Raw genomic sequence first — 115,343 nt, 5'->3', positions numbered from 1 at the left:
TATTTCAGTCCCTCAGCGTTCTGATATTGCGCGTAAAAATAAAGCAAACTTACTAATTTCTATCCATGCTGATGCCGCACCGAATCGTAATGCTTCTGGTGCATCAATTTGGGTTTTATCTACTAAACGCGCTGATACTGAATTGGGGCGTTGGCTGGAACAAGATGAAAAACAGTCACAGTTATTAGGTGGCGCTGGTGATGCATTAAGTGATGATCACGACCAAAATTTAAGCCAAGCAGTACTCGATTTACAATTCTCTTATTCGCAGCGTGTTGGTTATGAACTTGCTACTCAGGTTTTAAAAGAGATGAAAGGTGTTATTAAATTGCATAAAGGCGTACCTGAACATGCTAGTTTAGGCGTATTACGTTCACCTGATATCCCTTCAATATTGATTGAGGTTGGATTTATTACTAATCAAGCTGAAGAAAGTTTGTTGGCTAGTAATGCTCATCAAGACAAGATCGCTAAATTGATTTATCAAGGCATAAAAAATTATGTCAAAAAAAATTCTAATTTTGGAGAACAGCATTAATGGCAATTCAAATTCTATCACCTCAACTAGCTAATCAAATTGCTGCTGGTGAAGTGGTAGAACGACCTGTATCGGTAATTAAAGAGTTAGTTGAAAACAGCCTTGATGCAGGTAGCACACAAATTGATATCGATATTGAACAAGGTGGTAGTAAATTAATTCGTATACGTGATAATGGTGGTGGTATTGCTAAAAGCGAATTAGCATTAGCTTTAGCACGTCATGCGACTAGTAAAATTAGCTCGTTGGATGATTTAGATACCATAATGAGCCTAGGTTTTCGTGGTGAAGCGCTAGCCAGTATTAGTTCTGTTGCTAGGTTAACTTTAACGTCACGTACTGCCGATCAATCTGAGGCATGGCAAGTTTATGCTGAAGGTCGAGATATGAAACCAACCATTAAACCTGCGGCACATCCTGTTGGCACTTCGGTTGAAGTTCTGGACTTATTTTATAACACACCTGCTCGGCGTCGTTTTCTAAAGACCGAAAAAACTGAATTTATGCATATTGAAGAATTTGTTAGGCGTATAGCTCTGGCTCGGCCTGATGTCACTTTCAATCTGCAACATAATGGAAAACTAATTAAACAGTATCGAGCATCTGCACTTGAAAAACGCGTTGAATTAGTTTGTGGACGTACATTTGTACAAAAAGCAGTAAAATTAGATTGGCAACATGATGATTTGTTAATTCAAGGGTGGGTAGCAAGTAATGAAATTAGTGATCTGCAATATTTTTATGTTAATGGTCGAGTAATAAAAGATAAATTAATTAATCATGCGCTGCGCCAAGCTTATATTAGTCGAACTAATGAACAACAAAGTTATGTGGTTTTTCTACAAATCGATCCCAAACAGGTTGATGTTAATGTTCATCCTGCTAAACACGAAGTACGTTTTCATGAAGCAAGATTAGTACATGATTTTGTTTATCAATCTATTGTTATGGCACTTGAATCAAGCCAACAGCTTGCCGATGATGAAAAAGTGGTAATAACACCTAATCGACAAGCTGCTGGTGAAAATATTTTTAATCAAAAAATAGCCACTGAACCTAAAAGCTATTCTACGACTAACGTATTACCCAAAAAACCGATTAATCATGTTAAAGAAAATGCAATTTATGGTCAGTTAATCGATACTAAAGCAAGCTTTGAAATTGAAAAGACGCAGTCTAATCAATTGCCATTAGCCGGTGATAATGGTTCAATAACTGCACCGCAACAAGCGGTTATTGAGACGCTGTTTCCTAAACGAAATGTACCATTACAATCACTGCAACAGCAGCTTGATAGTTCTTCATTAGTACAGTTTGGTCGAGTATTAACCGTTATTCAACCTGATATTGCTTTGCTTGAAAAATTGCAAGATAGTCAGCAAACATTTATGCTTATGAAGTTAAATATTGCTCAGCAAAAAGTAAAAGCAATAAAATTATTAACTCAAGAGTCAGAAAAATTACTGATTCCACTAACAATTTTGGTCAATCAAAAAGAACAACAGGTATTAAGTGATTATCGTCCGCAATTAATTTTTTTAGGATTTGATTTTTATATTGATAAAGCTAAATTACATTTGCATAATGTGCCGAAAATGTTACGAACTACTAATTGGCAACAATTATTACCAAGTTTAATTGCTTTTCTTTTATCTGATCAATCGGCTGTTATCGATCCTACGCAAATTGCGATGTGGTTGGCAGAAAATAGTAGTGATAATTATGCGGAGAGTTGGAGCGTAACGAAAGTTATTCAGTTATTAGCACAACTAGAACAGATAGATATTAATTTATTACAGCAAGATACATTTTTATATCCGATTGATCTTCAATCTTTATCACAATCAATTTTATCATGAATAAAGCAAAAATTATTTCATTAATGGGGCCTACTGCATCCGGTAAGACGGCTTTTGCCATGGAACTTTATGACAAGTATCCGATTGATATTATTAGTGTTGATTCGGCACTTATTTATCGCGGTATGGATATCGGCAGTGCGAAACCCACTAAACAAGAGCAGCAAAAATATCCACATAAACTGATTGATATCTGTGATCCTGCTGAAAGTTACTCGGCAGCTAATTTTCGGCATGATGCGATTGAAGAAATTGAAAAATCGTTAAGTAATGGTCGAACACCATTACTAGTTGGCGGAACAATGCTGTATTTTAAAGCTTTAATTGAAGGACTTTCACCTCTTCCTGCTGCGGATAGTGAGATACGGCAGCAAATTGAGGAAAAAGCCAATAAATTAGGTTGGCAAGCGATTCATGAGGAGTTAAAGAAGGTTGATCCTGTGTCAGCTCAGCGAATTCATCCGAATGATCCGCAACGGCTTAATCGCGCATTAGAGGTTTATCTCATTTCTGGTAAAAGTTTAACCGAGCTTACTCAAGAAAGTGGCGAAGCATTACCTTATGACATCATGCAGCTAGCTATTATGCCGGAAGATAGAGCTGAGTTGCACCAGCGTATTGAGCAGCGTTTTTTACAAATGCTAGATCAAGGCTTTGAAGATGAAGTAAAAACACTTATGTTGCGATCTGATCTGCATACCAATCTACCTTCTATCCGTTGTGTTGGCTATCGTCAAATGTGGGAATATCTTAATGGTGATATCAGTTATGATGAGATGGTATTCAAGGGTATTTGTGCTACTCGTCAATTAGCGAAACGGCAAATTACTTGGCTTAGAGGTTGGAAACAACCGATAACATGGTTAAATCAAGATAACAAAGATACCGTTTTTAAGCATATTTTTTAAATTATAAATTGCAGCGATAGGTATTAGTGTTTTTTCTATTGATTATAATACTAAACAGAAATTTTTCATTTCGAAAGCCTTTCTAAATTTATGATATCTATCATGCGTATTTTTTTGTATAAATTTCGTTAATTTATTAAATTTTTAGTTATTTGTGCATAAATTGCAGTTGATTAGTTTAAGAGCTGGGTTTTTTATGTTATTTTGATACTTACTACATAAGTATGTTATGTTGCAATCGGATAGATCATCATTTTGATTGTAAATTTATTTTATCTTTATCTTTATATTTTTATTTCATCTTAAAGGATAAACTCATGTCAAAAGGGCAGTCATTACAAGATCCTTATTTGAATTTGCTTCGTCGCGAGCATATTCCAGTATCAATTTATCTTGTTAACGGTATTAAATTACAAGGACAAATTGAATCATTTGATCAGTTTGTTATTTTATTAAAAAATACTGTTAGTCAAATGGTATACAAACACGCAATCTCTACAGTTGTTCCTTCAAGACCTATTTCTGGTTTGGTGTCTCAACCTGAAGAGGAAAGCGAAAGCTAATTATTTGAGTGGAGAATGTGATTGTTTGAGCGATATAAAGGCGGCGAGTCTGCTTTATTAGTCCATGTATTCTTCCCTCAAGAAAGCGATATCGAGGATTTAAAAGAGTTTGAAGTGTTAGTTTCTTCAGCTCAAATTGAAATTCTCGATATTGTGACAACCTCAAGAAAGTCCCCGCAAGCTAAATATTTTATTGGTGAAGGAAAAGCGTTAGAAATTGCCGATAAAGTAAAAGAGCTGAATGCTTCAGTTATTCTAGTCAATCATACCTTAACCCCAACTCAAGAACGAAACTTAGAACAACTATGTGAATGTCGTGTAGTGGATAGAACAGGATTGATTCTGGATATTTTTGCCCAACGAGCTCGAACCCATGAAGGTAAGTTGCAAGTTGAATTAGCGCAATTACAATATCTGTCAACACGTTTAGTTCGAGGTTGGACTCACTTAGAACGTCAAAAAGGTGGTATAGGCTTACGAGGTCCTGGGGAAACTCAGCTAGAAACCGATAGACGATTAATTCGTCATCGTATTCAGTTAATCTTATCAAGACTTGCGAAAGTTGAAAAACAACGCAATCAAAATCGTCAATCTAGACAAAAAGCAGATTTATCAACAGTATCACTAGTTGGTTATACCAATGCTGGCAAATCGACACTATTTAATGCACTAACTAACGCTGATGTTTATGCTGCCGATCAATTATTTGCTACGCTGGATCCAACCTTAAGACGCATTATAGTTGATGATGTTGGCGAAGTAGTTTTAGCTGATACGGTTGGATTTATTCGTCATTTACCCCATGATCTGGTTGCTGCTTTTAAAGCGACTTTACTTGAAACACAAGAAGCATCACTGCTATTACATGTCGTTGATGCTGCTGATCCTAATTTATTAGATAACATTCAAGCTGTTGATGAAGTTTTACTTGAAATTGATGCCCACGATATTCCTACTTTGTTGGTAATGAATAAAATTGATTTAATGGAAGGTAAGCAACCAAGTATTGATCGTGATGAAAATGGCGTGCCAATTCGAGTTTGGATTTCAGCACAAAATAGTTTAGGATTAGATCTCTTATTTACTGCATTAAAAGAAAGGCTTGCCGGTAAGATTCAAGTTTGTCAATTAAACTTGCCTATCCATCTAGCAAAACTTAGAAGCCGTTTATATAAATTAAATGCGGTAGAACATGAAGTCATCAATGATGACGGTAGTTTTCTGCTAAATATAAGAATGCCTTTAATTGAATGGAATCGCCTCTGTAAACAAGAGCCAGATCTGTTATACTTAATCAATACGCAAAATAACAACTAATTGTTAAATGGAGCATATAAAATATGGCGTGGAATCAGCCCGGCAATAACGGACAAGATAACGACCCATGGGGAAATAATAAGAAACCTTCCAATTCAACTGGAGGGATATTTAACCAACTCAAAGATCTCTTTAAAAAAGGGAGTTCAGGTAATAATCGAGGACCTTCTGATATTAAGCTATCAATGAATAGTTCGAAAATTATTTTGGCAGTGATAGTTGTTCTTATCCTAATTTGGGCGGTAAGTGGTTTTTATACTATCAAACAAAATCAACGAGGTGTGATAACTCGTTTTGGGCAAGTTCAACCTGAAATTATTCAACCTGGTTTGAATTGGAATCCATCATTTATTGATAAAGTTTATAAAGTCGATACGCAAGGTACTTATAACTTCAATGTGCATGGCGATATCATTACAACAAGTGAAAAAGGTGAAAACTTAGTCTTTGTTGAAATGAACGTACAATATCGTATTAGTGATCCAGTTAAATACTTATTTAATGTGACTAATGTTGAAGATAGTTTACGTCAAGCTGCTGATAGTGCGCTGAGGACTTCAGTAGGTAGTTCTAACATTGATGCCATCATTTCAGATGGTCGTTCTGATTTAGAAGATAGTACTAAAGATGAATTAATTAATGTTATTTCTCATTATGATATGGGGATTACTATTGTCGATCTTAACTTCCAAGTTGCTCGTCCACCTGTAGAAGTGCAAGATGCTTATGCAGATGCAATTAGAGCTCAGAATGATAGTGAACGCGAAATAAAACAAGCTAAAGCTGATAAAGTTCAATTAGTTCAGCAAGCAGAAGGACGTTCGGCGACCATTTTGGCCGATGCAAATGCTTATAAAGTAAAAGTAGAATTAGAAGCAATTGGTGATGTTGCTCGGTTTGAAAAATTATTACCACAATATAAAGCTGCGCCCGAAATTACTAAAGATCGTTTATATATCGAAACGATGGAAAAAATATTAGCTAAAACGCAGAAAGTTATTGTTAATGATAAGAGTGGTAATTTATTAGTACTACCGTTAGAACAATTATTAAAAAATAAAAATGAGCAATCATCTGAATCAATCACAGCAAATTCAGACAGTGATTATAATATTAATCTGCCAAATCCTTTGGATGCAGAAAGTGCTCAACAAAATAGTATTGATGTGCAAAATCATAGCTCAACGACTAATAATAATTCTAATAATCGCACTAGACGGACTATGGGTCGATAAGGAGAAAAAAGAATATGCGAAAATTATTGATTCCTATAGTTTTAATTTTAATTGGCGTACTTTTTTCAAGTATCTATGTGATAGAAGAGGGTACTCGTGGTGTCGTTTTACGTTTTAATAAAATTATTGGTTTATCTGAACCTGGATTACATTTTAAAATGCCACTAATCGATAGCGTTAAAACGATTGATGCGAAAATCCAAACTACCAATAGTTCAAATAATAATAATGAACAACGTTTTTTTAATGTACAAAAGAAAGAGCTAATTGTGGACTATTTTGTGCAATGGAAAATTGTTGATTTTAACCGTTATTATGAAACTATTGCTGGTGGTAATGATGTTAACGACTTAATTTTGGCTCGGTTAAATGGTCGTTTACGTTCTGAGATTGGTAAATTAAGTAATCGAGATATCATTAATGATTCTAATGCCGATACCAAATCAAGAAATTCATTAATGGCGCGAGTTAAAGATTCGTTAAATGGTTCATCACAAGATGGTGAAGAAAATTTACCGATTGATAAATTAGTTACTGACGCGAAAAAAGATCCTGAAAACAGTAAAACCAGTTTAAGGGCTTTCGGTGTTGATGTAATTGACGTTCGAATTAAACAAATTAACTTCCCTGCTGAAGTCTCTGAATCGATTTATGCTAACATGAGAGCTGAACGTGAAGTTATTGCTCGTGACAAACGTTATGATGGTATCAAACAAGCTGAAGAAATAAGAGCGGAAGCTACATTTGAAAAAACCAAAATTATATCAGAAGCCGAACGTCAATCTCGCTCAATTCGCGGTGAAGGTGATGCTAATGCAGCTAAACTTTATGCTGACGCTTTTGGTAAAGATATTGAGTTTTTTAGCTTTATTCGTAGTTTAAAAGCTTATGAACAAAGCTTTACAGGTAATGATGTTATGGTCATTAGCCCTGATAGTGAATTTTTCCAATACATGAAATTAAAGTCTAACAAATAATACAATGAGTAAATAAACTATGAGTAATAATGTTGTTGTGCTAGGTACACAATGGGGTGATGAAGGCAAAGGTAAAGTTGTTGATTTACTCACAGAAAAAGCCAAATATGTAGTACGTTATCAAGGCGGACATAATGCCGGTCATACTTTAGTTATTAATGGTGAAAAAACAGTATTACATTTAATACCATCAGGTATTTTACGTAATGATGTCATAAGTATTATTGCTAATGGTGTTGTACTCTGCCCTGATGCACTTATGAAAGAGATGAAAGAGCTTGAAGATAACGGTATTCCGGTGAAAGAAAGGCTACTTATTTCAGAATCATGTCCGTTGATTTTGCCTTATCATATTGCATTAGACCAAGCACGAGAAAAAGCCCGAGGTAAAAATGCGATTGGTACGACTGGTCGCGGTATTGGCCCTGCATATGAAGATAAAGTTGCTCGTCGAGGATTGCGTGTTGGTGATTTACGTGACCGTCAGGCATTTGCTGAAAAATTAAAAGAAGTTATGGAATATCATAATTTCCATTTAGTCAATTACTATCAATCAGAAGCTGTTGATTATCAGAAAGTGCTTGATGACACATTAGCGATTGCTGATATTTTAGTGGCAATGATTGCAGATATTCCAGCACTACTTGAAAATGCACGCAAAAATGGCGACAGAATTATGTTTGAAGGTGCGCAAGGTACTTTACTCGATATCGATCATGGTACCTATCCTTATGTGACTTCTTCAAATACTACTGCCGGTGGCGTAGCAACAGGATCAGGATTTGGTCCTCGTTATGTTGGTTATGTATTAGGAATCGTTAAAGCTTATTCTACCCGTGTAGGAGCTGGCCCTTTTCCTACAGAATTGTTTGATGATGTTGGTGAATATCTCTGTAAGCAAGGTAACGAATTTGGTGCAACCACCGGTCGTCGTCGTCGTACCGGTTGGCTTGATGCTGTTGCGGTACGTAAAGCAGTGCAACTTAACTCTGTCTCAGGTTTTTGTTTAACTAAGCTAGATGTTTTAGATGGACTTAAAGAAGTCAAAATCTGTGTTGGTTATCAATTACCGAATGGTGATGTTATCCAAAATGCACCAGCGGCGGCTGAAGATTGGAGTTTAGTCAAACCAGTATATGAATCTATGCCTGGTTGGAGTGAGTCAACTTTTGGTGTCAAAAGTTATGACGCATTACCGGCAGCAGCTAAAGCCTATATTAAGCGAATTGAAGAATTAACTGAAACACCAATTGACATTATATCAACTGGACCGGATCGAAGTGAAACCATGATCTTACGTGATCCATATTCAGTCTAATTTTGCATACAGAAAATCGGGGTAATTATCCCGATTTTTTATTTTTTGCTTGTTAATAAAGTATAATCATTAAATCTCTAAGAGGATACTATGGCAAAAATAGGGACACCACTCTCATCAAGTGCTACCAAAGTATTACTTTGTGGTGCCGGTGAATTAGCCAAAGAAGTTGTTATTGAATTACAACGTTTTGGCTGCGAAGTTATTGCAGTTGATCGTTATGCCAATGCCCCCGCTATGCAAGTAGCCCATCGTTATCATATTATCAACATGCTAGATGGCAATGAGTTAAGAAAAATAATTGAAGCAGAAAAGCCTGATTATATTGTTCCTGAAATAGAAGCAATTGCTACTGACACCTTAGTAGAATTAGAAAAAGAAGGTTTTACTGTAATCCCTACTGCTAAAGCGACGCAATTAACGATGAATCGTGAAGGTATTCGTCGTCTTGCTGCTGAAGAACTTAAATTACCAACCTCTCCATATCGTTTTGCTGCAACTGAAAGTGAATATAAACTTGCGGTTAAAGAAATTGGTTTTCCTTGCTTAGTTAAACCGGTTATGAGTTCTTCTGGTAAAGGACAATCTTTATTAAGAAGTGACGCTGATATTGAATCTTCATGGAAATATGCTCAAGAAGGCGGTCGTGCCGGAAGTGGTAAAGTTATTATTGAAGGATTTGTTGACTTCGATTATGAAATAACGTTATTAACCGTTAGACATATTAATGGTGTTTCATATTGTCAGCCTATTGGTCATCGACAAGAAAATGGTGATTATCGAGAATCATGGCAACCTCAGCCGATGTCGGCAAATGCATTATCTTTAGCGAAAGATATTGCTACCAAAATAACTGAAGCTTTAGGTGGTTATGGATTATTTGGCGTTGAATTGTTTGTAAAAGGTGATCAAGTCTGGTTTAGCGAAGTATCTCCTCGACCGCATGATACCGGCATGGTAACATTAATATCGCAAAATCTTTCTGAGTTTGCATTACATGCTAGAGCAATTTTAGGGTTACCAATACCTTTAATAGAACAATATGGTGCTAGTGCATCAGCAGTATTAATTGCAAATGGTGATTCTGACACAGTTACATTCTCGAATTTAGATAAAGTATTAAGTGAAGCAGACACTGATCTACGTTTATTTGGTAAACCTGAAGTAAAAGGTATAAGAAGAATGGGTGTTGCATTAGCTAAAGCGCCAACTGTAGAAAAAGCGGTTGAAAAAGCTGTTAATGCTATTAAACAGCTAAAAATAACCTTTTAAATAGCCTTTTTGATTAAAAAGCAATCGGTTGAAGAAAAAAAAGCAAATTTTGTAAAATAGGGGTTGACGTAGGCAAGTGAAATGCGTAACATACGCAACCCTTGAGACAGCAAACTAAAACAAGAAATTGTGAAGTAAATTAAAAAGCTGTCAGCTCTTTAAAAAGAAGAAACAGACAATCTGTGTGGGCACTTGCGAGACGAAAAATTAAAAGTCTACGGACTAAAAAAATTAAGTCTTGATAAGTGACACTGAAGATTCATTTGAATAATGTCAGAGACAGTTATTGAGCATCAAACTTTAAATTGAAGAGTTTGATCATGGCTCAGATTGAACGCTGGCGGCAGGCTTAACACATGCAAGTCGAACGGTAACATGAGTGCTTGCACTTGATGACGAGTGGCGGACGGGTGAGTAAAGTATGGGGATCTGCCGAATGGAGGGGGACAACAGTTGGAAACGACTGCTAATACCGCATAACGTTGAGAGACCAAAGCATGGGACCTTCGGGCCATGCGCCATTTGATGAACCCATATGGGATTAGCTAGTTGGTAGGGTAAAGGCTTACCAAGGCGACGATCTCTAGCTGGTCTGAGAGGATGACCAGCCACACTGGAACTGAGACACGGTCCAGACTCCTACGGGAGGCAGCAGTGGGGAATATTGCACAATGGGGGAAACCCTGATGCAGCCATGCCGCGTGTATGAAGAAGGCCTTCGGGTTGTAAAGTACTTTCGGTAATGAGGAAGGTGATGTATCTAATAGGTGCATCAATTGACGTTAATTACAGAAGAAGCACCGGCTAACTCCGTGCCAGCAGCCGCGGTAATACGGAGGGTGCGAGCGTTAATCGGAATGACTGGGCGTAAAGGGCATGTAGGCGGATAATTAAGTTAGGTGTGAAAGCCCTGGGCTCAACCTAGGAATTGCACTTAAAACTGGTTAACTGGAGTATTGTAGAGGAAGGTAGAATTCCACGTGTAGCGGTGAAATGCGTAGAGATGTGGAGGAATACCGGTGGCGAAGGCGGCCTTCTGGACAGATACTGACGCTGAGATGCGAAAGCGTGGGGAGCAAACAGGATTAGATACCCTGGTAGTCCACGCTGTAAACGATGTCGATTTGGAGTTTGTTGCCCTGAGTGATGGGCTCCGAAGCTAACGCGATAAATCGACCGCCTGGGGAGTACGGCCGCAAGGTTAAAACTCAAATGAATTGACGGGGGCCCGCACAAGCGGTGGAGCATGTGGTTTAATTCGATGCAACGCGAAGAACCTTACCTGGTCTTGACATCCACAGAATCTTGCAGAGATGCGAGAGTGCCTTCGGGAACTGTGAGACAGGTGCTGCATGGCTGTCGTCAGCTCGTGTTGTGAAATGTTGGGTTAAGTCCCGCAACGAGCGCAACCCTTATCCTTTGTTGCCAGCGATTCGGTCGGGAACTCAAAGGAGACTGCCGTTGATAAAGCGGAGGAAGGTGGGGACGACGTCAAGTCATCATGGCCCTTACGACCAGGGCTACACACGTGCTACAATGGCGTATACAAAGGGAGGCGACCTCGCGAGAGCAAGCGGACCTCATAAAGTACGTCTAAGTCCGGATTGGAGTCTGCAACTCGACTCCATGAAGTCGGAATCGCTAGTAATCGTGAATCAGAATGTCACGGTGAATACGTTCCCGGGCCTTGTACACACCGCCCGTCACACCATGGGAGTGGGTTGCACCAGAAGTAGATAGCTTAACCGCAAGGGGGGCGTTTACCACGGTGTGGTCCATGACTGGGGTGAAGTCGTAACAAGGTAACCGTAGGGGAACCTGCGGTTGGATCACCTCCTTACGAAGTGCTCGTAAGTGTTCACACAGATTGTTTGTTTAGAAAGAGTCACTTTATTGGGTCTGTAGCTCAGGTGGTTAGAGCGCACCCCTGATAAGGGTGAGGTCGGTGGTTCAAGTCCACTCAGACCCACCAATTCGACTGCTTAAGCTGATGGTTAGCTTGATTGGTTGATGAAGTGAGACAATGGGGCTATAGCTCAGCTGGGAGAGCGCCTGCCTTGCACGCAGGAGGCCAGCGGTTCGATCCCGCTTAGCTCCACCATTAAAGAAATCTCTTTTATCTATAAAAAAATTATGTTTGTATTTATTTGATATTCGAATGAATAGAAAGATAAAGCTCTTTAACAATTAGGAACAAGCTGAAAGAAACGAGTTCTCGTTTTTATGGCAAGCTGATATATGAAAATATATTGGATTGAGATAAGAAAGAGAAAAAAAGCGTAATTTAAACCAAGACAACTGTGAGTTGTAAGGTTAAGAAATTAAGCGTACACGGTGGATGCCTAGGCAATCAGAGGCGATGAAGGACGTGTTAATCTGCGAAAAGCGACGGTGAGCCGATAAAAGGCGCTATAGCCGTTGATGTCCGAATGGGGAAACCCAGTGTAGGTGACTACACTATCATCTGATGAATCCATAGTCAGATGAGGCGAACCGGGAGAACTGAAACATCTAAGTACCCCGAGGAAAAGAAATCAACCGAGATTCCCTAAGTAGCGGCGAGCGAAAGGGGAGGAGCCCAAGCGGGTAGCATAATGTATTAGTGGAAGCGTCTGGAAAGTCGCACGATAGAGGGTGAAAGTCCCGTACACGAAGATGCATTGTGTGGAAGCTTATAGAGTAGGGCGGGACACGTGATATCCTGTCTGAAGATGGGGGGACCATCCTCCAAGGCTAAATACTCCTGATTGACCGATAGTGAACCAGTACCGTGAGGGAAAGGCGAAAAGAACCCCGGGAGGGGAGTGAAATAGACCCTGAAACCGTGTACGTACAATCAGTGGGAGCTTTACCATTAGGTAATAGTGACTGCGTACCTTTTGTATAATGGGTCAGCGACTTATATTCTGTAGCAAGGTTAACCGAATAGGGGAGCCGAAGGGAAACCGAGTATTAACTGTGCGTTAAGTTGCAGGGTATAGACCCGAAACCCGGTGATCTAGCCATGGGCAGGTTGAAGGTTGGTTAACACTAACTGGAGGACCGAACCGACTAATGTTGAAAAATTAGCGGATGACCTGTGGCTGGGGGTGAAAGGCCAATCAAACCGGGAGATAGCTGGTTCTCCCCGAAAGCTATTTAGGTAGCGCCTCATGAGTAACTGTTGGGGGTAGAGCACTGTTTCGGCTAGGGGGCCATCCCGGCTTACCAACCCGATGCAAACTCCGAATACTGACAAGTTTAATCATGGGAGACACACGGCGGGTGCTAACGTTCGTCGTGAAGAGGGAAACAACCCAGACCGCCAGCTAAGGTCCCAAAGTCATAGTTAAGTGGGAAACGAAGTGGGAAGGCTTAGACAGCTAGGATGTTGGCTTAGAAGCAGCCATCATTTAAAGAAAGCGTAATAGCTCACTAGTCGAGTCGGCCTGCGCGGAAGATGTAACGGGGCTAAAACTATGCACCGAAGCTGCGGCAGCGTATTTAGATACGTTGGGTAGGGGAGCGTTCTGTAAGCCGTAGAAGGTGTATTGTGAGGTATGCTGGAGGTATCAGAAGTGCGAATGCTGACATAAGTAACGATAAAGCGGGTGAAAAGCCCGCTCGCCGGAAGACCAAGGGTTCCTGTCCAACGTTAATCGGGGCAGGGTGAGTCGACCCCTAAGGAGAGGCCGAAGGGCGTATCTGATGGGAAACGGGTTAATATTCCCGTACTGGCTATAACTGCGATGGGGGGACGAAGAAGGCTAGGTTTACCACCTATTGGATGGTGGGTTAAGCGTGTAGGGGTGTGATTAGGCAAATCCGGTCACTGATACTCTGAGGCGTGATGACGAGGCACTAAGGTGCTGAAGTAATTGATGCCCTGCTTCCAGGAAAATCCTCTAAGCTTCAGGTTATAGTCAATCGTACCCGAAACCGACACAGGTGGTCAGGTAGAGAATACTAAGGCGCTTGAGAGAACTCGGGTGAAGGAACTAGGCAAAATGGTGCCGTAACTTCGGGAGAAGGCACGCTGATGGTAATTGAAGTCCCATGCGGATGGAGGTGAAATCAGTCGAAGATACCAGCTGGCTGCAACTGTTTAATAAAAACACAGCACTGTGCAAACACGAAAGTGGACGTATACGGTGTGACGCCTGCCCGGTGCTGGAAGGTTAATTGATGGGGTTATGCGTAAGCAGAAGCTCTTGATCGAAGCCCCAGTAAACGGCGGCCGTAACTATAACGGTCCTAAGGTAGCGAAATTCCTTGTCGGGTAAGTTCCGACCTGCACGAATGGCGTAATGATGGCCAGGCTGTCTCCACCCGAGACTCAGTGAAATTGAAATTGCCGTGAAGATGCGGTGTACCCGTGGCAAGACGGAAAGACCCCGTGAACCTTTACTATAGCTTGACAGTGAACATTGAGCCTTAATGTGTAGGATAGGTGGGAGACTAAGAAGTGTGTACGCCAGTATGCATGGAGTCGACCTTGAAATACCACCCTTTAATGTTTGATGTTCTAACCTATACTTCTGAATCGAGGTAAGGGACACTGTCTGGTGGGTAGTTTGACTGGGGCGGTCTCCTCCCAAAGAGTAACGGAGGAGCACGAAGGTTAGCTAATCCTGGTCGGACATCAGGAGGTTAGTGCAATGGCAAAAGCTAGCTTGACTGCGAGAGTGACGGCTCGAGCAGGTACGAAAGTAGGTCATAGTGATCCGGTGGTTCTGAATGGAAGGGCCATCGCTCAACGGATAAAAGGTACTCCGGGGATAACAGGCTGATACCGCCCAAGAGTTCATATCGACGGCGGTGTTTGGCACCTCGATGTCGGCTCATCACATCCTGGGGCTGAAGTAGGTCCCAAGGGTACGGCTGTTCGCCGTTTAAAGTGGTACGCGAGCTGGGTTTAGAACGTCGTGAGACAGTTCGGTCCCTATCTGCCATGGGCGTAGGAAAATTGAGAGGGTTTGCTTCTAGTACGAGAGGACCGAAGTGAACGCACCGCTGGTGTTCGGGTTGTGATGCCAATTGCATTGCCCGGTAGCTACGTGCGGAATAGATAAGTGCTGAAAGCATCTAAGTACGAAACTAGCCTCGAGATGAGTTTTCCCTGATGAGAATCAGTAAGGTCCGTTTGAGACTAAGACGTAGATAGGTCAGATGTGTAAGTGTAGTGATACATTGAGCTAACTGATACTAATGAACCGAGAGTCTTAACCTTACAACTCGGAGTTGTTTTGGATACGCGAAGGTAGAGATTGATTATGAGATAATCAAACAGTTTGTTCCGGATTGAGCGATTAGTGCAGATATGAGATAATGTGCATTAATTGAAGAAAGAGAAGACAGGATATGTCTGGCGGTAATAGCGCGGTGGTCCCACCTGACCCCATGCCGAACTCAGAAGTGAAACGCCGTAGTGCCGATGGTAGTGTGGGTATTACCCATGTGAGAGTAGGGTGCCGCCAGACTTTTAAATATACGAGCCCAGCAGCGATGCTGGGCTTTTTTGCATTCTAAGAATAGTTAAAAATTCTTCTGAGGGTGAGATGAGTTCATTAATCGCTTTTAATAAACCGTTTAATGTTGTGACGCAATTTTCTGCACATGAGAAATATCAAACATTAAAAGATTATATATCTTTACCTGGTTTTTACCCTGCTGGTCGTTTAGACACCGATAGTGAAGGTTTGTTGCTGCTTACTAATGACGGTAAACTACAAGCAAAAATTAGCTCACCAAAATTTAAATTACCTAAAACTTATTGGGTGCAGGTAGAGGGATTAATTGATCGACAAGCCATAGATAGATTAACTCGTGGTGTGCAATTAAAAGAGTTTCATACCGCTCCGGCAATCGTGGCATCACTTGCAGAGCCAACTAATTTATGGCAACGAATACCCCCTATCAGAGAACGCAAAACTATTCCTACTTCATGGATAAGTATTACCATAACAGAAGGAAAAAATCGGCAGGTTAGAAGAATGTGTGCTGCGGTTGGATTCCCGTGTTTACGCTTAGTTCGTGTTCAGATTGGCAAATATAATTTATTCACTCATCAGTTACCGTTAGGCGAATGGCGTTCGGTTGCTATTGGTGATCTTTATCTCCGCTAACCTCATTTAACAGACAATTCTAAAAGAATTATATTTTTTGAAAGATCAAAAGGATCAATTATATGATTCTCTTTGATCGAATCCTTTGGGCTTTATTGTAAAATAAGATAAAATGATCATTAATATTGATCGTGGGATAGATTATTTATGGTTGAACAAAAGAAAGAAGGTTTTTTTTCTCGTTTAAAGAAAGGGCTTTTTAAAACTAAACAAAATATTGGATCTGGTTTTCTAAGCTTATTTAAAGGCAAAAAGATCGATGATGAGCTATTTGAAGAATTAGAAGAACAGTTGATCATTGCTGATGTCGGTTTCGATACCACGCAAAGATTAATTAGCTCGTTAACGCAACAAGCCTCAAGAAAAGAATTAAAAGATGCGGATGCATTACATGATCTATTAAAAAATGAAATGAAATCTATTTTAGATGGTGCTCAGCAACCACTTAATATAGAAAACCATAAACCTTTTGTTATTTTGATGGTTGGTGTCAATGGTGTTGGGAAAACGACAACCATTGGTAAATTAGCCCGTCAATTTCAACAACAGGGCAAATCAGTAATGCTTGCCGCTGGTGATACCTTTCGTGCTGCCGCGGTTGAACAATTGCAAGTCTGGGGTGAACGTAATAACATCCCTGTCATTGCTCAGCATATTAATGCTGACTCAGCATCGGTAATTTTCGATGCTATTCAGGCTGCAAAAGCAAAAAATATCGATGTTTTAATTGCCGATACTGCTGGCCGTTTGCAAAATAAATCTCATTTAATGGACGAATTGAAAAAAATAGTCAGAGTAATTAAAAAGCAAGATGAAACAGCACCTCATGAAATTATGTTAACTATAGATGCTGGGACAGGACAAAATGCAATTAGCCAAACAAAGTTGTTTAATGAAGCGGTTGGCGTAACAGGGATGACATTAACCAAGTTAGATGGTACCGCAAAAGGTGGCATTATATTTAGCATAGCTGATCAATTTAATATTCCAATCCGCTATATTGGCGTAGGTGAAAAAATTGAAGATTTAAGACCTTTTGTTGCTGATGATTTTATTAATGCCCTATTTGACGAAACGGAAGAATAGAGATAAATCATGATCCAATTTCAACGCGTTAGTAAAGTTTATTCGGGTGGTAAACCAGCTTTACAAAATATAACATTTACTTTAGCGCAAGGAGAAATGGCCTTTTTAACTGGTCACTCTGGCGCGGGTAAAAGTACATTAATGCGTTTAATTTGTGGATTAGAAAAAGCTAATGACGGCAAGGTATTACTGAATGGCGTTGATGTTTCCAGCTTGAAAAAAAATCAAATGCCTTTTCTGCGTCGTACCATTGGTATGATTTTCCAAGATCATCAACTATTACTCGATCATACTGTTTATGATAATGTTGCTTTTCCATTAATTATCTTAGGTAAACCTGTTGAAGAAATTAAAAGACGAGTTTCTGCGGCATTAGATAAAGTTGGTTTGATTGATAAAATGAAATTTTACCCAATACAGCTATCTGGCGGTGAACAGCAACGAGTAGGGATAGCTCGAGCAATCGTCAATCGACCTACGGTTTTACTTGCTGATGAACCAACTGGTAATTTAGATGACAAACTCTCAAAAGATATTTTGAAATTATTTGAAGAGTTTAACCAAGCTGGTGTAACTGTGTTAATGGCGACCCATAACATGGGATTGATACGTCGAAAACATCATCGAATACTAAATTTAAATCAAGGACGTTTAGAGGTTAAAAGTTGATGATAAATGCGAAGGTTAAACCATCTAAACAAAAAAACAAAACCAACAACAATAGCTTTTTGGGCCGCTGGCAAAGGCAGATCAGCTACGCATGGCATAATGTGTTTAATTATTTTTACCAAAATATATTTGCTTCTCTGCTGACAATTTTGGTTATTGCTATATCAATTACTTTGCCGACGATAGGCTATTTATTATTGAAAAACGCCAATCAAGCGGCGGAACAGTGGTATCCGACGCCTAATTTAACAGTTTATATTAATAAAACATTAGATTCGGAACAAACTAATGATTTAATTGATAAATTTAAGACTATTGCTGAAGTTGAAAATGTGACTTATCTTTCTCGTGAAGATACACGAGAAGAGTTTAAAACTTGGTCTGGATTTGATGATGCTCTTGACCTACTCGATGAAAATCCATTACCAGCTGTTGCTATTGTTTTTCCAATAGAAGAAGCCAAATCTACCGATAAATTACATTATCTGCAAACACAGTTAAAAAAAATAGCGGGTGTTGATGATGTGCAACTTGATGATAGCTGGTTTACTCGATTAACCGCATTAACCAATATGGTAAAATCGATAGTGTGGACAATCTCAATTTTTATGGTTATTGCAGTATCACTGGTTATAGGTAATAGTATTCGGTTAAATATATTTGCCCGTAGGCAAACAATTATTGTTATGCAATTGATTGGTGCGACTGAAGGCTTTATTTTACGACCATTTTTATATAATGGTATTTTTACTGGATTGATTAGTGCGGTTTTGGCGTTGATTTTATCGAAAGTATTTATTCTTCAAATAGATTCAACCATGTTGCATGTATCAGATGTTTTTGGAACAATGATTAATATAAATGGACTTTCATGGGAAGAAAGTTTGTTAATTGTTTTATTTTCGATGATTATTGGCTGGTTTTCAGCATTTATTGCCACTAAAAAGTATTTGAATAAAACGGTAATAGCTTCATAATTGTATGTTAATTATTTACGATTTTTATCAGATGCTTTAGTGCAAATATAATGATAAAAATGTGAACTAAATCACATTTTGATGGTCTAAGTTTATAGAAAGATTTTAAATTGTTACTGATGTAAAATGTAGCAAAATTAGTTTAATTTAAGGGGGAATTAAATGAGTACTGATTTAAAAATGCAAGCAGGTGCTTTAATCCCACAAGGAAATATTGAATCATATCTTCGTATGATAAATACTTATCCGATGCTAACTGCAGAGGAAGAGAAGTCTTTAGGTGAACGTCTTTATTATCATGATGATGTGGATGCAGCAAGACAATTGATTTTGTCCCATTTGCGTTTTGTTGCGCATATTGCGCGTGGTTATTCTGGTTATGGTCTACCACAAGCCGATTTGATTCAAGAAGGTAATATTGGTTTAATGAAAGCCGTACGTCGTTTCAATCCTGAAATGGGTGTTCGTTTAGTATCATTTGCAGTACATTGGATAAAAGCTGAAATTCATGAATATGTACTAAAAAATTGGCGTATTGTTAAAGTTGCTACAACCAAAGCACAAAGAAAATTATTCTTTAATTTAAGAAAGAATAAACAACGCTTAGGTTGGTTTAATAGCGCTGAAGTCGATATGGTTGCTGATGAACTAGGTGTAAGTCGTAAAGACGTCTTGGAGATGGAATCACGTATGTCAGCGCAAGATATGTCATTTGATATTGATAATGATGACGATGATAATTCAATTGTCGCTCCAGCGCTTTATTTAGAAGATGGTAATTCTGATTTTTCAAAATCGATCGAAAACGATAATTGGGAAAATGACGCAACTGACAAGTTACATGATGCCTTGTCTCAATTAGACGAGCGTAGCCAAGATATTATCAAAGCACGTTGGTTAGATGCCGATGACAGTAAATCAACATTGCAAGTATTGGCCGATAAATATAGCGTTTCAGCCGAACGTATACGCCAACTTGAAAAAAATGCAATGAAAAAACTACGAGTTGCGATAGAAGCATAATTGCTTTTATTAATAACATATAAGCCCTACTTTGGTTAAAAGTAGGGCTTTTTTATATGCTGAATTTAAGTTAGTTTATAAATAAGTTAAGAATTAAAATAACTAGTTAAATAAAATAGTTATATTTAAACTTTTTTATACACTATAGTTTAAGATTAAATAAGATAATCACCAAGAAGTTAACTTTTATACGAGGGATAAAAATGTTAAATAATTTGCTGAGAGTTATTTTACTTAGTCTAATCGCTGTTAGTTTAGTTGCTTGTAATGATAATGCTAAAAATACATCTTCTGATGTATCCATTGATACTGGTGTTATTGAATGTGATCGCTATATAAAATTGGTTCACGAATTACAATTATCATCTAAACTCCCAGCTGATCCTGAAGAATCATTAGAAACTACTATAAATCATTTTAAACAATTGATAGAAAAAAATCCCGAATCAACTAGGAGAGAATGTAATTCTGCCTATACTGCTTTGCGATCAATGAATCGCTAACCATGCAGCTTCTTGAGCATGTAATAAGGCTGTATCAAAGAAAGGAATGGCGTAATCTTGTTGGGATATTAATAAACCGATCTCCGTACAACCTAAAATCACCGCTTCTGCACCTTGTTTAACGAGTTTATCAATAATATTGAGATAAGCTTGCTTAGATTCTAGTTTAATTTGCCCAAGGCAAAGTTCGTCATAAATAATATTATTAATGATTATCCTATCTTGTTCATTAGGGATTAAAACATTTAAACCTTTTTCAATTAATTTTGATTTGTAAAAGTCTTGTTCCATGGTGTACTTAGTACCAAGTAAGGCAACCGATTTTATTTTATCTTTGATCAAATGTTTGGCGGTCACTCCGGCGATATGAATGATAGGAATTGTAATTGCTTTTTGAATTTGGTCTGCAACTTTATGCATCGTATTAGTACAAATAATAATAAAATCAGCACCGGCTAATTCTAATTTTTTGGCTGCATCAGTTAAAATAATTGCGCTTTTATCCCATTCATTATTCGCTTGGCAGCTTTCTATTTCTTGAAAATCGACACTATATAACAGAGTTTTAGCTGAATGTAATCCACCAAGCGATTTGCCAATAAATTGATTAATGACTTGATAATAAGTAACGGTACTTTCCCAACTCATGCCACCAATTAACCCAATTGTTTTCATTTCTAATACTCCATAATATTTTTACTATTAGTGATTAATTATTAGGTATAATTATTAGTATGTAAAGATAATAAATTAGAATGAAATATCATTAACTATCATAATATTGTCGTGAATAAGTTATAAAAAAAGAATTGTAGGCGTTGGTTGATAAATGGATGATTATTATTAATGAAAAAATATAAAAAGTATTTCGCATTGCTCTCATTTGGATTGCTAATGTTATCATTTTCATGTTTGGCTGAACCCAAAGTGATCCATGTGCTGGTTGCGTTATGTGATAACAAATATCAGGCCATCGCTCCAGTACCTGCGGCAATTGGTAATGGTCAAGATCCTAAAAATAATCTTTACTGGGGCGCTGCTTATGGTTTTAAAACGTATTTTGCTAAACAAAAAGAGTGGCAAGTTATTCAAGTTAATAAACCTGATAACGGCAAGATATTAGAGGAGATAATTTATAAACATCAAAGCAAGGATGTCTATCTTATTGCTCAGGCATATGATGGTAAATATATCAATGATACAGTAGATGATTTTATTAGTTACTCAGCTGGGAAACAGTCAGCGTCATTTTTAATCGATAAAACACAAATTGAGGCTGGAGCTAAAGCCAATTTAGTGGTTTACGTTGGTCATGATGCATTAATGGAGTGGTCATGGCGTAATTATTTACCGGATAGTTGGCGTTGGTATACCTTGTCAAAAGCAGAACAAGAAAAACAAAAATCACGCTATGCAGCCGTATTTGCTTGTAAAAGTCAGAAATATTTTACTCCGCCATTATCTCGATTAGGTATTACGCCACTTATTTTAACTTTGCACCGTATGGCTCCTGAAGCTTATAGTATTCATGCTATGATTAGTAGTTGGTTGGATGGTGAAGCAAAAGATGTAATAATGCTTAAAGTAGCAACAGCTTATAGTCAATATCAAAAATTAAGCAAGCCAGCGTTACATATATTTACGACAGAATATAGCCAATAATCGTGTTTAACTACTGTAAATAATTCAACTTGTTCATAAAAGGCCAATAAATATGTTGCAAATACCTAAAATAGTCATTTTAACCGGCGCAGGTATCTCTGCCGAATCAGGATTATCAACATTCCGTGCTCAAAATGGATTATGGGAAGGTCATAATGTAGATGATGTTGCTACTTACGAAGGTTATTTGCGTGATCCGATTGCCGTACATAGTTTTTATAATATGTTACGTAGTAAGTTACAAAATCCTGAGGTGAAACCCAATGCGGCTCATTTTGCTTTAGCGCAATTAGAACAGAAATTAGGCTCGGATAATGTACTAATTGTTACACAAAATGTGGATAACCTTCATGAAAAAGCCGGTTCCAAAAATATCATCCACATGCATGGCGAATTATTAAAAGTGCGTAATGAAAAAACAGGGCAAGTTTTTGCTTGTTATGATGATGTAATTTATCAAGATAACCACTTAATTCGTCCACACATTGTTTGGTTCGGTGAAATGCCCCTACAAATGGATGAAATCTATGATGCGCTATCGAAAGCTGATTATTTTATTTCAATTGGTACTTCAGGAAATGTTTATCCGGCCGCTGGTTTTGTGCAAATGGCTAATCAATTTGGCGTTAAAACGGTAGAACTTAACTTAGAGCCTAGTTTAGGTGAAAACTTATTTAAGACGAAAATTTACGGTCCTGCCAGTCAAGTAGTACCTGAATATATTAAAAACTTTATGTAATGAAATATATCAGTTGAGTTGTTTTAGGTAATTTTTGCCACCTAAATTACTCATTTGCCCGCGGATCCATTCGGCCTTTTTTTGTATCTTATCATCAGGATTGGCCGGACTCCATTTTCTTGGATTTGGTAGTGTAGCCGCTAATAAACTAGCTTGATACGGTGTTAATTGGTTAGCACTGACATTAAAATAGTGTCGAGAAGCAGCTTCAATACCAAAAATACCCTCACCCCATTCAACACTATTTAAATAAATTTCAAGCGTACGTTGTTTTGACCAGATAACTTCAATCCAAACAGTAAACCATGATTCAACGCCTTTACGGATCCAACTTCGTGATGACCATAGAAAAATATTTTTTGCTACTTGTTGCGTTATGGTACTGGCACCACGGATTTTTCTATTTTTTTGATTATAAATTAGTGCCCGATTAATGGCTTTAAAATCAAAGCCCCAATGATCCGCAAAATTTTGATCTTCAGCTGCAATAACTGCAATCTTAATATTATCAGAAATATGATCCCAATCTTTCCAAGTTCGCTGTTGGCTGATATTCCAGTGAGCGATTTTTCTTTCAACCATCAACATCGAACAAAATGGATTAACCCAGCGCATTAATAAAATAAGAAAAACCGAAACTAGCATAAATCCAATCACGATTTTTTTTATTATGCTTAACGTTTTCCTTAATGTAATTTTCATGTTAGTCCAGATACCACTAATTAAAAATGGTTGAATAAACAGTATTCTAATACAAAAAGAGTCAAGTGAGATAGGTTATATTAACCGTTAAATAAATAATTATTTATAAACATAATTATTTGTTCTGGCTCATTAATATCTAATACAGGTACGGATGTATTTAATGGCTCATTACTGGCAACGGCGATGGTAAAATCATCAATAAATAGTGGTTTTGCGATTGTGTTACGATGGCACATGATTTTGGGAATTTGCTCATCTTTAAATCCTTCAACTAATATGATATCAACATCGCTAAAATGGTTAATAAGTGTTTTTAAGTCAACGGGTTGATTGGGTGTTTCCTCAATCAATGCATAACGTTTATCACAAGCAATAATCGTTTGCTGCGCCCCAGCTTTGCGTAGCTCATAGCTATCTTTACCTGGAATATCTAATTCAATATCATGATGGGCATGTTTTAATGAACCTACCTTAATATTTTGTGAAACCATTAACTGAATAATCTTTTTTAACAAAGTGGTTTTACCACTCCCACTATACCCCGTGATGCCAATAATTTTTTTACTATTCATCGACTCTTGCCACTAACATGTTATATTTAAAAGTAGATATTACATTATTTTATACAAGATTAAAGGCAATGGTATGTACGATTTTTTAAATGACTATAATCAAACAGTGCACCCTGATTTATTAAAAGAATTTATCGATATCAATAATAAAAAGTTGAGTGGTTATGGTTTAGATGATTGTTGTAATGATGCCATCAATCACATAAGGAAAATATTAAAATCACCGAATGCTGATATACATTTTATGGCAGGTGGAACCATGACCAATTTGACGGTGATTTCGCATATTTTAAAACCTTATCAAGCGGTGATCGCTGCTGAATCTGGGCATATCAATGTGCATGAAACTGGCGCAATTGAGGCAACAGGGCATAAAGTGGTAACGGTTAAAACCGAAGATGGCAAATTAACGCCAGAATTAATCAAACCTGTGTTAGATTATCATTGTGATGAACATATGGTACAGCCAAGACTGGTGTATATTTCTAATACCACTGAATTAGGGACTATATATAGTAAGCAAGAGTTACAAAATCTGTATCAATTTTGTCAACAAAATCATCTTTACCTTTATTTAGATGGTGCGCGTTTAGCAATGGCATTAGCAGCTAAAGATAATGATATTACTTTTCCTGACTTAGCCAAATATACCGATGCATTTTATATTGGTGGGACCAAAGTTGGTGCTTTTGCCGGTGAAGCGTTAGTATTTAATAATCATAGCATTAATCATGACTTCCGCTTTAATATGAAACAGAAAGGGGCAATTTTAGCGAAAAGTTGGATTATAGCCGTACAATTTAAAGCATTAATGCAAAATAACCTCTATCTTTCCTTAGGTAAACATAGTAATAGTATGGCCGAAAAACTCACAACCTTATTTGAAAAAGCCGGATTTACTTTTGCTGCTAAACCACAAACTAACCAATTATTTGTTAAGTTACCTAATCAATTAGCGCAAAAAATTCTTTCTGTTTATGCCGTGGATAATTTAGGGCAAAGTGATCCTGAACATATTTGCTTACGTTTTTGTACTTCATGGTCCACTCAGGAAGCTGAAATAGAAAACTTTGCTAAACAGTTAACTACGCTACTTAAAGAAGAATAGTGCGCTTTTTTATCGGTAAGTTTAGCTTTGTTGTTATCTAAATTGAGAAATAAAAACATCTAAGGAAAGGGGATTTGAAGCTGTTAAATAGCTAAAAATCCCTTTTTTGTTATGCTGTGATTTAATATAAATAGATTAAAACTTCAACAGAATTGAAAATGTGTTTAGGTGTGAACTAAGTTTGTGATTAGCAAATCAACTAACTGTATTAAAAATACTAATAAACAATAATATGAAACTAAACAAAATTTTAATTTTGAGGAAAGGGGTTTTTTATAGTTTAAAATTACCGATTGGTTATTTGATATGGTTGTTTGAATGATTTAGTTATTTGTTTTGATCATAAAATTGGCATTTTCCAGCATATCTAATGTATTAATATTGGTAAAACTGGCTGGATTGTCGCTAAAATCTACGGCAATGGCATTAATTTGCTGTAAAAATAACATCAATTTGCGATCACCTTCTTCTAAATACTTTTTTAATTGTGGGGCGATGGATTTATTGATTAATAAAATGGTTGGGTGGTCATTTTTGCCATCAAAAGGATAGATAGCTTGATGGGTTGTAGTGAGTTTTGCTAAACGAGTGATAAGATCATCGGGTAAAAAAGGGGTATCACAACTGACAAATAAATTCCAAGTAGTGGGACTGCGTAATAAGCCACTATAAATTCCGGCAAGAGGCCCTAGAAATCCCTGCAAATCATCACAAAATACTGGATAACCAAGCGAGCGATATTGCTCAACATGTCGGTTACAATTAATCATTAGCAAATCGACTTGTGGCTTAATTCGATCAATAACATATTGGTAAAGCGGTTTACCGGCTAATAACATCAAGCCTTTATCCTTACCATTCATACGGTTACTTTGGCCACCAGCTAAAATAATGCCAGTAATTGGCGGTTTTTCCATAAATTCTTTCTCTTTTACATTGCTAAAAAACAAAATAGCATTACTATATAGCAAAGTTATTTTTTAGTCGCAAATAACGTATATCATCACCAGTTTATGAATCTTTGTAAATGCACTATTTAAATTTAAAGTCGAGTATATAATAGATACTTTTTAATATATAGATAGTAACGAAGAAGATTAACATAAAGGTTTATATCATCGTCTTCAACTTAGTTGAATATTAAATAAGGTATTTATTATGAAATGTCATCGTATAGATGAGTTAATAGAATTATTACAACCAGCTTGGGAAAACGATTCAGATCTTAATTTATTACAACTTTTAGATAAATTAGGAAAGGAAGCAGGTTTTGATGGTGATCTTAAAGATCTTAGTGATGAAGTTTTAATTTATCATTTAAAAATGCGTAATTCAGATAAAAACGAAGCTATACCTGGATTAAAAAAAGATTATGAAGATGATTTTAAAACCGCACTATTAAAGGCACGCGGAATTATTGAAGAATAAGGAGAATTAATTAAATGAAAAAAACGCTTATTGCAATTGGAGTATTACTAACCTCTGTGACCTGTTTTGCTGATGAAGCGCCAGCAACTAGTACAAATGATACTCAGCCAGCTACAGCAAGTGCTGCTACACAGGCAGCACCGATTGAAAGTGGCAAACAATATGGTGTTTTGCCATTTCAGCCATCTCCGGATAAAGAAGTCATTGAATTCTTCTCGTTCAATTGCCCTAGCTGTTTTAAATTTGAAAGTGAATATCATGCACCAGAAATGATTGCTAAAGCTTTGCCAGAAGGGATAAAGTTTAGACGTTATCATTTAGAAAACTTTGGCGCTTTAGCTAAAGAGCTTTCTGAGGCATGGGCTATTGCTAATGTTTTAGGTATTGAAGATAAAGCTTCTGATGCGCTTTATAAAGCGGTGCAAACCGATCGTAGAATAAAAACAGCCGATGACATTAAAGCCGTTTTTGCTGAGTTAGGTGTTGATGCTGAAAAGTTTGAGAAAACCCAAAAAAGTTTTTTAGTTAAAGCGTTTATAGCCCAACAGGCAGATGCAATTAAACAATTAAGCCCAGATTCCATTCCAATGGTAGTGGTTAATCGCAAGTTTTTTGTCAACTCACGTGGTCTTAATACCAGTAACACTACTGATTTTATCAAAGACTATGCTAGAGTAACTGCTTATTTAGTTGATTTAGATACGAATGTTGACGTAGAAAAAGGTAAAGCTGAGAGTCAAGAGCAAGCAAAATAATCATTAATTAATGCTTCTACGGTTTTCTAAAAATATTAAAATCCCTTTGTTGGTTTTTACGACAAAGGGATTTTATTTTATTAAAAAGTCTTTATTCTCTTTCTAATGCATAAATTGGATCAAGTTTTGCAGCTCGTTTTGCCGGAACATAACCAAAAATAATACCAATCATAGTGGAACAACTGAAGGCTGCGATAATCGAAATGATAGAAAAACTCATGGCAAATGAGGTAACAAAATAATTAAAAATAAAGCCGATAATAAATGATAGAACGATACCTAAGGTACCACCAATTAAACACACTAACACAGCTTCAATTAGAAATTGTTGTAAAATATCACTAGAACGAGCACCAACCGCCATACGGACGCCAATTTCCCGAGTTCTTTCCGTTACTGATACCAGCATAATATTCATTACCCCAATACCTCCAACAATCAAAGAAATTAATGCGATAGTTGAGATCAACAAAGTTAACACCCAAGCGGAAGAGTTAACGGTTTCTCTTACACTGTCTGAATTAAAGATAAAGAAATCTTTACTACCATGACGTTGCAACATAATTTTATTAATCGCTTGTTCGGCAATATTTAAATCCACATTATCATTTATTCGAACAGTAATACTTCTTAATGATGTTTGCCCAACCATGCGATTAGTTACCGTTGTGTAAGGTAACCAAATATTAAGGCTTTCGTTATTACCAAATCCTTGTTGCTGTCTAGTTGCAACCCCAATAATTCTAACGGGTAATTGGCCAACCATTAGAATTTTACCTATTGGATCTTGATCACTAAACAATCTTTTAACGGTATTTTCATCAATTACCGCTTCTTGGGCTGAGGTCATTACCGCTGTTTGATCGAAGGCAATACCTTTACTGATTGTATAGCCACGTACAGCAAAAAATTGCTCGCCGACACCATTTACAGTCCCTGTAACTGCTAAATTATTAATACGAAAATAGACACTAGTAGAAAGGTTAGGTGTAGTACTATGAACAAAACTTTGTTGAGCTAGAAAATCAGCATCCGATGATCTTAGTGTAGTAATTTTATCGGCATTACGATCACCAAAACCACTACCGGCATAAATTTCTAAGGTACTGGTGCCTAATGAATTAATATTGGAAAGTATTTTCTGCTTTGTTCCTTCCCCTAAAGCAACCATAGAGACCACAGAAGCAATACCAATAATAATACCCAACATAGTCAAAAAAGTTCGTAATCGTTGTGACAACATAGATAATATTGCCATTTTAAACGCATCGCGAAAACGGTAATATTTAGCTGAAAAATTATCTTGAGTTTTGGTTATTTCTATTTGCTTAACTTGTCGATTATTAGCTTGTTCAGAGCAATAATTAGGATTAATTGAATCGGAAATAATATTGCCATCACTAATTTCAATAATTCTTTCGGCACTTTGGGCAATATTGGGGTCATGGGTAACGATAATGACGGTATGTCCTTGTTGATGCAACTCTCGTAAAATAGCCATGACTTCTAAACCACTTTTACGATCGAGTGCGCCAGTTGGTTCATCGGCTAATATAATTTGTCCGCCATTGATTAATGCCCGTCCAATACTTACTCGTTGTTGCTGACCGCCGGATAATTGATTGGGTTTATTATTTATTTTATCGGCAAGGCCTAAACGAGATAAAATGTTGGTGGCACGACTTTGCCGTTGTTCATTGGTCACACCAGCATAAATTGCCGGTATTTCCACATTACCTTGTGCTGTTAAGGCATTTAATAAATGATAACGTTGAAAGATAAAGCCAAAATGTTCACGACGTAACTCAGCTAATTCATCCGGCGATAATTGACTCGTAGTTCGGCCACCAATTGAATAAATTCCCTCTGTTGGCTTATCAAGACAACCAAGAATATTCATTAAAGTCGATTTACCAGAACCAGAGGCCCCTATAATGGCAACCATTTCCCCAGCATTAATGGTTAAGTTGATGCCTTTTAGAACTTGTATAGTAGAATCTCCAGCTGGAAATTCACGAATAATATTCTCAAGTTTTATTAATGGAGTATTATTGTTGGTCATCTTAGAATCTTATCCTTGGCCCTTTGTTATTTGGATTAAATGTTGCACCATTTGCACTGCTAACAACGACAACTTCTCCTTCTTTAAGACCTGATTTGATTTCAACATTAATATTATTATTAATCCCTAAATTAACTTCCCGCTCTTCGATACTATTTTGATTATTCAGAACATAAACGATCGCTTTATTTTTACCAGTATTTTTTTGGATAGCTTGTGATGGAATGGCAAGGACATCTTTTGCTTCTGCTAGCACAATATAGACTTGAGCAGTCATAGAAATACGTAAAATATGATCAGGATTATCGACATCTAATAAGCCGTTATAATAAATTGCACTTTTGGTGGTCGATGACGTACTTGAATTCGCTGAGCTTTCAGTATTAATTGAGTCAGGGGCTGGCTCAATCGCCCGCAGTGTTAGTCCATCAAAACGCTTGTTTGGTTGTCCCAATATAGTGAAATAAACCGGCATTCCTTTTTTAACACCGATAACATCTGCTTCGGAAATTTGTGCTTCAATAGTCATTTTGTCCAGTTGGGCAACTTTAACAATTGTTGGTGCACTTTGTACCGAGTTTACGGTTTGCCCTTGGTCAACTGGAATCGCAACAATAACACCATCAATCGGTGAACGTATTTTAGTGTATCCTAAATTGACTTTTGCAGTATCAACTGCGACTTGAGCACTAACAATATCTGCATCAAGAGCGGCAATATCGGCTTTAATTGCATCAAGATCTGCTTTGGCAGAATCTAAATCAGATTGGACGCCAACCCCTTTTTTAACCAACTTTAATTGACGTTCATAGGTTAATTGATAATTGACTAATTTTGCTTGCTTCGAGGTTCGTTGGGCTTCTAAGCTGTTAAGAGACGCCTCGGATTGTTTAAGATCATTGCTTTGCTTAAGATCATCAATCTCAGCAATCATATCACCTTGTTTAACCTCATCACCGAGCTCAACATACAATTTTTTAATTTGCCCAGAAACTTGCGCACCAACGCTAACTTGTTTGAAAGCACTTATAGTGCCATCAGCAAGTACCGTTTTCTCAATATTCGCTTTAGAGACCGTTGACGTTATATAATTAATATTTGGTTCAGCAGGAAACAAAATTAATTTTGCTATATAAAGCAGAACAAAACCAATAACCGTAATAACGATGGATTTAACGCTTAAGAATTTTGCCAATCTTTTCATCCTTTTATTTCTTTTGTTATTTTTTTGAGCATTGTAACGTATTAATTTAATTTGCGATGATAACTAAAGACAATAAATTGTAATTTTTATGAAAATTAACTAGTTTTGGTGCTAAATTTTGTTTTAAAAAACCCCCTTTCCTCAAAATTTTTTGCAAAAATTTTAATAATCATGTGATAGCAATGTAGATCCGTATTAGGAATTATTGGCGATTGCGTTATAATGGCGCCAATTTTTTTACTGGTTAAAGATATTATAGCAATGGCATTAAAAATAACCGAAAAGTGTATTAATTGTGATATGTGTGAACCCGAGTGCCCAAATGAGGCTATCTCAATGGGGTTTGATACTTATGAAATTGATCCAAATAAATGTACTGAATGTGTTGGTTATTATGATCATTCGACTTGCCAGCGAGTTTGTCCGATTCAAAATGCGATTATTGCCGATCCTGATTATGTCGAAAGCCAAGAGCAGTTATTGGAAAAATTCAAGCAACTAACCCATTCTTTTTAATTAGTTGATTTTACCTCTATGCGTAATTCTTTTGGAATTTCAAAGGTGATATTTTCTGAAATTCCTTCGGTTTCAACCAATGATGTACAACCTAGACTTTTTAGGTGATCGATAACTTGCTTAACCAAAATATCTGGCGCTGATGCCCCAGCTGTTACACCGATAGTCCGAGCATTAATTAGCCACTCAAGATTAATATCGGATGCGAAATCAATCAAATAAGCGTGTTTACTGTTTCGCCTTGCCAGTTCAGCTAATCGGTTTGAGTTTGACGAGTTTTTCGAACCAACTACTAAAACCACATCGGCTTGAGATGATAGCTGTTTAACCGCTTGTTGCCGATTGGTGGTCGCATAGCAGATATCATTTTTACGAGGGCTGCGAATATTCGGAAAGCGATTTTTTAAAGCTGAGATTATCTCAGCAGTATCATCAACGGATAACGTTGTTTGGGTTGTAAAACAGAGGTGCTGGTCGTTTTTTACTTGCAGGTTCTGCACATCTTCAATGGACTCGACTAAATAAATGCCACCTTCAGGATTGCTATACTGCCCCATAGTACCATCGACCTCAATATGACCAGCGTGACCAATAAGAATAACTTCTTCTCCTCGATAGCTTGCTCTAGCAACTTCCATATGAACTTTGGTAACTAAAGGACATGTTGCATCAAATATCCGTAGTTGACGACGTTTAGCTTCATCTCGAACCGCTTTAGATACGCCATGGGCGGAAAAAATAAGGATACTATCATCAGGTACTTCATTAATTTCTTCAATAAATATTGCGCCTAACTCTTTAAGACGATTAACCACGTAGCGGTTATGCACGACTTCATGGCGCACATAAACCGGTGCGCCAAACAGTTCGATTGCTCGTTCAACGATGGTGATTGCTCGATCTACACCTGCACAAAAACCACGTGGATTAGCGAGAATAATCTGCATGTTAATCCATCTTTTTTGGTTTTACATAATTGCTTAGGATAAAGACGCCAATACCTAAACAAATGGCACAGTCAGCAATATTAAAAGTTGGGTAATGCCAATCACCAAAATTAACATCTAGGAAATCAACAACAAAACCATGATAGAGGCGATCGAATAGGTTGCCTAACGCACCTCCTAAAATTAATGCTAATGAGAAGTTTTCTAGTTTTTGTTTATGCTTATTGCGATATAGCATATAAACAATTACTGCACTGACAATAAAGGCAATTGCTGCCAGTATCCAGCGTTGGCCTTCAAATATACTGAATGCGGCACCTATATTGCGGACATACGTTATCGAGAAGAAGGGAAGTAGATTTACTGATTCAAAAAGGAAAAAATTCTTCACAATCCAAAATTTACTTGCGATATCTATAACAAAAACCACTACCGCTAATAATAACCAGTAAAGTCCGTTATCTTTTTTCATATAGTCTATGCTCATTATTATAATACCGCCGACAATCGTCGGCGGTAAATGTACTTAGTTAATTGCTATAAGATTATTTTTATAGCTCTTTTCTATACCTAACACTCACTGTTAGTGGTTAAGCAAAATGTCTTACTTCACCATTGCCATGAATATTTTCTTCACAGCGTTTACATAAGTGAGTGGTTGGATTGTTATCAACAGTATAATGCCAGCAGCGAGGGCATTTATCGCCTTGTGCTTTAGCAAGCTCAATTTTAAGACCTTGAATATCACTTTGTACTGCTTGTTGTGATGCACTGTCTAACGGTTTAACACTTGCTTGTGAAGTCAGTAATACAAATCGTAATTCGTTTTCTAATTTCGCAAGTGCCGTAGCAATTTCGCTATTAGCATAAAGTGTAACTGCTGCTTCAAGTGAGCCTCCAATGACTTTATCATTACGACCTTGTTCTAACACTTTGTTCACTTCACTACGAATAGTTAAAATTTGTGCCCAGTAAGCACTGTTTAGTGTTTCACTATCAGACAGGCTAAATAGTGAGGTATACCATTCATCTTCAAACACAAATTCAGATTTTTCACCAGCAGGTAGATATTGCCAAATTTCATCTGCAGTAAATGATAAAACAGGTGCAATCCAACGAACCATCGCTTGAGCAATATGGTATAACGCTGTTTGACAGCTATGACGGGCAATACTGTCACTTTTCGCCGTATATTGACGATCTTTGATAATATCTAAATAGAATGAGCCCATTTCAATTGAGCAGAATTGCATTATGCGTTGTACCACTCTATGGAAATCGTAGTTTTCATAAGCTTGAATAATTTGTTCCTGTGCTTCTTTAGCCACGCTAACCGCCCAGCGATCGAGTACCACCATATCTTCAGGTTTAACCATATCTTTAACTGGATCGAAACCATTTAAGTTAGCCAATAAGAAACGCGCAGTATTACGGATACGACGATAGCTATCAGCTGCACGTTTGATGATTTCATCTGAATAGCTCATTTCACCTGAATAATCGGTTGAAGCAATCCATAATCGTAGAATATCGGCACCTAATTTATTCATTACCTCTTGTGGTGTAACGATATTACCTAGCGATTTAGACATTTTACGACCTTGTCCATCGACCACAAAGCCATGCGTTAATACTTGTTTATACGGTGCTTTGTTATCAATTGCAGTTGATAACATTAACGAAGACATAAACCAACCACGATGTTGATCTGAACCTTCTAAATACATATCCGCTTCATGTCCTTCAAACTCAGGACGTACGCCAACAACTGAGTAGAATGTTGAACCTGAATCAAACCATACATCTAGCGTGTCTGGTACTTTGCGATAATCATCGGCATCGGGACCTAATAGATCTTTAATATCGGCATCCCACCATGCTTGAATACCATTTTGCTCAACTAATTTAGCGACTTTTTCGACTAATTGTAGTGTGTCCGGATGTAGCTCTTCAGTTTCTTTGTGTACAAATAACGTCATTGGTACACCCCATGTACGTTGACGTGAAATGCACCAATCAGGACGATTTGCCACCATTGTTTCAATTCGAGCTTGACCCCAATCAGGGATCCAACGAACTTGTTTAATCTCTTTTAGCGATTGAGCACGTAAACCTTGTTTATCCATGCTGATAAACCATTGTGGAGTTGCACGATAAATTACAGGTGTTTTATGTCGCCAACAGCATGGGTAACTATGTTCAATATTTTCAAAGTGTAATAGTGCATTGTGTTCTTTTAATAGCTCAATGACTACTTTATTGGCTTTAAAAACGAATAAACCATCTAAACCAGCACCAGTTCCCGGTAAATAACAACCATTGCCTCCCACTGGGTTGGCGACTTCAAGGCCATATTTTTGGCCAACGATAAAGTCTTCTACACCGTGACCTGGAGCGGTATGAACAGCACCAGTACCAGCATCAACAGTAACGTGTTCACCAAGTACAATTGGCTCATCAAAATCGAGGAACGGATGTTTGAAACGTAATAATTCAAGCGCATCACCTTGGCAAGAACCTAAGATTTTCCAATCAGTGATATCAGCACGTTTCATAACTGATTCAACTAAATCAGCAGCTAAAATTAGGCACTCTTTATCGTTGATTTGGATTAATTGATATTCAACCGTTGCATTAAGCGCAATTCCTCGGCTAGCTGGTAATGTCCATGGTGTGGTGGTCCAGATAACCGCATAAATAGTTAAGTCAGTACTAACTCCGAATTTATTTGCTACTGTTTGATTGTCAGTTGCTTTGAATTTGACATCAATTGCCGGTGATGATTTATCATAATATTCAACTTCGGCTTCCGCTAAGGCTGACATACAGTCGGTACACCAATAAACTGGTTTAGCCCCTTTGACTAAATGACCATTTTCAATCACTCTACCTAAAGCCCGAATAATATTCGCCTCAGTATCATAATTCATTGTACGATATGGATTTTGCCAATCGCCAAGTACACCCATACGAATAAAATCAGCTTTTTGTAGTTCAACTTGTGAAGCCGCATAATCACGACAAATTTGGCGAAATTCAGCTGGTGTCACTTTTACGCCTGGTTTACCAACCTGTTCTTCAACTTTTTGTTCTATCGGTAATCCATGACAATCCCATCCTGGAATATACGGGGAGTCATAACCACTTAAACCTTTAGATTTGATGATAATATCTTTAATTATTTTATTAACGGCATGACCGATATGAAGTTTTCCGTTTGCATAAGGAGGGCCATCATGCAAAATAAAAGATTTTTTGCCTTTTTTTACTTGACGGATTTTGCGATAAAGTTCTTTATCATACCAATTTTGCAACATAGCTGGTTCACGTTTAGCAAGATCGCCTCGCATAGGGAATCCAGTTTCCGGTAAATTCAATGTATTTTTATAGTCTGTCATGCTGATTTATTCCAGTTATTTTTGTTGATACTACTTTTTAATTGGTTAATTTTGCACTGATCTGTTTCGCAGTGCAAACATCTTGTGAAATTTGTTGTTTTAAATCTGCTAAAGAATCAAATTTTTTCTCATCGCGTAATTTACAGACAAAGGTAACGTCTAAATATTGTCCATAAATATCACCTGAAAAGTCAAATAGATTCACTTCTAAAATTGCTTTTTTACCTTCAATGGTTGGTCTAATACCGATATTGGCAATGCCATGATAATATTGATTGCTACAACAGTTTTTGACTTTGACAAAATAGACCCCTTGTAAAGCAGGTTTTTTTCGATTCAAATGAATATTGGCGGTTGGAAATCCTAATTGTCTTGCTAATGCATTACCATGCACCACTCTACCTTGAATGGCGTAATCACGACCTAAAAGGCAACGAGCTAATTCAAAATCACTATTAAACAGTGCTTCACGAACAGCTGTACTGCTGATTCTTAAATTATTCCAAACAAAGGTTTGCATACTTTCAACCGAAAAATGGTTATTTGGAGTATATTGTTGTAACAGATTGATGTCGCCTTTGCGGTCTCGGCCAAATTGGAAATCATCACCAATAACAATATATTTAGCGTTCAATTTATTAATCAACCAGTCTTGAATAAATGCATTGGCTGACATATTGGCAAAAGTTTGGGTAAAGGGTACTGCAATAATATAGTCGATACCGAGTTTTTCAATTAGTCGTACTTTTTCTTTAAATGAAGTTAAGCGAGTTGGTGCTCGCTTACTGAAAAACTCTAATGGTTGTGGCTCAAATAACATAACCGCTGTGGGTAAGTTTAATTTTTTACCTTGTTCAATTAAATGATTTATTAATTGTTGGTGTCCTAAGTGCACACCATCAAAGTTGCCCAATGTAAGTACACACTGAGTAAATTCATTGTTTAAATTATCAATACCGCGGATTATCTTCATTAAAGAGTGTTAGTTAATTATTATGTTTTCACTAAAATAGCTGCCAATTATACCAATCTTTCTTGAAGATGCACGCAATAACAATTGGGCTTTTTATGGCGGTATTGGCAATATTGTGATTGGTTAATATAAAAACGCTTGAGGTAGTATCAAGCGTATTTATATTTTTCCTGTCGTGAGTATAAATAAGCGATAACTGTTTTTTAGTCGATTACTGATAAATAATCCAACATATACTTTATATTGGATTATTTTATTGATTAATAGTGTTTTAACGCTCTTAAAAACTCTTGTCTAGTACTTGGATTAGTTTTAAATCCGCCACCTAACGCGGTAGTGGTGGTTAAACTATTTGAATCTTTAATGCCTCGGGCTTTTACACAAAAGTGTGTTGCATCAATTGATACTGCAACATTGACTGTACCGAGTAGTGTTTGCAATGCAACCAAAATTTGTTGGGTTAATCTTTCTTGTACTTGTGGCCGTTGTGAAAAAAACTGAACAATTCGGTTGATTTTTGATAGACCAATCACTTTATCTTTTGGGATATAAGAAACGGTTGCTTTACCATCGATGGTGACAAAATGGTGTTCACAAACACTGGTTAAAGTAATATCACGAACAGTGATCATTTCATCAACCTGCATTTTATTTTCAATAAGAGTTATTTTCGGAAAATTATGATAATTAAGACCGGAAAATATTTCATCAACATACATTTTTGCGACTCGATGCGGCGTTTCGGCGAGGCTATCATCATGCAAATCAAGTTCCATGAGTTTCATGATTTCTCGGAAATGCGCTTCGATTTTAGCTTTCCGTTCGCTATTTTCCATAGCTAAACGACATGATGGGGTTTCAAGATTTTTAGCTGCTAATGCCTCTTTGACTTTTTGCGCAGCAAGACTTAATTCTGTCATTTATTTAGTACTCAGGCGAAAATAGATGTCACATTATATATTACTCATATAGTGATATACAGTAATTTTCATGCATTGGATTGGATAAAAGCTCGTTATTATCTGGATTATTTTTACACTATATTATCGGAGTCAGCAACAATATTACTGTTAATTAGGTTATACTTATAGTTATTAAATCTAATAACATTTGGGTAACTATTGATGCCAAATAATGAGCCAATTATTTTAATTGATGGATCTTCTTATCTTTATCGGGCTTTTTTTGCTTGTCCGCCTTTAACCAATGCCAATGGTGAACCAACTGGGGCTATATTTGGTGTTATTAATATGATTCGTAGCTTGATGAATCAATATAATCCTACCCATATAGCGGTAGTTTTTGATGCTAAAGGTGGATCATTTCGTAATGAAATTTATAGTGAATATAAAGCAACTCGTGAAGAGATGCCGGAAAATTTACGACCACAAATTGAACCCATTCACACCATTTTAAAAGCGATGGGTTTACCATTACTTTGCGTTGAAGGTGTTGAAGCTGATGATGTGATCGGGACTTTAGCCAAACAAGCAGAAAAAGAAAATCTTCAGGTACTCATTAGTACTGGGGATAAAGATATGGCGCAATTAGTAAGCGATAAAGTTACACTGATTAATACCATGAATAATACCGCACTTGATCCGCAAGGTGTTGTGGATAAATTTGGTGTGCCACCAGCAAAAATTATAGATTATTTAGCATTAAGAGGTGACAATTCCGATAATATACCTGGGGTAGCAGGAATTGGCGAAAAAACAGCACAGGCTTTATTAACTGCTTTTGATAGTGTAAAAGATATTTATAACCATTTAGACGATATTGAGAAATTATCGATTCGAGGCGCTAAATCATTAAAGCAAAAATTAATAGATAATCAAAAGGATGCTGAGCTTTCTTATCTATTAGCTACCATTAAAACCGATGTGGCATTAGATTTTACGAATGAACAACTACTTGTTAAAGATCTTGATGTAAATAAATTAGTCGAATTATTTTCCTATTATGGTTTTCATCGTTGGCAAAAAGAATTAATAGCGGGTAATTTTTTAAAACAACAAAAACTAACGGCTACTGATATTGATAATATGTCGTTATTCTCGCAGGAAAGCGATACCGTTAAAGATAAGATAGATACAGATTACCAATGCATATTGACCTATGAGCAATTAGATGATTGGGTTAGTAAATTAGCTAATTGTCAGCAGTTTGCCTTTGATACAGAAACGGATAATGTTGATCATATTCATGCTAAATTGGTTGGAATATCACTAAGTGTGGCACCTTATCAAGCTGCCTATATTCCAATTAATCACCAATATCTCGGTGTACCAGATCAATTACCATTAGATGATGTATTAACTAAATTAAAACCAATATTAGAAAACCCAGCAATTAAGAAAATCGCCCAAAATGCCAAATTTGATTACAGTGTGTTAGCTAATTATGGTATCCATGTGCAAGGTATTGCTTATGATACAATGTTGGAGTCATATGTCTTAAATAGCACTGAACGACACGATATGGATAGTATGGCGAATCGTTATTTGCATCTTAAAACTATTACTTATAATGAATTAACCAAGGTTGATAAAAAACAAGTCACTATCGATGCTATTGAAGTTGAAAAAACTACGCAATATGCCGCTGAAGATGCGGATGTGACTTTGCAACTTCATCAGAAACTATGGCCTGAACTGGAAAAAGACCACAAGCTCAGTAAGTTATTTACCGATATTGAAATGCCGTTGGCGATTGTGTTGGCCGATATGGAAAGGACTGGGGTGTTAGTTGACGCTAAACAGTTGAATGATTATTCCATTGAATTAAATAAAAAAATGCTAGAAATAGAGGCTGAATTACATTTCCTAGCAGGTGAAAAATTTAATCCTTCTTCACCAAAACAGATTCAAGCTATTTTATTTGATAAACACCAATTACCTGTCTTAAAAAAGACACCAAAAGGTGATCCATCAACTAGTGAAGATGTGTTGAGTGAACTTGCTGAGCAGTATGTTTTACCGCGTAAAATTTTGTTTTATCGTAGTTTAGCAAAACTGAAAAACACTTATACTGATAAATTACCGCTGATGGTAAGTCCAATAGACCATCGCATTCATACCAATTACAATCAAATTGGTACGGTAACTGGGCGGTTGTCATCAAATGATCCGAATTTACAAAATATCCCTGTACGTAATGAAGAAGGACGTAGAATTCGGCAAGCATTTATTGCACCACAAGGTTATAAGATTATTTCAGCCGATTATTCGCAAATAGAGTTGCGTATTATGGCGCATTTATCACAGGATCAAAGTCTGCTTAGCGCTTTTGCTGATGATAAAGATATTCATAGGGTTACCGCGAGTGAAGTATTAAGTAAACCAGAGGCAGATGTTACAGCCGAAGAGAGACGACGTGCGAAAGCAGTCAATTTTGGTTTGATTTATGGTATGAGTGCATTTGGATTATCGAAACAAATTAATCTTCCCCGTAAAGAAGCACAATTCTATATTGATCGCTATTTTGAACGTTATCCTGGTGTACAAGCTTATATGGAAGAAACACGCCAATTGGCAACGCAACAAGGCTATGTGGAAACTTTATCAGGAAGACGATTATATTTACCAAAAATCATTTCTGGCAATGGTATTGAAAAACGGGGCGCTGAACGTGCGGCAATTAATGCACCAATGCAAGGTACTGCAGCAGATATCATCAAAACCGCTATGATTAAAATGAGTGAGTGGATAAAAAATCAACCGACAGGTAATATCAGAATGGTGATGCAAGTACACGATGAGCTGGTGTTTGAAGTTAAAGAAGAGTTGGTGAGTGAATATAGTGCGTTGATTAAATCAATTATGGAGAATTGTTATCAACTTTCAGTACCGTTAAAAGTTGATGTTGGTATTGGTAATAATTGGGATGAAGCGCATTAATCTTTTTATTAAAATTAACTTATACGTTATAGTTTGATTTTTATACTAAAATATGTAGTTAATTACTCAATACTTTTATAAAATAGTTGTTAATTTTATGCTGTTAGCGATGGCTTGCCGAAACCTTTTGGCGTGTTAGAATAAACAACTAAATTGAATTTATTACAAATTGTTATTATTTTTCTCACTTATGAGAAAAGTTTAAATAAAGAAGAGCGCGAGCAACGAATTGACGTTTGAGTGTTCTTTTTTGTTATTAATAGGATTATTTCATGAAAATTAAAACCCGTTTTGCACCAAGCCCTACCGGTTACTTACATGTGGGTGGTGCTCGTACAGCACTTTATTCTTGGCTATATACTCGCCATGCGCAAGGTGCTTTCGTATTACGTATTGAAGATACCGATCTTGAGCGTTCAACGCCAGAAGCGATTGAAGCGATTATGGAAGGTATGAATTGGTTAAAATTATCATGGGATGAAGGCCCATATTTTCAAACTAAACGCTTTGATCGTTACAATCAAGTGATTGACGAAATGTTAGCTAATGGTACTGCTTATCGTTGTTATTGTTCGAAAGAGCGATTAGAAAAATTACGTGAACAGCAAATGGCGAATGGTGAAAAAGCTCGTTATGATGGTCATTGCCGTTGTGATAACGTACAAAAACAGCATAATCATGACGAACCGCATGTTGTTCGCTTTGCTAATCCTACTGATGGAGTAGTTGTTTTCAACGATTTAATTCGAGGACCAATTGAAATTGCCAATAAAGAGCTTGATGATCTCATAATTCGTCGTACTGATGGATCACCAACTTACAATTTTTGTGTCGTGGTAGACGATTGGGATATGGAAATTACTCATGTTATTCGTGGTGAAGATCACATTAATAATACCCCTCGACAAATTAATATTCTTAAAGCGCTTGGTGCACCATTACCTGAATATGGTCATGTATCGATGATTTTAGGTGATGATGGGCAAAAACTCTCGAAACGTCATGGTGCGGTAAGTGTTATGCAATATCGTGATGATGGTTATTTGCCTGAAGCACTATTAAATTATCTAGTTAGGCTTGGTTGGTCTCATGGTGATCAAGAAATATTCTCGGTGCCTGAAATGGTGAGTTACTTTTCTTTAGATGCAGTCAGTAAGTCGGCCAGTGCATTTAATACTGAAAAACTACTTTGGTTAAATCATCATTATATTAATCATTTAGACGCTGATTATGTTGCACAGCATTTAGTTTGGCATATGAATCAACAAGGTTATGATTTAGATCAAGGCCCCGATTTGATTACTATCGTCAAATTATTTGGTGAGCGTTGTAAAACATTGAAAGAAATGGCTGAATCAAGTAGCTATTGCTATCAAGATTTTGCTGAGTTTGATGCTGATGCGGCTAAAAAGCATTTGCGCCCCGTTGCCAAAGAGCCATTAGAAGTGGTTAAGGCTAAAATTGAAGCAATTTCTGACTTTGATTGGCAAATCGATAAAATTCACCATGCCATTGAAGCAACAGCAGCTGAGCTTGAGGTTGGTATGGGTAAAGTTGGTATGCCTCTTCGGGTTGCTGTAACCGGAATTGGGCAATCACCTTCAGTTGATGCCACTGTTTATGCGGTTGGTAAAAAACGCACCTTAGCTAGAATAGATAAAGCATTGGCTTATATTGCTAACAGAGAACAAACTCAAGCGTAATCTCATTTAATCGCCGATAATAACTCGGCGATTCACTTTATCTTGTTGAGAGTTTATTATGGCTCGCTTAAAGAAACGTTATTGGATTCCGTCGCTTATATTATTGATTATAATCATAGCAAGTTTATCTGGATGGCGTTATTGGTTAGCACTTAAGGATGAATATAATCTTTCGATAGACTGGCAAGGCATCAACATCGGCTGGGATGGTTTATCTTTTGCTGAACTAAATATTGCTCAGCAATCACAATTATCAGTAACGGCTAGCGATGTGAAAATATCATGGTCACAGCTGAGCGCTAAAAATATCGATATCTATTGGCAAAAAGCCGATTTTACCAATACACAAGCAGTAACGAAAATTGCAGATGATCAATTACAACAACTTGATCAATCTACTTTTGAACCTTCATTGATTTCGACTATTATTGCCTGGTTACCAACAAATATTAACATTGAACATTTAATATTACACCAGCAAGATAGTGAATTATTTAATCTGAAAGTTGCAGTGGTTAAAAATCAAAATACTTTGCAACTCAACCTAGCCAGTAATTCTCAGGATATGGCAACGCTTGCTGCTGATATCTCATTTAATCAATCAAATTCATCGGTTGAAATTGAAAATGGTGTTTTGACCACATCTTTATCGTATTTTGGTATTGAAAAAGGTAGTTTAACTTTACCATTCAGTGGTGTTTTAACCGATAAGCTATTTACTTTAAAAAGTACCGATAAAGCACTAGTTAATATTGAAAAAGCGAATTTTTCCGATGATTTAATTATTAAACCATTAATCGGAAAATTAACTCTTGATGCAGCATTGCCGATTCCATTTAAAGCTAATCAAGTTAACGTCAAATCATCATTAACAATTAATAAATTTGACGGCATATATAAGGCAAGCGAATTTAAATCCGCTTTGGGGGATATAAATCTTTTATTCAACAATAATCAATTTACTGTTACAACTTCAGCATTAACCATTCAACAAGTGAATATTGGTGTTATTTTTGAAAAAGTAAAATTAGCTGGTAGTTATTCAGCATCTTTAGCTGCACCAAATAAAGGAGTTGTAAAATGGCAATTAGCACAAGCCGCTATTTTTTCTGGTTCTGTTTCTCTTGATAAAGGGCAATTGAATTTAGCAAAATTACCCCAAAAATTTAATTTAAGGTTAAAAAAGGTACAACTTAAAGATATTTTTGCAAAATATCCTGCTGAGGGGTTAGCTGGAGAAGGCGCGATTGATGGTGTTTTACCGATTACTTTATTGCCTTCTACTAAAAAAGGCACCGCTTTGACCGAAGTTATTATCAAAAATGGTCAATTAGTAACGGTCAATGAGGGCTTTTTGCGGTTTGAAAATTCAGCATTGCAAAATTATGCACAAGCCAATCCTAATATGAAAATTCTCACTGATATTATTAAAAATTTTCATTATACTAAATTATCAGGTACGGTTAATTATGCTAATGAGATTGCAAAGTTAGGATTAAATATCCAAGGCAGTAACCGAGATGTTGAAAATGGTAAAGCAGTAAATTTAAATATTAATCTTGAAGAAAATATTGCAAAATTGTTGATAAGTTTACAACTTTCCGATCAGATTAACGACCCCATACGAAAACGTATTGAAGCGTATTTGAGAGGGAAATCTTGATAGATAAGAGGCTATATTATGCTAAAAAATATGATTACTATTATCGTGTGTAGCGCAGTATTAATTGGCTGTACACCAACGGTTAAGGTACAAGCGCCAAATGAACCAATTAATATCAATTTAAATGTTAAGATTGATCATGAAATTAATATTAAAGTTGATAAAGCCTTAGATAACATTATCAATAAATCAGGTTTATACTAAATTAATATTATTATCGATCGTTATTTACTAATAATGTCGTGAATCTAAAAAATTACTCTTGCGGAACATAAGATGATTTTTTAATAATTTTTACACATATTTAATACAATTTAATATGATGTATTTAATAAGGGGGTTATTATGAATATCTATAAAAAAGCAACGATAGCATTATTATCAATAATATTAGCTTTACCAGTTTTTGCTTTAAATTTAGATCAGGCAATTAATGAATTAGGTCAAGCCAAAGCTAATGGTTTGGTTGGTGAACAAGCTGATGGTTATCTAGGCGTGGTCAAAAATGAAGGTAATGCTAGCGAAATTGCGAAATTAATTAATCAGGCTCGTAAACAGCAATATCAAAAAGTCTCTGCAGAAACTAAAGTACCTTTGTCTGATGTGCAGAGCCGTGCAGGTAGTAAAGCACAAGAAAAAACACCAGCAGGCCAATATATCAAACAACAAGGGCAGTGGTTAAAAAAATAATGGCAAACTTTATTACAACAATAGAAAAAGTATAATGATATTGTACTTTAATTGTTTACCAATAATGTGTATCCTGTTATTTTTGTGATTTACTTGCAGTGATAATTAAAATAAGTTTTATTTGTAAATAGTATCGCTTTGGCGATTTTAAATGGAGAAAATCAATGTGTTCGATTTTAGGTATTCTTGATATTAAATCAGATCCAGAACAACTACGAACAAAAGCGTTAGAACTATCAAGTCTACAACGTCATCGTGGACCTGACTGGTCTGGTATTTTTGCTTCTGATAAAGCTATTTTAGCTCATGAACGTTTATCAATTGTAGATGTTAATACAGGATCTCAACCGCTTTATAATAAAGACAAAACCCTAGTTTTAGCGGTAAATGGCGAAATTTATAATCATCAAGAACTCCGAAATCAGTACAAAGATCGTTATGAATTTCAGACAGGATCTGACTGTGAAGTTATCCTAGCCTTATATCAAGAAAAAGGTATTCACTGTCTTGATGAACTACAAGGTATGTTTGCTTTTATTCTTTATGACATCAACAAAGGTACCTATTTTATTGGTCGCGATCATATTGGTATTATTCCAATGTATATGGGATATGATGAAAATGGTACATTTTATGTTGCCTCTGAGATGAAAGCTTTAGTACCTGTTTGTAAAACTATTGAAGCATTTCCTCCTGGTTGTTATCTTTCTAGCACCGAGGGTGAAATTAAGACCTACTACAAACGAGATTGGATGGAATATGATAATGTCAAAGATAATAAGACAGATATCAATGAACTTCGTGTCGCATTAGAAGAGTCAGTAAAAAGCCATCTTATGTCTGATGTTCCTTATGGTGTTTTACTATCTGGTGGACTTGATTCTTCAGTTATCTCAGCGATTACTAAAAAGTTTTCTGCGCGTCGAGTTGAGGATCATGAAAAATCAGAAGCATGGTGGCCACAATTACACTCGTTTGCGGTTGGTTTAAAAGGTGCGCCTGATCTTAAAGCTGCCCAAGCAGTTGCCGATCATTTAGGTACTGTTCATCACGAAATTAACTTCACAATACAAGAAGGGATTGATGCAATTCGTGATGTAATTTATTACATTGAAACTTATGATGTAACAACGATTCGTGCCTCAACACCGATGTACTTAATGGCAAGAAAAATTAAAGCTATGGGTATTAAAATGGTTCTATCAGGTGAAGGTGCTGATGAAGTATTTGGTGGTTATCTATATTTCCATAAAGCGCCAAATGCTCAAGAATTCCATGAAGAAACTGTGCGTAAATTAGCAGCACTGCATATGTATGACTGTGCGCGTGCTAATAAAGCAATGGCTGCTTGGGGTGTTGAAGCTCGGGTACCATTCTTAGATAAAAAATTCTTAGATGTTGCTATGCGCATTAACCCACAGGATAAAATGTGTGGTAGTAACGGTAAGATGGAAAAACACATTGTTCGTGAAGCATTTGAATCTTATTTACCAGCATCAGTGGTTTGGCGTCAAAAAGAGCAATTTTCTGACGGTGTAGGTTATAGTTGGATCGATACCTTAAAAGAGATTGCCGAAAGCAAAATTACCGATCAACAGTTGGAAAATGCAAAATTCCGCTTCCCATACAATACGCCAACTTCAAAAGAAGCTTATATGTATCGTGAAATTTTTGATGAATTATTCCCAGTTGAAAGTGCTGCGCATTGTGTACCTGGTGGTCCTACAGTGGCTTGTTCAACAGCTAAAGCAATTGAATGGGATGAGTCATTTAAAAATCTAAATGATCCATCAGGCCGCGCAGCGGTTGGTGTACATAATGATGCTTATAAAAAGTAATATTAACTAATTCAATCTGAAAAAGGGCATTATGCCCTTTTTTTATATCTAAATAATTTGTTAAAAATTTTCATGTTTAGATTATATAATTATAAAAATCGATAATATAATCAATAAATTATTTTTCAATTCTACCTTTCTTATTCATTCAATTTGCTACCAAACAATCATAGAAAATAATTTTTTATTAAATATGTGATCTAAATTCACTTTTTTAAAAAGTTTATAAACTATACTAAATGTTACCAGTCACATTGTGGCTGAATGGAAATAAAATAATATTTATATTCCTATAAATAACTTTATATAAGTATATAAATCATGAATTAGGAGCATTGAGTGAAAAATTATAAAATCGCTATAATCAACTCAAGTAGTTTTGGAAAATATTTTCCTAATCATCTAGAAAGATTAGAAAAAATAGGTGAAGTAAAACATTTTACTTTTGAAAATAATATTCCAGGGAAGGAATTAGCTGAAGCATTGCAAGATTTTAATATTGTTATTGCCAGTGTTAGACCTTTTTTTAACAAAGAGTTTTTTGATAATAAAAAACAACCGCTACTATTACTTTCCCGTCATGGCATCGGATTTAATAATGTTGATGTTGTTGCTGCCAAAGAGCATGGCACAATAGTTACTATCGTTCCTCCTTTGGTTGAACGTGATGCTGTTGCTGAAAATGCAGTGACTAATTTACTTGCATTAATTAGACAAACAGTTCAATCACAAGAAGCGGTTAAGTCAAATGAATGGAAGAAAAGAGCCTCTTTTTTAGGTATCAATGTTACGGGTAAAGTGATTGGTATTATTGGCTGTGGCAACATTGGTAGTCGCGTGGCAGAAATTTTCAAACATGGATTTAATGCTCGCCTATTGGTGGTGGATCCAAAAGTTAATGTTGATTGGGCTAACAAAAATAATATTGAAATTGTTGAGTTAGATTATTTACTGCAAAATGCAGATATCATCTCGTTAAATGCCTCATTAAATGAAACTAGCTATCATATTTTAAAAGCGCCGCAATTTTCTTTGATGAAAAAAGGCGTTTATATAACTAACACTGCTCGAGCCGAATTAATTGATGAAACTGCACTTATAAATGCGCTCGATAATGGCACTGTAGCTGGTCACGCAACAGATGTCATGTATGTTGAACCTTCATACAGTGATCATCCTTTAGTTAAACATCCTAAAGTTCTTGTTACACCACATACTTCTGCTTATGCAATTGAGTGTCTGCAAGGTATGGGGGAAAAATGTGTACAAGATGTAGAAAATTTTGTTAATAACTTAGAGCTACAATCGGTGGTTTCTTAATCATTTAACTGAAACTAACTAATTAATTATAAAAATAGTAAGGAGTTTATATATGCAAGAAATGCATGTAACGTTTCTTCAAGCAGCTATTATATCAATATGGGTTGCAATGGTAATGTCTCGGGGTCTAGGTGGTGCTACGTTAACGTTGCGATTTACGCCAATGATGACCGGTTTGATTGTTGGGATTGTATTTAATGATATTCCTAATGCAATGATAACAACAGCTGCTATTCAGTTGATTTATATGGGTGTTTTTTCACCTGGTGGGCAAATGCCATCAGAACCAGCTATAGCAACAGCAGTTGCTGTTCCCGTCGCATTGTTGGGTAAAATGGAACCAACAGCCGCCGTAGCTGTGGCAGTACCGGTAGGTTTATTAGGATCTTACTTATATCAATTAAGATTTTTCTTTAATACCATGATTATGAAATTAACGGAAAAATATGCCGAAGAAGCTAATAGTAAAGGATTAACCTTTTCTATCATCGTGTTACCAATAATTTGTAGCTTTGCATTATTCGTACCGTTTATGTTTGTTGCGTTATATTTTGGGGCACCAATTATTGCTGATGTGATTAAATCGAATGCTGGAGGACTAGTTTTCCATATTCTTAATGTAATTGGTGGTGGGCTTGCTGCTGTGGGTATTGCATTAACCATTTATGTTATTGGTAAAAAAAGCTACATCATTTTCTTCTTACTTGCCTATTTTATGGCGGTTATTGCCAAACCACTAAATATTACCATGGTAACTTACGCAATAGTTGGTGCAATAGTTGCCTTTATTTTTGTTCTTGCAAAAAATGAAGCAGTAAATTCTGCGGTAGATCAACCTAGAAATAATTCAAATAATAACAATCAAGTTGATGACGATGATTATTAATCATTAGTTATTTGATTAATAAATTAGAAAGAGGAATTTTATAATGACAGAAATAGTACAAGAAAGTATTGATCTAAAGCCAGAAACGATTACTAAAAAAGATATCACATTTGCATGGTTACGTTGGTATTATGCCAATGAAATTCCACACTCATTTGACCGTTATCTTGCGGCATCATTAATGTGGGGATTAATGCCAATTCTTAAAAAGTTATATAAATCAAAAAGTGAATTAGCTGCTGCTTACCAACGACATTTGTTATTTTTTAATACTCAAATCACGTGGGGTGGTGGAACTATTTCAGGAATTATGGCTTCACTAGAAGCTGTACGTGCTGATGAAGTTTATCAAAACAAACCAATTAGTATTGATAATGATGTGCTTTATAACACTAAAGCCGGTTTAATGGGAGCCTTGGCCGGTATCGGGGATGCGATTGACTCGGGTACTATACAATATATTTTTATTGCCATCGCATTACCATGGGCGCAAGAAGGATTAGCGATAGGTGCGTTATTCCCATTTGTTGCATTTGTTTTATATCAACTATTTGTTGGTTACTATTTTGCCCAATTAGGATTTAAATTAGGTAGAAATGCGGCAACAGAAGTCGTTGGTAATAAGATGCAGATGATCATAGAAGCCTTATCTATTTTAGGTCTATTTATGATGGGTATTCTAGCTGCAAGCTATATTAAAGTTTCCTCTAGTTTAAAATTCACCTTATCTGGTAAAGATTTCATTATACAAGATACACTGGATAAGATTTTACCTGGAGTATTACCGCTTGTTGTTGTAATGGGATTGTATTTTTATTTTTCTAAGAAAGGATTGAAAGTAACAAGAGCTTTAATTGGGCTAACTGTTATTCTTGGTGTTTTAGCCGCAATTGGTATTTTATAAAAATAATTAAATATAAATAATAATAGAGGTTTTAAATTATGGGAAAAGTTGTTTTAGCTCGGGTTGATAGTCGTCTTATTCATGGTCAAGTCGCAACAAATGTTTCAAAAGCGGCCGGCGCTAATGCTTTATTTGTTGCAGATGATTATTCGGCAAATGATGAATTCACCAAAAATATTATTCTTGGCGCAGGCGCCAGCACTGGTCATAAAATTAGAGTATTAAAAGAAGATGGTGCGGTTAGGTATTGGAACGATCGTCAATATGATGATTTTAAGGTTATTTTAATTACTAAAAATATTGAAGTAATGTATAAAATTATTAAATCTGGCGTACCTGTAACTAATCTTAATATTGGCGGTTTACCACTGGTTCCAGGGGCAACCTCAATCATTAAAGAAGTATCGATTAATAAAGAGCAACTCGATTTATTAATTGATTTACAAAATAGTTTTCCGAATATGGATATTTATTGCCAAGCAACGCCTTCATTAAAGAAAGTACCTTTAAGTGAAGTAATTAAAATGTTTGAATAATATAGGATTAATAACATGATCGGTGTTTTATTAGTTAGCCATGGAAGTATGGCGGCTGGAATAAAAGACAGTGTGAAAATGATTGTTGGAGAACAAAGCCAATTTGAATCATTATCACTTAATCCTGGACAAGATATAAATCAGTTAAAAACTGATTTATTCAATTGTTCAAAATCTTTAGATTCTGGCGATGGTGTTCTTATATTTGTCGACCTTTATGGCGCATCTCCATATAATGCTTCGATGCAATGCGTTCCACAATGGAATGAGCTTGGTATGAATGTTCGAGTCATTACTGGTATGAGTCTGCCTATGGTAATTAATGCAGTATGTAATAGAGATTCTGTGTCATTGAATGATCTTACTGCGGAAAGTATCGAGGCTGGGCATGAAAATATTCAAGATGCCGTTGCTAACATATCTCAATCAAACAACAATGAAAATGATGATGATTATTAATGTAATAACTAATTTAATGTTATTAAGTTAATTTTTATCTTAATCTATTTATAGTTAATATGATTTTTAAAATCATATTAACTATATTGTCTAACTTTATATAAAAATAGTTTATTAATAATGGAAATATTGAAAGATCTGATTTTGCGATATGGCATCATATTTGGTAAAAGGTTTAATCCAAAAGAGAAAATCTCTTTTTTAAGGATAATATCTAAGGAATTAGCTCCATTGGGTTATCAAGTGGATGCGAAACTTTCTAAATTAAAATTAGCGACTAGACGTTATCAAAATTATTATAATGCTTATATCGGCGATCTTAATAAAGCAGAGGTCGTTATTTGTACTAATTACGATACTGGGATCAATAATTTTAATTTGCAGAAAACGTATGCTTTTCAATCACAATTTAGTAAGCTGACTTACTTTATTAGTGTTGCGCCGTTTATATTTTTATTCATTGCATCATTAATATTAAATTACCTCGTTTTTTTACCTGATATCCGGATTAATGGCTTTTTCAGTGTTTCTGGCATTTCAGCTATAGTTTCAACAGTGCTATTGTTTTTCTTAATTGCCAAATTTAAGAGTGGGATTCCAAACACTAAAAATTTCGTTTGTAATTCATCAAGTATTATTACTATTATTAATCTTATTAATAAGTTAGATAAAAAAGAAAAGAAAAAAATCGCTTTTGTTCTTTATGATGGCGGCAATAGTGGCCAATATGGTCTAAAAATGTTAGAAAGCTATGCTAAACAAATCAAAGATAAAAAATTTATTTTTTTGGATAGTATTGCGAATGGTGATGATTTAGTTTTTTTTAAACCACAAGGATCTGATCTAAATATAGCGGATGTTCATTTTCATGATGGGAGTATTGAAACGACATTATCTAATTACATTATGATCACATCAGGTGATATAAATGAAGATAATAAAATTCTAATAAAAAATGCTCACTCGTCTAAAGACAATTATTTATCTGATGAAAGATTAGAAAAACATACACAATCACTACGAGATGTATGCCGAGCATTGATGAATGAAAAATGATAATGGATTGTTGTGGAAAAGAACTTGATACCTACCGATAGAATTGAGTAGGTATCAGAATTGTGATGAACTAATGTGTAGCGCCTTTTGCTGCACCAATAGGTAGAATTGTACGACCAAATTGTTCATTTAGAACTTCAGCCATCGCAAGATAAATTGCACTCGCACCACAAATTATGCCTTCAAATCCAGCAATATGAATAATGTCATGGTTACCAGAAATATTACCAATTGCTAATAGAGCGAATAAAATGGTTAAGCTGGCAAAAACAAATTGTAATGCTCGGTTAGCTTTTAATGTACCAATAAACATAAATGCGGTAAAAATACCCCACAGTGCTAGAAAAATCCCTAAAAAGGTTGCATCGGTAGGTGCAGTTGCTGGTGAAGTAGGTAAATACCAAATACCAACTAAAGCAATCCAAAAGAAACCGTATGAAGTAAACGCTGTTGTTCCGAAGGTATTTCCTTTACGGAATTCTAAAATTCCTGCGATTACTTGGGCTAATCCACCATAAAAAATACCCATAGAAACGATTGCCGTCATAACTGGAAAAAATCCTGCATTATGAATATTTAATAAAATTGTAGTCATACCAAAACCCATTAGTCCAAGTGGACCTGGATTTGCAAGTTTTATTTGTTCCATAAGGATCCTATAAATTAATTTTCGTAAAAAAAAGAGCGGCAATAATAAGTGTTGAAAAGCTGATAATCAAGATTTTGTAAAAAATAATTTTGTATCACCCCTTGATATTAATAATATTGTTCCCATTTATGTGAAAACAAAAACATTTCTTTATCTAAAATGGGACTTGAAAACGATGTTTTCAGTCTTATATATAAGAAATAAAATACAGGTTTGAGGAGAAAAGATTATGGGTAAAATTATTGGTATCGATTTAGGTACAACAAATTCATGTGTTGCAGTAATGGATAATGGTCAAGCAAAAGTATTAGAAAATGCCGAGGGTGATCGCACAACCCCTTCCATCATTGCTTACACTCAAGATGGTGAAATCTTAGTTGGTCAACCAGCTAAACGCCAAGCCGTAACTAATCCACAAAATACATTATTTGCAATTAAACGTTTAATCGGTCGTCGTTATGAAGATGCTGAAGTACAACGTGATGTTGGTATTATGCCATATAAAATTGTTAAAGCTGATAATGGTGATGCTTGGGTTGATGTTAAAGGTCAAAAAATTGCTCCACCACAAATTTCTGCTGAAGTATTAAAGAAAATGAAGAAAACTGCAGAAGATTATCTTGGTGAGCCTGTTACAGAAGCAGTTATTACTGTTCCTGCTTATTTTAATGATGCACAACGTCAAGCAACCAAAGATGCTGGTCGTATTGCTGGTTTAGATGTAAAACGTATTATCAACGAGCCAACTGCAGCGGCGTTGGCTTATGGTTTAGATAAAGATGTTGGTAACCGTACTATTGCTGTATATGACCTTGGTGGTGGTACTTTTGATATCTCAATTATCGAAATTGATGAAGTTGACGGTGAAAAAACATTTGAAGTATTAGCAACAAATGGTGATACTCACTTAGGTGGTGAAGACTTTGACTCACGTTTAATTAACTATTTAGTTGACGAATTTAAACGTGAACAAGGATTTGATCTTAAAAATGATCCATTAGCAATGCAACGTTTAAAAGAAGCTGCTGAAAAAGCGAAGATTGAATTATCATCAGCGCAACAAACTGATATTAACTTACCGTATATCACTGCTGATGCAAGTGGGCCAAAACACTTAAATATCAAAGTGACTCGCGCTAAACTTGAATCATTAGTTGAAGATTTAGTTAAACGTTCAATGGAACCTGTTAAAACAGCATTAAAAGATGCCGGTCTAAGTGTTTCTGATATTAAAGATGTCATCCTAGTTGGTGGTCAAACACGTATGCCAATGGTTCAAAAAGCTGTTGCAGATTTCTTTGGTAAAGAACCACGTAAAGACGTTAACCCTGATGAAGCAGTAGCTGTTGGTGCGGCAGTACAAGGTGGTGTATTAGGTGGTGATGTTAAAGATGTATTATTACTTGACGTAACACCATTATCATTAGGTATTGAAACAATGGGTGGTGTAATGACTACCTTGATTGAGAAAAACACGACTATCCCAACAAAACATAGTCAAGTATTCTCAACTGCTGAAGATAATCAATCAGCTGTAACTATCCATGTATTACAAGGTGAACGTAAACGTGCAAGTGACAACAAATCATTAGGTCAATTTAACCTTGATGGTATTCAAGCTGCACCACGTGGTATGCCACAAATCGAAGTAACCTTTGATATTGATGCTGATGGTATTTTGCATGTATCAGCAAAAGATAAAAATACTGGTCGTGAGCAAAACATTACCATTAAAGCTTCTTCAGGATTAAGCGAAGAAGAGATCCAAAAAATGGTAAATGATGCTGAAGCAAATGCTGATGCAGACCGTAAATTCGAAGAATTAGCTCAAATTCGTAACCAAGCTGATCATCTTGTTCACTCAACTCGTAAACAAGTGACTGAAGCTGGTGATCAATTATCAGCTGATGATAAAACAGCTATTGAAAGCGCTGTGAGTGATTTAGAAAATGCAGCTCGCGGTGAAGACAAAGCAGAGATCGAAGCTAAAATTAATGCATTAATGGAAGCTTCAAAAAAATTACTTGAGTTAGCTCAACAACAAGCTCAAGCAGATCAATCTGCAGGTCAAGCCAATAGCGGAAGTGCTGCAGGGCAAGATGATGTTGTTGATGCAGACTTCAAAGAAGTTGATGATGAAAAAAAATAAGCATTAACTGATATGTTTTTTAATGAGTTATTGCAACGAGTTTTAAACATGTAAAACATTAAACGGGCGCGAGGTAACTCAAGCCCGTTTAGTTGTTTATATAATGATTAAATTTAAAGGTTAATTATGGCGAAGAAAGATTATTATGAAACATTAGGCGTGAGTAAAAGTGCCAGTGAAACTGAGATAAAAAAAGCCTACAAACGCCTAGCCATGAAATATCATCCGGATAAAAATCAGGATAACAAAGCGGAAGCTGAAGCAAAATTCAAAGAAGTTAAAGAAGCTTATGAAATCTTAACCGATCCACAAAAGAAAGCTGCTTATGATCAGTATGGCCATGCTGCTTTTGAACAAGGGCAAGGTGGCGCTGGTGGTTTCGGCGGATTTGGTGGTTTTGGAGGCGGTTCTGCATTTGATGATATCTTCAGTGATTTCTTCGGTGGTGGCCGAGGACGAGGTCAAGCCGCATCGCGTGGTAATGACTTACAATATAATATTTCATTAACATTAGAAGAAGCAGCTAGCGGTGTAAGTAAAGAGATTAAAGTACCAACTTGGGTAAATTGTGATGTTTGCCATGGTCAAGGAACTGAAAAAGCTTCAGATGTTGTAACTTGTAATACCTGTCACGGTGCGGGTGTTGTGCAAATGCGGCAAGGCTTTTTTGCTGTGCAGCAAGAGTGTCCGACTTGTCATGGGCGTGGAAAAGTGGTTAAAAATCCATGTAAAAAATGTCATGGAGAAGGACGTGTTCAAAAAACTAAAACACTTTCGGTTACTATTCCTGCTGGGGTTGATACAGGAAACCGTATTCGACTCTCAGGTGAAGGTGAAGCGGGTTTAAATGGTGCTCCAGCTGGTGACTTATATGTACAAGTACAAGTAAAACCGCATGCAATCTTTGAGCGAGATGGCACTAATTTACATTGCGAAATTCCAATTAATATTGTGTTAGCATCACTAGGTGGTGAGGTTGAAGTACCAACCCTGAACGGTAAAGTTAGCCTAACCATACCGGCAGAAACACAAACCGGTAAAATGTTTAGATTACGTGGAAAAGGTATTAAATCATTACGAGGCAGTGCTGTAGGTGATCTCTATTGCCATGTTGCAGTTGAAACACCAGTTAATCTAACTAGCAAACAAAAAGAGTTATTAAAAGAGTTAGGCGAAAGTTTTAAATCGGATAAAAACTCAAAACATAGCCCAAAAGAAAAAAGCTTTCTTGATAAAGTGAAGAAATTTTTTGGATAACATTCTTTATTGATTATACAATCGAGCCAAATAATGGCTCGATTTTTTTATTCTGCTTTTTTAAATAGTATTATTGCTGTTTTCAGATATCGTATATTTTTCTTTATTATTCAATATCCCTTATTGACATTAAACCATATCTTAATTAGCATATTAAATTAGTAAGGTGGCTAACTAATTTTATGGATATAAAGTATGCAGCTTGAAAATCGCTATTTATCTTTTTGCAATATTTTGAAGAAACAAAACACGGTAGATTTAGAAAAGATCCGAACATGCTTTACGTTGTTATCTGTTGCTAATCTAATTGATATAGAGTGTGCCAAACGTCTCCAGAAATATCATCTCTCAGAAAGTCGATTAATTATTTTAGTTTTATTAAAAGAATACCAAGAATTATCTTTGCAAGAAATTGCTAAATTATTAGGGATAACTAAAGCTTCAACAACAACACTTGTTAGTTCTCTAATTAATGATCAGCTAGTATCAAAAAGAAATGATGACAATGACAAAAGAATTTCTATTATTTGTTTAACCCCAGCAGGAATGGATTTATTGACGGAAACGTTAAAAGAGCACAGTTTTTGGATAGAAAAAATAACTAATAATTTATCTGATAATGATGTTGCTATATTCAAAAAGGTATTAAGCCAAATTCATGAAAATGTATCAAGAAAGGAAATCGTTAAATGAAACTAATTGAAGATTTACAAACATTAAGACAAGATTTAATTACCCAATTACCCCAAGATGTACAAAATATTTTGGATAACTCATTAGCAGATATGTTAAGTGAAAAACTAGATAGTCATTCTTTACAATGTGGAGATATTGCACCAGACTTTTCACTAATATCAACTGATAATCAAGAAATCAATTTATACAAATTACTTGAAACTCAACCCGTAATTATTAGTTTCTTTCGAGGTAGTTGGTGCCCGTTCTGTGTAAAAGAATTAGAACATTTTCAAAATAATTTAGAGCTGATTCAGCAAGTTAAAAATATGCATTTTATTGCTATTTCACCGCAGAAAGCTTCAATTAGCGCACAGTTAAAACAAGAAAAATCGATGTCGATAACGATACTATCAGATATTAAAAATAACATAGCTAATAAGTTTGGTTTAGTATTCACATTACCTGAAAAAGTTAGAGAGTTATATAATAGTTTAGGTGCTAATTTATTGGATTTTAATGGCGATGATAGCTATACATTGCCAATACCAGCAACTTATTTAATTGGGCAAGATAAAAAGATTTATTTTGCTTATGTTAATGCTAATTATATGGAACGAGCTGATATATCCGAATTAATAAATGTATTAAACTAATAAAGATTTAAATTTATTTAATAATATAAAATGTTACTAATCTGATATAAAAAGGGATAATATAAAATATTATCCCTTTTTATATTAAATTTAATTAAAACTATAAAGTTACATTTTAATCGTGAGAACATACTTAATAATATGACGTTGTTGTTCTGCTGTGAGTGAGTTATAAGGTAACAGCTTGTGAAGATAAAGAAAAAAGATTTTATTGCTCAAGATCTGTTAGGGCGAATTTATCAACAATTAAGTTTTGTTAATCAAAAATTGCCTCCCGAACGAGAGCTTGCGGAAAGTTATGGAGTCTCTCGTCATACTATACGTAAAGCGCTAGAAAAACTGCTGCAAATTGGTATTATTTCGGTTCAAAAAGGTTCGGGTGCTTTTATTAATCAACAAGCTAAAAATAATCCTTTAATTTATAATTCGCTGACTGAAAAACATTATGATCAAATCAACTCTAAACTGATTTTATTTCGTAAACGACGAGTACAGTTGGAAGAAAAACAAACATTTAATCTAACTGATGATGAATATATTTGGGAGTTTCATCGTATTCGTTTTGTTGACGGTCGAGGTACCCAAATTGAGATTTCTAAGTTACCTTGTCGATATTTTCCTGATCTGAAACAAAAAAATATTGAAAACTCTATTCAACAATATGTATTAAGTAAAGGCTATGAGATATCCCATTATCTAACTCAATATCAAGCTGTTGCCATTAATCGTCAGGAATCTGAATTACTCAAATGCAAAAAAGGCATGCCAGCAATGAAAATTATTAATCGGTGTTTTTTAAATAATGGTGCAATTTATGCCATTAGTGAAATTATTGATATTCACTATACTTGTACTTATATTACACCGTTTAATAAACCTAATTTTGAATTAAGATTAGTTGATGATAAAAAGTAAATTTATCAATCAACTTAGGTTATTTAAAAAATATTCATTATCTTGATTTATGGGGTATGTATAACTCCATTGGGCAAGCGGCTTTGTGTCCATTCATGTGGTCGATAAACCACGGGATATTTATCTGCCTGAGCTTTATCTAGTGTAACACCAATGCCTATTTTCTCTATTGGATATAAATAGCCTTGTTTGGCGGCAATAATACCAGGAAATACTGCCTGTGTATTTGCCGAATAAGGAATATATTCCTGAATTGCTGCATTATGTAAATGAATATTTAAATGAGTATTCACAGCTGCTCCAATTGGTGTCATATCAGGTGGGCAATGCCAAGCAACTCTTATCCCAAATGGTTGGCAAAAAGTAGCTAATTTTAATGCAGGTGTAATTCCGCCAATTTGTGAAACATGGCAACGAATAAAATCAATTCTACGTTGAATGATCAGCTCTTGCCATTCTAATGGATTATTGAATAGTTCACCGGTCGCTAAAGCAACTGAAGTTTGGTTACGAATTTGCTCCAGCCATTGGTTTTGATTAGGCGGTAAAATATCTTCAATAAAATATGGTTGATATTGCTCAACTTGTTTAGCAAAAGCGACTGCTTGATTAGGAAATAATCTTTCATGTACATCATGCAAAAAATGGATTTTATAACCATATTTTTCTCGTAACTTTTTAAACATCTCTAAAGTATTTTGCATATACTGATCTTGATCAAAGTAAGCACCACTACTTGACTGTTGTGGACTATGCAATTCTTCTGGTTTGCCACCGTAAAACCCTAACTGACAACGAATATGGCGATAACCTTGACTAATACATTGGTCAACTTGTTTAAAAAGTTCTGACAATGTTTCACCGGTAGCATGAGTATACACTTCTATCGCATCTTTTGATTTACCACCAAATAATTGATAAAGAGGCATATTCGCTAGTTTGGCTTTAATATCCCATAATGCCATATCAATACCAGCAATAGCATTATTAATGATTGGCCCATTACGCCAATAAGCATTAACCATTAACATCTGCCAAATATCTTCAATATGATTGGCATCTCGGCCAATTAGCAACGGTTTTAAATATTCATCAACAATGGTTTTTACGGCTAATGGGCGCTGTTGAAAAGTTGCACAGCCATAACCAATCACATCTTTATCTGTATAAATAATTACGGTAACAAGATTATGTCTATCAGGTTTAGTAATGATACATTCAATGTCAGTGATAAGGGTTGGTAACATAGGGTTAGAATCCTCTTTAAAATTTTTTCTTTTTATATAATTACCGATATTTTTCACATCTGTAAAGAGCAAAATATTAGTGAAAAATTATTGGTTCAAATTTGAATTAAAATTGTCGATAAAAAGCATACCAATTGAAAAATATAGTAAATTTCAGTGTTAAAACCCCTTTTTTTGTGATCTAGATCAAACTTTTCATTCTTGTATTGATAATTTAAAGTTTCTATTATTTTAATTAAACCAATTCTAGGGACGATTGAGGTTCTAATGAGTAAACAAGAAAGTATTAAAAAAATTATCGCTAATATTGGCGGTAAGGAAAACATTAAAAATGCTTGGCATTGTATGACACGTTTACGATTTGATTTAGTTGATCAAACCAAGGTCAATTGGGATGAAATTAAAAAAATTACTGAGGTAATTGGTGCTCAATTTCAAAGTGATCAATGCCAAATTGTAGTAGGTACTCAAGTTAAAGTTTATTTTGACATTCTGGCTGATGAAATAGGATTACAAACGCCAGAAAATGGTCAAGCTAAACAACTATCCAAAGAATCCACCAAAGAACGTAAAGGCATTGTTTCTTTGTTTATGGATACGGTGTCTGGTGTTTTTGGCCCTATCGTACCGGCAATTGCTGGCGCGGGGATGATTAAGGGGTTACTTGCAGGTCTCATTGCGTTAAAAGTCGTTCCTAAAACCAGTGATACAGTTATTATTATTGATTTAATCGCGAGTGGTGTGTTTTACTTTTTACCATTCTTCTTAGCGGTTTCGGCAGCAAAAATATTTAAAACTAATGAGTATCTAGCCGCTGCAATCGCCGCTTGTTTGATGTATCCAACTTTAATTGATGCGGCAAAATTACTAGTAACTAATCCTGATGCTGCCAGTTTTTATTATTTTTTGGATATGATACCAATATCGATTTTTAACTATGCTGGTAGTGTTATTCCTATTATCTTCTCTGTACTGGCATTAAGTTATATTTATCGATTCGTTGATAAAATTATGCCTAATGTACTCAAAACAGTTTTCACTCCAACGGTAACTTTATTTATTGCTGGTTTATTGGCTCTTACCGTAATTGGTCCTATAGGTATCTATTTAGGTAAATTGTTAGCACTATTTATCCGGTCGCTATTTGATGTTTCTGCTGTGTTTGCTGGCGCTATTGTTGGAGCAATTCGACCGGTCGCTATTTTGACGGGTATGCATCATGCAATGACCCCTATAGCGTTGCAGAATTTTGCTGAATTAGGCTATGATATGTTGATGCCGATGATGTTTATGGCGAATATGGCTATTGCTGGAGCGACCGCTGCTATGTATTTTAAAGCGAAAAATAAACAAGAAAAAACGGTTATTGTTTCTGCCGCTGTATCTGCATTATTAGGTATCACCGAGCCAGCTCTATTCGGTGTATTAACCAAGTATAAAAAAGCCTTTATTGCCGCAACAGCCGGTAGTGCGATTGCCTCCGCTTTTATTGCGTTATTTGGTGTAAGGTTATATGGCTATATCCTATCAAGTATCTTTAGTTTACCAGCTTATATTGGCCCGTACTTTATCTTCGCAATATTGGGGGTATTAATATCAATTTGCTCATCGTTCATAATGGCTTATATTTTTGTTGGCAAAAAACAGGTCTAATTTTTAAATAACCTCATAACAGCCCGTGATATTACGGGCTTTATCGATCAGGTTATATCAAAAGTATGGCTTAATATTGCCACCTTTTCTAAAGGTGGTTAAAGAATTTTAATATATAGCATATCTCATCTTCAGGAATGATAATTTTATATTTTTCTTCAAAAACAACCAATTCATCTTTAATAATTGAATATTCATTCCTATATTTACGAATATAATTTTGTTTATCAATAAATTTAACTTTGCTCTGCTCGCCATTAATTATTTGCTCAAGCATACAAGCGATATGCATAACAAGTCCAATCAAAGTGTTATTTGATACTCTAATATTAAATTTACGGGTTATATTTTCATTAAAATGCTTAATATCTGTTAGTAAATCGCGCGGTTCAATATTGGATAAAATATTCGAAAGTGTTTTTTCGATTAAAGAGTAAATGGTTTCAATATCAATTAATTGCTGTAATTTCTTAATATTGTCCGGATAAATTAATGATGTTAAATCGAATTGACTTATTGAAGTATTAAAGTTAAATGGGCTCACTATAGCAACAATAGTATGACTTTGCTGAATTTCTTCGATTTCTTTAAATAATTTATCATCTTCGTGAGATAAACTAAGTGCAATAATGTCTAAGATATTTTGTCGGTATGAAAGTACATTATTTAATAAATCTATGGTGATATTGGTACTTTTATTCGGCACATTAATAATTAAAATAGCTAATTTTTTATTAACTAAACTCTCTTCTTGCGGTGCTGATACTAATGGTGCTTGATTAAGCATATGAATTTGTAACACATTCTCATATACTTCTTCTAAGCAATATCCGTTCATTGCATTTTGAATTGCTTCAATAACATGTAAAGTACTAACAAGTTGAATTGTTTTGGTTTTAATATTGCATTTTGCCTCTATCTCTTCACCAAAATTTTTCAAAGATCCCATATCAACCAGTAATAGCATGTCTGATTTATTTTTAGTTAATTGAATATGGTTAATAATTTTTTCGAGAATTTTTTGTGGCAATTCATCAAGTGGTACATCAAAAGCAAGTGCATATTCAATGTTAAGTAAGTCATGTGCTGTTTTCGTGATTGAAGTTGCGGTTTTATCTCCGTGAGCAATAACGACAATTTGCACATTATTTGAAGGTAAAATAGGATTATTAGTACCATATATAAAAAACATGGCCAGATAAGCTGCTTCATCGATGGGCAGTGTCGTATCCATAATGTGTTCAATCATTGTAAGACAATCAAGTGCAGCATTAAATTGATTTGGATAATTCGTTCGGATTTTATTTAATTGCGGGTGACTAATCTTTTGATTGCTATTTATTCGCTTTAGTGTCTGTTCGATATGGTTAGCTAAACTATAATAAATACGATTATTAAAGCTACACTGTAAACTGTTTTCAGCCTGTTCAATTAAGGCTTCAGTCAAACGTAATACTTTAGTTGAAATTATATTCTTCAACTTATTCTTATCATATTTTTTAGTATTATTATAAATATAAGTATAAAAATAATCCTGAATTTCTTGTTCAATTTCTTCTTCGAGTTCGAAATTTTCCCTACCTTGAGTTTTTAATTCAGCGATTTTTCGATTTACGATATCGTAAATATCATTCGATTTATTATTTTCATATAGGATCTTATTATTTTCTCCCTGAAATATAATATTTTTTCGATTAATACCAATGATTTTATTCCACGTTTGACGATGTTGTGTTTCAATCAATAATGCTTCACTGATGTGATTTGGTAATAGAGCACTATTAATATAAATATACTCTGAATTACTGTAGGAAATATGTTTGGCATAGGCGGCTGCACAAATAAAACGAATATCAGCTTCAAGTTGCCCTATATTATTGGGGCAGTTATAGCCTAACAAAGCGCGAAGGGCATTACTTGATACGACAATTTTTTCTTTTAATTGTGCAGATTCGGTATTAAAGAAATTTTGAATTAGATTAAACCTTTCCTCAAAAGTTCTTGCTCTTAAAGGCGGAATTGTTAAATTCATAGGAAAGCGACGAGTAAATGTACGCAATAATGCTGAATTAGGATCTTCTGTCGTTGCGGCAATAATACGAACTTGTGCGGTTCGTTCTACGGTATCACCTAGTCGTCTAAAAAGGCCTTTATCAATAAAAGTAAAAAATATTTCTTGTCCTTCTGGTGGTAAACGGTGAACTTCATCTAAAAATAACAGTCCGGTGTGCGCCTTTTCAACTAAACCTTCACGATCATCAATTGCACCACTATAGGCACCTTTTTTACAGCCGAATAATTGGGTTAAAAGTAATTGTGGATTTGAAGCGTAATCAGCACAATTAAAATGGATAAATGGCGCATCAGGACTAATTTTATTGACACTTTTAGCATAGTTATAAATCAGTTCGGCAAACAGTGATTTTCCAACCCCTGTCTCACCAGTAATTAAAATATTCATACCATGAGGAGGATAAAATATAGCTGCTTTAGCTTGTTCAATCAAAGTATGCAAACTGGTGCTAGATTCGATAAAATTTTTGAATTCACCAAATTTGAAATTTGGTTTGTTTTCGGTTTTTATCGAAGATTTAGCAATAGAATATTTGACTGGTTTTCCTTTATCTTTAACCACTTTTCCTTGCTTAATAAGCTGATTTAATTCGTGGCTAACATTTGCCCGAGAATAATTCAGTAATGTGGCGAGTTCAGAAGTAGTAACTCCTTCACTATTTTTTAGCATTAATTCCTGTAATTTTTGGAAAATAATCTCAATTCTTAACATTTCACATCCTAATGTGTTTTAGCAAATCTATTCCTTAATGTGTATTAAAACACATAAAAACACATTAGCAACTTAAAAAATTAACTATTGATTATTTTTAATTTATTTTGTTTTGGCACGGTTATTGCTGTTATTTATTACATGAAATATATCAAACTGAGGAAAAATTAATGAATGAGTATGAAGAGATTGTAATGCAACTAATTACCAATAGCGGTGATGCAAGAAGTCGCTGCCTAAAAGCAATTAGAGCTGCTCGTAAAGGTAATTTTGAACAAGCCGATAGTTTAATTGAAGAAGTAAAAAAATTTTTAGCCATTGCGCATAAAACACAGACTGAATTAATTCAAAACGAGATTCAGGGTAATCATATTCCAGTTTCGTTACTGATTATTCATGCTCAAGATCACTTAATGAATGCAATTTCAATGCGAGATTTAGCCATTGAAATTATAGAAATATTAAAAGATAAATAATTAAAGGGGTAATTAATATGACTTATAACATTATGCTAGCTTGTATGGGTGGATTCTCTACCAGTATGTTAGTCAAAAAAATGAAAGAGTCTGCGGAAAAAATGGGTATTGATGCCAATATTAATGCAGTAAGCGAAACTGAATTAGATCAATATGATGATCTGGACATTATTATGTTAGGGCCGCAAATAGAATATATCTATGAAAACTTAAAAAAACAGTATGACATTCCAATAGTTGTTATTGATTCTCTGGACTATGGAACGATGAATGGTGAAAAGGTGTTAAAAACTGCCTTAGAAATTTTAGAGAAATGAATCAGCTAATAAGAGAGATTTTATTATGATAAATAATAAAGAAACACTAATGAGCTTTAGAGCAAAATTGCAAAAAGTTATTGGCTCTATTCAATCAAGTTATTCTGTGCAAGCTGTTTCAAGTGGCATGATGATGCTATTACCTGTCATGATGGTGGGCTCGATTGTTGCGGTTTTAAATAGTTTAAATATTGAATCTTATCAGGCATTATTAGTGGCAACAGGATTAAAATCCGCTTTTAAAGTTGCTTCAGTAGTCACCATGAACGTGATTTCACTCTATGTCGTGGTAGCTATTGCCTATAAGATGGCAGAATTACATAAAAAAGATGGTATTTTAGCTGCATTAATGGGGCTAATGGCTTTCCTTTTTATCACTCCAATGAAAACCAACGGTATTGCCGCCATTGATCTTTTGTATGTTGGTTCAAGAGGAATGATTGTTGCGATGTTAGTAGGATTATTTGCTACTCGTTTTTATATTTTCTTACTTAATCGTAAATTAACGATAAAAATGCCTGATTCAGTACCTGATTTTGTCTCAAAATCTTTTTCGAGTCTTATTCCCGCATTTATTATTGCCGTAGTCTTTGCTCTAATTAATGCGTTAGTTGGTCTTACTGAATTTGATAATGTACATAATTTAATTTATTCCATAATTCAAGTACCACTTCAAGGCTTAGGTGCAAGTTTAGCGGCAGCGTTATTGATTGTATTTTTAGCGGAATTTTTATGGTTCTTTGGTATTCACGGTTCAATGGCGACTTCGGCTATCTTATATGCCTTATTCTATCCTTTTGATATCGCCAATTTAGAAGCATTTCAAGCAGGTCAGGCGTTACCATTTATTGTCACTATGACATTTATTAATGCACAAAAAGGACCGCGTTATTTGGCATTATCTATTTTATTAGTACGCTGTAAGAGCCAACAAATGAAAAGTTTAGGTAAGATTGGCTTTATACCAGGTTGCTTTGGTATTAGTGAGCCTTACAAATTTGGTTTACCTATGGTATTAAATCCAATTTTATTTTTACCTTTAATTTTTGCCGGAACCATTAATGTGGGCTTATCTTATTTTGCTACATTGATTGGTATTATTCCTCGTGTTAATGGTATGCCTCTACCAACGGCTGGAACGCCTGAAATTATTAAAGGATTTATGATTGGTGGTTGGCAAATGGCAATATGGCATGTGGTATTATTGGTTGTTGCTATGTTGGTTTACTTTCCATTTGTTCGTTACATGGATAGACAAAAACTCAGTATTGAACAAGCGGCAACGGAGAAATAATAGATGCACAATAATATTATAGTTAATGCAGTTGAAAGATTAACACCAAGCCGTGTGCGTCTAAGTTGGCAATCACCAGCACAATCGCAAGAGGTAAAAATTTATTTGAGTGATAGTGCTGATATAAAAAATGCTGAAAAAACTGTACTTACTCAAACAACACAATCAAGCATTGATTTAGATATTCTTGATGATAAACGTTGCTATTTTATCCTTGATATTAATGGTCAAAATTATGTGACTGCAGAACGTGTTCTGCCATTGGAAGGTGCAAATAATTTTCGTGATATTGGCGGCTATAGAACTGGTGATGGTAAAACTGTTAGATGGGGTAATCTTTATCGTTCAGATCATTTACATAATTTGACTGATAAGGATATCGCATATTTAAATACGGCAAATTTTCATACTATTATTGATTATCGTAATGAAAAAGAATACAGCAAACAACCCAATCGCTTGTGGAATAATCAGCTAAATACATTTCGTTTAATTCCCGATGCATCTTCAGCAGAGTTAGCAGCTAAAGCTAGTAATGATCATGAAAAAATACAGGAACTCATTAGTTTAAGCCAAAGCAAAAATGGCAAAATGGTTATTGATGGTTCTGGGCTAATTATGCAAGAACAAAATCGTGATTTTATCCGTAATCCTGAAACAGCCAAAATATATAGAGAACTTATTGATATTATTTTAGATAGCCGAAATTTGGCGATAGTACAACATTGTCGAGGAGGTAAAGATAGAACCGGTTTCGGTATAGCTATTATATTAGCTATTTTAGGCGTTGATGAACAAACTATATTATTAGATTATGCAATGACAAGTGAATTAAGGTATTCTCGTAATATGCGTAGAATGGAGAAATATAAAAAAGAGACCGATGATGCCGAAATTTTAGCTTTTTTGTATTCTATGATGGAAGCGCGTAGTAGTTACCTTGAAGCTGCATTTGATGAAATGCGTACAAGATTCGGGTCAATTGCGGGATATTTAACTAAAGCGTTAAAAATAACAGAAAGCGAGAGAGAAAAAATAAAACAAAATTATCTATATTAAAAAAATTAACCCAGTATTAAACTGGGTTAATCTAATTTATACTATTTCATACTCTGTAAATTACATTTTAGTAGTAAATGTACGAGCAATAACGTCACGTTGTTGTTCAGCAGTTAGTGAGTTAAAACGTACTGCATAACCAGAAACACGAATTGTTAATTGTGGATATTTTTCTGGGTGTTGTACTGCATCTTCTAATGTTTCACGACGAAGTACGTTTACATTTAAATGTTGACCACCTTCAACTTTAATTGTTGGTGCTACATCTAATGGAACTTCACGATATTCGAATTGACCAAGTTCCGCAGTTGGGACGATTTGATCTTCTTTGTAAACTGATTTAGCAGCAACACAACGAGCTTCTTTGGTTGAATCATCTAATAACCAGAAAGAGTTAAGTAGTGCTTGATTGTCTGCTTTAGTAATTTGGATACCTGTAATCATTTTTAAATCCTCCTAATGGATCTGGACCTTATTGTCCTAAATTATTTATAAGTAATATAGCACTTTCAAAATTTGATTAAAGTCAAAAAAAGCTATTAATCTGATAAGTTTTACCGTTGATTGTGTGGGTTGACCTGATTTTTGCAAATAACTTTATATTTATTAAAAGGTAATCTTTTATTGTCATTTGCAATTTAAGTAATATTTTGATGATCTTAAACTAAACAAGGTATTTTATTCATCTTTTTATTCGTTGAACACTTATTGACTGTTGAATGAAGAGTACTTTTCTCATCATTGATTATCAGTAGGTTTATTGGTATTTTTAGGTATAATTAATATCATCAATAAATCCAGTGTTGAACTAGATAAAACAATTGTAAAGGTCAAATATGAGTAATCAATTAACATGGAATGATGTTATTGGCTCTGAAAAAGAGAAGCCCTATTTTCAACATATAATGCAGTTTGTGGCAACGCAGCGAGCGCAAGGTAAAATTATTTACCCACCCCAGCACGATGTATTTAATGCTTTTCGTTTTACTGCATTTAGTGACATTAAAGTAGTGATCCTAGGGCAGGATCCTTATCATGGTCCAAATCAAGCTCATGGCTTATCCTTTTCTGTATTACCTGGAATCAAACCGCCTCCTTCGTTATTAAATATCTATAAAGAGTTAGCAACTGATATTGAAGGATTTACGATACCTAATCATGGCTATTTAGGTTATTGGGCTACTCAAGGTGTCTTATTACTCAATAATGTATTAACAGTTGAAGCAGGTCAAGCTCACTCTCATGCCAAAATAGGTTGGGAAACCTTTACCGATCATGTTATTGCGGCAATTGATAAATATCTAGAGGGTGTTGTTTTTCTTCTTTGGGGCTCACCAGCACAAAAGAAAGGTCAATTTATTGATCGTCAAAAACACCATGTGTTAACGGCGGTACACCCATCGCCATTATCGGCTCATCGTGGATTTTTTGGTTGTAAACACTTTTCAAAAGCCAATAATTTTATTTTACAGCATGGTAAAACACCTATCGATTGGCAACCACGATTACCGGAAAAAGTTAATGAGTAGTAATAAGAAACGCCGTCCTGGCTTACAGGAAATTGCTAAATTAGTAGGGGTCAGCAAAATGACAGTAAGTCGTTTTTTACGAGATCCCAAGCTTGTATCTGAATCACTTCAATTACAAATATCATCGGCTATTGATAAGCTCGGGTATATCCCTAACAAAGCTCCTGATATGTTATCAAATGCCAAAAGTCATGCTATTGGAGTTGTATTTCCCTCGTTAACTAACCAAGTTTTTGCTGATATTTTAAAAGGTATTGAGATGGTTTCCGACGTGCAAGGTTATCAGACCATGATCACTCACACCGGATATAACGCTGATAAAGAAGAGTTACGAGTGCGTTCTTTGCTGTCTTATAATATTGATGGATTAATTTTGACGGAAAGGATACATAACCCAGCTACCTTAAAGATGATTGAAATTTCAGGTGTCCCAGTAGTGGAAATTATGGACAGCGTGTCGCCTTGCATTGATATGGCGGTTGGATTTGATAATTTCACAGCTACAAAAAATATGATTCATCGCATGATAAATAAAGGACGACGCCACATAGTCTATTTTAGTGCAAGACAAGATCAACGTAGTATCATTCGGCAACAAGGTTATGAAAAAGCCATGCAAGAGGCAGGATTAACGCCTAAAACATTAGCCACTAAAGAAGCCTCATCTTATGATTTGGGGGCGAGATTTTTACACCAGATATTAAAAGAATATCCATGTGTTGATGGTATTTTTAGTACCAATGATGATTTGGCTTTAGGTGTATTACTTGAATGTCAACGTATTGGTATTGAAATACCAAAACAAATTGCGATTGTTGGTTTTCATGGCCATAAAATTGGTCAGTATATGAATCCTAAATTAGCTTCCATTCATACGCCAAGAATTGAAATGGGAAAAATTGCTACAGAATTACTCTTGAAACGTATAAATGGTGAAAATATTGCTGAAAAGGTCATCGATTTACCTGTTGAATACCTTGATGGTGAAAGTTTGTAATCAATTTTAAAATATTTTCTAAAATTTATATCATTATCACATTATTGATTAAGTTGGGATGGATTTCAGGTTTTCATGATTTGATATCTATGCTAAAATTACCTCTCAGTGGTTATTTATACCTACTAATTAGATCATCAAAGAATAACACTGAGGCCCCCATGAAAATTGTTGAAGTAAAACACCCTCTAGTTCGCCATAAAATTGGCTTAATGCGTGAACACGATATTAGCACAAAAGATTTCCGAAACCTTGCCAGTGAAGTTGGTAGTTTATTAACTTATGAAGCAACCGCTAACTTACCAACAGAAACCGTAACCATTGAAGGTTGGTGTGGCCCTGTGCAAGTAGAACGTATTAAAGGTAAAAAGATTACTGTTGTTCCTATTCTACGTGCTGGTTTAGGTATGATGGATGGCGTATTAGAACACATACCTAGTGCAAGAATTAGTGTTGTTGGTTTTTATCGTAACGAAGAAACACTTGAACCTGTTCCTTATTTCCAAAAACTCACTTCTGATATTGAAGAACGAATGGCGTTAGTGGTTGATCCGATGCTAGCAACCGGTGGTTCAATGGTAGCAACTATTGATCTACTGAAGAAAGCAGGCTGTAAAAATATCAAAGTGTTAGTTTTAGTTGCTGCGCCAGAAGGTATCAAAGTATTAGAACAAGCACATCCTGATGTTGAACTTTATACGGCATCAATTGATGATCGCCTAAATGATAAAGGCTATATTTTACCTGGGCTAGGTGATGCCGGAGACAAAATATTTGGCACTAAATAAAATCTCAATTTTTAGACCGGTTTATCCGGTTTTTTTATGTCTGCTATTTAATAATTAATTAGCTATTAGCAAAAAGAAGTTTAAGAAGAGAGGAAAACGTGGTTAAAATCAATAATGATGAAATTAAAAAGGATACTTCACCATTAAAACCAGCCTGGCAAGATATTTTTACTGGTGCTCAAATGCTATTTGTCGCTTTTGGTGCTTTAGTCTTAGTGCCACTGTTAACTGGTTTAAATCCAAATGTGGCTTTATTTACTGCCGGTGTTGGTACATTGTTATTTCAACTTGCAACTAAAAATAAAGTACCGGTATTTTTAGCCTCTTCTTTTGCTTTTATTGCTCCAATTTCTTTTGGTGTAGCTCAATGGGGAATACCGGCAACTTTAGGTGGATTGGTTGCCGCTGGTTTGGTATTTATGTTTTTTGCTTTTCTGGTCAAAATTAATGGTAACAATGTTATCGATCGGATTTTACCGCCGGTAGTTACCGGGCCAATTATTATGGTAATTGGTTTATCATTAGCCCCCGTTGCAGTTGGTATGGCTATGGGTAAAGATAGTGGACTTCAAGCCGAAAATTATCAACTTATCATTATTTCCATGGCTTCTTTGTTAACGACTTTAATTGTTGCTATCTGGGCAAAAGGCTTTTTTAGATTGGTTCCAATTATTGCTGGTATAGTGGTTGGATATGCACTTTCATGTGCTTTTGGTATTGTCAATTTTCAACCAGTTATTGATGCACCATGGTTTAAAGTGCCTGATTTCACATTTCCTGAGTTTCAGTGGCAAGCTATTTTATATATGATCCCTATTGTGATTGCCCCAACTATTGAGCATGTGGGTGATATTATGGCAATTGGTGCTGTAACAGGTAAAGATTATACTCGTGAACCAGGTTTACAGAGGACATTGTTGGGTGATGGATTGGCTACTACAACAGCAGGATTTTTTGGTGGGCCTCCATGTATTACTTATGCCGAAGTTATTGGTGCGGTAACCTTAACCCGCAATTTTAAAACTCAGGTAATGACTTGGGCTGCATTATGGGCAATCTTAATGTCTTTCATTGGTAAAATAGGGGCATTTTTAAGTTCAATTCCAACTGTCGTAATGGGTGGAATCATGGTGTTGTTATTTGGTTCAATTGCTTCGGTTGGTATTAATATTTTAGTCAAACATAAAGTCGATCTTTCTGTATCACGGAATATGTGTATCGTCTCTTTAGTACTAGTATTTGGTATTGGTGGCATGATCTTCGATTTTGGTTCTTATGCATTACAGGGTATTAGTTTATGTGGGATTTTAGCCATTGGGTTAAATTTAATCTTACCGCAACAAACTAAAACAAATAACTAAGATAAACATTCTGGCCGTTAATTATAAAATCGATTAACGGCTAATCATATTTCCTCTTTTTTTACTACTCTATAAGATCTCTACGTTTTACTTAATAAATAATTATTTTAGTCAGCAAGCACTAATTTTTATAAAAAGTATTCATAAATATAATAAGCCAACTCTGATCCAAAGCGTTGAGGATAACTTAATAACTATTATTTCTGCTCAATAAAATAATAAAACATATTTCATTTATAGTATGTTATTTAGAATAAATAAGTGAGTAATAACTTTTAAATAGTAGAGCTATTTTAAAAAAATTGAGGAACGGGGTTTTTGGATATGAAGGTCGATTCTTTTGATGGTAATAATAGTGATTTTTATAATTAATTTTCCATTAAGACTTTACGAAGCTTAACCAATAAAGTGGCTAAAAAAGTTGCGAGAAATTTTTCTATCTTTATACTACTCTACTCTTTTAAGTAAAAAATTCTGACTGAATTTTTGCAAGTTTGCATATAAATTTAAATAAAAAAATATTAATTGGCGAGATCGTCTAGATGTACTGTAATTTCCAAAAGCCAATATGGGCAACATATATTTTAAATTCGTCAAAGTTGAGCTCCCAATATTCATTTTTTACTATATTTTGTTTTTTATCGAAATCAAGCAGAATTCTGCGGTTTTTTTTACAATCCTTTTGCCGTTCTTTTTTATCTCGGCGGATTTTATTAGGGTTAATAATGGTTGCTTTTATGCAACTATCCTTTTCTAGTCAAGCATTAACATCTGAAACATCAAATCTTATTCATGGTCATGCGCCTCATTTTACCTTTGATGGAGGAGGGACTCGTGTGACTAACACCGATAGCCTGCTCGGGATAACCCTCTCTAATGGAACAAAATACACTCCTACAACAAATAATTCATTTATTAAGCCAATCGAATTACCAAATTTAGGTGAAACGTTCGCTAATATCGACATGTTAGTGCCAACTGATACTTATTCAATAAATTTAAGTTCACTTATCGCAGAACCATATAATTATTTTGGAGATGATGATGGCGATGAGAATGTTACCGCTACAGGTTCTTTAACATTATCTATCGTAGATAAAAATAATCAATCGGTTGCACGTAATGCAACATTAGATATCTGTAAAGCGCCATACAAATTAACATTATCAAATACTGATGGCGCCTTAACTACTCGTTATGGCTTTCCAAATAGTAATACTTTTAACGCGAGTAATACAACTTATTATATCAATCCTAAAATATCGCCAAAAGTGTGTTTTGCTAAACCCAATTTATTATATGGTTCAAAAGTAACAAATATGGGGCACTTTGCAGGCCCTCCATCTATTTGGGATCCCGAAAATGGATTTATTACCCAGTCGTTTGATTCGGATACTTATGGTTTAAACTTCCCAACCACAGGCGCCGATGGTTTATATTTTGATTTAATTATAGGTGGTGTTGCTCAACCCTTAAAGTGGGAAGAGGTTGAGCGCGAAGGTATTAAAGCAACGATGACACCAGATCCCTCAGGTACAAGTGTACGAGTTAAACTGACAGGTCCTGTTGCTACTGAGTGGGAATCAGATTCTCCTGATAGTATATATAACCCTTCTTTGCCCCAGACTTTCGAGTTAGTTGGTCGAGACAGTAGTGATAATGAAGTGATTAAATACGGTTTCCAGTTAAAACAATGGTTTGTCAATCGAGGGCCTAAAAACTACAGCTATCAACAAATATCGTGGTGTGAAAAGATTGGTTATCGTATTACTGAAGTAAAGGATTTAACTAATGCAATTTGCCCATCAAATAATTATAGATGTCAAGGTTTTGTTGGTGCAACTCCTTCATCATCTGATGGTTATTATGAACGTAACATCGGTGCAGGTTTATTTGCAGAGTGGGGATCTATGGGTGATTACAATGCCAACTTTAACGACTTCCAAACCTCCCTTTGGTGGTACTGGACAGATGAGGTTCTCAACCAGGGCAATGATTATGATAAGAATTATCGGTATATAGTTTCTGCGAGATATGGTCATGTAGATTTAACAATGAATTATGGTGGCGGTGGAGTTAATCTTGTCTGTGTCTCTCATTAGCGGTTTAGTGGTATTGTAATGCGTAATCCATACGTCTAAAATGAAACAGATTTATTTTTGATAAATAAAAAACTCACTTATTTCTCAATAAGTGAGTTTGGTTTAATAGTAATCAACAACCGTTATTTAATTGGACGCATTGTCGGGAATAAAATTACATCGCGAATAGTATGACTGTTGGTAAATAACATTACAGTTCTGTCAATACCGATCCCTAAGCCAGCAGTTGGTGGTAGACCATGTTCTAATGCGGTGATGTAATCTTCATCATAGAACATTGCTTCATCGTCACCGGCATCCTTTTGTGATACTTGATCGGCAAAACGTTGCGCCTGATCTTCTGCATCATTAAGTTCTGAGAAACCATTACCAATTTCTCGTCCACCGATGAAAAATTCAAAGCGGTCAGTGACAAATGGGTTTTCATCATTACGACGAGCCAGTGGTGATACTTCAGCTGGATATTCGGTGATAAAAGTTGGTTGTATTAAGTTAGCTTCAGCCACTTCTTCGAAAATTTCAGTTACAACTCGACCTAATCCCCAACCTTTTTCTACTTTGATTCCCACATCTTTGGCAATTGCACATGCTTTATCAAAATCATCTAAATCCGCATTATTCGTTTCTGGACGATAATGACAAATTGCTTCACGCATCGTCATTTTGATAAATGGTTTTCCAAAATCAAAAGTATGTTCGCCATACTGTACAACTGCATCACCCGTTACTGCGATAGCTAAACGGCGGAATAATGCTTCGGTTAATACAATTAGGTCTTTATAATCGGCATAAGCCATATACATTTCCATCATTGTAAATTCTGGATTATGTCGTGGTGATACCCCTTCATTACGGAAGTTACGATTAATTTCAAATACTCGTTCAAATCCACCAACAACTAAACGTTTTAAGTAAAGTTCTGGCGCAATCCGTAAGTACATATCTAAATCTAGCGCATTATGATGAGTAATAAATGGTTTTGCTGAAGCTCCACCAGGAATCACTTGCATCATTGGTGTTTCAACTTCCATAAAGTGGTTTTCAAGCATAAAGTTGCGAATTTCAGTCACCACTTTTGAACGAGCAATAAAGGTATCTCGAGATTGTTGGTTAGTAATTAAATCAAGATAACGTTGACGATAACGCATTTCTTGATCGGCTAAGCCATGGAACTTATCTGGTAATGGGCGTAGTGCTTTTGTTAATAAGCGAATTTCTTGACAATGGATTGAAAGCTCACCAGTTTTGGTTTTGAACAAATAACCTTTAGCACCAACAATATCACCAAGATCCCATTTTTTAAATTGTTCATTATAGTAATTTTCTGGTAGATCATCACGAGTGACATAAAGTTGGATTTGTCCAGTTACATCTTGTAGTGATACAAATGATGCTTTTCCCATAATACGGCGCATCATCATGCGACCAGCAACAGTAACGATAATTTTATTTTCGATTAGCTCTTCGTTAGTTTTATCATCATACAATTTATGAAGATCGCTTGAGATTGCATCACGACGAAAATCGTTTGGGAAAGCAATGCCTTGTTCGCGAATTGCAGCTAGCTTTTCACGACGTATTGTAAGCTCGTTGTTTAACTCTTCAATATGGTTTTGTTGCTCTTGCTGTGTTGACATAATATTACCTTTTATTTATCACCAAACAGGGTTATAAACCTGCTTTTAAGCTTTCTTCAATAAATTGATCTAAATCACCGTCTAAAACGGCTTGAGTATTACGGGTTTCGACGCCGGTACGTAAATCTTTAATTCTCGAGTCGTCAAGTACATATGAACGGATTTGACTACCCCAACCAATATCGGATTTATTTTCTTCCATCTGCTGTTTTTCGGCATTCTTTTTCTGCATTTCCAGCTCATAAAGTTTCGCTTTGAGCTGTTTCATCGCTTGATCTTTATTACTATGCTGAGAGCGATTGTTTTGACATTGAGTCACAATCCCTGTTGGCACATGGGTAATACGAACAGCAGATTCAGTTTTATTAACGTGCTGACCACCTGCACCAGATGCGCGATAAACATCAATACGTAGATCGGCAGGGTTGATATCAATATCAATATTATCATCAATTTCTGGATAGACAAATACCGATGCAAATGATGTATGACGTCGGTTACCTGAATCAAATGGACTTTTACGAACTAAGCGATGAACGCCAGTTTCGGTACGTAACCAACCATAAGCATAATCACCAGATACCTTAATAGTGGCCGATTTAATGCCTGCTACGTCACCATCTGATACTTCCATCACTTCGGTACTAAATCCTTTTGATTCAGCCCAACGGAGATACATTCTAAGTAGCATTTCCGCCCAATCTTGTGCTTCAGTGCCACCTGATCCAGATTGAATATCTAAATAACAATCAGCACTATCATAATCACCTGAGAACATTCGACGGAACTCGAGACCAGCTAGTTTTTTTTCTAATTGCTCTAGTTCTAGATTTGCTTCATCAAAAGTATCTTGATCTTCTGCTTCAACAGCAAGTTCAAGTAAGCCTTCAACATCATCAAGTCCTTGATCTAATGAATTAATGGTATTGATGATCTCTTCAAGCATTACTCGTTCTTTACCTAATGCTTGTGCTTTTTCTGGATCTGCCCAAACTTCCGATTGTTCTAATTCAGCATTGACTTCCTCAAGACGTTCTTTCTTGAGATCGTAGTCAAAGATACCCCCGAATCACATCTGTTCGCTCGGTTAATTCGGCTATTTTCGATTTGATAGGATTAATTTCAAACATATTATGCTGTTTTGTAAATTTTTAAGTTTTTTAATTAATCCTGCATTGTAACGGATTTAAGTATAACTTAGCAATTACCAATTTGCTTACATCATTGATAATAATGTAAATGAATAATAAATAAAAAATGACGCGTATTGCGTCATTTTTATAATGTGATTTTTCTAAATGAGCTTATTTTTTCGCTTCTGCGTATAATTCAGCTACTTTATCCCAGTTAATAACATTCCAAAATGCACCGATGTAATCAGCACGGCGGTTTTGATATTTTAAATAATAAGCGTGTTCCCAAACATCAAGCGCTAAAATTGGTGTGCCAGAAACGCCTGAGAATTTTTCACCCATAACTGGGGAATCTTGATTAGCAGTTGAAACCACTTCTAGCTTATCATCTTTCAATACTAACCATGCCCAACCAGAACCAAAACGAGTTGCCGCAGCAGCTGAGAATTTTTCTTTAAATGCATCAACTGAACCAAAGTCTTTTTCAATAGCAGCTTTAAGTTCACCTTTAAGTTCAGTTCCAACTTTTAATAATTCCCAGAATAGAGTGTGGTTAACATGACCACCAACATTATTTTTAACACCAGTAATTTTGTCTGCAGGGACTTTGTCTAGATTTTTTAGTAATGTTTCAGGGCAAAAGTCTTTAACTTCGGTAGGTAACGATTCTAATAATGCATTAGCGTTATTTACATAAGTTTGATGATGTTTGTCATGATGAAGATGCATTGTTTCAGTATCAATATAAGGCTCTAAAGCGTCATAAGCATAAGGTAAAGGGGGTAATGTATAAGCCATGAAATTGCTCCTTTCATTTATTAAGTATTTTTAACTCATTTATACTGTCGAGTATACGGTCTATCAATATATCCCACAAACTATTGTTTAGATAGCTTATGACTATCTAATTTAATATCATTGCTGTATAATTTTTACACTTCGTTTGGTTGTGTTAAATAAGGTGTATACATCATAATTGCATGATTTTCACTAATGAGTTTTTCCTCTATTTGATTATCGAGCAAATGGGTTTTTCGTTGCCATATCTTATTGTGTCTAGTGTATCCGCCCCACCATTGTTGTTCAATAACGTGATCGGTTTCGAATATTTCATAGTGATAAGATAAAGGTGTATTGGCAAGCAGTTCACCATGTAAATATTCATCATCTAACCAAAGATTAAGTCGGTACGTTGTATTGGTTTTATTGAGTAATTGTAAATCGATATAGTTATAAGAAAGTGTTGCACCACAAGCAAATGGAATAGTACGGTTAACATCCGGAAAAACATCAAAACTATGACGCCATCGTTCAATAATGGTTAAATCTGAATGTAATACTATCCAGTAAATCAAATTGCCAAGTTGGCATAAACCACCACCAATATCTTTGCCGATTTGGCCATTATGTAATGAGAGACCTTCTAAAAAGCCGCGTTTCTTAGATGGTCGACCAACTTTTTGCCAAATTGAAAATCGTTGATTGGGCTTAATTATCGAACCGTCGAGCTGTTCAATTGCTAAGCGAAGGTTAGTAATTTTGTTATATTGCAAATACATATCAACATCTTTCAGTTGTCTTAACAATACCGATTGATGTTTTTTATGAGAATAGCAGCAAGTATTATTATTCTTATCAATTACGCTATAGGCGTGACGGTTGCGCCACCAATCTAGTTTACGTTTGAGAATAAAATACTCCTTACCTAATTTTAACCTTAAATTACTGCGTTTTTTAGGTTTATCTACAATAGTGTTTTGCATACAACAATCATCCTAACTACTAAATTGCTTATTTTTTTATAAGTGATAAATAATTAAGGCTTAATTTATCTAAAAAGCCAAACAGTTTCTGATTCATTTCAGAATAATCATGGGAACGAAGTTGGCTAGGTGTATCAACAAAACGATATTTTGCTGCTTGATTAAGATCACTTTCTGAGTGAGCAATCAGCTGTTCAACAACATCTAAAGTTAACTCCATATGACATTGAAAACCATATACTAAAGGACCATAAGCAATGATTTGTCGTGGGCAGCCTTCACTATAGGCAATAATTTGTGCTTCTTGGGTTAAACCTGGCATGTCATTGTGCCAATGGCCGACAGCTAAACCCTTGCCAAAATCAACAAATAAAGGATTATTTTTACCTATTTCAGTTAAGGTGATAGGGAACTTACCGATTTCCTTTTCCGGACTATGACCATGTGGGGCTCCTAAAGCTTCACCAATTAATTGTGAACCAAGACAGACGCCAAGTACGATTTTTTTTGAATTGATAGCCGATAATATTACTGCTTGTTCCGCTAGCGAGTCAAAATGAGGGCACTCTTGTTTGGTTGTTGCTGGTGATTGTGGGCCACCCATAATAATCAACATATCAATATTATCGACATTGTTGGGAAGAGGTTCACCAAGATAAACACGAGAATAACTAATGGTATAACGATGTTCTTTAGCCCATTGCTCATAAGCTCCAGGAGCTTCGAAATCTTCATGAATAATAAAATGCAAATGCATTGATAAATCTCCTTTAACCTAACTATTATCGATCAGAGTTCTCAATAGCCATTAGATGTGAATATGGAAAATTAAGCGCAATAATTATTATGAATCTTTTATTAAGAAAGACAATAGTAAAGATATCAATAGGCGATAAACAAATAAGTTATAGAGCAGAAGAATAATAGATATAAAAAAATCTGCTTGAGCAGATTTCAACTTTCGGAAAGTTGGCTCCTCCAACAGGACTTGAACCTGTGACATACGGATTAACAGTCCGCCGTTCTACCGACTGAACTATGGAGGAACCGAAATGTAGCGCGCATATTATAGATTTAATGACGCTATGTCAATAGTTAAATTGTTTAAAATGCGTTTTTTGTAGCAGATTATCTCGATTATTATGCTTCAAGTATTCGGATTGTCTTGAATAATGTCTTTTGTCTGAGGAGTTGTTGTGGATGTGATCCTAGTTCTCCTTCAGGGATCGTTTGATTTAATGCTTGATAATATTTGATCCAATAAAGCAAAATTTGGCCTGTGGCTAAATCGCTAAAGTTCATAGGATAACGTTGGAAATAATCTTCACCAGATGGATACTTGAAAGCATAAGTAATCAGTTCACTACAGTAAAACCCTTTATCATCTTCGCGAAAACTATGGTTATAAGGCAACCCTAGACAGGTTTGCACCCGCATTAATGCGTTTTTAATGACGGAATCATCATAAATGGTTGCTACTAGATTATATTGAGCGCTAGCTAAAAAGTTGTTAAGGGGCTGTTGGATTACCCCATGTTTTTGAGTGGCTTCAATGACGATATTATTGCCAATATATAAACCAACATGGCTTATCTGATTGATTATCTCATCCGAGCTAAGCTGTGAACCAGAATGCGTAATCGCTTTATTAAATTCGCTTTCTTCATGCTGGGATTGAAAAATAATATCGCCAGATTGCATTGTTATTGATGTTTTTTCGCGTGATGACGCCATAATGAAAACATGACACAAGTTGCGATGATAAATTTAAGTGCATCAACACCAACAAAAGGTAAATAACCTACTTGTATCGCTTCGCTAAGGGAAATATGTAAATACCCCATTAAATAGACCACACCAAAGACAAATAATAATTGGTGTGCACAAGCAAAGGCAACTAAGCCTAACAGAAAACGACGATCGTAACCTTTCTCTGCTGCATATCCAGCTAAATAAGCACTAAATACATAACCATATAAATAACCAGCAGAAGGAGAAGCAAGCGCCATAATGCCACCGCTACCATTGGCGAATAGTGGTAATCCTAATGCACCTAAAAATAGGTATTGAAGAATTGCTAGAGCACCTAATTTACGCCCCAAACAAGCTCCGATCAGAAGCACGCCTAATGATTGTAGACTGAATGGTACCGGATAGGTTGGAATACTGATATTTGCGGCAACACCTAGCAGCAATGCGGCACAAGTTACTGCGCACAACTTACGTTGCCAAGAGGATAAGTTAAACAGTGTATTAATATAAGTTGGATAGTACGATGTTAATTGTTGTTTCATTATTTTCTACCATTAAAAGCTAAATAGTAGTGCCATAATAATACAAAAACAAAGTATGTAAACTATTTTTTTATAAAATAGTTTACATTTGTTTGGGGAATTTTGTTTTAAACTAAAAAAGGATTTGTCATTCGTTCATTGCCAAAGCTCGACATCGGACCATGGCCAGAAACAAAGATAAAATCATCACCAAGCGGAAATAGTTTATTTGTGATAGAGGAAATTAAATCGGCATGATTTCCTCGAGGAAAGTCGGTACGGCCAATGCTACTTTTGAATAAGACATCACCGACAAAAGCAATTTTATCTTTGGCATTGATAAATACGATATGGCCAGGAGTATGGCCAGGACAGGACAGAACATCAAGTGTAATGTTACCCACTTTAACTTGTTCCCCTTCAGTTAACCAGCGATCAGGTAAAAAACTATCCGTATAAGGAAAGCCAAATTGCATACATTGTTGCGGTAGTCCAGAGAATAAAAACTCATCTTCTTGACTAGGGCCAATGATCTTAACATTATAGTGATTAGCTAACGCTACGGCAGCGCCAACATGATCTAAATGGCCATGAGTAAGCAAGATTTGCTTGATATTTACGCCTAGTTTTTCCACTGCTTTTCTAAGCAGTTCAGGCTCTCCACCAGGATCAATAAAGGCAGCCTCGTTTGTTTCATCACACCAAATAATGCTACAATTTTCTTGAAAAGCTGTAACTGGAATGATCTGATATTGAAACATATAATTCTCCCTTAATTGCTTAGCGCCGATTCGTTAAATTGTTACCATCTTGTGTGTTTAGTTGCGCAAAAATCATGCTTGATAGCATAGTCACAATACCCAGTATAACAAAGGTTAATTGAAATGCGTGAATAGTAGTTGTTGAATTGCTGAATAATCTTACTAACACCGCACCAAAACCAGTACCAAAGCTAATGGCTAATTGCTGATTAACCGCCATTAAACTATTACCACTGCTGGTGCTTTCACCTTGTAAATTAGCTAATGTTATACTATTCATTGAGGTAAATTGTATTGAATTGATTCCTCCAATGCAAAATAGCAAAATACCTAATATTACTAATGGTGTCGCTAAGTTTATTAATGACATTAAAAGAATCAAAATTCCAGCTAAGATGGTATTAGCAACCAATACAAAACGGTAACCTAAACGAGCAAGAATCCGCGTAATAAAAAATCTGGTACAAATAGAAGCAATCGCCATGGGGACTAACATCATGCCAGCAAAAATTGCTGAATAACCAAAGCCAACTTGTAGAAATAGTGGAATAAGGAAAGGCACGCCAGAAATGCCCAATCGACAAACTAAATTACCGATAATACCAATTTTAAACGTTCGAATATTAAATAATGATAGTGGAAATAGAGGCCCAGATTTTTTTTGCGCATAGGTTCGATAAATAAATAAAAAAATCAGACTGATGATGGCAAGCGTTATTGGTAAATAATATTGTTGACCTTGATTTAAACATTCGACACTTAGGGTAGCACTGATAAAAGTAATAACGATAAAGAGAAAACCAAAGAAATCAAAAGGCATATGTTTGCCTTTAATGTTAGGCATATACTTTAAGCTAATAAATACCCCTAAAATCCCTATTGGTAAGTTAATCAAAAATACCCAATGCCAACTTACCATATCGACTAGATAACCGCCTAAAACCGGCCCTAATACTGGTCCAATTAATCCTGGTATTGTTGCGGTATTTAATGCCGCTAAAAACTCGTTACGTTTAAATGCTTTAATCAAAACTAAGCGAGAAACCGGTACCATCATTGAACCACCAATGCCTTGAATTACTCTGGATATATCTAAGAAAATTAATGAATTGGTTAAAGCACACAGTAATGAACCTATTGTAAAGAGTGATACTGCCAGTACAAAGATATTTCGGGTACCAAATTTATCTGAAAGAAAGCCACTTACAGGAATAAACAGTGCTAATGTTAGTGCATAACAGATTACCGCTGACTGCATGTTCAGGGGGGATTCATTAAGATCTTTGGCCATAGTTGGCAAAGCAGTATTTAGAATTGAGGTATCGAGTGATTGCATAAAAAAAGCAAATGCAGCAATCCAAGGTAATATACGATAGACAAAAGGTGGTAATTGTAGTTCGCTATTCATTTTGTTCAGCCTAAAATTGATTGATATGCTGGAAGCAGAGGAATTTTATTAATCCTAAGATTATACTCTCATACTCATCGGGGATGATTGAGTAAGAGAGCTAATGAATGCTATTTTACAATATGCTCTGTTAATTGCTGGATTTTTTCTTATTTTTAACGGGTTTTCCTTGCCAATAACCAGCCAATAGTGAACCCGAAATATTGTGCCAAACAGAAAAGACCGCAGCAGGCAGTGCCGATAATGCTGAAAAGTAGGTTGTACCTAATGTTGCAGCTAACGCAGAGTTTTGCATACCTACTTCTAAAGACATAGTTCGACAAGTGGACTCGTCAAAACCAAATAAACGACCGCCCCAATAACCACCAAGTAAACCAACACCATTATGAATAATGACGGCAAAGATAACGGTTATACCTACTTGAGCAATGAGAGCATGACTACCGGCAACAACTATACAAATAATTAATAAAATGCAAAGCATCGACAACAGTGGCAAGAAGCGTTCACATTTTTTTACCACAGGATATAAAAAGTGGTGGACAATCAAGCCTAAAAGAATAGGGACGAGAACAATTTGGACAATATGTACCAACATATCCCAAACCGGAACTTCAACGGTAGTACCTACTAACAATAATGTGAGTAATGGGGTGACTACAACGCCAACCAGTGTTGATACCGATGAAATAGTAACTGATAATGCTACATCACCTTTAGCTAGATAAATCATTACATTAGAGGCGGTACCACTAGCAACACTCCCCACAAGAACCATGCCGACTAATAGCTCAGGTCGCATAGTGAATAGTTTAGATAAGATTAACGCAGTCACTGGCATTACAATATAATGCAGTAAAGTACAAATTATGACTGCTTTCGGTTTGGTGACGACGCGTTTAAAATCATCAATACTTAACGTCACCCCCATGGTAAACATGACAAACATTAATAATTGTGATGTATGTGGTCGCACAGGCAGGAAGGTATCAGGTGAAAAATAGGCTGCTATTGCACAAAGAATCGCCCATAAAGGAAATAATCGAGTTAATGAAATAATGGATTGTACAAAAAGTTGACTATAGCGCTGCGACATAAAATATCACCTTTTCTTGATAAATCATTAATAATTAAATAGTTATCTTTTGATTGGATTTGTAATTTCCATTCTATTAATTCTACAAAATAGCGTCAAGGTATTTGTTAAGATATTGTTAATTATTTGTGAAGGCTGTTCTGTTCGCAATTGACTAAGAATATTAAAAATATCGACAATGTTTTCGGGGCGATTTATTTGTCCTTGGCGACCGCTTAATGGCATATCTGGAGCATCAGTTTCCAACACTAAACTTTCCAGCGGTAATTTTGCAATGGTTTGGCGAGTTTTATTGGCTCTGGTATAACTTATTACTCCACCAACACCAATATAATAGCCTAATTTAATAAATTGCAGTGCTTGTTGATAGCTACCTGAAAAGCCATGGATCACCCCACGACATGGCAAATTAGCTTGATGTAATTCATGATAGATAATGTCGTGTGTTTTGCGTGAATGGATTAAAACGGGTAAATCATAGCGCTTGGCTAATACTAATTGAGCTCGAAAAAAATCTAGTTGCTGTTGCCAATCAACAGATTGGTCATAACGGTCTAAGCCAATTTCACCAATGGCAACTAATTTTGTAGGGTGAGTACTAACTATATCTGATAGTTGTTCAAGATCAGCCTGCGAGTGTTGATAGATAGGGTGTAAACCGAGTGCAGCATAAAGTTCACTATATTGCTCGGTGAGTTGTAATATTTGACTAAAATGTGTTGCTGATACAGCAGGAATAATTAAGCTATTAATTTTAGCTTGGCGAATATTATTGATTGAATTCTCGAGATCGGTAACAAAAGCAGGAAAATTGAAATGGCAATGCGTATCGATAAACATAGTGCCTCCTATTCTTCGACTTGATGTAATAATATCGGCAATAAATATCGCTGAGCAAACTGTATTATTTGTTCTATTAGATCATCGGTTAATTCGGGATAAAGCCTTGCGTAATAACTATCACATTCTGCGGTAAGAAATTGGCCACCTTGCCAAGTGGTTAATAATTTGCTTATTGCTTTTTCACTGAGTTCAATTTGTCCAGTTTTTGGATTATATGCAGCAAGCAACCAGCTCCATGCGCTTTGTAATGGCATTAATAGTGGTTGGTTGACACCTTTTATAAAACCTTCAACGAGATCCGTTAATAGGGTTAACGCTTGTGGGGCATCAATGTGTAAAAATCGCCATTGGTTGTCTTCTCGGCCATATAAGCGACTTTGGCTGTCGGTTTTATCCCAATTCAAAATACAATAAATTAAGTGATCAATCCATAATGAAATACCATCACGAATCGAGAGTTTAGCTGGGCGCCAAGTTAAAAGACCATCTGCTTGAATGTGGGTTAGCCAACCTTGTAATTGATAATGTTGTTCATCTATCGAAATAGTTAAATTTACCTCTAAGGTTGATGGATTAGTTCTCTCTTCAATGATTTTATTGGCTAAAGGTTGCAGTGCTTCACACAATTCATCATAAATAATCTCACCAAATGCACCGTCTGGTAACTCACCAGTTAGCTTAAGCCGTTGGTAAAAGTTATCACAGCCTTGCGAGTCCTTAGCAATCATTTCATTTAAAATCTGTAGATTAAGTTGATAGCGTTTTAAGTTATCTAGGCTAAAGTTTTCAGCATCGGGCAAGGTGTTATCTAAATAATTAACATAAAAATTAAAGCGTTTTTGTAAGAAAAACCGGATAGAGTGTTGATAAAAACGTTTTAATTCATCTAGATTGATATTATCTACAATGACTTTGGTAATATCGCTGATAAATGATTGGGTTTCTCCCGCTTTTAACGCGGCAGGTAACCACTCATCAGCATAACTTTTAGGTTCATTTAAGAAATTTTGTGGATTAAATGGTGTGCGAGTATGCAACGTTCTTAAGTTACCAATTAAAGAATTGTTTTTATCTGAATCTTTATCAGTAGCATCATGATAATACTGCACAATATAATCCCAAAGCTCATCGACTAATACTGATGGATAACGTTCGCTATCATCTTTCATATCTCGACCGATATAACTGATATAGAGTTGATCTTGTGCAGATAAAATAGCTTCTAAAAACAGATAGCGGTCGTCAATACGTCGACTACGGTCACCTCGACGCGGGTTTTGAGCAATTAAGTCAAAGTCTAAAGGTAAAGATGTTCTTGGATAATCACCATCATTCATACCTAATAAACATACTAATTTAAAAGGAATCGAGCGCATTGGCATCATAGTACAAAAGTTTATCTTACCGACTAAAAAACGATGGGCTAGGTGATTTTGCTCCAATCGTGATTGCATCGCATCATGTAAAATAGTTATTGAAATTTGATCGGTAAAATTAGCATTTAAACCACTGCTAATCAGTTTTTGCCACTCTTCTTGAATCATTAATAAAATTGATTCACGTGAGTCATTACTAACAAAAAAATCATTAATCAGTTCAATACAGCAGCCTTGCCATTCAGTTAATGGCTTGTCTTCACTGAGAATGGTTAACCATTTACGTACTGATTTTATAAATTCTGCTAACTGACCAATTAATTCAGCATCTAAGCCGGTAGCACCATCATAAGCTAGTATCTGTTGCCAACCACCTTGTTCACTATTCATGGTATAACCAAGTAATAACCGTTCAAGGCCAAATAGCCAGCTGTGAGCATTTTCTAGACCAAAACGAATACCTGATTCAATAATCCAAGTATGTAATAAAGTTAGTTGTGACTCACTTATGGCAAACTTTTCGGCAATGGCTGGAATTTCAAGTAGATTAAATAATTCTTCAGCGGTAAAGCGGCTTTCAGTAAAGTTTAAAATAGCAAAAAATCCTTGCACCATTGGATCAATGTTGCGAGCTTTTTGATCGGAAATTGTGAATGGTAAATAGCGTTTTCCTTCAGCGTTACCGAATACTGATCGAATATAGGGTACATATTTATCAATATCTGAAACCATGATAATACAATCACGTAATTCAAGTGTTGGATCGGCATCAAATGCAGATAATAGATAATCATAAAGTACTTCGACCTCACGCTGTTCGCTATGGCAAGCGTGGAAGGTTACTGATCTATCTGTTTTATCTATGGGAGATTTTACATCACTGGTTTGATAAAGTTCTAAAATATCTTGCTGAATTGAATCTAATAAACATTTTCGCTCATGATCGACAAAAATATCAATATCTTGTTTATTATTGAATTCCTGCAATAAAAATAGGTTATCTCGTCCTAATTTACCCCAAGACGTTAATAATGGGTTAGGAATATTATCAGGTGTATTTTGGATCTCTAATAGCTGTTTTTCTACAATATCGCCCCAATACCATTTGCAAGGATTATTAAACATTAAATGGACATCAATGTGTTGACCAAGTGCTGATAATAATGATAAATAAATTGGTGGTAGTGAGGTAATACCAAAAATATAGACTCGTTTCGGTAACGATTTTAATCTTGTGCGATCGAAATCATTATCTAACAAAATGTCTAACATTTGCTGATAGATATTGGCACGATGATAAGGTTGACTAATTGCAATTAGTTGTCGCCATAATTCAGATTGCCAGATTTCATCAGGATGATGATTTAGTTCAGCTACCGTTTGCTTGCTTTCCCATTTGGCTAACCAGTCAGGGCGATAAACTAAATATTGGTCAAATAATTGTGCGATTCGAGTCGCTAGTTGATACTGTTTTCGTTCTTCTTTATCAATATTAAGATAATGTTTAATGGTATCAAATTCAGGTCGCTCGATAATTTTTGGCAATAGATAATACAAACGCCAAGTCATTGATTCGACATTATAACTATTTTCCTGAGGTGAATTAGGTAACAGAGTTTGGTATAACTGCCAGATAAATTGGCTTGGAAAAAGAAAATCAACATTAGCAACTATCCCTAGATCATTGGCTAATTCAATTTGTAACCATTGTGCCATACCTTGACTTTGCACCATAACCATATCAGGCATAAAAACCTGTTCTAGCGGATCTCTGCGCATTAATTCGCTAACGAGTGATTTGAGTAAATCGACTTGATTAGAATGATAAATGGTGAACATAGTTACATTAATATTAATAGAATTAATCAGATTATCGCTGATTGCTATTAATAAATCTAGCCATGTTTAAATAGTAACTTTTTATAAGTAAATAACTATATAAAATACCAATGGCTTATAAAAATTTTGAGGAAAGGGGTTTTTTAGCGGTAAAAATTGTGTCTTTTAGATAGTGATAATTCAAATAGTCGTTCAGCAAATAATAAAAAAGGCCACAATTTATTAATTTGTAGCCTTTTATTGCCTAGTTTAGTGATCAATATCCTTATTGACCTAAACGACGAGTTAATTCTATAACTCGTATTTTTGCTAAGGCTTTTGAAAGTTCAGCAGATGCTTGAGCAAAAGACATATCATCGCTAGGGTGATTAATGTGTTCTTGCGCTTGTCTTACTGCTTCTTGAGCCCTTGCTTCATCCAAGTCTTCACCACGAATGGCGGTGTCAGCTAAGATTGTTACCATAGTTGGTTGTACTTCTAAAATACCGCCAGATAGATAAATAAACTCTTCTTCACCATCGGCTTTAACAATCCCGACCATTCCCGGCTTAATGGTTGTCAGTAAAGGCGTGTGACCAGGATAAATCCCAAGTTCACCTTCTCGTCCTGTGACTCTGATTCGCTGAACATCACCTGAAAAAAGGTGAGATTCAGCACTAACAACTTCTAATTGATAGGAAGTTAGTGCCATAATGCTCTCTCCGTTCTATAAATCTCTTAGAGAGATTTCGCTTTCTCAATCGCTTCGTCGATTGAACCAACCATATAAAATGCTTGTTCAGGAATATGATCATAATCACCATTCATAATACCTTTAAAGGCACTAATTGTGTCTTTTAATGGTACATATTTACCTGGTGAACCGGTGAACACTTCCGCAACGAAGAATGGTTGAGATAAGAAACGTTGAATCTTACGTGCACGAGCAACAGTTAACTTATCATCTTCTGATAATTCATCCATACCAAGAATTGCAATGATATCTTTTAATTCTTGATAACGTTGAAGAATTGACTGTACGCCACGAGCACAATCGTAATGCTCTTGACCAACAACAAGAGGATCTAATTGACGACTGGTTGAGTCAAGTGGGTCAACCGCTGGGTAGATACCTAATGATGCGATTTGACGACTTAATACGATTGTTGCATCCAAGTGAGCAAAGGTTGTTGCTGGCGATGGGTCAGTTAAGTCATCGGCAGGTACATATACTGCTTGGATTGAGGTAATTGAACCCGTTTTAGTTGAGGTGATACGTTCTTGTAATAACCCCATTTCTTCTGCTAATGTCGGTTGGTAACCTACCGCAGATGGCATACGACCTAATAGTGCAGATACTTCGGTACCGGCTAAGGTATAACGGTAAATATTATCGATAAATAATAGTACGTCTTTACCTTCATCACGGAATTTTTCTGCCATTGTTAAACCAGTTAACGCTACGCGTAAACGATTTCCTGGTGGCTCATTCATCTGACCATAAACCAATGATACTTTGTCAAGTACGTTTGATTCTTTCATTTCATGATAGAAGTCGTTACCTTCACGAGTACGTTCACCTACACCAGTAAACACTGAGTAGCCTGAGTGCTCGATAGCGATGTTACGAATTAATTCCATCATGTTTACAGTTTTACCAACACCTGCACCACCAAATAGACCAACTTTACCACCTTTTGCAAATGGACAAATTAAGTCGATAACTTTGATACCAGTTTCAAGTAATTCTGTTGAGTTAGCCAACTCTTCGTATGTTGGTGCTGCACGGTGAATTGCCCAACGCTCTTCTTCACCAATTGGACCTGCTTTATCAACAGGATCACCTAGTACGTTCATTATACGGCCAAGTGTTTTTGTTCCTACAGGAACTTCAATGCCGTGACCTGTATTTACTACTTTAAGTCCACGTCTTAAACCATCAGATGAGCCCATTGCGATACAACATACAACGCCACCACCTAATTGTTGCTGAACTTCCAGAACTAATTTATCAGTGCCAGTTTCCACTTCTAATGCATCATATACCTTTGGTACTGCATCTTCTGGGAATTCGACATCAACCACCGCACCGATGATCTGGACAATCTTTCCAGTAGCCATTTTTAATCCTCTACGTCTTTTTCTTAACTATAAGCCAATATTTAGCACTAACCTGAAACAGCAGCTGCACCAGATACAATATCAATTAATTCATTTGTGATCGCACCTTGACGGGCTTTGTTATACACAATTTGTAATTCATTAATTAAATTTGCACCGTTATCGGTTGCTGCTTTCATGGCCACCATTCTTGCTGCTTGTTCACTCGCTAAATTGTCAACCACCGCTTGATAGACTTGTGATTCAATATAACGACGTAAAATCACATCTAATAATGATTTTGCATCAGGCTCATAAATATAATCCCATGATGAAGCTTTAAGTTCTTTATCTTCTGAAGCCGGTAATGGTAATAATTGCTGTATTGTTGGCTTTTGCGACATAGTATTAATAAACTTATTGGTTACAATATATAGTTTATCAATTTTACCGTTGTCATATGCCTCAAGCATTGTTTTTACCGGACCAATTAAATCAGATAAAGTTGGTTCATCACCTAAATTGGTTACTTGGGTTAAAATGTTGGTTTTTACTGAAGAGAAAAACGAAACACCCCGAGAACCAATTAAAGCAACATCTGCTTCAACGCCTTTCTCTTGCCATGCTGACATATCAGCAATAACAGTTTTGAAAAGATTGATATTTAATCCACCACATAAACCACGATCGGTTGAAATGATAAGATAGCCAACTCGCTTAACATCCCTTTCTTCCAGATAAGGATGCTTAGTGCCTATTTGAGCTAACGCTAAATGTCCAATTACTTCACGAATCATTTCAGCGTATGGACGACTAGCCGCCATTCTATCTTGCGTTTTACGCATTTTAGAATTAGCTACCATTTCCATCGCTTTGGTGATTTTTTGCGTACTTTGGATACTGGCAATTTTCGTTCTAATTTCTTTTGCATTAGCCATTTGTTACCTCACCCTTACCAAGTTTGAGTTGATTTAAAGCTTTCAAGCATTGCTTTTAACTTGTTTTCAATCTCATCATTGTAATTGCCTGTTTCGTCGATTTGCTTAACAAAATCGGCATATTGACTATGGGCATAAGCAAGAAGTGCTGTTTCAAATGATAATACTTTAGCAAGTTCAACATCTTCAAGATAACCACGCTCTGCAGCGTAAAGTACAATTGATTGCTCAGCAACAGTCATTGGCGAGTATTGCTTTTGTTTGAGTAATTCAGTTACTTTTTCACCATGGCTTAATTGATTTCTTGTTGCTTCATCTAAGTCAGAGGCAAATTGTGAGAATGCTGCTAATTCACGATATTGTGCAAGTGCAGTACGAATACCTCCAGATAATTTTTTCATTATCTTAGTTTGTGCAGCACCACCAACACGAGAAACCGAAATACCAGGGTTAACCGCTGGGCGAATACCTGAGTTAAATAAACTAGTTTCAAGGAAGATCTGACCATCAGTAATCGAAATTACGTTAGTTGGTACGAACGCTGAAACGTCACCTGCTTGAGTTTCGATAATTGGTAATGCAGTTAATGAACCTGTTTTACCTTTTACTTCGCCTTTAGTGAATTCCTCAACATAAGCTTCGTTAACACGAGCTGCACGTTCAAGTAAACGAGAGTGAAGATAGAATACATCACCAGGGTAAGCTTCACGTCCAGGTGGACGACGAAGTAATAATGAAATTTGACGATAAGCAACCGCTTGTTTTGATAAATCATCATAAACAATTAATGCATCTTGACCGCGATCACGGAAGTATTCTCCCATGGCACAACCAGCGTAAGGTGCTAAGTATTGTAATGCTGCAGATTCAGATGCTGATGCCACCACCACAATTGTGTTTTTAAGTGCACCATGCTCTTCAAGTTTACGCACTACGTTAGCAATAGTTGATTGTTTTTGACCGATTGCAACATAAATACATTTAACTCCAGAATCACGTTGATTGATAATGGCGTCAATTGCTAATGCGGTTTTACCTGTTTGACGGTCACCGATGATAAGTTCACGTTGACCACGACCAATTGGAATCATTGAGTCAACCGCTTTATAACCAGTTTGTAATGCTTGGTCAACTGATTGACGGTCGATAACACCTGGAGCAACCACTTCTACTGGTGAAAATCCATCATGTTGAATAGAACCTTTACCATCAATTGGTTCACCGAGAGTATTAATAACACGGCCTAATAAACCATCACCTACTGGTACCTGTAAAATACGGCCAGTACATTGCACTTTCATCCCTTCAGATAAGTCTTCGTATGGTCCCATGACCACAGCACCAACAGAATCTCTTTCAAGGTTTAATGCCATTGCATAACGGTTGCCTGGTAATGCAATCATTTCACCTTGCATTACATCAGTTAATCCGTGGATTCGAAGAATACCATCACTTACAGATATGATAGTTCCTTCATTGTGAGCATCACTCACAATATTGAACTGAGCTATCCGCTCTTTAATTAGTTCACTTATTTCAGTTGAATTTAGCTGCATTATCAGTCCCCTTAAGACTGTAGAGCGTCATTTAGTCGATTTAGACGCCCTCTGATACTACTATCAATAACCATATCGCCCGTACGAATAATAAAACCAGAAATGAGCGATTTATCAATATGACATTTTAGTTTTACTTTTCGTGATAAACGTTTTTCGACTGCGACAGAAATTTTATCAAGTTGTTCACTGGTAAGCTCATTAGCAGAAATAATCTCAACATCTGCTTGTGCTTCTTTGTCTAAACAGTATTGCTCAAACAAACATAACACTTCAGGAAGAAGAGATAAACGTTTGTTTTCAGCCATAACTTTAATAAAATTAGTGCTAAACTCATCTAATACATCTTTACAGATATTGATGAGTAAGTTAGCCACTGAATCAGTTTTCATGTCAGATGTTAAGATACTTCTTATTTGAGCATCTTTGCTCACTTCAGATGTTAACACCAACATTTTGTGCCATGATTCGATGCTATTTTTTTCAACAGCAAAGTCGAAAGCGGCTTTAGCATAAGGGCGAGCAATCGTAATTAAGTCAGCCATTGCTCTATTCTCCTTATAGTTCAGCTACGAGTTTATCAATGATGTCGCTGTTAGCGGCTTCATTAACAGAACGTTCAATAATTTTTTCTGCACCGGCAATAGCGAGTGTAGCGACTTGTTGTTTAAGCTCTTCTCTAGCGCGTTTGCGCTCAGCTTCAACTTCAGCAAGTCCTTGAGCAACAATCCTTTCTTTTTCACGAGAAGCTTCTTGTTGTGCTTCTTCAAGAATGGCTGCTTTGCGTTTATTCGCTTGCTCAATAATTGCATTAGCCTCAACCTTAGCCTGTTGCATTATGTCAGATGTATTTGCTTTGGCTAATTCCAAATCTTTTTTTGCTGTTTCTGCTGAAGCAAGTCCATCTGCTATCTCTTTTTGGCGTTTTTCAATCGCTCGGATAACGGGTGGCCAAACAAACTTCATACAGAACCAAACAAACAATACAAATGTAATTGCTTGGCCGAGGAGAGTTGCGTTCATATTCATGAGACAATTCCTCTTAAATTATTATTAGCCTGCAACAGCAAAAATGACATATAACGCAATACCTACACAAATCATAGGGATCGCATCAACTAAGCCCATAACGATAAAGAATTGGGTACGTAACATAGGCATTAATTCTGGTTGGCGAGCAGCACCTTCTAAGAATTTACCACCTAATAAACCAATACCAACTGCACCACCGATTGCAGCTAATCCCATCATTAAGCCTGCGGCTACATATAAAATTTCCATTATATACTCCAGTTTATTATCAAAAAAATTTAAAAATTAATGATCTTCTGTTGCCGAAGCCATCGCTAAATAGACAATCGTCAACACCATAAAAATAAATGCTTGTAAGGTAATTATCAGAATATGGAAAATAGCCCATGGTAATGATAATACCCATTGTGACCACCAAGGTAATAGTGCTGCAATTAAGATGAAGATAAGTTCACCTGCATACATGTTACCGAAAAGTCGTAATCCTAATGAGACAGGTTTAGCTAATAAACTAACAAGTTCTAGGACTAAGTTAATTGGTGCAAATGCCCAATGATTAAAAGGATGTAAAGTATATTCTTTAATAAAACCTGTAATCCCTTTATATTTGATTGAATAGAAGATGATAAGTGCAAAGACACCTAAAGACATTGACATGGTAATACTAACGTCAGCTGTCGGTACGACTCTTAAATGTGATAAACCTAAATATTGCCCAGCGTAAGGTAGGAAATCAACGGGGATCAGATCTAGTAAGTTCATTAAAAATACCCAAATAAACACAGTAAGCGCTAAAGGAGCAATAAGTTTATTTTGGCCAGTAAACATGTCTTTGACGGTATTATTGACAAATTCAAAGATCATCTCGACTGCACATTGAAGTTTACCTGGTACGCCACTCGTTGCTTTCCTTGCAACACGATGGAAAATCCATAAAAACAGCACACCAAGTAAAATTGAAAAGAACAATGAATCAAGATTAAAGGTCCAAAAACCAGAACCGACTTGCAAGTTCTCTAGATGGTGTTTTATATAAGCTTGCGGTGAAGCTGGAGAGGAAACTGCCATATAACCCTCTTACCTATTTCTAAAAATAAAAACTACAGCTTGTTATATTTTTTTACCTTAAAAGGTATAAACAATTACTGCAATAACCGAAGCTGTTATTTTAAACCTAATTGCCTATATTAAGTCAACAACTGATTAAAAAAATAAAGAATTTAGACACTTTTTACTAATTTTGCGTAAAGAATAACAGCTTTAATAGTCACTTTATTAGAAATAATTTTCACCAATAGCCTAATTAATGAAGAAAAAATAGGCTAATTTGATTGTTTAACCGCATCAGCAATTTTTTCAGCAAGTTGCTGAACTTGTGATTGATTGCTACCTTCAACCATCACTCTAATAAGAGGCTCTGTGCCTGACTTACGTATGAGTACTCGTCCATTATTACCGAGTTGTTGTTCTGCCTGTGCAATGGCTGATTTGACCTCAGGATTCATTAATGGATCATTTTTACCAGAGAAACGAACATTAATTAATATTTGTGGTAGCATTGTCATACCACTACATAAATCAGCTAATGACATATTATTGCGTACCATGGCAGCTAAAACTTGTAAGCCAGCAACAATACCATCACCGGTAGTCGTTTTATCTAGATGTAGAACATGACCTGAATTTTCAGCGCCTAATCGCCAATTTTTTTCAACTAGCATTTCAAGTACATATCTATCGCCGACTTTTGCTCTTACAAATGGAATTCCAAGATTTTTAAGGGCGATTTCCAGTCCCATATTACTCATTAGCGTACCGACCACACCACCTTTAAGCTGACCCTGTCTTAATGCTTCTCGAGCGATGATATAAATAATTAAGTCACCATCAATTTTATTACCTTTATGGTCAACCATAATAATACGATCGCCATCACCATCAAGAGCGAAGCCTAAATCAGCTTTTTCATTGATAACTTGCTCAGTTAACGCTTTTACATCAGTGGCACCACAATTTTCATTGATGTTAACTCCATCAGGATCACAGCCAATTTTGATCACTTTGGCGCCAAGCTCACGCAATACTTTCGGGGCAATGTGGTAAGTGGCTCCATTTGCACAATCCACCACAATTTTTAGGCCTGATAAACTTAAATCGTGATCAAAAGTACTTTTACAAAACTCAATATATCGACCTGCAGCATCAGTTATTCGACTGGCTCGACCTAACTGTTTTGATTCGACGCAATCGATCTCTTTCTCTAGTTGTGCTTCTATTTCTAACTCAATTGCATCATCAAGTTTGCGTCCTTCGTTTGAGAAAAATTTAATGCCATTATCATAGAAAGGATTATGTGAAGCAGAAATGACTACACCTGCATCAGCACGAAATGTACGAGTTAAATAAGCAATCGCCGGTGTTGGCATTGGCCCAGTAAATGCAGCTGCTACACCCGCCGAAGCAAATCCTGCTTCTAATGCTGATTCCAGCATATAGCCTGAAATGCGAGTATCTTTACCGATGATGACTTTTTTTACACCATCTTTAGCCAGTACTCGCCCAGCAGCCCAACCTAATTTGAGAGCAAAATCAGGTGTTATAGGATATTCTCCAACTTTTCCACGAATACCATCTGTCCCAAAATATTTCCGATTAGACATGTTATTTCCTCATACAGAATTTTTATTTAACTCATTGCCAGCGTTATAATGTTAACGTTAGTGCTATTTTATAAAAGTGCTTAGCTAAACTATTCTCGATTATCGTTAGCAAACTTCAATAACACTTGGCTTTCTTTAATAAAACGCTCGGCATAATTACCAAACCATTTGGTTACTTCATTAAAATTCTCAATGAATTTCGTTTTATCTCTTTGTTCGATTAATTCAACCATTTGCCCAAAACATTGATAGTAGCGTTTAATTAATTCAATGTTGGCATCTGACGCCATGATGATATCGGCATAAAGCACTGGATCTTGAGCAAATAATCGGCCTACCATCATTAACTCAAGTCGATAAATAGGTGATGATAGGGTAACTAATTGCTCTAAATCAGCGTGTTCTCGTTGTAAATTTACACCATATGAGAATGAAGTAAAATGACGCAATGCTTGAATAAATGACATGCATTTATCATGTTCTTTAGCATCAATTGCACATAAATTTGCTCCCCAAATCCGCATTTGTTCAATTAACCATTGGTATTGTTCTGGGTAACGTCCTTGACAGTAAACAATAACTTGTTTAGCTAAATTAGGTACATCAGGGCCGAACATAGGATGTAAGCCAACTACAGGGCCAGCATGTTTAGTTAACATCGCTTGTAATGGTTTGACTTTGATTGAAGTAAAATCAGTTAAAATGCAATCTTTAGGTAGTGGTGGTAATTGTTCAATTATTTCACAAGTTTTGTTGATAGGCACTGTCACAATAACTGCAGCTGCATCAGCGACTACTTCTGCAGCTTGATGCATCGTTTTTGAGCCTAGTGTTTTGACTTGGTAACCAGATAAGGTAAATAATCTGGCGAATAGTCGGCCCATTTGGCCATTACCGCCAATAATAACAATTGATCCTTTACCGGAGTAAACTTTTTTAAACCCTTTATCATTTTCACTAATATAAGACTCACGCATTAAACGACGTAAAATATCTTCAATTAGCGCTGGTGATATATCTAAATCTTCGGCTTCTTGTTTCCGTTTAGCTAACATATCCGCTTCACGTTTTGGATCGTAAATTGGAATTCCATGCTCGCTTTTCACCTCACCAACTTCGGCCACTAATGCTAGTCGCTGACTAATTAAAGATAAAATCGATTTATCTACTTCATCAATTTTATTGCGCAATGCAAGTAATTCCTTTGACATATTTGTTGGATCCTTTATCACAAGTTATAGCTTTTACTGTAATTGCTTAACAGTATAACGTATTTTTGGTAGCATGGGTTAATAGCAAAATTAAATCAAATACAATAAATTTATGATTAAAGTTATCTCATTTAACATTAATAGCCTTCGGGCAAGAGTTCACCAATTAGCTGCGATTATTGATAAACATCAGCCTGATATCATTGGCTTGCAAGAGACCAAAGTTCATAACGATCAATTTCCAATTGAGGAACTAGCACAGTTCGGTTATCACTTACATTATCATGGTCAAAAAGGGCATTATGGCGTGGCATTATTGACTAAGCAAAAACCATTATCAGTCCAATGTGGTTTTCCAACTGATGAGGAAGGTGCACAATGTCGATTAATTATGGCTGAATTACCGACTAGTCAAGGTAATTTAATCGTTATCAATGGCTATTTTCCTCAGGGAGAAAGTTTACACCATGAAATCAAATACCCTGCTAAACGTAAATTTTATCAGGATTTAAATCAGTACATACAAAGCCAGCAACTTAATAGTCAATTATCCTTAATTATGGGGGATATGAATATTTGTCCAACTGATTTAGATATCGGTATTTCTGATGAAAGTCGTAAACGATGGCTGCGTACTGGTAAATGTTCTTTTTTGCCTGAAGAGCGTGAATGGATAAATAATTTAATGTCTCTTGGTTATACTGATACTTATCGTCATGCTAATCCTGAATCGCAACGATATTCATGGTTTGATTATCGTTCTAAAGGATTTGATAGTGAAACTGGATTAAGAATTGATTTAATATTAGCCAGCCAAAAGTTACAGCAATATTGTCAGCAAACCGGCATCGATTACGATATTCGCAGTATGGAAAAACCATCTGACCATGCACCGATCTGGGCACAATTTGATTTAGATTAAACTTCAACCATAAGGATAATAGTATGCAAAGCAGTTCGATTTTATCGGTTAAAGATCTTAACCAAATGGTTAAAGATCTGCTTTCTGATGCTATTGGACAAATTTGGTTAGTGGGGGAAATTTCTAATTTTTCTCGTCCTTCTTCTGGCCATTGGTATTTCACATTAAAAGATGAAGTTGCTCAAGTGCGTTGTGCTATGTTTCGTAATAGTAATTTTCGCACCGGATTTACTCCACAAAATGGTCAACAAGTGTTGGTAAATGCTTCGGTAACGCTTTATGAAGCACGTGGCGAATATCAATTGGTCATTAATAAAATGCAACCCGCGGGTGCGGGATTGTTACAACAAAAATTTGAGCAGTTAAAACAAAAACTGTCAGAAGAAGGATTGTTTGATCCTATTTATAAACAAACATTACCCGATAATATTCGTACGGTTGGAATTATTACTTCAGCAACTGGAGCTGCGTTGCATGATATTTGTAAGATATTAAATCGACGCGATCCTAGTTTGCATTTGATTATCTATCCAACTCAGGTTCAAGGTAATGAAGCGGCAACCCAAATAGCAAGGATGATTGAAATTGCTAATGTTCGCCAAGAATGTGATGTACTAATAGTTGGACGAGGTGGTGGCTCACTTGAGGATCTTTGGTCATTTAATGAAGAAGTGGTTGCAAGAGCAATTTTTGCTAGCCGAATACCGATTGTCAGTGCTGTTGGTCATGAAGTCGATTTTACGATTGCCGATTTTGTTGCTGATGTTCGTGCAGCAACGCCATCCGCAGCGGCCGAGCTGGTAAGTCGAGACAAACTAGAGCAAATTAAGCGTTTGCAAGTTCAAGAACAATATTTATGCATGGCAATGGATTACTATTTAATGCGCCGACGAGAACGCTTAAATAAATGGCGCCATCAATTACAAACACAGCACCCTCAAGCAAAATTATCAAAACAATTAAATCGTTTATTAACTGATCGTCATGCCTTGTTTGAAAATATGCAGCAATATTTATTAAGGCAATCTTATCGCCATAATCTGCTTGATAAACGTTTGGTTCGTGTTTCACCACAACATAAAATTCTTTATTATGGGCAGAGCCTTGAGCAAAAACAGCAACAAATCATTAATTTGATTCAAAACAAGCTGACAGATGCTAAGCATCAGTTTGTATTACAAACATCTCAGCTGAATAGTGTTAGTCCACTAGCAACCCTAGAACGAGGTTATTCAGTAACAACTAATCAGCAACACAAAGTGATACGCTCAGTTGAACAAGTCGTTATTGGAGAAATTATTGAAACACAGTTAAAAAGTGGCAAAGTAACTAGTCAAATTATTGAGATTAATAAAAAATCTAATTCACAATAGTTTTGTTAAGATTTGAAAAATTAACTTATTATAGCTTAATTGAAAATTAACTTTTTATTTAGCTATTTTGTTTTTATTAATAGTCTATCTTATTTAATAAATTTAATGTGCGAAATTGGATAAAATTGTATCTTAAATAGTATTAAGGATATAATATTCAGCAAATTTATTAAAAAATACTAAGAGAATAAAGTGGTTATGCATCCTCCAATAGGTATTGATTTAGGTACTACCAATAGTTTGATTTGTGTTTGGCAAAATGGTCAATCAACGCTTATTCCCAACGCTATCGGCGAAGTTGTTACGCCATCGGTGGTCAGCATTGATGAAGATAACTCTATTTTAGTTGGTCATGCTGCTTTATCACGTTTAACCACTCATCCTAGCCGTAGTGCTGCGGCATTCAAACGTTTTTTAGGCTCAAGTAAAGTTTTTGAATTAGGTGAGCAAAAATTCACTCCAACTGAACTTTCCGCATTGGTTTTAAAATCATTAAAAGCCGATGCTGAAGCTTTTTTAAAACAAGAGATTCGTGATGTAGTAATATCCGTACCTGCTTATTTTAATGATGAACAGCGTAAACAGACTCGCTTTGCTGCTGAGCTAGCCGGCTTAAATGCTGTGCGTTTAATTAATGAACCTACAGCTGCCGCCATGGCGTATGGATTACATGAAGAACAATCTGGAAATACCTTAGTTTTTGATTTAGGTGGTGGTACATTTGATGTTACTGTGTTGGAATATAGCATGCCAATCATTGAGGTTCATGCTTCAGCTGGTGATAATTACTTAGGTGGTGAAGATTTTACTCATGAACTTGTTAAAGCTTGTTTAAGCGAATGGGAACTCAAACAAGCCGATATACCTATTGATGATTATGCTCGCTTGCTAGATTTAGCTGAACAACTAAAATGTAAACTAAGTGGTGAACAAATACATAATTTGACTTGGTCTTGGCAAGATAAGTTGTGGCAATTTTCATTAAATGAAGTAAGAGCTAAATCAATTTGGTTACCTTTACTTAATCGCTTACGAGCACCTGTTGAACAGGCTTTAAGTGATGCTCGCTTAAAACCTAATGAACTTGAGCATATTGTCTTAGTTGGTGGTTCATCACAGTTAGGTGTAGTGCGAGAGTTAGTAACCAAATTATTTGCCAAATTACCTTACCGTCACATTAATCCAACGACTATTGTTGCACAAGGGGCAGCAGTGCAAGCGGCATGTCGTTTACGTGATGTTGATGTTGAAGAAGTGATTCTTACCGATGTGTGCCCATATACGCTAGGCATTGAAAGTAGCTCTGGTAATATAAATGGTTTATTTACGCCGATTATTGAACGTAATACAATTGTTCCAACGTCAAAAGTAAAAACCTTTTCTACGACACACCCACAACAAAAAAGCATTATGCTTTCAGTTTATCAAGGTGAAAACCCTCGGGTAGAAAATAATGTTCTAATTGATGAATTTGAAGTTCCTTTAAAGCCAATGGAAAAAATACAAGGGATTGATGTTCGTTTTAGTTATGATTTAAATGGTTTGCTCGAAGTTGATGTAGTATTGCTTGAAACTGGCGTATTGCATGGCAAAGTGATTGATCATAGTCCAATAGGATTAACAGATAAGCAAAAACAAGAGAGCCATGAACGTCTGGCTGCCCTTAAGATTCATCCGCGTGATGAAATGCCAAATCGTACTTTATTAGCGCGACTAGAACGAGCATGGGCACAGTCATTGGGTGATGAACGAATATTAATTGGAGCATATATTGAAACTTTTATGCAAGTACTTGATCAGCAGAATCCCGAAGAAATCGAGCAAGTACGCAGTGAGATAGAGGTAAATCTTAGCGAGCTTAATCGATAATCATTACCTTTCTAAAATCCCCCCCTATGCTAATCAGAAAATAGCCTTTCAAAGGGGGGAAATTTCAAGATGATTTATTTTTGAGGTTATTCTTCTATTGGTGGTCCGTAGCGGTTGATCTCATTAAAAGTTGAAAGCCAACACGGCAATAATAGCAATGGTAATAAAATTGTGGCGGATACAAAATAATAGATACCTCCATTAGAATAACAGTCATTTAAGCGTCGTTTTATTGCCAAAATACTATTGATTGTTGCTAATCCGCATAATACAAGCATAATAGGATGATCTAAATTAGTTTTTTTTGCTGCCTCTATTATTAATAAAAATAAAGGTAAACTGAAAAAGCCCATTTGTTTTAAGAAACCAATTAAATTGGTTCGGCCTCTCCAACGCCAAATTTGCCACCATTCATTTGGTGGAAATGATTTTGATTGAAGCTTTTTCTGGTGATCCATATTTTTGGCTAATAGCAATGCTGAGGATAATTTAATTATGCTATTATTATCATTATTTTGTCCGATTTCTTCTAGTACTTCTATATCCTCTTCTTCGCATAGCGAATCATCTTTGTTTAACTTGTTATTTATAGCATATAATTTATCTATGTTTTGCAATTCATCATTATGTTTTTTAAGGGATGATGGAATAGATAATTTGTCACAAAATGCGTTAGCAAGTTTTTTTAACTGTAGATCATCGCCAGCAAGTTTTTGTAGTATTTGGTGTAGTTTTGTTTTTTGATTTGGTTTATCAAAAACAATCATATACAGTAACATTAAACAACTTACTGGTTTGTTGGCTAGTTTATGTGCCCATCTTTGTTCAACTATTTGTTCAATTTCATCCCAATTAACCTCTTCTGGCGAGTCGGTAAACGCCTCAATTGAACTTGGATAATTAACCAACATACTGCCAATCAATTGGTTATCAGTATCGATTAAATTATATAATTCTGTATCATTTTGCCATTCGTTAGACTTAAAGGTATTGATCAGCGGCACTAGCGGATCATTTTCTGGGAGTAAAAATAAGTTATCATTTTCACGAATAAATTCAGCAGCTTTAATTGGTGAATTGGCAATGGTTATGGCTAATAAACAGTAACGATACCATTGCCAATAAGCATTCTTATCAGCCTCAATAATTGATTGTTCAGGTGATTTAGGTAAATTATTAAACCCCCTAAATTGATAATATATTGGCCAATCAAACATTTCCATATTCCGATAGGTTACATTGCGGTATAGATGTAATTTAGCGACAAACGGGATATCATCGAATCTATCTAACCATAATCGACCATATAAAAACTGATTGCCTTTTTCGTTATCTGGATCAAATTTAGTCGGAATAGTTGCATTTTCATCATTTTGGTACAACCATTCTTTAAACTCCTGAACAGGGGGCAAATTAGTAAGCCATTCAAGGTGTTGTCTAGCTTGACGCTGTAAATTTTGTAAAATAAATTGTTCAAACTCATCTTCACTTGAGTCAGCTAAGATTTCTTGCAAAAGTGTTTTATTACCGTGTCGTAGCATGATTGCATGTCGGTATAAACGATATAACCGATTGTTTCCATCATCACATAATAAAGTGTGTAGAACTTGACGATAATTCCAATGATTATCCAGAGCCCAGGTTATAACAGCCGCAATTTCATTGCTGTAGTTTTGTTTCCTAAATTTCAGTAGTCGAGAAATTGTTGATGGCGTAAATTGCGGAATACTATACATATAAGTTTCCTGATTTTCTGCCGTTAAACAATAAGATTGGTTTAATGCCAGAATTAATAATGGTAGATAATCAAACCGATTTTTAGAACACCATAACATTAACCAGCTGGTGGCCTTTTCTTGATATTGTGGTAAACGATAAAGTTCTAACCAAAGTGATAAGGCGTTTTGTTCGTCTTCAAGCAGTGAATACTGCATTGCAGCGACAGCTTTCCATTGTTCCTGAATTTGTTGTTCTTGATTAGGATCGGCAATACAAGTTAAGGCATAGTCTAATAATCCTCTATTTGGCGATTTAGCAAAATAATACCAATCGGCTAATTCTTGCATGAACTCTGGATTATCAGGTAGGTAAACTACAGTATGAATAGATAAATATTCTGCTAACTCTACTGCTGGTTTTTCCCAGAAAAGCCATCTAGCACAACGAGCATAGTCGATGGTTACATTTTGTATGGCTTTGTTCGTCCTTGGTAAGCTGTCGTAATCAAAAAAATCACCACGATCAATATGATCAAAAAAGTTCTCATACATATCAGCGTCGTTAGGCGAATAACTTTTTATTTGCTGACGCCAGCGTAGATTATCAGCTAATATTTTTACACATGATAGTGATATCGTCACAGTGTCATAACTGATATCTAACAGTTTCCATTTAGCAATTTCCAGTATAGACATTGGGTAATCATAAAATGAAGCAACAAATTTATGCCACTCATTCACATCATGGCATCGAACCGGATCATCGAGTAATGCTTGATAGTTATCACTGATTTCTTTGACTTGTCGCTCTTCTTCGGTGAGAGGTTTAATGGCCTCTTCAGCGAGATTTTCTTGATTTAATTCTTCAGTCATTAATTCTGGTGATTTTGCATACTGCATTGCTAATTCATAGGCTTCGCGTAGCGCTTTAAAACCATCAGGATCTGTTTCAGGATGATACTCAGGTAGTTTTGCCCGATAAGCTTGTCGAATCACGGCGATATCGGTAGTTTTCTCAATTGCTAATAATTGCCAAAAATTGTTATTCATGACCAAGCATACTCCATTAATGATTCAGGTTTTTCTAGTTCTTCTATCTCAATATGCCAAGGCAGGTGATGATAAGGGGAATCTTCGTTGCTATACAGATTAGTCATGGTCCATGTCTGGGATGAACGGCATAAGTCACAACGTAATCTTTCTAAATCTTCTTTATTAGTCAATGATTCCCAATATTGATAACCGACAAACCAGCCAGAAAAATAACTTTGCCATGATGAATAATAGTATTGCGCTCGTAGTCCAATTCTATACAAAATCCAAAGGGCTTCTTCTTCAGTAATAAATTTATTGGTGATGCCATTACGTAATATATAACCCATACGTGCGTAATCCCAACTACGGATGCCTCCAGCACCACATTCAGAATAAGTCTGTTCAACAAATTCGAGCAAAACTTTATCATAATCGCTCTGTTTCTCGGTGTAATTTAACCAATCTAATGCCGATAGACGAGGATACATAAAGTAATGTTTAGATAAGGCTGTTGCATGACCATCATCGACCATATTAAAAACCATTGCTAATAGTGTTTCTCGAGAGTGGATGCCCCAGTCTTTTTGCATATCAATATATTCATAACCAGGGAAAAAAAATGGTGAGGTATAACTTGCACCACTCTCTTTATTTAAGGCAACCATTGGTGCTGATAGACCATATAACCAATCGATATAATCTTGATTCATCGCTTTATTCCATTAATTTTTTATACAACCTTTTTATAAACGATAACAGATTTTATAAAAAAATAAATGTTTGTTATAACAATTAAATTAATTACTTTTTTGCTATAGATTAGCTAAAAAAATCGAAAGATTTTATTTTTTAGAACAATAAAATTATTTTGCAAAACTATATCTACAAGGCATAATAAAAGCTATTCATCAGTATTTGAATTCTACTGAGTAGTAAATAAAAGGAGTGATAATGAAAAAATTTTTCTTAGTAACAGCATTAGTAACGAGCGCATTAATGCTACAAGGTTGTGTTGCTGCTGTTATTGGCGTCGGTGCTGGAGCTACCGCAAAAGTGGCTACTGATCCACGTACCACCGGAACACAAGTTGATGATACGACCCTGAACACTCGAATGAATAATAAGTTAAGTGAAAATGGGCCTTTCTTTATTGGTTCACGTATCTCTTCAAGTACTTATGATGGCAATATTGTTTTGACAGGCCAAGCCAATGCTGAACAAATTGAAAAAGCTGAACGTTTAGCTTATCAAGTTGAAGGTGTAAAAAAAGTTTATAACCAAATTCGCGCAGGAGAGCCAGTTGGTGCAGGAACTATTACCAATGATATGTGGATAACCACCAAAGTTAAATCTCAACTTGTAATGAATTCTAAAACCAAAGCACGTAATATCAAAGTCGTTACTGAAAATGGCGAGGTATTTTTAATCGGTATTGTTAGCAGTGAAGAAGGGCAAGAAGCCGCTACTGTTGCTAGTAAAGTTGCTGGTGTGAGAAAGGTGGTTACATTATTTACCCTTCGTTAATTACGAATGTAAAAGCTAAAAGGCTTCGAAAAGGGAGAAATTATTCTCCCTTTTTTATTTAACTACCTGCTAATTTAATACGTTCAATTATTTTTTCAATCCCTTGTTGCCGAGACAGGCTTAATTCATCAGTAATTTTTAATTGCTTTAATATTGCAAGGAAATCGATGGCTTTGATTTGTTCTGCTGTTTTATGATTGGCAATAATGATTAAAATAGCTAGCAAGCCTTTTACGATTCTACCTTCACTATCACCTTGAAAGGTAAAAGTATTATCTAATTGTTTTTCATTAGTTAACCATACCCGATTTTCACAACCATAAATTTGGTTGGATTCTATTTTTTTTAAATCCGGAAAATCAGGTAATTGTTTTGCTAAGGCAATTAATTGTCTATAACGATCTTGCCAGTTATGTTGTTTAGAAAATAATTCAAATAAAGTTTGTTGTGATAGCATAATTAAAACCGATTAGTAATTGAACAAGTCATTAACGTTTCTTTGATTAACTACAGATATAGCTTAAGTGAGTAATTCAATGGCATTTTGTAATGCTGTAATAAAATGATCAATATCGTGCTGATTATTATATGGCATAAGTGAAATACGAATAACACCATGACAACCAAGTTTATCCATAAGTGGTTTAGCACACAATTCACCGGTTCGGATGGCAATATTTTGTTCGCTTAATAAAATAGCGATATCATTATGATGAATGTTTTGTATATTAAAGCTAATGATAGGGCTATTGCTAACGCTATAAAATTGTATATTGGTTAACTGGCTTAATTTTGATTCAGTATAGCTTGCTAATTGTTTTATATAATTTTCTAATTGTGCTTCATTCCACTTTGTTAACCAGCCTAAGGTTGCTTTAAAACCAATAATACCCGCTATATTTTGTGTACCAGCTTCAAATTTATAGGGAAGATTTTCAACTGTAAATCCGGTAAATGAAGCCGCTTTTAACATTTTACCGCCGCCATGCCAAACATCCATTTGATTAAGTAAATGTTGTTTTCCATATAGTATCCCCAATCCAGTTGGGCCATATAACTTATGAGCAGAAAAGGCATAAAAATCAATATTTAATTTTTCAACATCAATCGGATGATGTACAACGCCTTGAGCGCCATCCACGACTAATACCGCATTGGTTTGATGAACTAGTTGACTAATTTGGGCTAAATCTGGACAAAAACCAGTAACGTTAGACATTTGAGTTATGGCAACAATTTTGGTTTTCGCTGAGAGTAATCTTGAAAGCTCATCAATATCTGCTGACCACTTAATGATCTTTGCGCCAGTTTGTTTCGCTACAATAAGCCAAGGTAACAAGTTGCTGTGATGTTCTAACTCACTAACAATGATCTCATCACCTATATGTAATTGTGCTCTAGCATAACTTTGAGCAATTAGGTTGATTGATTCGGTTGTGCCACGAGTCCAAATTATTTCACAATGTGACGTAGCATGAAGTAGATCAGCAATATTTTGCCTAGTTTGATCAATCGTTGCAGTGACTTGTAGCGCATCTTGATGCAAACTACGTTGCGCTGTTGCAGTGTTATGCCCGTAATACTCAACGGTTGCATCGATCATGGCTTGCGGTTTCAGCGCGGTAGCGGCTGAATCAAGATACACATTATGGCTAGTTAGGGCAGGGAAATCTGCCCTAAATTTTTCGAGTAGCAGCATATTATTGTGTAAGTTCAAGTCCTGCAATTCCATTCCAATAACCGTTACAGTCTCGTTTATGTTCAATGTGTAAAGGATTTAGTCCTTCTTCATTAGCTCTAAATTGCTTAACTACCTCGAGTGTTTCAATTCCAAGCGGAGAAATACGCACGATATCAACTAATCCTTTCATCTCTTTTAAATTATTACCTAAGTTATAACAGTAGCCACTTTGTGTTTGAATACCGTTAAGAACAAATACTTTTTGTTGTTCTTGAGAAAATACTTCTCGACCAACGGGATATTTAATACAGCAAGTCTCACATTTATCTTTTGGTTTATCTTCCGATCTAGCAGTAAAACAGCGGGCAGAATAGGCTAATGGTAAATAGCCATAACTAAATACTTCAACTTCAAAATTGCGCTCAATTTTCAATGCATCAAATTGTTTTAAAACATTACTTAACCAATCGCGAGAAAGTTCAACTGGCATACACCAACGCACCATACCTTGTTTTTGTAATAATTTTAGTGTTAATGCGTTATAACAGTTAATAGCCGGACCCGCGACAAAAGGTAAATTATTGTCATGAGCGACATTAATTGCTGCTAAATCATTAGCTTCAATTAAAAAATCACCATTATTAACTAGTTGTTTTAAATCAATTAGTTCTGATGGCGCTTCAAGCAGTGCTAGGGTAGAAAGTACGACTTGTTTACCAGATTTGGCAATTTCTTTGGCTAAATCTAACCAATTAGGCACTTTCATTTCCCGACGCTTGGTGCATACCGTTTCGCCCATATAAATAATATCTGCGTCACTATCTTTTGCTGCTTGGTAAAAAGCTTCGGTTTCAATTTTAGGCCAATAATAAAGCACAGGGCCTAACGCATATTTCATAGTCTTGCTCACTATATCTGTATTTAATTATTTTAAATAGTCAATTTTTGATAGCTATTTTCTAGCGCTAATATCAAAGTCATCTAGATTAGTATCATATTTATTTTATTGGTAAACATGAGTAAATATGTTTACGCTTTATTGCCATTTACGATGGTAAGCACCTAATGTCGTTTGTGTGCCTTCTGATACAGATCCTAAAGTATCCATCCAGTTCTTTTCTGCTTGGAATGTTTGAGGATTAGCTTTATAACGATCAATAGCTTGTCGCCAAACCTTGGTTACTTGTTCCACATAAGCTGGACTACGCTGCCGACCCTCAATTTTTACTGAGGCAATATTGGCAGCAAATAGTTCAGGTAACAGTTCAATGGTATTTAAACTTGTTGGTTCTTCAATCGGGTGATACAGTTCATCGCCAACAAAATAGCGTCCTTTACATAAGGTTGGGTAACCCGCATTTTCACCTTTCTTATGGCAATCGATTAATACATTATTCAATCTAGATTCAAGCCCTTTATCGGTCTCTTCCCAACGGACAAATTTCGCTGGTGAACAAGCTCCTACTGTATTGGGGGATTCGCCGGTTAAATATGAAGATAAATAACAGCGACCTTCTGCCATAATACATAAACTACCGAATGCAAATACTTCCAATGGTACTGGAGAGACTTGTGATAACTGTTTTACTTGATGCATGGATAACACTCGCGGTAAAACAATACGATGTACCTGAAAGTTATTATGATAAAACTTAATTGATTCTTCATTGGTTGATGATGCTTGAACCGAGACATGGCGTTCAAGATTAGGATGTTTTTCAGCTGCATAATCAAGCATGGCTAAATCAGCAATGATTAGGGCATCGGCACCAATATTTGCCGCTGTATCGACTGCATATTGCCAGCGTTCAAAGTTTTCCGGATGAGCAAAGGTATTAATTGCGATGTGTAACTTTTTACCATGCTTATGTACATATTCAGATGCTTCAATTAAACGCTTTTCGTTAAAATTTAATCCCGCAAAATGGCGAGCATTGGTATCATCTTTCAAACCAATATAAACGGCATCAGCACCGTTATCGATTGCTATTTTTAATGATGGTAACGAGCCGGCAGGGCAAAGAAGTTCCATATTTATACCTTTAGATTCTGCATTTTATTCGCCGTGTATTATGCAATAATTCTGGCTGTAATGCGAATAGAAAGCAGGCAAAGTCAGTAAAAACATAACAAATGATAGCTCAATAGCGTCATGTAAAAAGACTAAAAAAGATAATTAATGGTGAAATTGTTTCTGATATCAACTACCTAGGCATAATCTTTGCTATACCTAGGTAAAAGTTAGAAGCTTGAATTAAGATTAGTTATCTATTTGATAACTATTGTTAATTTTTACAGCAATGTGTTTTCAAGATTACTAAGATTCTCTTTTAATTTTAATTTATTTATACAATTATCTATTAGTTTTAATGTGATATCTTGTACTAACTGATAATTGTTATTTTCCCATTCACTAAATGGTTTGGTTTTATCACCTGTGACTAAATCATCACTCGAACAAACAAATTTAAAATTTTCGGAACTAATAGATGTACTATAGATAAAATTATATTTATCATCTGTTAGTCCATCATAAATTAATTTAAATTTATATGGCTGAACAATGATTGTATTTTCTTTTTGCTTATTAGCTTTTAATGTTTTTACAATTGTCGATAGCTGAGGATTTAAAATATCCGTTGTCGGATTTGGCACTGTGTTTATATATGAACCTTTTAAATCTTCTTTAGTAAATCCTGAAACACCACCTCCGGTATAACTAAAGATTGACGCTGCGTATTGAGCAATTTTTAATCCTACTACTGTTGCTGTATCGCTTCTTGTTACAATATTTAAATAATTGTTCGTATCTTCAACAACACCACCATTAATTGCATTTTCCGTTAAGATATTCACTGTTGCCCCATTTTTTAAAACAATAGTATCTGTATTAACAATTTTAGTTCTTGGTATTGGGGTACGGTTATTAGAACAAGAGATTAAAAAAAACAAACTAAATATTACAATCAAATATCTCATAACGATAGTATTTCCTTTCAATAAATTATTTTTCTTTATGTATAAAAATCTAAATGTTATAAAAATATATCAATTAATTATTTTACTTAGTAACGCTTATCTTATTAATGTAACAAAGATAAAGGCTTATCAATTTTTTTAACTTCGATATAAATAAAAAATTAATGATATTAATATTACAGATTTGTTCCGCATGGTTACATGCTAACTAGGGTAGAGCTGGTTTAGATTTTCTTTCTTATATTTCCATTAGATTATGTTTATAAAAGATATTGCTCAAAATTATTATTTCTAGTGGAGCTCTTTATTATTATGGCAATAATGCTTGTTGTCTAGTTTTGTTTATCGTTAAAAAACTCTCCTCATCATATTTACTTATGCATCCAGCCTCGCTTATTTCTGTGTAGGTAATATTCGAGGCTTTATCGTTATGGTCATAAACGGTAAGTTGTTCACTTGTCGGTGAAAAAATTTTATTATTAGTAACAGTTCTAATTGGTGATTATATTTCTAGATAATGGTTATTTTGATTTAGTTTATTGAGGTTTATTTGTAAAAATAATTGAGGAGTCTATACCGTCAGGTTATTAGAGCATCGATATAACCTGATTTTTGGTATTAATAGTGTCTATTTTTCAATTTATCGCCGCATGGCTGGCAAAGTTAGTATAAAACCTTTATACTATGCAGCAATTTTTAGTAATACTTGCTGTATTGCTAAATCAACCCGTTCTTTAACATCATCAATTGGAAGAAAATTATGCATCCGATGCTGAATATTGCTATTCGTGCTGCTCGTAAAGCAGGTAATGTGGCCATTAAGGCTTATGAAAATCCAAGTTCAATCGAAGTTGACACTAAAGGTGCTAACGATTTTGCTACTAATGCTGATCGTGCTGCTGAAGCCTTAATTATCGAAACGATCAAGAAAGCGTATCCTGATCATACTATTATTGCTGAAGAAAGTGGATTAGCTAAAGGTAATGATGCTGAAACGCAATGGATAATTGACCCAATTGATGGTACTACTAATTTTATTAAAAATATTCCTCATTTTGCTGTTTCGATTGCCGCTCGAGTTAAAGGTAAAACTGAAGTTGCTGTTGTGTATAATCCGATGAGTAATGAACTTTTTACTGCTGCACGAGGTAAAGGCGCACAACTAAATGGTTACCGTATCCGCGTAAGTAATGCTAAAGACTTAGATGGTAGTGTTTTGGCAATGGCTTTCCCTTTTAAAGCTAAACAACACAGCGATAGTTATTTTGCAGTGTTGCAAAAGCTATTTACTAAATGTGGTGATTTTCGTCGTACAGGTTCAGCAGCATTAGATTTAGCTTATGTCGCATCAGGGCGTTTAGATGGCTTTTTTGAAATCGGCTTAAAACCATGGGATATTGCTGCTGGTGAGCTGATTTTACGTGAAGCTGGTGGCGTGGTTACTGATTTTGCTGGCGGTAATAATTATATGGTTTCTGGTAACATAGTTGCAGGCAATCCAAGAATCGTTAAAGATCTGCTTGTTTCTACTCAAAATGATTGGCCAGAAAATTTGCGTAATTAATTTTACTTTCTTTATCTAAATGCAGGGCTGTCTTATCCCTGCATTTTGTCTTTATATCTTTTATCAAAAATATAAATTTGCTATTGGTTATTGTGGATCAGTTATTGCTGTCATGGAACAATTAACTTGTAAGCCTTGATTGTTTAAATAGTCACTACCCCAAATATACATCGATTCGAGAACAGGCCTGATACTTTTGCCAAAGTTGGTTAAAGAATATTCTACTTTAGGTGGTACAACGGGATAAACGTGTCGATGAATTAGGCCATTTGCTTCAAGTTCACGTAGCTGTTGGGTTAGCATTTTAGGTGTAGCAGTTGGAATTTCTTTCTGTAATTGTGAAAATCTTAAGGTGGTTTCGGTCATCAGTTTCCATAAAATGAGCGATTTATATTTACCACCAATCATATTAATTGTAGCATCAACTGGACAACAGGTGATAGGTTGATGTTCTTTTCCACAACAAGTGGTATTAATCGGATTATTTTTCACATTATTATCTCAATGGTATCTTTTTAGGTAGTATATATCAAAAAAGTGCATTCTTGTTAAAAGGATAATTAATATTAAAATAGCTATATAAATCACATCAAAAACCAAGGGAAACATCAAATGAAAACCATCGAATATAATTTTTTTGTGGAAGAGATGAGTTGCGCATCATGCGTTAGTCGTGTTGAAAAAGCATTAAAAAAGATTGATGGCGTGATTAATGTTAGTGTTAACCTTGCGACCGAAAAGGCAACAGTTGAAACCAATACTAATGTGCAATTAGAAGCCTTAATGGCAGCAGTCGATAAAGCTGGTTACCACGCCGTAAAGATTACTGAACCAGAAATTCATGCCCAAGATATGAGTAAACAAGCATCAATTTGGCCGATTATTATCTCTGTTATCTTAGCGATTCCTTTTGTGTTGCCGATGTTACTTGAACCGTTTGCTATTCATTGGATGATGCCCGCTTGGTTGCAATTAGTGATTGCTTCGATTGTGCAATTTGGTCTTGGCGCTAAATTTTATCGAAGTGGTTTTAATGCCGCCAAAGCATTATCAGGAAATATGGATTTGCTAGTTGCTATTGGTACCAGTGCTGCTTATGGATTGTCGCTTTATCAACTTATCATCGGTAATGATGATCATCTTTATTTTGAGTCGTCGGTTGTTATTATTACATTAATCTTAATTGGTAAATGGTTAGAGTCAAGAGCCAAACATCAAACGACTCAAGCGATTGAGGCACTTTCTGCACTTCGCCCTGAAGTTGCGTTAGTTCGACAAGGCGACCAAGAAGTGAGTTTACCGATAAGTCAAGTTAAGGTTGATGATGTGGTTGTGATTAAACCCGGTGAGCGAGTTCCTGTTGATGGTGTTGTTATTGAAGGCGCATCAAGTTGTGATGAATCTATGTTGACAGGAGAAAGTTTTCCCGTTAATAAAACCCCCAATAGTGTGGTAACCGGCGGCACTATTAATGGTGAAGGATTATTGATAGTAAAAACAACAGCGGTACAAGCTGATTCGACTTTGTCTAAGATTATCGCTATGGTCGAATCTGCTCAAGCTAAAAAAGCGCCCATTCAACGTATTGTCGATCGAATAAGTGCTATTTTTGTTCCTGTAATTTTAATCATTGCTCTGATTACTCTACTTGCATGGGGCTTTATTTCTCAAGATTGGCAACAAGCTTTGCTACATGCCGTTGCTGTGTTAGTCATTGCTTGCCCATGTGCATTGGGACTGGCGACACCAACGGCGATAATGGTTGGTACGGGTGTTGCTGCTCGCCATGGTATCTTAATTAAAGATGCTGAGGCACTTGAAACTTTACATAATGTTAATACGGTAGCGTTTGATAAAACAGGCACATTAACGGTGGGTAAACCAGAGTTAGTTGAATTAGATGTGATGGGCACTGATACAGCCGATGAAATTGTTTCACTTGCTGCATCGATGCAAGCAGGTAGTGAACACCCATTAGCAAAAGCAATTTTAGCTAAGGCTAAATCGTATAACTATGCTCAGAATATTACTTCGGTTGCTGGTTCAGGTGTAATGGCAACGATTGATAATCATCAGTTTTATTTAGGCAGTTTACGTTGGATGAAATCGTTAAATGCTTATTTTGTGGATATGCAGGATAAAATTAATGAACTTACCCAAAAAGGCTATACAATCTCATTTTTAGCTAAACAGCAATCAGAAAATGGTGTTGTGATATTAGCTTTATTTGGTTTTGCTGATGTAATTAAACCAGAAGCAAAAAATGCCATTAATGCATTACATAAATTAAACGTAAATACAGTTATGTTAACTGGTGATAATCAACAAGCCGCTAATTATGTAGGGCAACAATTAAGTTTAGATAAAGTTATTGCTGAAGTTTTACCGCAAGATAAAGCCAATTATATTTATCAATTACAAAAAGAAGACCAAAATATTAAAAGTTGTAATAGCAATCATAAAGTGGCAATGGTTGGTGATGGTATTAATGATGCACCTGCGTTAGCAGCTGCTGATATTGGTATTGCTATGGGAACAGGGACTGATGTCGCGATGCATGCAGCAAGTATAACGTTGATGCGTGGCAATCTATTTTTAATTGCCGATGCTATTGATATCTCTCGCCGAACCTATAATAAAATTAAGCAAAATTTATTTTGGGCTTTTTTCTATAATTTAATTGGCATTCCTCTTGCTGCCTTCGGCTTCTTAAATCCAATGATAGCCGGCGCTGCTATGGCACTTAGCAGTGTAAGTGTAGTGACTAATGCTTTATTGTTAAAACGTTGGCAAGCACGTTCTCGGTCAAAATAATTTATTTTGAACAAATGCTTTATGGTAATAAATTAATTTTAGATCAAGTAATTAATGCAAATATTGTCCCAAATTAATCGATTTTGGATCCTTTTTATCGTTCGGATCTAATAAGGGTAATATCTATAGTAGATTAGTGGTGAATATAATATAAATCAGAATGAAACTAATTGAAAAAACGATTAATTGGATAAGTATAAATATTTCACTATGCGAAGATTCAAATACTTGATTGAAAAAGCACCATCTTATAGGGTGTTTTTTCAATCGGCATTTTCTGATAAATTAAAGCCAAAAACCGGCAAAATTTTCCTATCGGAATAGCATCATGCTAAACAATGATAAATAGCATCTCTAATTTTTACTGGATAGTGTCCCAACATTCCTTCAATTGCGGTATTAGTCAAAATGACTACAGCTAATTCTTGTTGAGGATCATAAAACCAATTATGACCATACACACCGCCCCATTGAATAGTTCCTTTACTCTGTGGTGTTTGCGCTAAGATCGGGTCATCAAGCACCGCACCACCATAACCGAATCCCCATCCTGGCCCTTTTGTACCATATTCACTACTTATATAACACTTCGCCATTGTATCCATTAGTTTATTGTTACTTAAATCAGTATTTATTGAAGTTAGTGATAACAGAAATTGCATAAAATCAGGGGCAGTACCAACCATACCAGCCCCACCTGAATGATAGGCTTTAGGATTAAATATGCGTTTAGGATCATAAGAAACAATCCCGTTATTCGATGCTTCATCTAATTGCATAAAATAAGGGCTTGGCATAGGTAATGGTTCCGGTAAAGCATTATAATAGTGAGTAACTAATTGATTATTATCTGGTATGGTAAAGCCGGTTTTTGCCATATTCAAAGGAATCGTTATGGTAGTTTTTATTATTTCTTCTAATGGTTGTTGAGTGACAGCAGTTAATACTCCACCTAGGACATCTAATGCCAATGAATAA

Annotated in this window: 98 protein-coding genes, 3 tRNA genes, 3 rRNA genes and 2 pseudogenes (2 of these 106 cut by a window edge); 59 read left to right on the top strand and 47 right to left on the bottom strand. The window is 35.7% G+C overall.

The window, feature by feature from the left end:
* The 20 genes and pseudogenes from AC5LWZ_RS01120 to AC5LWZ_RS01025 form a co-directional block, all read left to right on the top strand.
* Positions 1–514: pseudogene (locus AC5LWZ_RS01120) on the top strand (N-acetylmuramoyl-L-alanine amidase); its annotated part reaches 188 nt to the left of the window's first position; the annotation flags it as partial.
* A 23-nt stretch (positions 515–537) separates the two neighbouring features.
* A complete protein-coding gene (gene mutL / locus AC5LWZ_RS01115; protein WP_294882715.1) occupies positions 538–2,397 on the top strand; it encodes a DNA mismatch repair endonuclease MutL in 1,860 nt (619 codons plus the stop codon).
* On the top strand, positions 2,394–3,305 hold the full coding sequence (gene miaA / locus AC5LWZ_RS01110; protein ID WP_198201476.1) for a tRNA (adenosine(37)-N6)-dimethylallyltransferase MiaA: 912 nt from the start codon (positions 2,394–2,396) through the stop codon (positions 3,303–3,305). Before mutL ends, miaA begins: the two co-directional genes overlap by 4 nt.
* 317 nt (positions 3,306–3,622) lie before the next feature.
* A complete protein-coding gene (gene hfq / locus AC5LWZ_RS01105; RefSeq protein WP_065555596.1) occupies positions 3,623–3,868 on the top strand; it encodes an RNA chaperone Hfq in 246 nt (81 codons plus the stop codon).
* A 21-nt stretch (positions 3,869–3,889) separates the two neighbouring features.
* Positions 3,890–5,185 (top strand): ribosome rescue GTPase HflX, encoded by a 1,296-nt coding sequence (gene hflX / locus AC5LWZ_RS01100; protein WP_110446879.1) that lies wholly within the window; start codon positions 3,890–3,892, stop codon positions 5,183–5,185.
* Between the two features lie 23 nt (positions 5,186–5,208).
* On the top strand, positions 5,209–6,420 hold the full coding sequence (gene hflK / locus AC5LWZ_RS01095) for an FtsH protease activity modulator HflK (RefSeq protein WP_110446880.1): 1,212 nt from the start codon (positions 5,209–5,211) through the stop codon (positions 6,418–6,420).
* A gap of 14 nt (positions 6,421–6,434) precedes the next feature.
* Positions 6,435–7,397, top strand: coding sequence for a protease modulator HflC (gene hflC, locus AC5LWZ_RS01090; RefSeq protein WP_110446881.1), 963 nt, complete (start codon positions 6,435–6,437; stop codon positions 7,395–7,397).
* Between the two features lie 19 nt (positions 7,398–7,416).
* Positions 7,417–8,715, top strand: coding sequence for an adenylosuccinate synthase (locus AC5LWZ_RS01085; RefSeq protein ID WP_198201473.1), 1,299 nt, complete (start codon positions 7,417–7,419; stop codon positions 8,713–8,715).
* A gap of 90 nt (positions 8,716–8,805) precedes the next feature.
* Complete coding sequence (purT, locus tag AC5LWZ_RS01080) at positions 8,806–9,987, top strand: formate-dependent phosphoribosylglycinamide formyltransferase (protein WP_198201472.1); 1,182 nt, start codon at positions 8,806–8,808, stop codon at positions 9,985–9,987.
* A 302-nt stretch (positions 9,988–10,289) separates the two neighbouring features.
* Positions 10,290–11,827: ribosomal RNA gene (locus AC5LWZ_RS01075) — 16S ribosomal RNA — on the top strand.
* Between the two features lie 55 nt (positions 11,828–11,882).
* Positions 11,883–11,959, top strand: a tRNA-Ile gene (locus AC5LWZ_RS01070).
* A 53-nt stretch (positions 11,960–12,012) separates the two neighbouring features.
* Positions 12,013–12,088, top strand: a tRNA-Ala gene (locus tag AC5LWZ_RS01065).
* A gap of 210 nt (positions 12,089–12,298) precedes the next feature.
* Positions 12,299–15,196: ribosomal RNA gene (locus tag AC5LWZ_RS01060) — 23S ribosomal RNA — on the top strand.
* A 134-nt stretch (positions 15,197–15,330) separates the two neighbouring features.
* A 5S ribosomal RNA gene (rrf, locus tag AC5LWZ_RS01055) occupies positions 15,331–15,446 on the top strand.
* Together the 16S, 23S and 5S rRNA genes with 2 tRNA genes alongside form the textbook arrangement of a ribosomal RNA operon.
* 78 nt (positions 15,447–15,524) lie before the next feature.
* A complete protein-coding gene (locus AC5LWZ_RS01050) occupies positions 15,525–16,091 on the top strand; it encodes a pseudouridine synthase (RefSeq protein ID WP_110446885.1) in 567 nt (188 codons plus the stop codon).
* Between the two features lie 162 nt (positions 16,092–16,253).
* Positions 16,254–17,177 (top strand): annotated as a pseudogene (ftsY, locus tag AC5LWZ_RS01045) (signal recognition particle-docking protein FtsY); the annotation flags it as partial.
* A 9-nt stretch (positions 17,178–17,186) separates the two neighbouring features.
* Positions 17,187–17,846, top strand: a complete 660-nt coding sequence (gene ftsE / locus AC5LWZ_RS01040; protein WP_065577961.1) for a cell division ATP-binding protein FtsE — start codon at positions 17,187–17,189, stop codon at positions 17,844–17,846.
* A complete protein-coding gene (gene ftsX / locus AC5LWZ_RS01035; protein ID WP_198247568.1) occupies positions 17,846–18,823 on the top strand; it encodes a permease-like cell division protein FtsX in 978 nt (325 codons plus the stop codon). Before ftsE ends, ftsX begins: the two co-directional genes overlap by 1 nt.
* A gap of 162 nt (positions 18,824–18,985) precedes the next feature.
* Entirely contained in the window at positions 18,986–19,846 is an 861-nt protein-coding gene (rpoH, locus tag AC5LWZ_RS01030) for an RNA polymerase sigma factor RpoH (RefSeq protein ID WP_086360144.1), read from the top strand.
* 203 nt (positions 19,847–20,049) lie between these two features.
* Complete coding sequence (locus AC5LWZ_RS01025; RefSeq protein ID WP_493463834.1) at positions 20,050–20,349, top strand: hypothetical protein; 300 nt, start codon at positions 20,050–20,052, stop codon at positions 20,347–20,349.
* Here the strand turns inward: AC5LWZ_RS01025 and AC5LWZ_RS01020 are convergent.
* On the bottom strand, positions 20,335–21,024 hold the full coding sequence (locus tag AC5LWZ_RS01020) for an aspartate/glutamate racemase family protein (protein ID WP_110446888.1): 690 nt from the start codon (positions 21,022–21,024) through the stop codon (positions 20,335–20,337). The genes AC5LWZ_RS01025 and AC5LWZ_RS01020 overlap by 15 nt on opposite strands.
* 171 nt (positions 21,025–21,195) lie before the next feature.
* Here AC5LWZ_RS01020 and AC5LWZ_RS01015 point away from each other — a divergent pair, with 171 nt between their 5' ends.
* Together AC5LWZ_RS01015 and cobB are read left to right on the top strand one after the other, a co-directional pair.
* Complete coding sequence (locus tag AC5LWZ_RS01015; protein WP_146208305.1) at positions 21,196–22,011, top strand: hypothetical protein; 816 nt, start codon at positions 21,196–21,198, stop codon at positions 22,009–22,011.
* 52 nt (positions 22,012–22,063) lie between these two features.
* Positions 22,064–22,750: a Sir2 family NAD+-dependent deacetylase gene (cobB, locus tag AC5LWZ_RS01010; RefSeq protein WP_493463833.1), complete on the top strand. Its 687-nt coding sequence runs from the start codon at positions 22,064–22,066 to the stop codon at positions 22,748–22,750.
* Between the two features lie 9 nt (positions 22,751–22,759).
* Here the strand turns inward: cobB and mtgA are convergent, their stop codons facing one another.
* Positions 22,760–23,452, bottom strand: coding sequence for a monofunctional biosynthetic peptidoglycan transglycosylase (gene mtgA / locus AC5LWZ_RS01005; RefSeq protein WP_493463832.1), 693 nt, complete (start codon positions 23,450–23,452; stop codon positions 22,760–22,762).
* A gap of 80 nt (positions 23,453–23,532) precedes the next feature.
* Positions 23,533–24,027: a molybdopterin-guanine dinucleotide biosynthesis protein B gene (gene mobB, locus AC5LWZ_RS01000; RefSeq protein ID WP_198201838.1), complete on the bottom strand. Its 495-nt coding sequence runs from the start codon at positions 24,025–24,027 to the stop codon at positions 23,533–23,535.
* Positions 24,028–24,100: 73 nt separating this feature from the next.
* Between mobB and AC5LWZ_RS00995 the strand changes: the two genes are divergently transcribed.
* Entirely contained in the window at positions 24,101–25,135 is a 1,035-nt protein-coding gene (locus tag AC5LWZ_RS00995) for a threonine aldolase family protein (RefSeq protein ID WP_493463831.1), read from the top strand.
* 323 nt (positions 25,136–25,458) lie between these two features.
* Here the strand turns inward: AC5LWZ_RS00995 and mobA are convergent, their stop codons facing one another.
* Entirely contained in the window at positions 25,459–26,052 is a 594-nt protein-coding gene (gene mobA / locus AC5LWZ_RS00990; protein ID WP_198222383.1) for a molybdenum cofactor guanylyltransferase MobA, read from the bottom strand.
* Between the two features lie 241 nt (positions 26,053–26,293).
* Between mobA and AC5LWZ_RS00985 the strand changes: the two genes are divergently transcribed.
* Positions 26,294–26,563 (top strand): YihD family protein, encoded by a 270-nt coding sequence (locus AC5LWZ_RS00985; RefSeq protein ID WP_065577951.1) that lies wholly within the window; start codon positions 26,294–26,296, stop codon positions 26,561–26,563.
* A gap of 14 nt (positions 26,564–26,577) precedes the next feature.
* Positions 26,578–27,318, top strand: coding sequence for a DsbA family protein (locus tag AC5LWZ_RS00980; RefSeq protein WP_294883389.1), 741 nt, complete (start codon positions 26,578–26,580; stop codon positions 27,316–27,318).
* Positions 27,319–27,409: 91 nt separating this feature from the next.
* Here the strand turns inward: AC5LWZ_RS00980 and AC5LWZ_RS00975 are convergent, their stop codons facing one another.
* Positions 27,410–29,380, bottom strand: coding sequence for a MacB family efflux pump subunit (locus AC5LWZ_RS00975; RefSeq protein ID WP_198222387.1), 1,971 nt, complete (start codon positions 29,378–29,380; stop codon positions 27,410–27,412).
* 1 nt (position 29,381) lies between these two features.
* Positions 29,382–30,584, bottom strand: a complete 1,203-nt coding sequence (locus AC5LWZ_RS00970) for an efflux RND transporter periplasmic adaptor subunit (RefSeq protein WP_363317473.1) — start codon at positions 30,582–30,584, stop codon at positions 29,382–29,384.
* A 261-nt stretch (positions 30,585–30,845) separates the two neighbouring features.
* Here AC5LWZ_RS00970 and AC5LWZ_RS00965 point away from each other — a divergent pair, with 261 nt between their 5' ends.
* Positions 30,846–31,100 (top strand): YfhL family 4Fe-4S dicluster ferredoxin, encoded by a 255-nt coding sequence (locus tag AC5LWZ_RS00965; RefSeq protein ID WP_294883424.1) that lies wholly within the window; start codon positions 30,846–30,848, stop codon positions 31,098–31,100.
* Here AC5LWZ_RS00965 and ispH read toward each other — a convergent pair.
* The 5 genes from ispH to folE form a co-directional block, all read right to left on the bottom strand.
* On the bottom strand, positions 31,097–32,047 hold the full coding sequence (ispH, locus tag AC5LWZ_RS00960) for a 4-hydroxy-3-methylbut-2-enyl diphosphate reductase (RefSeq protein WP_198222389.1): 951 nt from the start codon (positions 32,045–32,047) through the stop codon (positions 31,097–31,099). The genes AC5LWZ_RS00965 and ispH overlap by 4 nt on opposite strands.
* A 1-nt stretch (position 32,048) precedes the next feature.
* Complete coding sequence (lspA, locus tag AC5LWZ_RS00955) at positions 32,049–32,519, bottom strand: signal peptidase II (RefSeq protein ID WP_086360956.1); 471 nt, start codon at positions 32,517–32,519, stop codon at positions 32,049–32,051.
* Between the two features lie 118 nt (positions 32,520–32,637).
* On the bottom strand, positions 32,638–35,445 hold the full coding sequence (gene ileS / locus AC5LWZ_RS00950; RefSeq protein WP_493463830.1) for an isoleucine--tRNA ligase: 2,808 nt from the start codon (positions 35,443–35,445) through the stop codon (positions 32,638–32,640).
* Positions 35,446–35,482: 37 nt separating this feature from the next.
* A complete protein-coding gene (gene ribF / locus AC5LWZ_RS00945; protein WP_110446900.1) occupies positions 35,483–36,418 on the bottom strand; it encodes a bifunctional riboflavin kinase/FAD synthetase in 936 nt (311 codons plus the stop codon).
* 260 nt (positions 36,419–36,678) lie between these two features.
* The gene (folE, locus tag AC5LWZ_RS00940; protein ID WP_086363232.1) at positions 36,679–37,338 is read right to left on the bottom strand and encodes a GTP cyclohydrolase I FolE; all 660 of its coding nucleotides are present in this window, start codon (positions 37,336–37,338) and stop codon (positions 36,679–36,681) included.
* Between the two features lie 204 nt (positions 37,339–37,542).
* On the opposite strand from folE, the gene polA reads away from it, so the two are divergent.
* The 12 genes from polA (at position 37,543) to AC5LWZ_RS00880 (ending at position 51,372) form a co-directional block, all read left to right on the top strand.
* A complete protein-coding gene (polA, locus tag AC5LWZ_RS00935; RefSeq protein WP_493463829.1) occupies positions 37,543–40,317 on the top strand; it encodes a DNA polymerase I in 2,775 nt (924 codons plus the stop codon).
* Positions 40,318–40,589: 272 nt separating this feature from the next.
* A complete protein-coding gene (gltX, locus tag AC5LWZ_RS00930; RefSeq protein WP_110446902.1) occupies positions 40,590–42,020 on the top strand; it encodes a glutamate--tRNA ligase in 1,431 nt (476 codons plus the stop codon).
* 58 nt (positions 42,021–42,078) lie between these two features.
* Positions 42,079–43,683: an intermembrane phospholipid transport protein YdbH family protein gene (locus AC5LWZ_RS00925; protein WP_493457895.1), complete on the top strand. Its 1,605-nt coding sequence runs from the start codon at positions 42,079–42,081 to the stop codon at positions 43,681–43,683.
* A gap of 18 nt (positions 43,684–43,701) precedes the next feature.
* Entirely contained in the window at positions 43,702–43,887 is a 186-nt protein-coding gene (locus AC5LWZ_RS00920; protein WP_173795303.1) for a YnbE family lipoprotein, read from the top strand.
* A 141-nt stretch (positions 43,888–44,028) separates the two neighbouring features.
* Positions 44,029–44,373: a YdbL family probable chaperone protein gene (locus AC5LWZ_RS00915; protein ID WP_110446904.1), complete on the top strand. Its 345-nt coding sequence runs from the start codon at positions 44,029–44,031 to the stop codon at positions 44,371–44,373.
* Positions 44,374–44,537: 164 nt separating this feature from the next.
* Positions 44,538–46,211 (top strand): asparagine synthase B, encoded by a 1,674-nt coding sequence (asnB, locus tag AC5LWZ_RS00910; protein ID WP_110446905.1) that lies wholly within the window; start codon positions 44,538–44,540, stop codon positions 46,209–46,211.
* Positions 46,212–46,550: 339 nt separating this feature from the next.
* Positions 46,551–47,531 (top strand): D-isomer specific 2-hydroxyacid dehydrogenase family protein, encoded by a 981-nt coding sequence (locus AC5LWZ_RS00905; protein WP_294910629.1) that lies wholly within the window; start codon positions 46,551–46,553, stop codon positions 47,529–47,531.
* A 52-nt stretch (positions 47,532–47,583) separates the two neighbouring features.
* Positions 47,584–48,417 carry a PTS mannose/fructose/sorbose/N-acetylgalactosamine transporter subunit IIC gene (locus AC5LWZ_RS00900; RefSeq protein WP_086321142.1) on the top strand — a complete coding sequence of 278 codons (834 nt, stop codon included), beginning with the start codon at positions 47,584–47,586 and terminating at the stop codon, positions 48,415–48,417.
* A 43-nt stretch (positions 48,418–48,460) separates the two neighbouring features.
* Positions 48,461–49,321: a PTS system mannose/fructose/sorbose family transporter subunit IID gene (locus AC5LWZ_RS00895; protein WP_065577935.1), complete on the top strand. Its 861-nt coding sequence runs from the start codon at positions 48,461–48,463 to the stop codon at positions 49,319–49,321.
* A 38-nt stretch (positions 49,322–49,359) separates the two neighbouring features.
* Positions 49,360–49,857 carry a PTS sugar transporter subunit IIB gene (locus tag AC5LWZ_RS00890; RefSeq protein WP_493463828.1) on the top strand — a complete coding sequence of 166 codons (498 nt, stop codon included), beginning with the start codon at positions 49,360–49,362 and terminating at the stop codon, positions 49,855–49,857.
* Between the two features lie 15 nt (positions 49,858–49,872).
* A complete protein-coding gene (locus AC5LWZ_RS00885) occupies positions 49,873–50,316 on the top strand; it encodes a PTS sugar transporter subunit IIA (RefSeq protein ID WP_198201825.1) in 444 nt (147 codons plus the stop codon).
* Between the two features lie 231 nt (positions 50,317–50,547).
* Positions 50,548–51,372 carry a hypothetical protein gene (locus AC5LWZ_RS00880; RefSeq protein ID WP_493463827.1) on the top strand — a complete coding sequence of 275 codons (825 nt, stop codon included), beginning with the start codon at positions 50,548–50,550 and terminating at the stop codon, positions 51,370–51,372.
* Between the two features lie 70 nt (positions 51,373–51,442).
* On the opposite strand, the gene satP is transcribed toward AC5LWZ_RS00880, so the two are convergent.
* The gene (satP, locus tag AC5LWZ_RS00875) at positions 51,443–52,021 is read right to left on the bottom strand and encodes an acetate uptake transporter (protein WP_034903495.1); all 579 of its coding nucleotides are present in this window, start codon (positions 52,019–52,021) and stop codon (positions 51,443–51,445) included.
* Between the two features lie 229 nt (positions 52,022–52,250).
* Here satP and dnaK point away from each other — a divergent pair, with 229 nt between their 5' ends.
* The 5 genes from dnaK (at position 52,251) to AC5LWZ_RS00850 (ending at position 57,673) form a co-directional block, all read left to right on the top strand.
* Positions 52,251–54,170 carry a molecular chaperone DnaK gene (gene dnaK / locus AC5LWZ_RS00870; RefSeq protein ID WP_034903492.1) on the top strand — a complete coding sequence of 640 codons (1,920 nt, stop codon included), beginning with the start codon at positions 52,251–52,253 and terminating at the stop codon, positions 54,168–54,170.
* 126 nt (positions 54,171–54,296) lie between these two features.
* Positions 54,297–55,427: a molecular chaperone DnaJ gene (gene dnaJ / locus AC5LWZ_RS00865; protein ID WP_110446910.1), complete on the top strand. Its 1,131-nt coding sequence runs from the start codon at positions 54,297–54,299 to the stop codon at positions 55,425–55,427.
* A 195-nt stretch (positions 55,428–55,622) separates the two neighbouring features.
* Positions 55,623–56,120 (top strand): MarR family winged helix-turn-helix transcriptional regulator, encoded by a 498-nt coding sequence (locus AC5LWZ_RS00860; RefSeq protein WP_086363220.1) that lies wholly within the window; start codon positions 55,623–55,625, stop codon positions 56,118–56,120.
* Positions 56,117–56,758 (top strand): peroxiredoxin-like family protein, encoded by a 642-nt coding sequence (locus tag AC5LWZ_RS00855; RefSeq protein ID WP_493463826.1) that lies wholly within the window; start codon positions 56,117–56,119, stop codon positions 56,756–56,758. The genes AC5LWZ_RS00860 and AC5LWZ_RS00855 overlap by 4 nt, the downstream gene beginning before the upstream one ends.
* Before the next feature lie 192 nt (positions 56,759–56,950).
* Positions 56,951–57,673 carry a GntR family transcriptional regulator gene (locus tag AC5LWZ_RS00850; protein ID WP_366940014.1) on the top strand — a complete coding sequence of 241 codons (723 nt, stop codon included), beginning with the start codon at positions 56,951–56,953 and terminating at the stop codon, positions 57,671–57,673.
* A 47-nt stretch (positions 57,674–57,720) separates the two neighbouring features.
* On the opposite strand, the gene AC5LWZ_RS00845 is transcribed toward AC5LWZ_RS00850, so the two are convergent.
* Positions 57,721–58,920, bottom strand: a complete 1,200-nt coding sequence (locus tag AC5LWZ_RS00845) for an enolase C-terminal domain-like protein (RefSeq protein WP_198222411.1) — start codon at positions 58,918–58,920, stop codon at positions 57,721–57,723.
* Between the two features lie 267 nt (positions 58,921–59,187).
* Between AC5LWZ_RS00845 and AC5LWZ_RS00840 the strand changes: the two genes are divergently transcribed.
* Positions 59,188–60,573, top strand: coding sequence for a PTS transporter subunit EIIC (locus AC5LWZ_RS00840; protein WP_493463825.1), 1,386 nt, complete (start codon positions 59,188–59,190; stop codon positions 60,571–60,573).
* Positions 60,574–60,661: 88 nt separating this feature from the next.
* On the opposite strand, the gene AC5LWZ_RS00835 is transcribed toward AC5LWZ_RS00840, so the two are convergent.
* Positions 60,662–63,358, bottom strand: a complete 2,697-nt coding sequence (locus AC5LWZ_RS00835; RefSeq protein WP_294893177.1) for a sigma-54-dependent transcriptional regulator — start codon at positions 63,356–63,358, stop codon at positions 60,662–60,664.
* Positions 63,359–63,528: 170 nt separating this feature from the next.
* Between AC5LWZ_RS00835 and AC5LWZ_RS00830 the strand changes: the two genes are divergently transcribed.
* The 4 genes from AC5LWZ_RS00830 to AC5LWZ_RS00815 are packed head-to-tail and all read left to right on the top strand — an operon-like array spanning position 63,529 to position 66,504.
* Positions 63,529–63,834 (top strand): PTS sugar transporter subunit IIA, encoded by a 306-nt coding sequence (locus tag AC5LWZ_RS00830; protein ID WP_034902898.1) that lies wholly within the window; start codon positions 63,529–63,531, stop codon positions 63,832–63,834.
* A gap of 17 nt (positions 63,835–63,851) precedes the next feature.
* Positions 63,852–64,151, top strand: coding sequence for a PTS sugar transporter subunit IIB (locus AC5LWZ_RS00825; RefSeq protein WP_198222419.1), 300 nt, complete (start codon positions 63,852–63,854; stop codon positions 64,149–64,151).
* 25 nt (positions 64,152–64,176) lie between these two features.
* On the top strand, positions 64,177–65,445 hold the full coding sequence (locus tag AC5LWZ_RS00820; protein ID WP_294893176.1) for a PTS sugar transporter subunit IIC: 1,269 nt from the start codon (positions 64,177–64,179) through the stop codon (positions 65,443–65,445).
* 3 nt (positions 65,446–65,448) lie between these two features.
* Positions 65,449–66,504 (top strand): tyrosine-protein phosphatase, encoded by a 1,056-nt coding sequence (locus AC5LWZ_RS00815; protein WP_493463824.1) that lies wholly within the window; start codon positions 65,449–65,451, stop codon positions 66,502–66,504.
* 60 nt (positions 66,505–66,564) lie between these two features.
* Here the strand turns inward: AC5LWZ_RS00815 and grcA are convergent, their stop codons facing one another.
* The gene (grcA, locus tag AC5LWZ_RS00810) at positions 66,565–66,948 is read right to left on the bottom strand and encodes an autonomous glycyl radical cofactor GrcA (RefSeq protein ID WP_034902904.1); all 384 of its coding nucleotides are present in this window, start codon (positions 66,946–66,948) and stop codon (positions 66,565–66,567) included.
* A gap of 392 nt (positions 66,949–67,340) precedes the next feature.
* On the opposite strand from grcA, the gene ung reads away from it, so the two are divergent.
* From ung to AC5LWZ_RS00785, 5 genes are all read left to right on the top strand, one after another.
* Positions 67,341–68,033: a uracil-DNA glycosylase gene (gene ung / locus AC5LWZ_RS00805; RefSeq protein ID WP_493463823.1), complete on the top strand. Its 693-nt coding sequence runs from the start codon at positions 67,341–67,343 to the stop codon at positions 68,031–68,033.
* Positions 68,026–69,030: a gluconate operon transcriptional repressor GntR gene (gntR, locus tag AC5LWZ_RS00800; RefSeq protein WP_110446919.1), complete on the top strand. Its 1,005-nt coding sequence runs from the start codon at positions 68,026–68,028 to the stop codon at positions 69,028–69,030. The genes ung and gntR overlap by 8 nt, the downstream gene beginning before the upstream one ends.
* A 161-nt stretch (positions 69,031–69,191) precedes the next feature.
* Positions 69,192–69,818: a uracil phosphoribosyltransferase gene (gene upp / locus AC5LWZ_RS00795; RefSeq protein ID WP_086363210.1), complete on the top strand. Its 627-nt coding sequence runs from the start codon at positions 69,192–69,194 to the stop codon at positions 69,816–69,818.
* Positions 69,819–70,000: 182 nt separating this feature from the next.
* The gene (locus tag AC5LWZ_RS00790) at positions 70,001–71,179 is read left to right on the top strand and encodes a uracil-xanthine permease family protein (RefSeq protein WP_493464216.1); all 1,179 of its coding nucleotides are present in this window, start codon (positions 70,001–70,003) and stop codon (positions 71,177–71,179) included.
* Between the two features lie 725 nt (positions 71,180–71,904).
* Positions 71,905–73,281 carry a hypothetical protein gene (locus tag AC5LWZ_RS00785; RefSeq protein WP_493463822.1) on the top strand — a complete coding sequence of 459 codons (1,377 nt, stop codon included), beginning with the start codon at positions 71,905–71,907 and terminating at the stop codon, positions 73,279–73,281.
* A gap of 122 nt (positions 73,282–73,403) precedes the next feature.
* Here AC5LWZ_RS00785 and lysS read toward each other — a convergent pair whose 3' ends face one another.
* From lysS to tyrA, 23 genes are all read right to left on the bottom strand, one after another.
* A complete protein-coding gene (gene lysS, locus AC5LWZ_RS00780; RefSeq protein WP_086353725.1) occupies positions 73,404–74,918 on the bottom strand; it encodes a lysine--tRNA ligase in 1,515 nt (504 codons plus the stop codon).
* Positions 74,919–74,949: 31 nt separating this feature from the next.
* Positions 74,950–76,048 (bottom strand): peptide chain release factor 2 gene (gene prfB, locus AC5LWZ_RS00775; protein WP_108720963.1). Its coding sequence is split into 2 segments (ribosomal slippage): positions 74,950–75,972 and positions 75,974–76,048, totalling 1,098 coding nucleotides; the frame shifts between segments, so codons are not numbered across the junction.
* A gap of 174 nt (positions 76,049–76,222) precedes the next feature.
* Positions 76,223–76,849 carry a Fe-Mn family superoxide dismutase gene (locus AC5LWZ_RS00770; RefSeq protein WP_086363208.1) on the bottom strand — a complete coding sequence of 209 codons (627 nt, stop codon included), beginning with the start codon at positions 76,847–76,849 and terminating at the stop codon, positions 76,223–76,225.
* A 134-nt stretch (positions 76,850–76,983) separates the two neighbouring features.
* Positions 76,984–77,814 carry a VanW family protein gene (locus AC5LWZ_RS00765; RefSeq protein WP_198247594.1) on the bottom strand — a complete coding sequence of 277 codons (831 nt, stop codon included), beginning with the start codon at positions 77,812–77,814 and terminating at the stop codon, positions 76,984–76,986.
* Positions 77,815–77,842: 28 nt separating this feature from the next.
* Complete coding sequence (locus AC5LWZ_RS00760) at positions 77,843–78,571, bottom strand: type 1 glutamine amidotransferase (RefSeq protein ID WP_086359650.1); 729 nt, start codon at positions 78,569–78,571, stop codon at positions 77,843–77,845.
* Between the two features lie 213 nt (positions 78,572–78,784).
* Positions 78,785–78,860 (bottom strand) — tRNA-Asn (locus tag AC5LWZ_RS00755).
* Positions 78,861–78,954: 94 nt separating this feature from the next.
* On the bottom strand, positions 78,955–79,548 hold the full coding sequence (locus AC5LWZ_RS00750) for a YiiX/YebB-like N1pC/P60 family cysteine hydrolase (protein ID WP_493463821.1): 594 nt from the start codon (positions 79,546–79,548) through the stop codon (positions 78,955–78,957).
* Positions 79,518–80,108, bottom strand: a complete 591-nt coding sequence (locus AC5LWZ_RS00745) for a biotin transporter BioY (RefSeq protein ID WP_034901530.1) — start codon at positions 80,106–80,108, stop codon at positions 79,518–79,520. Before AC5LWZ_RS00745 ends, AC5LWZ_RS00750 begins: the two co-directional genes overlap by 31 nt.
* Before the next feature lie 107 nt (positions 80,109–80,215).
* The gene (locus tag AC5LWZ_RS00740; protein WP_198201808.1) at positions 80,216–80,848 is read right to left on the bottom strand and encodes an MBL fold metallo-hydrolase; all 633 of its coding nucleotides are present in this window, start codon (positions 80,846–80,848) and stop codon (positions 80,216–80,218) included.
* A 19-nt stretch (positions 80,849–80,867) separates the two neighbouring features.
* The gene (locus tag AC5LWZ_RS00735) at positions 80,868–82,256 is read right to left on the bottom strand and encodes an MFS transporter (protein ID WP_493463820.1); all 1,389 of its coding nucleotides are present in this window, start codon (positions 82,254–82,256) and stop codon (positions 80,868–80,870) included.
* A gap of 130 nt (positions 82,257–82,386) precedes the next feature.
* The gene (gene panS / locus AC5LWZ_RS00730) at positions 82,387–83,352 is read right to left on the bottom strand and encodes a ketopantoate/pantoate/pantothenate transporter PanS (protein ID WP_279084444.1); all 966 of its coding nucleotides are present in this window, start codon (positions 83,350–83,352) and stop codon (positions 82,387–82,389) included.
* Positions 83,353–83,394: 42 nt separating this feature from the next.
* The gene (locus tag AC5LWZ_RS00725) at positions 83,395–84,192 is read right to left on the bottom strand and encodes a TatD family hydrolase (protein WP_493463819.1); all 798 of its coding nucleotides are present in this window, start codon (positions 84,190–84,192) and stop codon (positions 83,395–83,397) included.
* Positions 84,193–84,200: 8 nt separating this feature from the next.
* The gene (gene recC / locus AC5LWZ_RS00720) at positions 84,201–87,410 is read right to left on the bottom strand and encodes an exodeoxyribonuclease V subunit gamma (RefSeq protein WP_493463818.1); all 3,210 of its coding nucleotides are present in this window, start codon (positions 87,408–87,410) and stop codon (positions 84,201–84,203) included.
* Positions 87,411–87,675: 265 nt separating this feature from the next.
* Positions 87,676–88,101, bottom strand: a complete 426-nt coding sequence (locus tag AC5LWZ_RS00715) for a F0F1 ATP synthase subunit epsilon (RefSeq protein ID WP_034901523.1) — start codon at positions 88,099–88,101, stop codon at positions 87,676–87,678.
* 26 nt (positions 88,102–88,127) lie between these two features.
* Positions 88,128–89,510 (bottom strand): F0F1 ATP synthase subunit beta, encoded by a 1,383-nt coding sequence (atpD, locus tag AC5LWZ_RS00710; RefSeq protein WP_034901521.1) that lies wholly within the window; start codon positions 89,508–89,510, stop codon positions 88,128–88,130.
* 47 nt (positions 89,511–89,557) lie between these two features.
* Positions 89,558–90,427: a F0F1 ATP synthase subunit gamma gene (gene atpG / locus AC5LWZ_RS00705; protein ID WP_065614742.1), complete on the bottom strand. Its 870-nt coding sequence runs from the start codon at positions 90,425–90,427 to the stop codon at positions 89,558–89,560.
* 14 nt (positions 90,428–90,441) lie between these two features.
* Complete coding sequence (gene atpA, locus AC5LWZ_RS00700; protein ID WP_034901516.1) at positions 90,442–91,983, bottom strand: F0F1 ATP synthase subunit alpha; 1,542 nt, start codon at positions 91,981–91,983, stop codon at positions 90,442–90,444.
* Positions 91,984–91,994: 11 nt separating this feature from the next.
* Complete coding sequence (gene atpH / locus AC5LWZ_RS00695) at positions 91,995–92,528, bottom strand: F0F1 ATP synthase subunit delta (protein WP_493463817.1); 534 nt, start codon at positions 92,526–92,528, stop codon at positions 91,995–91,997.
* A gap of 13 nt (positions 92,529–92,541) precedes the next feature.
* Positions 92,542–93,012 (bottom strand): F0F1 ATP synthase subunit B, encoded by a 471-nt coding sequence (gene atpF, locus AC5LWZ_RS00690; RefSeq protein ID WP_034901512.1) that lies wholly within the window; start codon positions 93,010–93,012, stop codon positions 92,542–92,544.
* A 24-nt stretch (positions 93,013–93,036) separates the two neighbouring features.
* Entirely contained in the window at positions 93,037–93,264 is a 228-nt protein-coding gene (gene atpE / locus AC5LWZ_RS00685; protein ID WP_370527378.1) for a F0F1 ATP synthase subunit C, read from the bottom strand.
* Positions 93,265–93,300: 36 nt separating this feature from the next.
* On the bottom strand, positions 93,301–94,083 hold the full coding sequence (atpB, locus tag AC5LWZ_RS00680; RefSeq protein ID WP_110446932.1) for a F0F1 ATP synthase subunit A: 783 nt from the start codon (positions 94,081–94,083) through the stop codon (positions 93,301–93,303).
* A gap of 254 nt (positions 94,084–94,337) precedes the next feature.
* Complete coding sequence (gene glmM / locus AC5LWZ_RS00675) at positions 94,338–95,675, bottom strand: phosphoglucosamine mutase (protein WP_198247600.1); 1,338 nt, start codon at positions 95,673–95,675, stop codon at positions 94,338–94,340.
* An 89-nt stretch (positions 95,676–95,764) separates the two neighbouring features.
* On the bottom strand, positions 95,765–96,886 hold the full coding sequence (tyrA, locus tag AC5LWZ_RS00670; protein WP_493463816.1) for a bifunctional chorismate mutase/prephenate dehydrogenase: 1,122 nt from the start codon (positions 96,884–96,886) through the stop codon (positions 95,765–95,767).
* Positions 96,887–97,001: 115 nt separating this feature from the next.
* Here tyrA and xthA point away from each other — a divergent pair, with 115 nt between their 5' ends.
* From xthA to AC5LWZ_RS00655, 3 genes are all read left to right on the top strand, one after another.
* Positions 97,002–97,808 carry an exodeoxyribonuclease III gene (xthA, locus tag AC5LWZ_RS00665; protein WP_493464215.1) on the top strand — a complete coding sequence of 269 codons (807 nt, stop codon included), beginning with the start codon at positions 97,002–97,004 and terminating at the stop codon, positions 97,806–97,808.
* Positions 97,809–97,831: 23 nt separating this feature from the next.
* A complete protein-coding gene (gene xseA / locus AC5LWZ_RS00660; protein ID WP_493463815.1) occupies positions 97,832–99,181 on the top strand; it encodes an exodeoxyribonuclease VII large subunit in 1,350 nt (449 codons plus the stop codon).
* Between the two features lie 198 nt (positions 99,182–99,379).
* On the top strand, positions 99,380–101,050 hold the full coding sequence (locus AC5LWZ_RS00655; RefSeq protein ID WP_493464214.1) for an Hsp70 family protein: 1,671 nt from the start codon (positions 99,380–99,382) through the stop codon (positions 101,048–101,050).
* A gap of 86 nt (positions 101,051–101,136) precedes the next feature.
* Here AC5LWZ_RS00655 and AC5LWZ_RS00650 read toward each other — a convergent pair whose 3' ends face one another.
* Together AC5LWZ_RS00650 and AC5LWZ_RS00645 are read right to left on the bottom strand one after the other, a co-directional pair.
* Entirely contained in the window at positions 101,137–103,818 is a 2,682-nt protein-coding gene (locus tag AC5LWZ_RS00650) for a J domain-containing protein (protein WP_306244054.1), read from the bottom strand.
* Positions 103,815–104,513 (bottom strand): DUF1266 domain-containing protein, encoded by a 699-nt coding sequence (locus AC5LWZ_RS00645; protein WP_294884313.1) that lies wholly within the window; start codon positions 104,511–104,513, stop codon positions 103,815–103,817. The genes AC5LWZ_RS00650 and AC5LWZ_RS00645 overlap by 4 nt, the downstream gene beginning before the upstream one ends.
* Before the next feature lie 241 nt (positions 104,514–104,754).
* Here AC5LWZ_RS00645 and dolP point away from each other — a divergent pair, with 241 nt between their 5' ends.
* Positions 104,755–105,327: a division/outer membrane stress-associated lipid-binding lipoprotein gene (gene dolP / locus AC5LWZ_RS00640; RefSeq protein WP_493457910.1), complete on the top strand. Its 573-nt coding sequence runs from the start codon at positions 104,755–104,757 to the stop codon at positions 105,325–105,327.
* A 58-nt stretch (positions 105,328–105,385) separates the two neighbouring features.
* Here the strand turns inward: dolP and csdE are convergent, their stop codons facing one another.
* The 5 genes from csdE to AC5LWZ_RS00615 form a co-directional block, all read right to left on the bottom strand.
* Positions 105,386–105,784, bottom strand: a complete 399-nt coding sequence (csdE, locus tag AC5LWZ_RS00635; protein WP_493463814.1) for a cysteine desulfurase sulfur acceptor subunit CsdE — start codon at positions 105,782–105,784, stop codon at positions 105,386–105,388.
* Positions 105,785–105,847: 63 nt separating this feature from the next.
* On the bottom strand, positions 105,848–107,059 hold the full coding sequence (csdA, locus tag AC5LWZ_RS00630; RefSeq protein ID WP_493463813.1) for a cysteine desulfurase CsdA: 1,212 nt from the start codon (positions 107,057–107,059) through the stop codon (positions 105,848–105,850).
* Positions 107,028–107,906: a U32 family peptidase gene (locus tag AC5LWZ_RS00625; protein ID WP_086362690.1), complete on the bottom strand. Its 879-nt coding sequence runs from the start codon at positions 107,904–107,906 to the stop codon at positions 107,028–107,030. Before AC5LWZ_RS00625 ends, csdA begins: the two co-directional genes overlap by 32 nt.
* A 138-nt stretch (positions 107,907–108,044) precedes the next feature.
* Positions 108,045–109,040 (bottom strand): ubiquinone anaerobic biosynthesis protein UbiU, encoded by a 996-nt coding sequence (gene ubiU, locus AC5LWZ_RS00620; RefSeq protein WP_065651370.1) that lies wholly within the window; start codon positions 109,038–109,040, stop codon positions 108,045–108,047.
* Positions 109,041–109,300: 260 nt separating this feature from the next.
* Entirely contained in the window at positions 109,301–109,987 is a 687-nt protein-coding gene (locus AC5LWZ_RS00615) for a hypothetical protein (RefSeq protein ID WP_493463812.1), read from the bottom strand.
* Between the two features lie 760 nt (positions 109,988–110,747).
* On the opposite strand from AC5LWZ_RS00615, the gene suhB reads away from it, so the two are divergent.
* A complete protein-coding gene (gene suhB, locus AC5LWZ_RS00610; RefSeq protein ID WP_493463811.1) occupies positions 110,748–111,551 on the top strand; it encodes an inositol-1-monophosphatase in 804 nt (267 codons plus the stop codon).
* 87 nt (positions 111,552–111,638) lie between these two features.
* Here the strand turns inward: suhB and AC5LWZ_RS00605 are convergent, their stop codons facing one another.
* Positions 111,639–111,959 (bottom strand): winged helix-turn-helix transcriptional regulator, encoded by a 321-nt coding sequence (locus AC5LWZ_RS00605; protein ID WP_110447045.1) that lies wholly within the window; start codon positions 111,957–111,959, stop codon positions 111,639–111,641.
* 204 nt (positions 111,960–112,163) lie between these two features.
* On the opposite strand from AC5LWZ_RS00605, the gene AC5LWZ_RS00600 reads away from it, so the two are divergent.
* The gene (locus tag AC5LWZ_RS00600; protein WP_493463810.1) at positions 112,164–114,365 is read left to right on the top strand and encodes a heavy metal translocating P-type ATPase; all 2,202 of its coding nucleotides are present in this window, start codon (positions 112,164–112,166) and stop codon (positions 114,363–114,365) included.
* Between the two features lie 326 nt (positions 114,366–114,691).
* Here AC5LWZ_RS00600 and AC5LWZ_RS00595 read toward each other — a convergent pair whose 3' ends face one another.
* Positions 114,692–115,343, bottom strand: the 3' portion of a protein-coding gene (locus AC5LWZ_RS00595) for a serine hydrolase domain-containing protein (protein WP_198221257.1). Its footprint extends 518 nt past the window's final position; 652 of the gene's 1,170 nt are visible here — the last part of the coding sequence; the start codon falls outside the window, past its right edge; it ends in the stop codon at positions 114,692–114,694.

The organism is Gilliamella sp. LMG 34362, from assembly GCF_984569125.1.
This window is presented reverse-complemented; position numbering and strand designations above follow the sequence as displayed.

What these genes read in the sequence shown, in the direction of transcription:
- mobB (WP_198201838.1), bottom strand. Translation starts at nt 24,027, where the DNA reads ATGAATAGTAAAAAAATTATTGGCATCACGGGGTATAGTGGGAGTGGT.
- AC5LWZ_RS00975 (WP_198222387.1), bottom strand. Translation starts at nt 29,380, where the DNA reads ATGACCAACAATAATACTCCATTAATAAAACTTGAGAATATTATTCGT.
- AC5LWZ_RS00985 (WP_065577951.1), top strand. Translation starts at nt 26,294, where the DNA reads ATGAAATGTCATCGTATAGATGAGTTAATAGAATTATTACAACCAGCT.
- glmM (WP_198247600.1), bottom strand. Translation starts at nt 95,675, where the DNA reads ATGTCTAATCGGAAATATTTTGGGACAGATGGTATTCGTGGAAAAGTT.
- polA (WP_493463829.1), top strand. Translation starts at nt 37,543, where the DNA reads ATGCCAAATAATGAGCCAATTATTTTAATTGATGGATCTTCTTATCTT.
- ubiU (WP_065651370.1), bottom strand. Translation starts at nt 109,040, where the DNA reads ATGGAACTTCTTTGCCCTGCCGGCTCGTTACCATCATTAAAAATAGCA.
- AC5LWZ_RS00740 (WP_198201808.1), bottom strand. Translation starts at nt 80,848, where the DNA reads ATGTTTCAATATCAGATCATTCCAGTTACAGCTTTTCAAGAAAATTGT.
- gntR (WP_110446919.1), top strand. Translation starts at nt 68,026, where the DNA reads ATGAGTAGTAATAAGAAACGCCGTCCTGGCTTACAGGAAATTGCTAAA.
- AC5LWZ_RS01015 (WP_146208305.1), top strand. Translation starts at nt 21,196, where the DNA reads ATGAAAAAATATAAAAAGTATTTCGCATTGCTCTCATTTGGATTGCTA.
- AC5LWZ_RS00790 (WP_493464216.1), top strand. Translation starts at nt 70,001, where the DNA reads ATGCTATTTGTCGCTTTTGGTGCTTTAGTCTTAGTGCCACTGTTAACT.
- AC5LWZ_RS00855 (WP_493463826.1), top strand. Translation starts at nt 56,117, where the DNA reads ATGAAACTAATTGAAGATTTACAAACATTAAGACAAGATTTAATTACC.
- AC5LWZ_RS00830 (WP_034902898.1), top strand. Translation starts at nt 63,529, where the DNA reads ATGAATGAGTATGAAGAGATTGTAATGCAACTAATTACCAATAGCGGT.
- AC5LWZ_RS00970 (WP_363317473.1), bottom strand. Translation starts at nt 30,584, where the DNA reads ATGAAAAGATTGGCAAAATTCTTAAGCGTTAAATCCATCGTTATTACG.
- atpA (WP_034901516.1), bottom strand. Translation starts at nt 91,983, where the DNA reads ATGCAGCTAAATTCAACTGAAATAAGTGAACTAATTAAAGAGCGGATA.
- AC5LWZ_RS00815 (WP_493463824.1), top strand. Translation starts at nt 65,449, where the DNA reads ATGCACAATAATATTATAGTTAATGCAGTTGAAAGATTAACACCAAGC.
- grcA (WP_034902904.1), bottom strand. Translation starts at nt 66,948, where the DNA reads ATGATTACAGGTATCCAAATTACTAAAGCAGACAATCAAGCACTACTT.
- atpF (WP_034901512.1), bottom strand. Translation starts at nt 93,012, where the DNA reads ATGAATATGAACGCAACTCTCCTCGGCCAAGCAATTACATTTGTATTG.
- AC5LWZ_RS00605 (WP_110447045.1), bottom strand. Translation starts at nt 111,959, where the DNA reads ATGATTGGTGGTAAATATAAATCGCTCATTTTATGGAAACTGATGACC.
- AC5LWZ_RS00600 (WP_493463810.1), top strand. Translation starts at nt 112,164, where the DNA reads ATGAAAACCATCGAATATAATTTTTTTGTGGAAGAGATGAGTTGCGCA.
- AC5LWZ_RS00890 (WP_493463828.1), top strand. Translation starts at nt 49,360, where the DNA reads ATGGGAAAAGTTGTTTTAGCTCGGGTTGATAGTCGTCTTATTCATGGT.
- hfq (WP_065555596.1), top strand. Translation starts at nt 3,623, where the DNA reads ATGTCAAAAGGGCAGTCATTACAAGATCCTTATTTGAATTTGCTTCGT.
- AC5LWZ_RS00745 (WP_034901530.1), bottom strand. Translation starts at nt 80,108, where the DNA reads ATGAAACAACAATTAACATCGTACTATCCAACTTATATTAATACACTG.
- AC5LWZ_RS00735 (WP_493463820.1), bottom strand. Translation starts at nt 82,256, where the DNA reads ATGAATAGCGAACTACAATTACCACCTTTTGTCTATCGTATATTACCT.
- AC5LWZ_RS00770 (WP_086363208.1), bottom strand. Translation starts at nt 76,849, where the DNA reads ATGGCTTATACATTACCCCCTTTACCTTATGCTTATGACGCTTTAGAG.
- AC5LWZ_RS01025 (WP_493463834.1), top strand. Translation starts at nt 20,050, where the DNA reads ATGTTAAATAATTTGCTGAGAGTTATTTTACTTAGTCTAATCGCTGTT.
- atpD (WP_034901521.1), bottom strand. Translation starts at nt 89,510, where the DNA reads ATGGCTACTGGAAAGATTGTCCAGATCATCGGTGCGGTGGTTGATGTC.
- AC5LWZ_RS00895 (WP_065577935.1), top strand. Translation starts at nt 48,461, where the DNA reads ATGACAGAAATAGTACAAGAAAGTATTGATCTAAAGCCAGAAACGATT.
- upp (WP_086363210.1), top strand. Translation starts at nt 69,192, where the DNA reads ATGAAAATTGTTGAAGTAAAACACCCTCTAGTTCGCCATAAAATTGGC.
- AC5LWZ_RS00835 (WP_294893177.1), bottom strand. Translation starts at nt 63,358, where the DNA reads ATGTTAAGAATTGAGATTATTTTCCAAAAATTACAGGAATTAATGCTA.
- lspA (WP_086360956.1), bottom strand. Translation starts at nt 32,519, where the DNA reads ATGAAAAAAGATAACGGACTTTACTGGTTATTATTAGCGGTAGTGGTT.
- dnaK (WP_034903492.1), top strand. Translation starts at nt 52,251, where the DNA reads ATGGGTAAAATTATTGGTATCGATTTAGGTACAACAAATTCATGTGTT.
- mutL (WP_294882715.1), top strand. Translation starts at nt 538, where the DNA reads ATGGCAATTCAAATTCTATCACCTCAACTAGCTAATCAAATTGCTGCT.
- AC5LWZ_RS00645 (WP_294884313.1), bottom strand. Translation starts at nt 104,513, where the DNA reads ATGAATCAAGATTATATCGATTGGTTATATGGTCTATCAGCACCAATG.
- suhB (WP_493463811.1), top strand. Translation starts at nt 110,748, where the DNA reads ATGCATCCGATGCTGAATATTGCTATTCGTGCTGCTCGTAAAGCAGGT.
- cobB (WP_493463833.1), top strand. Translation starts at nt 22,064, where the DNA reads ATGTTGCAAATACCTAAAATAGTCATTTTAACCGGCGCAGGTATCTCT.
- dnaJ (WP_110446910.1), top strand. Translation starts at nt 54,297, where the DNA reads ATGGCGAAGAAAGATTATTATGAAACATTAGGCGTGAGTAAAAGTGCC.
- AC5LWZ_RS00980 (WP_294883389.1), top strand. Translation starts at nt 26,578, where the DNA reads ATGAAAAAAACGCTTATTGCAATTGGAGTATTACTAACCTCTGTGACC.
- AC5LWZ_RS00625 (WP_086362690.1), bottom strand. Translation starts at nt 107,906, where the DNA reads ATGAAATATGCGTTAGGCCCTGTGCTTTATTATTGGCCTAAAATTGAA.
- ftsE (WP_065577961.1), top strand. Translation starts at nt 17,187, where the DNA reads ATGATCCAATTTCAACGCGTTAGTAAAGTTTATTCGGGTGGTAAACCA.
- AC5LWZ_RS01020 (WP_110446888.1), bottom strand. Translation starts at nt 21,024, where the DNA reads ATGAAAACAATTGGGTTAATTGGTGGCATGAGTTGGGAAAGTACCGTT.
- AC5LWZ_RS00655 (WP_493464214.1), top strand. Translation starts at nt 99,380, where the DNA reads ATGCATCCTCCAATAGGTATTGATTTAGGTACTACCAATAGTTTGATT.
- recC (WP_493463818.1), bottom strand. Translation starts at nt 87,410, where the DNA reads ATGTTCACCATTTATCATTCTAATCAAGTCGATTTACTCAAATCACTC.
- AC5LWZ_RS00715 (WP_034901523.1), bottom strand. Translation starts at nt 88,101, where the DNA reads ATGGCACTAACTTCCTATCAATTAGAAGTTGTTAGTGCTGAATCTCAC.
- AC5LWZ_RS00825 (WP_198222419.1), top strand. Translation starts at nt 63,852, where the DNA reads ATGACTTATAACATTATGCTAGCTTGTATGGGTGGATTCTCTACCAGT.
- AC5LWZ_RS00785 (WP_493463822.1), top strand. Translation starts at nt 71,905, where the DNA reads ATGGTTGCTTTTATGCAACTATCCTTTTCTAGTCAAGCATTAACATCT.
- AC5LWZ_RS00860 (WP_086363220.1), top strand. Translation starts at nt 55,623, where the DNA reads ATGCAGCTTGAAAATCGCTATTTATCTTTTTGCAATATTTTGAAGAAA.
- AC5LWZ_RS00725 (WP_493463819.1), bottom strand. Translation starts at nt 84,192, where the DNA reads ATGTTTATCGATACGCATTGCCATTTCAATTTTCCTGCTTTTGTTACC.
- mobA (WP_198222383.1), bottom strand. Translation starts at nt 26,052, where the DNA reads ATGGAAAAACCGCCAATTACTGGCATTATTTTAGCTGGTGGCCAAAGT.
- AC5LWZ_RS01050 (WP_110446885.1), top strand. Translation starts at nt 15,525, where the DNA reads ATGAGTTCATTAATCGCTTTTAATAAACCGTTTAATGTTGTGACGCAA.
- ung (WP_493463823.1), top strand. Translation starts at nt 67,341, where the DNA reads ATGAGTAATCAATTAACATGGAATGATGTTATTGGCTCTGAAAAAGAG.
- AC5LWZ_RS00965 (WP_294883424.1), top strand. Translation starts at nt 30,846, where the DNA reads ATGGCATTAAAAATAACCGAAAAGTGTATTAATTGTGATATGTGTGAA.
- panS (WP_279084444.1), bottom strand. Translation starts at nt 83,352, where the DNA reads ATGTCGCAGCGCTATAGTCAACTTTTTGTACAATCCATTATTTCATTA.
- ileS (WP_493463830.1), bottom strand. Translation starts at nt 35,445, where the DNA reads ATGACAGACTATAAAAATACATTGAATTTACCGGAAACTGGATTCCCT.
- dolP (WP_493457910.1), top strand. Translation starts at nt 104,755, where the DNA reads ATGAAAAAATTTTTCTTAGTAACAGCATTAGTAACGAGCGCATTAATG.
- AC5LWZ_RS00845 (WP_198222411.1), bottom strand. Translation starts at nt 58,920, where the DNA reads ATGTTACCAACCCTTATCACTGACATTGAATGTATCATTACTAAACCT.
- asnB (WP_110446905.1), top strand. Translation starts at nt 44,538, where the DNA reads ATGTGTTCGATTTTAGGTATTCTTGATATTAAATCAGATCCAGAACAA.
- atpE (WP_370527378.1), bottom strand. Translation starts at nt 93,264, where the DNA reads ATGGAAATTTTATATGTAGCCGCAGGCTTAATGATGGGATTAGCTGCA.
- ispH (WP_198222389.1), bottom strand. Translation starts at nt 32,047, where the DNA reads ATGCAGATTATTCTCGCTAATCCACGTGGTTTTTGTGCAGGTGTAGAT.
- tyrA (WP_493463816.1), bottom strand. Translation starts at nt 96,886, where the DNA reads ATGTCAAAGGAATTACTTGCATTGCGCAATAAAATTGATGAAGTAGAT.
- ftsX (WP_198247568.1), top strand. Translation starts at nt 17,846, where the DNA reads ATGATAAATGCGAAGGTTAAACCATCTAAACAAAAAAACAAAACCAAC.
- rpoH (WP_086360144.1), top strand. Translation starts at nt 18,986, where the DNA reads ATGAGTACTGATTTAAAAATGCAAGCAGGTGCTTTAATCCCACAAGGA.
- atpH (WP_493463817.1), bottom strand. Translation starts at nt 92,528, where the DNA reads ATGGCTGACTTAATTACGATTGCTCGCCCTTATGCTAAAGCCGCTTTC.
- AC5LWZ_RS00650 (WP_306244054.1), bottom strand. Translation starts at nt 103,818, where the DNA reads ATGAATAACAATTTTTGGCAATTATTAGCAATTGAGAAAACTACCGAT.
- AC5LWZ_RS00615 (WP_493463812.1), bottom strand. Translation starts at nt 109,987, where the DNA reads ATGAGATATTTGATTGTAATATTTAGTTTGTTTTTTTTAATCTCTTGT.
- xseA (WP_493463815.1), top strand. Translation starts at nt 97,832, where the DNA reads ATGCAAAGCAGTTCGATTTTATCGGTTAAAGATCTTAACCAAATGGTT.
- folE (WP_086363232.1), bottom strand. Translation starts at nt 37,338, where the DNA reads ATGACAGAATTAAGTCTTGCTGCGCAAAAAGTCAAAGAGGCATTAGCA.
- miaA (WP_198201476.1), top strand. Translation starts at nt 2,394, where the DNA reads ATGAATAAAGCAAAAATTATTTCATTAATGGGGCCTACTGCATCCGGT.
- AC5LWZ_RS00750 (WP_493463821.1), bottom strand. Translation starts at nt 79,548, where the DNA reads ATGGCGTCATCACGCGAAAAAACATCAATAACAATGCAATCTGGCGAT.
- AC5LWZ_RS00925 (WP_493457895.1), top strand. Translation starts at nt 42,079, where the DNA reads ATGGCTCGCTTAAAGAAACGTTATTGGATTCCGTCGCTTATATTATTG.
- AC5LWZ_RS00840 (WP_493463825.1), top strand. Translation starts at nt 59,188, where the DNA reads ATGAGTAAACAAGAAAGTATTAAAAAAATTATCGCTAATATTGGCGGT.
- mtgA (WP_493463832.1), bottom strand. Translation starts at nt 23,452, where the DNA reads ATGAAAATTACATTAAGGAAAACGTTAAGCATAATAAAAAAAATCGTG.
- AC5LWZ_RS00765 (WP_198247594.1), bottom strand. Translation starts at nt 77,814, where the DNA reads ATGCAAAACACTATTGTAGATAAACCTAAAAAACGCAGTAATTTAAGG.
- atpB (WP_110446932.1), bottom strand. Translation starts at nt 94,083, where the DNA reads ATGGCAGTTTCCTCTCCAGCTTCACCGCAAGCTTATATAAAACACCAT.
- hflC (WP_110446881.1), top strand. Translation starts at nt 6,435, where the DNA reads ATGCGAAAATTATTGATTCCTATAGTTTTAATTTTAATTGGCGTACTT.
- csdE (WP_493463814.1), bottom strand. Translation starts at nt 105,784, where the DNA reads ATGCTATCACAACAAACTTTATTTGAATTATTTTCTAAACAACATAAC.
- AC5LWZ_RS00920 (WP_173795303.1), top strand. Translation starts at nt 43,702, where the DNA reads ATGCTAAAAAATATGATTACTATTATCGTGTGTAGCGCAGTATTAATT.
- AC5LWZ_RS01085 (WP_198201473.1), top strand. Translation starts at nt 7,417, where the DNA reads ATGAGTAATAATGTTGTTGTGCTAGGTACACAATGGGGTGATGAAGGC.
- atpG (WP_065614742.1), bottom strand. Translation starts at nt 90,427, where the DNA reads ATGGCTAATGCAAAAGAAATTAGAACGAAAATTGCCAGTATCCAAAGT.
- AC5LWZ_RS00915 (WP_110446904.1), top strand. Translation starts at nt 44,029, where the DNA reads ATGAATATCTATAAAAAAGCAACGATAGCATTATTATCAATAATATTA.
- AC5LWZ_RS00885 (WP_198201825.1), top strand. Translation starts at nt 49,873, where the DNA reads ATGATCGGTGTTTTATTAGTTAGCCATGGAAGTATGGCGGCTGGAATA.
- AC5LWZ_RS00820 (WP_294893176.1), top strand. Translation starts at nt 64,177, where the DNA reads ATGATAAATAATAAAGAAACACTAATGAGCTTTAGAGCAAAATTGCAA.
- hflK (WP_110446880.1), top strand. Translation starts at nt 5,209, where the DNA reads ATGGCGTGGAATCAGCCCGGCAATAACGGACAAGATAACGACCCATGG.
- AC5LWZ_RS00900 (WP_086321142.1), top strand. Translation starts at nt 47,584, where the DNA reads ATGCAAGAAATGCATGTAACGTTTCTTCAAGCAGCTATTATATCAATA.
- satP (WP_034903495.1), bottom strand. Translation starts at nt 52,021, where the DNA reads ATGGAACAAATAAAACTTGCAAATCCAGGTCCACTTGGACTAATGGGT.
- purT (WP_198201472.1), top strand. Translation starts at nt 8,806, where the DNA reads ATGGCAAAAATAGGGACACCACTCTCATCAAGTGCTACCAAAGTATTA.
- gltX (WP_110446902.1), top strand. Translation starts at nt 40,590, where the DNA reads ATGAAAATTAAAACCCGTTTTGCACCAAGCCCTACCGGTTACTTACAT.
- lysS (WP_086353725.1), bottom strand. Translation starts at nt 74,918, where the DNA reads ATGTCAACACAGCAAGAGCAACAAAACCATATTGAAGAGTTAAACAAC.
- AC5LWZ_RS00760 (WP_086359650.1), bottom strand. Translation starts at nt 78,571, where the DNA reads ATGCATTTGCATTTTATTATTCATGAAGATTTCGAAGCTCCTGGAGCT.
- AC5LWZ_RS00995 (WP_493463831.1), top strand. Translation starts at nt 24,101, where the DNA reads ATGTACGATTTTTTAAATGACTATAATCAAACAGTGCACCCTGATTTA.
- csdA (WP_493463813.1), bottom strand. Translation starts at nt 107,059, where the DNA reads ATGGAATTGCAGGACTTGAACTTACACAATAATATGCTGCTACTCGAA.
- ribF (WP_110446900.1), bottom strand. Translation starts at nt 36,418, where the DNA reads ATGAAGATAATCCGCGGTATTGATAATTTAAACAATGAATTTACTCAG.